The sequence below is a fragment of the Niallia sp. NCCP-28 genome, from assembly GCF_023168165.1.
In the GTDB taxonomy this organism is placed as follows: Bacteria; Bacillota; Bacilli; order Bacillales; family Cytobacillaceae; genus Niallia.
In genome coordinates, this window is record NZ_BQYJ01000002.1 from 1 (window position 1) to 115,343 (window position 115,343).

101 protein-coding genes, 12 tRNA genes and 1 riboswitch are annotated in these 115,343 nt (G+C 34.2%); of the genes, 74 read left to right on the top strand and 39 right to left on the bottom strand.

Annotated features, from left to right (window positions below; translation table 11 throughout):
- Window positions 1-22: 22 nt before the first annotated feature.
- The 11 genes from NCCP28_RS04915 (at window position 23) to NCCP28_RS04965 (ending at window position 1,075) form a co-directional block, all read left to right on the top strand.
- Window positions 23-96, top strand: a tRNA-Met gene (locus NCCP28_RS04915).
- A 5-nt stretch (window positions 97-101) separates the two neighbouring features.
- Window positions 102-178: transfer RNA gene (locus NCCP28_RS04920), tRNA-Asp, on the top strand.
- Window positions 179-199: 21 nt separating this feature from the next.
- A tRNA-Phe gene (locus NCCP28_RS04925) sits at window positions 200-272 on the top strand.
- A gap of 16 nt (window positions 273-288) precedes the next feature.
- A tRNA-Tyr gene (locus NCCP28_RS04930) sits at window positions 289-372 on the top strand.
- An 8-nt stretch (window positions 373-380) separates the two neighbouring features.
- Window positions 381-454: transfer RNA gene (locus NCCP28_RS04935), tRNA-Trp, on the top strand.
- A gap of 13 nt (window positions 455-467) precedes the next feature.
- A tRNA-His gene (locus tag NCCP28_RS04940) sits at window positions 468-543 on the top strand.
- A gap of 48 nt (window positions 544-591) precedes the next feature.
- Window positions 592-666, top strand: a tRNA-Gln gene (locus NCCP28_RS04945).
- 4 nt (window positions 667-670) lie between these two features.
- Window positions 671-745, top strand: a tRNA-Gly gene (locus NCCP28_RS04950).
- Between the two features lie 13 nt (window positions 746-758).
- A tRNA-Cys gene (locus NCCP28_RS04955) sits at window positions 759-832 on the top strand.
- Between the two features lie 39 nt (window positions 833-871).
- Window positions 872-957, top strand: a tRNA-Leu gene (locus tag NCCP28_RS04960).
- Between the two features lie 37 nt (window positions 958-994).
- A tRNA-Leu gene (locus tag NCCP28_RS04965) sits at window positions 995-1,075 on the top strand.
- A gap of 280 nt (window positions 1,076-1,355) precedes the next feature.
- Here NCCP28_RS04965 and NCCP28_RS04970 read toward each other — a convergent pair.
- Window positions 1,356-2,858, bottom strand: a complete 1,503-nt coding sequence (locus NCCP28_RS04970) for a malate:quinone oxidoreductase (RefSeq protein WP_248560307.1) — start codon at window positions 2,856-2,858, stop codon at window positions 1,356-1,358.
- Window positions 2,859-3,230: 372 nt separating this feature from the next.
- Here NCCP28_RS04970 and NCCP28_RS04975 point away from each other — a divergent pair, with 372 nt between their 5' ends.
- From NCCP28_RS04975 to NCCP28_RS04985, 3 genes are all read left to right on the top strand, one after another.
- A complete protein-coding gene (locus NCCP28_RS04975) occupies window positions 3,231-3,530 on the top strand; it encodes a phasin family protein (protein WP_248560308.1) in 300 nt (99 codons plus the stop codon).
- 14 nt (window positions 3,531-3,544) lie between these two features.
- Window positions 3,545-5,203: an ABC1 kinase family protein gene (locus tag NCCP28_RS04980; RefSeq protein ID WP_248560309.1), complete on the top strand. Its 1,659-nt coding sequence runs from the start codon at window positions 3,545-3,547 to the stop codon at window positions 5,201-5,203.
- Between the two features lie 822 nt (window positions 5,204-6,025).
- The gene (locus NCCP28_RS04985; RefSeq protein WP_248560310.1) at window positions 6,026-6,931 is read left to right on the top strand and encodes an SH3 domain-containing protein; all 906 of its coding nucleotides are present in this window, start codon (window positions 6,026-6,028) and stop codon (window positions 6,929-6,931) included.
- 152 nt (window positions 6,932-7,083) lie between these two features.
- Here NCCP28_RS04985 and NCCP28_RS04990 read toward each other — a convergent pair whose 3' ends face one another.
- Together NCCP28_RS04990 and NCCP28_RS04995 are read right to left on the bottom strand one after the other, a co-directional pair.
- Entirely contained in the window at window positions 7,084-7,440 is a 357-nt protein-coding gene (locus tag NCCP28_RS04990) for an ArsR/SmtB family transcription factor (RefSeq protein WP_248560311.1), read from the bottom strand.
- Between the two features lie 24 nt (window positions 7,441-7,464).
- Entirely contained in the window at window positions 7,465-9,213 is a 1,749-nt protein-coding gene (locus NCCP28_RS04995) for a SulP family inorganic anion transporter (protein WP_248560312.1), read from the bottom strand.
- A gap of 196 nt (window positions 9,214-9,409) precedes the next feature.
- Between NCCP28_RS04995 and NCCP28_RS05000 the strand changes: the two genes are divergently transcribed.
- Window positions 9,410-9,556, top strand: a complete 147-nt coding sequence (locus NCCP28_RS05000) for a hypothetical protein (RefSeq protein ID WP_248560313.1) — start codon at window positions 9,410-9,412, stop codon at window positions 9,554-9,556.
- A 123-nt stretch (window positions 9,557-9,679) separates the two neighbouring features.
- Here NCCP28_RS05000 and NCCP28_RS05005 read toward each other — a convergent pair whose 3' ends face one another.
- Complete coding sequence (locus tag NCCP28_RS05005) at window positions 9,680-10,471, bottom strand: formate/nitrite transporter family protein (protein WP_248560314.1); 792 nt, start codon at window positions 10,469-10,471, stop codon at window positions 9,680-9,682.
- Between the two features lie 577 nt (window positions 10,472-11,048).
- On the opposite strand from NCCP28_RS05005, the gene NCCP28_RS05010 reads away from it, so the two are divergent.
- On the top strand, window positions 11,049-12,536 hold the full coding sequence (locus NCCP28_RS05010) for an MFS transporter (RefSeq protein ID WP_248560315.1): 1,488 nt from the start codon (window positions 11,049-11,051) through the stop codon (window positions 12,534-12,536).
- A 96-nt stretch (window positions 12,537-12,632) separates the two neighbouring features.
- Here NCCP28_RS05010 and NCCP28_RS05015 read toward each other — a convergent pair whose 3' ends face one another.
- From NCCP28_RS05015 to NCCP28_RS05025, 3 genes are read right to left on the bottom strand one after another with little or no spacing between them, the layout of a single operon-like run.
- Window positions 12,633-13,295 (bottom strand): methionine ABC transporter permease, encoded by a 663-nt coding sequence (locus tag NCCP28_RS05015; protein ID WP_248560316.1) that lies wholly within the window; start codon window positions 13,293-13,295, stop codon window positions 12,633-12,635.
- Window position 13,296: 1 nt separating this feature from the next.
- A complete protein-coding gene (locus NCCP28_RS05020) occupies window positions 13,297-14,310 on the bottom strand; it encodes a methionine ABC transporter ATP-binding protein (RefSeq protein WP_248560317.1) in 1,014 nt (337 codons plus the stop codon).
- 12 nt (window positions 14,311-14,322) lie between these two features.
- Entirely contained in the window at window positions 14,323-15,141 is an 819-nt protein-coding gene (locus NCCP28_RS05025) for a MetQ/NlpA family ABC transporter substrate-binding protein (RefSeq protein ID WP_248560318.1), read from the bottom strand.
- 94 nt (window positions 15,142-15,235) lie between these two features.
- Window positions 15,236-15,345, bottom strand: a riboswitch (SAM riboswitch).
- Between the two features lie 370 nt (window positions 15,346-15,715).
- Here NCCP28_RS05025 and NCCP28_RS05030 point away from each other — a divergent pair.
- Window positions 15,716-15,789: transfer RNA gene (locus NCCP28_RS05030), tRNA-Gly, on the top strand.
- A gap of 157 nt (window positions 15,790-15,946) precedes the next feature.
- On the opposite strand, the gene NCCP28_RS05035 is transcribed toward NCCP28_RS05030, so the two are convergent.
- Entirely contained in the window at window positions 15,947-16,630 is a 684-nt protein-coding gene (locus NCCP28_RS05035; RefSeq protein WP_248560319.1) for a B3/B4 domain-containing protein, read from the bottom strand.
- Window positions 16,631-16,693: 63 nt separating this feature from the next.
- Here NCCP28_RS05035 and queG point away from each other — a divergent pair, with 63 nt between their 5' ends.
- The 15 genes from queG (at window position 16,694) to NCCP28_RS05105 (ending at window position 37,431) form a co-directional block, all read left to right on the top strand.
- Entirely contained in the window at window positions 16,694-17,833 is a 1,140-nt protein-coding gene (queG, locus tag NCCP28_RS05040) for a tRNA epoxyqueuosine(34) reductase QueG (protein ID WP_248560320.1), read from the top strand.
- Between the two features lie 127 nt (window positions 17,834-17,960).
- Window positions 17,961-18,857 (top strand): amidase domain-containing protein, encoded by an 897-nt coding sequence (locus NCCP28_RS05045; RefSeq protein WP_248560321.1) that lies wholly within the window; start codon window positions 17,961-17,963, stop codon window positions 18,855-18,857.
- A 96-nt stretch (window positions 18,858-18,953) separates the two neighbouring features.
- Window positions 18,954-19,430, top strand: a complete 477-nt coding sequence (gene trmL, locus NCCP28_RS05050; RefSeq protein ID WP_248560322.1) for a tRNA (uridine(34)/cytosine(34)/5-carboxymethylaminomethyluridine(34)-2'-O)-methyltransferase TrmL — start codon at window positions 18,954-18,956, stop codon at window positions 19,428-19,430.
- Between the two features lie 294 nt (window positions 19,431-19,724).
- Window positions 19,725-20,474: an oxygen-insensitive NADPH nitroreductase gene (gene nfsA, locus NCCP28_RS05055; protein ID WP_248560323.1), complete on the top strand. Its 750-nt coding sequence runs from the start codon at window positions 19,725-19,727 to the stop codon at window positions 20,472-20,474.
- A 468-nt stretch (window positions 20,475-20,942) separates the two neighbouring features.
- Window positions 20,943-22,838, top strand: coding sequence for a PrkA family serine protein kinase (locus NCCP28_RS05060; protein WP_248560324.1), 1,896 nt, complete (start codon window positions 20,943-20,945; stop codon window positions 22,836-22,838).
- Window positions 22,839-23,065: 227 nt separating this feature from the next.
- A complete protein-coding gene (yhbH, locus tag NCCP28_RS05065; RefSeq protein ID WP_248560325.1) occupies window positions 23,066-24,238 on the top strand; it encodes a sporulation protein YhbH in 1,173 nt (390 codons plus the stop codon).
- A 271-nt stretch (window positions 24,239-24,509) separates the two neighbouring features.
- On the top strand, window positions 24,510-24,707 hold the full coding sequence (locus NCCP28_RS05070) for a hypothetical protein (RefSeq protein ID WP_248560326.1): 198 nt from the start codon (window positions 24,510-24,512) through the stop codon (window positions 24,705-24,707).
- Window positions 24,708-24,812: 105 nt separating this feature from the next.
- Window positions 24,813-24,947: a hypothetical protein gene (locus NCCP28_RS23575; RefSeq protein WP_282579524.1), complete on the top strand. Its 135-nt coding sequence runs from the start codon at window positions 24,813-24,815 to the stop codon at window positions 24,945-24,947.
- Between the two features lie 771 nt (window positions 24,948-25,718).
- On the top strand, window positions 25,719-26,534 hold the full coding sequence (proC, locus tag NCCP28_RS05075) for a pyrroline-5-carboxylate reductase (protein ID WP_309296615.1): 816 nt from the start codon (window positions 25,719-25,721) through the stop codon (window positions 26,532-26,534).
- Between the two features lie 331 nt (window positions 26,535-26,865).
- Window positions 26,866-28,485, top strand: coding sequence for a GGDEF domain-containing response regulator (locus tag NCCP28_RS05080; protein ID WP_248560328.1), 1,620 nt, complete (start codon window positions 26,866-26,868; stop codon window positions 28,483-28,485).
- Window positions 28,486-29,523, top strand: a complete 1,038-nt coding sequence (locus NCCP28_RS05085; RefSeq protein ID WP_248560329.1) for a HEAT repeat domain-containing protein — start codon at window positions 28,486-28,488, stop codon at window positions 29,521-29,523.
- Complete coding sequence (locus tag NCCP28_RS05090) at window positions 29,524-30,936, top strand: glycosyltransferase family 2 protein (protein WP_248560330.1); 1,413 nt, start codon at window positions 29,524-29,526, stop codon at window positions 30,934-30,936.
- Entirely contained in the window at window positions 30,933-34,172 is a 3,240-nt protein-coding gene (locus tag NCCP28_RS05095; RefSeq protein WP_248560331.1) for a hypothetical protein, read from the top strand. The genes NCCP28_RS05090 and NCCP28_RS05095 overlap by 4 nt, the downstream gene beginning before the upstream one ends.
- 9 nt (window positions 34,173-34,181) lie before the next feature.
- A complete protein-coding gene (locus NCCP28_RS05100) occupies window positions 34,182-34,550 on the top strand; it encodes a response regulator transcription factor (RefSeq protein ID WP_248560332.1) in 369 nt (122 codons plus the stop codon).
- Between the two features lie 85 nt (window positions 34,551-34,635).
- Window positions 34,636-37,431: an ATP-binding protein gene (locus NCCP28_RS05105; RefSeq protein ID WP_248560333.1), complete on the top strand. Its 2,796-nt coding sequence runs from the start codon at window positions 34,636-34,638 to the stop codon at window positions 37,429-37,431.
- A 29-nt stretch (window positions 37,432-37,460) separates the two neighbouring features.
- Here NCCP28_RS05105 and NCCP28_RS05110 read toward each other — a convergent pair whose 3' ends face one another.
- From NCCP28_RS05110 to NCCP28_RS05120, 3 genes are all read right to left on the bottom strand, one after another.
- On the bottom strand, window positions 37,461-38,036 hold the full coding sequence (locus tag NCCP28_RS05110; RefSeq protein ID WP_248560334.1) for a YitT family protein: 576 nt from the start codon (window positions 38,034-38,036) through the stop codon (window positions 37,461-37,463).
- A 184-nt stretch (window positions 38,037-38,220) separates the two neighbouring features.
- Window positions 38,221-39,219 (bottom strand): inorganic phosphate transporter, encoded by a 999-nt coding sequence (locus NCCP28_RS05115; RefSeq protein ID WP_248560335.1) that lies wholly within the window; start codon window positions 39,217-39,219, stop codon window positions 38,221-38,223.
- Between the two features lie 12 nt (window positions 39,220-39,231).
- Window positions 39,232-39,849 carry a DUF47 domain-containing protein gene (locus tag NCCP28_RS05120; protein ID WP_248560336.1) on the bottom strand — a complete coding sequence of 206 codons (618 nt, stop codon included), beginning with the start codon at window positions 39,847-39,849 and terminating at the stop codon, window positions 39,232-39,234.
- Between the two features lie 274 nt (window positions 39,850-40,123).
- On the opposite strand from NCCP28_RS05120, the gene NCCP28_RS05125 reads away from it, so the two are divergent.
- From NCCP28_RS05125 to NCCP28_RS05145, 5 genes are all read left to right on the top strand, one after another.
- Window positions 40,124-40,633 carry a GNAT family N-acetyltransferase gene (locus tag NCCP28_RS05125; protein WP_248560337.1) on the top strand — a complete coding sequence of 170 codons (510 nt, stop codon included), beginning with the start codon at window positions 40,124-40,126 and terminating at the stop codon, window positions 40,631-40,633.
- A gap of 8 nt (window positions 40,634-40,641) precedes the next feature.
- Entirely contained in the window at window positions 40,642-41,484 is an 843-nt protein-coding gene (locus tag NCCP28_RS05130; protein ID WP_248560338.1) for an oxidoreductase, read from the top strand.
- Window positions 41,485-41,590: 106 nt separating this feature from the next.
- Window positions 41,591-42,421 (top strand): aldo/keto reductase, encoded by an 831-nt coding sequence (locus tag NCCP28_RS05135; RefSeq protein WP_248560339.1) that lies wholly within the window; start codon window positions 41,591-41,593, stop codon window positions 42,419-42,421.
- A 211-nt stretch (window positions 42,422-42,632) separates the two neighbouring features.
- Window positions 42,633-43,040, top strand: a complete 408-nt coding sequence (locus NCCP28_RS05140) for a DoxX family protein (RefSeq protein WP_375709370.1) — start codon at window positions 42,633-42,635, stop codon at window positions 43,038-43,040.
- A gap of 268 nt (window positions 43,041-43,308) precedes the next feature.
- Window positions 43,309-43,563 (top strand): GlsB/YeaQ/YmgE family stress response membrane protein, encoded by a 255-nt coding sequence (locus NCCP28_RS05145; RefSeq protein ID WP_248560340.1) that lies wholly within the window; start codon window positions 43,309-43,311, stop codon window positions 43,561-43,563.
- A gap of 59 nt (window positions 43,564-43,622) precedes the next feature.
- On the opposite strand, the gene NCCP28_RS05150 is transcribed toward NCCP28_RS05145, so the two are convergent.
- The gene (locus NCCP28_RS05150) at window positions 43,623-44,543 is read right to left on the bottom strand and encodes an RluA family pseudouridine synthase (RefSeq protein ID WP_248560341.1); all 921 of its coding nucleotides are present in this window, start codon (window positions 44,541-44,543) and stop codon (window positions 43,623-43,625) included.
- A gap of 320 nt (window positions 44,544-44,863) precedes the next feature.
- On the opposite strand from NCCP28_RS05150, the gene NCCP28_RS05155 reads away from it, so the two are divergent.
- A complete protein-coding gene (locus tag NCCP28_RS05155) occupies window positions 44,864-45,268 on the top strand; it encodes a DUF5365 family protein (protein WP_248560342.1) in 405 nt (134 codons plus the stop codon).
- A 97-nt stretch (window positions 45,269-45,365) separates the two neighbouring features.
- On the opposite strand, the gene NCCP28_RS05160 is transcribed toward NCCP28_RS05155, so the two are convergent.
- Window positions 45,366-45,824: a disulfide oxidoreductase gene (locus NCCP28_RS05160; protein ID WP_282579525.1), complete on the bottom strand. Its 459-nt coding sequence runs from the start codon at window positions 45,822-45,824 to the stop codon at window positions 45,366-45,368.
- A gap of 425 nt (window positions 45,825-46,249) precedes the next feature.
- Here NCCP28_RS05160 and NCCP28_RS05165 point away from each other — a divergent pair, with 425 nt between their 5' ends.
- Complete coding sequence (locus NCCP28_RS05165; RefSeq protein ID WP_248560343.1) at window positions 46,250-47,788, top strand: bifunctional GNAT family N-acetyltransferase/carbon-nitrogen hydrolase family protein; 1,539 nt, start codon at window positions 46,250-46,252, stop codon at window positions 47,786-47,788.
- 64 nt (window positions 47,789-47,852) lie between these two features.
- Here the strand turns inward: NCCP28_RS05165 and NCCP28_RS05170 are convergent, their stop codons facing one another.
- Complete coding sequence (locus NCCP28_RS05170; protein ID WP_248560344.1) at window positions 47,853-48,098, bottom strand: YhdB family protein; 246 nt, start codon at window positions 48,096-48,098, stop codon at window positions 47,853-47,855.
- Between the two features lie 174 nt (window positions 48,099-48,272).
- On the opposite strand from NCCP28_RS05170, the gene NCCP28_RS05175 reads away from it, so the two are divergent.
- On the top strand, window positions 48,273-49,247 hold the full coding sequence (locus NCCP28_RS05175; RefSeq protein WP_248560345.1) for a M14 family zinc carboxypeptidase: 975 nt from the start codon (window positions 48,273-48,275) through the stop codon (window positions 49,245-49,247).
- A gap of 42 nt (window positions 49,248-49,289) precedes the next feature.
- Window positions 49,290-49,616: a DUF3889 domain-containing protein gene (locus NCCP28_RS05180; protein ID WP_248560346.1), complete on the top strand. Its 327-nt coding sequence runs from the start codon at window positions 49,290-49,292 to the stop codon at window positions 49,614-49,616.
- Between the two features lie 45 nt (window positions 49,617-49,661).
- Here the strand turns inward: NCCP28_RS05180 and NCCP28_RS05185 are convergent, their stop codons facing one another.
- From NCCP28_RS05185 to corA, 5 genes are all read right to left on the bottom strand, one after another.
- On the bottom strand, window positions 49,662-50,642 hold the full coding sequence (locus NCCP28_RS05185) for an ABC transporter permease (protein ID WP_248560347.1): 981 nt from the start codon (window positions 50,640-50,642) through the stop codon (window positions 49,662-49,664).
- Window positions 50,635-51,546 carry an ABC transporter ATP-binding protein gene (locus NCCP28_RS05190; protein ID WP_248560348.1) on the bottom strand — a complete coding sequence of 304 codons (912 nt, stop codon included), beginning with the start codon at window positions 51,544-51,546 and terminating at the stop codon, window positions 50,635-50,637. Before NCCP28_RS05190 ends, NCCP28_RS05185 begins: the two co-directional genes overlap by 8 nt.
- On the bottom strand, window positions 51,543-52,340 hold the full coding sequence (locus NCCP28_RS05195) for a GDSL-type esterase/lipase family protein (RefSeq protein ID WP_248560349.1): 798 nt from the start codon (window positions 52,338-52,340) through the stop codon (window positions 51,543-51,545). The genes NCCP28_RS05190 and NCCP28_RS05195 overlap by 4 nt, the downstream gene beginning before the upstream one ends.
- Before the next feature lie 400 nt (window positions 52,341-52,740).
- Window positions 52,741-53,643: a YitT family protein gene (locus tag NCCP28_RS05200; protein WP_248560350.1), complete on the bottom strand. Its 903-nt coding sequence runs from the start codon at window positions 53,641-53,643 to the stop codon at window positions 52,741-52,743.
- A 422-nt stretch (window positions 53,644-54,065) separates the two neighbouring features.
- The gene (gene corA, locus NCCP28_RS05205; RefSeq protein ID WP_248560351.1) at window positions 54,066-55,022 is read right to left on the bottom strand and encodes a magnesium/cobalt transporter CorA; all 957 of its coding nucleotides are present in this window, start codon (window positions 55,020-55,022) and stop codon (window positions 54,066-54,068) included.
- Window positions 55,023-55,194: 172 nt separating this feature from the next.
- On the opposite strand from corA, the gene NCCP28_RS05210 reads away from it, so the two are divergent.
- Together NCCP28_RS05210 and NCCP28_RS05215 are read left to right on the top strand one after the other, a co-directional pair.
- A complete protein-coding gene (locus NCCP28_RS05210) occupies window positions 55,195-55,821 on the top strand; it encodes a nitroreductase family protein (protein WP_248560352.1) in 627 nt (208 codons plus the stop codon).
- 341 nt (window positions 55,822-56,162) lie between these two features.
- Window positions 56,163-56,864, top strand: a complete 702-nt coding sequence (locus tag NCCP28_RS05215; protein WP_248560353.1) for a response regulator transcription factor — start codon at window positions 56,163-56,165, stop codon at window positions 56,862-56,864.
- 62 nt (window positions 56,865-56,926) lie between these two features.
- Here NCCP28_RS05215 and NCCP28_RS05220 read toward each other — a convergent pair whose 3' ends face one another.
- The 3 genes from NCCP28_RS05220 to NCCP28_RS05230 all read right to left on the bottom strand — a co-directional run bounded on the left by NCCP28_RS05220 (window position 56,927) and on the right by NCCP28_RS05230 (window position 61,159).
- Window positions 56,927-58,309: a hemolysin family protein gene (locus tag NCCP28_RS05220; protein ID WP_248560354.1), complete on the bottom strand. Its 1,383-nt coding sequence runs from the start codon at window positions 58,307-58,309 to the stop codon at window positions 56,927-56,929.
- 595 nt (window positions 58,310-58,904) lie between these two features.
- Complete coding sequence (locus tag NCCP28_RS05225; protein WP_248560355.1) at window positions 58,905-60,212, bottom strand: hemolysin family protein; 1,308 nt, start codon at window positions 60,210-60,212, stop codon at window positions 58,905-58,907.
- Between the two features lie 368 nt (window positions 60,213-60,580).
- Window positions 60,581-61,159 (bottom strand): GNAT family N-acetyltransferase, encoded by a 579-nt coding sequence (locus tag NCCP28_RS05230; RefSeq protein ID WP_248560356.1) that lies wholly within the window; start codon window positions 61,157-61,159, stop codon window positions 60,581-60,583.
- 342 nt (window positions 61,160-61,501) lie between these two features.
- Here NCCP28_RS05230 and NCCP28_RS05235 point away from each other — a divergent pair, with 342 nt between their 5' ends.
- The 12 genes from NCCP28_RS05235 (at window position 61,502) to NCCP28_RS05290 (ending at window position 76,309) form a co-directional block, all read left to right on the top strand.
- Window positions 61,502-62,785, top strand: a complete 1,284-nt coding sequence (locus tag NCCP28_RS05235) for a methyl-accepting chemotaxis protein (RefSeq protein ID WP_248560357.1) — start codon at window positions 61,502-61,504, stop codon at window positions 62,783-62,785.
- Between the two features lie 201 nt (window positions 62,786-62,986).
- Window positions 62,987-63,211 carry a FeoA family protein gene (locus tag NCCP28_RS05240; protein WP_248560358.1) on the top strand — a complete coding sequence of 75 codons (225 nt, stop codon included), beginning with the start codon at window positions 62,987-62,989 and terminating at the stop codon, window positions 63,209-63,211.
- Entirely contained in the window at window positions 63,212-65,212 is a 2,001-nt protein-coding gene (gene feoB, locus NCCP28_RS05245) for a ferrous iron transport protein B (RefSeq protein WP_248560359.1), read from the top strand.
- A gap of 15 nt (window positions 65,213-65,227) precedes the next feature.
- Entirely contained in the window at window positions 65,228-65,413 is a 186-nt protein-coding gene (locus NCCP28_RS05250; protein WP_248560360.1) for a FeoB-associated Cys-rich membrane protein, read from the top strand.
- A 664-nt stretch (window positions 65,414-66,077) separates the two neighbouring features.
- Window positions 66,078-66,539 carry a helix-turn-helix transcriptional regulator gene (locus NCCP28_RS05255; RefSeq protein ID WP_248560361.1) on the top strand — a complete coding sequence of 154 codons (462 nt, stop codon included), beginning with the start codon at window positions 66,078-66,080 and terminating at the stop codon, window positions 66,537-66,539.
- A gap of 526 nt (window positions 66,540-67,065) precedes the next feature.
- Complete coding sequence (locus NCCP28_RS05260; protein WP_248560362.1) at window positions 67,066-68,823, top strand: ABC transporter ATP-binding protein; 1,758 nt, start codon at window positions 67,066-67,068, stop codon at window positions 68,821-68,823.
- Window positions 68,820-70,835, top strand: a complete 2,016-nt coding sequence (locus tag NCCP28_RS05265; RefSeq protein ID WP_248560363.1) for an ABC transporter ATP-binding protein — start codon at window positions 68,820-68,822, stop codon at window positions 70,833-70,835. Before NCCP28_RS05260 ends, NCCP28_RS05265 begins: the two co-directional genes overlap by 4 nt.
- 294 nt (window positions 70,836-71,129) lie before the next feature.
- The gene (locus NCCP28_RS05270; protein ID WP_248560364.1) at window positions 71,130-72,746 is read left to right on the top strand and encodes a helix-turn-helix domain-containing protein; all 1,617 of its coding nucleotides are present in this window, start codon (window positions 71,130-71,132) and stop codon (window positions 72,744-72,746) included.
- A gap of 104 nt (window positions 72,747-72,850) precedes the next feature.
- Window positions 72,851-73,804: an ABC transporter substrate-binding protein gene (locus NCCP28_RS05275; protein ID WP_248560365.1), complete on the top strand. Its 954-nt coding sequence runs from the start codon at window positions 72,851-72,853 to the stop codon at window positions 73,802-73,804.
- A gap of 330 nt (window positions 73,805-74,134) precedes the next feature.
- Complete coding sequence (locus NCCP28_RS05280) at window positions 74,135-75,157, top strand: FecCD family ABC transporter permease (RefSeq protein ID WP_248560366.1); 1,023 nt, start codon at window positions 74,135-74,137, stop codon at window positions 75,155-75,157.
- A complete protein-coding gene (locus NCCP28_RS05285) occupies window positions 75,135-76,157 on the top strand; it encodes a FecCD family ABC transporter permease (RefSeq protein WP_282579540.1) in 1,023 nt (340 codons plus the stop codon). The genes NCCP28_RS05280 and NCCP28_RS05285 overlap by 23 nt, the downstream gene beginning before the upstream one ends.
- A complete protein-coding gene (locus NCCP28_RS05290) occupies window positions 76,157-76,309 on the top strand; it encodes a hypothetical protein (RefSeq protein ID WP_248560368.1) in 153 nt (50 codons plus the stop codon). Before NCCP28_RS05285 ends, NCCP28_RS05290 begins: the two co-directional genes overlap by 1 nt.
- A gap of 271 nt (window positions 76,310-76,580) precedes the next feature.
- On the opposite strand, the gene NCCP28_RS05295 is transcribed toward NCCP28_RS05290, so the two are convergent.
- Window positions 76,581-76,796, bottom strand: a complete 216-nt coding sequence (locus NCCP28_RS05295) for an alpha/beta-type small acid-soluble spore protein (protein WP_248560369.1) — start codon at window positions 76,794-76,796, stop codon at window positions 76,581-76,583.
- 337 nt (window positions 76,797-77,133) lie between these two features.
- Between NCCP28_RS05295 and NCCP28_RS05300 the strand changes: the two genes are divergently transcribed.
- Window positions 77,134-77,376, top strand: coding sequence for a hypothetical protein (locus NCCP28_RS05300; RefSeq protein ID WP_248560370.1), 243 nt, complete (start codon window positions 77,134-77,136; stop codon window positions 77,374-77,376).
- 98 nt (window positions 77,377-77,474) lie between these two features.
- Here the strand turns inward: NCCP28_RS05300 and NCCP28_RS05305 are convergent, their stop codons facing one another.
- From NCCP28_RS05305 to NCCP28_RS05340, 8 genes are all read right to left on the bottom strand, one after another.
- Entirely contained in the window at window positions 77,475-78,572 is a 1,098-nt protein-coding gene (locus NCCP28_RS05305) for an ABC transporter ATP-binding protein (RefSeq protein ID WP_248560371.1), read from the bottom strand.
- A 242-nt stretch (window positions 78,573-78,814) separates the two neighbouring features.
- Complete coding sequence (locus NCCP28_RS05310; RefSeq protein ID WP_248560372.1) at window positions 78,815-79,441, bottom strand: metal-dependent hydrolase; 627 nt, start codon at window positions 79,439-79,441, stop codon at window positions 78,815-78,817.
- 216 nt (window positions 79,442-79,657) lie between these two features.
- The gene (locus NCCP28_RS05315) at window positions 79,658-80,560 is read right to left on the bottom strand and encodes a PucR family transcriptional regulator (RefSeq protein WP_248560373.1); all 903 of its coding nucleotides are present in this window, start codon (window positions 80,558-80,560) and stop codon (window positions 79,658-79,660) included.
- 264 nt (window positions 80,561-80,824) lie between these two features.
- Window positions 80,825-80,998: a hypothetical protein gene (locus NCCP28_RS05320; protein ID WP_248560374.1), complete on the bottom strand. Its 174-nt coding sequence runs from the start codon at window positions 80,996-80,998 to the stop codon at window positions 80,825-80,827.
- A 45-nt stretch (window positions 80,999-81,043) separates the two neighbouring features.
- Window positions 81,044-82,231 carry a YheC/YheD family endospore coat-associated protein gene (locus NCCP28_RS05325; protein ID WP_248560375.1) on the bottom strand — a complete coding sequence of 396 codons (1,188 nt, stop codon included), beginning with the start codon at window positions 82,229-82,231 and terminating at the stop codon, window positions 81,044-81,046.
- Window positions 82,215-83,594: a YheC/YheD family endospore coat-associated protein gene (locus NCCP28_RS05330; RefSeq protein ID WP_248560376.1), complete on the bottom strand. Its 1,380-nt coding sequence runs from the start codon at window positions 83,592-83,594 to the stop codon at window positions 82,215-82,217. The genes NCCP28_RS05325 and NCCP28_RS05330 overlap by 17 nt, the downstream gene beginning before the upstream one ends.
- Before the next feature lie 2 nt (window positions 83,595-83,596).
- Window positions 83,597-84,673: a YheC/YheD family endospore coat-associated protein gene (locus tag NCCP28_RS05335; RefSeq protein ID WP_248560377.1), complete on the bottom strand. Its 1,077-nt coding sequence runs from the start codon at window positions 84,671-84,673 to the stop codon at window positions 83,597-83,599.
- Window positions 84,674-84,690: 17 nt separating this feature from the next.
- Window positions 84,691-86,064, bottom strand: a complete 1,374-nt coding sequence (locus NCCP28_RS05340; protein ID WP_248560378.1) for a YheC/YheD family endospore coat-associated protein — start codon at window positions 86,062-86,064, stop codon at window positions 84,691-84,693.
- A gap of 687 nt (window positions 86,065-86,751) precedes the next feature.
- Here NCCP28_RS05340 and NCCP28_RS05345 point away from each other — a divergent pair.
- Window positions 86,752-87,105 carry a YlbF/YmcA family competence regulator gene (locus NCCP28_RS05345; protein ID WP_248560379.1) on the top strand — a complete coding sequence of 118 codons (354 nt, stop codon included), beginning with the start codon at window positions 86,752-86,754 and terminating at the stop codon, window positions 87,103-87,105.
- Window positions 87,106-87,344: 239 nt separating this feature from the next.
- Here NCCP28_RS05345 and NCCP28_RS05350 read toward each other — a convergent pair whose 3' ends face one another.
- The gene (locus tag NCCP28_RS05350; RefSeq protein WP_101175156.1) at window positions 87,345-87,548 is read right to left on the bottom strand and encodes an alpha/beta-type small acid-soluble spore protein; all 204 of its coding nucleotides are present in this window, start codon (window positions 87,546-87,548) and stop codon (window positions 87,345-87,347) included.
- A 221-nt stretch (window positions 87,549-87,769) separates the two neighbouring features.
- Here NCCP28_RS05350 and NCCP28_RS05355 point away from each other — a divergent pair, with 221 nt between their 5' ends.
- From NCCP28_RS05355 to NCCP28_RS05415, 13 genes are all read left to right on the top strand, one after another.
- Complete coding sequence (locus NCCP28_RS05355; RefSeq protein ID WP_248560380.1) at window positions 87,770-88,636, top strand: Cof-type HAD-IIB family hydrolase; 867 nt, start codon at window positions 87,770-87,772, stop codon at window positions 88,634-88,636.
- Between the two features lie 334 nt (window positions 88,637-88,970).
- The gene (locus tag NCCP28_RS05360; protein WP_248560381.1) at window positions 88,971-90,470 is read left to right on the top strand and encodes a coproporphyrinogen III oxidase; all 1,500 of its coding nucleotides are present in this window, start codon (window positions 88,971-88,973) and stop codon (window positions 90,468-90,470) included.
- 222 nt (window positions 90,471-90,692) lie between these two features.
- A complete protein-coding gene (locus tag NCCP28_RS05365; RefSeq protein WP_248560382.1) occupies window positions 90,693-91,994 on the top strand; it encodes an NCS2 family permease in 1,302 nt (433 codons plus the stop codon).
- A 155-nt stretch (window positions 91,995-92,149) separates the two neighbouring features.
- Window positions 92,150-93,049, top strand: coding sequence for an ABC transporter ATP-binding protein (locus NCCP28_RS05370; RefSeq protein ID WP_248560383.1), 900 nt, complete (start codon window positions 92,150-92,152; stop codon window positions 93,047-93,049).
- The gene (locus NCCP28_RS05375; protein WP_248560384.1) at window positions 93,042-94,286 is read left to right on the top strand and encodes an ABC transporter permease; all 1,245 of its coding nucleotides are present in this window, start codon (window positions 93,042-93,044) and stop codon (window positions 94,284-94,286) included. The genes NCCP28_RS05370 and NCCP28_RS05375 overlap by 8 nt, the downstream gene beginning before the upstream one ends.
- 181 nt (window positions 94,287-94,467) lie before the next feature.
- Window positions 94,468-95,223 (top strand): transposase, encoded by a 756-nt coding sequence (locus NCCP28_RS05380; RefSeq protein ID WP_248560385.1) that lies wholly within the window; start codon window positions 94,468-94,470, stop codon window positions 95,221-95,223.
- A 276-nt stretch (window positions 95,224-95,499) separates the two neighbouring features.
- Complete coding sequence (gene treP, locus NCCP28_RS05385; protein ID WP_248560386.1) at window positions 95,500-96,900, top strand: PTS system trehalose-specific EIIBC component; 1,401 nt, start codon at window positions 95,500-95,502, stop codon at window positions 96,898-96,900.
- A gap of 184 nt (window positions 96,901-97,084) precedes the next feature.
- Entirely contained in the window at window positions 97,085-98,773 is a 1,689-nt protein-coding gene (gene treC, locus NCCP28_RS05390; RefSeq protein ID WP_248560387.1) for an alpha,alpha-phosphotrehalase, read from the top strand.
- A 249-nt stretch (window positions 98,774-99,022) separates the two neighbouring features.
- Entirely contained in the window at window positions 99,023-99,739 is a 717-nt protein-coding gene (gene treR / locus NCCP28_RS05395) for a trehalose operon repressor (RefSeq protein WP_248560388.1), read from the top strand.
- Window positions 99,740-100,081: 342 nt separating this feature from the next.
- Window positions 100,082-101,281, top strand: a complete 1,200-nt coding sequence (locus tag NCCP28_RS05400; RefSeq protein ID WP_248560389.1) for a metallophosphoesterase family protein — start codon at window positions 100,082-100,084, stop codon at window positions 101,279-101,281.
- A gap of 10 nt (window positions 101,282-101,291) precedes the next feature.
- Window positions 101,292-104,294, top strand: coding sequence for an ATP-binding protein (locus NCCP28_RS05405; protein WP_282579526.1), 3,003 nt, complete (start codon window positions 101,292-101,294; stop codon window positions 104,292-104,294).
- 89 nt (window positions 104,295-104,383) lie between these two features.
- Window positions 104,384-105,331 carry a 3'-5' exoribonuclease YhaM gene (yhaM, locus tag NCCP28_RS05410; protein ID WP_248560391.1) on the top strand — a complete coding sequence of 316 codons (948 nt, stop codon included), beginning with the start codon at window positions 104,384-104,386 and terminating at the stop codon, window positions 105,329-105,331.
- A gap of 563 nt (window positions 105,332-105,894) precedes the next feature.
- Window positions 105,895-106,089, top strand: coding sequence for a sporulation YhaL family protein (locus NCCP28_RS05415; protein WP_248560392.1), 195 nt, complete (start codon window positions 105,895-105,897; stop codon window positions 106,087-106,089).
- A gap of 43 nt (window positions 106,090-106,132) precedes the next feature.
- Here the strand turns inward: NCCP28_RS05415 and NCCP28_RS05420 are convergent, their stop codons facing one another.
- Entirely contained in the window at window positions 106,133-106,984 is an 852-nt protein-coding gene (locus NCCP28_RS05420) for a peptidylprolyl isomerase (RefSeq protein WP_248560393.1), read from the bottom strand.
- A 402-nt stretch (window positions 106,985-107,386) separates the two neighbouring features.
- Between NCCP28_RS05420 and NCCP28_RS05425 the strand changes: the two genes are divergently transcribed.
- Both NCCP28_RS05425 and NCCP28_RS05430 read left to right on the top strand, forming a co-directional pair.
- Window positions 107,387-107,470, top strand: coding sequence for a YjcZ family sporulation protein (locus tag NCCP28_RS05425; RefSeq protein ID WP_101175170.1), 84 nt, complete (start codon window positions 107,387-107,389; stop codon window positions 107,468-107,470).
- Between the two features lie 120 nt (window positions 107,471-107,590).
- Window positions 107,591-107,680: a YjcZ family sporulation protein gene (locus NCCP28_RS05430; protein ID WP_248560394.1), complete on the top strand. Its 90-nt coding sequence runs from the start codon at window positions 107,591-107,593 to the stop codon at window positions 107,678-107,680.
- 77 nt (window positions 107,681-107,757) lie between these two features.
- On the opposite strand, the gene NCCP28_RS05435 is transcribed toward NCCP28_RS05430, so the two are convergent.
- From NCCP28_RS05435 to NCCP28_RS05460, 6 genes are all read right to left on the bottom strand, one after another.
- Window positions 107,758-107,937: a hypothetical protein gene (locus NCCP28_RS05435; RefSeq protein WP_248561095.1), complete on the bottom strand. Its 180-nt coding sequence runs from the start codon at window positions 107,935-107,937 to the stop codon at window positions 107,758-107,760.
- A gap of 162 nt (window positions 107,938-108,099) precedes the next feature.
- Window positions 108,100-108,645 carry a DUF3267 domain-containing protein gene (locus NCCP28_RS05440; protein ID WP_248560395.1) on the bottom strand — a complete coding sequence of 182 codons (546 nt, stop codon included), beginning with the start codon at window positions 108,643-108,645 and terminating at the stop codon, window positions 108,100-108,102.
- A 308-nt stretch (window positions 108,646-108,953) separates the two neighbouring features.
- Complete coding sequence (locus tag NCCP28_RS05445; RefSeq protein WP_248560396.1) at window positions 108,954-109,523, bottom strand: HTH-type transcriptional regulator Hpr; 570 nt, start codon at window positions 109,521-109,523, stop codon at window positions 108,954-108,956.
- A gap of 565 nt (window positions 109,524-110,088) precedes the next feature.
- Window positions 110,089-110,439, bottom strand: a complete 351-nt coding sequence (locus NCCP28_RS05450) for a YtxH domain-containing protein (RefSeq protein ID WP_248560397.1) — start codon at window positions 110,437-110,439, stop codon at window positions 110,089-110,091.
- Window positions 110,440-110,702: 263 nt separating this feature from the next.
- Window positions 110,703-111,785, bottom strand: coding sequence for a 3-phosphoserine/phosphohydroxythreonine transaminase (serC, locus tag NCCP28_RS05455; protein ID WP_248560398.1), 1,083 nt, complete (start codon window positions 111,783-111,785; stop codon window positions 110,703-110,705).
- 283 nt (window positions 111,786-112,068) lie between these two features.
- Window positions 112,069-112,491 (bottom strand): HIT family protein, encoded by a 423-nt coding sequence (locus tag NCCP28_RS05460; protein ID WP_248560399.1) that lies wholly within the window; start codon window positions 112,489-112,491, stop codon window positions 112,069-112,071.
- 653 nt (window positions 112,492-113,144) lie between these two features.
- Between NCCP28_RS05460 and NCCP28_RS05465 the strand changes: the two genes are divergently transcribed.
- Window positions 113,145-113,885 carry an ABC transporter ATP-binding protein gene (locus tag NCCP28_RS05465; protein ID WP_248560400.1) on the top strand — a complete coding sequence of 247 codons (741 nt, stop codon included), beginning with the start codon at window positions 113,145-113,147 and terminating at the stop codon, window positions 113,883-113,885.
- Entirely contained in the window at window positions 113,878-115,095 is a 1,218-nt protein-coding gene (locus NCCP28_RS05470) for an ABC transporter permease (RefSeq protein WP_248560401.1), read from the top strand. Before NCCP28_RS05465 ends, NCCP28_RS05470 begins: the two co-directional genes overlap by 8 nt.
- Window positions 115,096-115,343 lie beyond the last annotated feature (248 nt).

Sequence of the window (115,343 nt, forward strand, 5' to 3'; positions counted from 1 at the left end):
TAATTATTTAAAGTATTATCGTCGCGGGGTGGAGCAGTCTGGTAGCTCGTCGGGCTCATAACCCGAAGGTCGCAGGTTCAAATCCTGTCCCCGCAATATATGGTCCGGTAGTTCAGTTGGTTAGAATGCCTGCCTGTCACGCAGGAGGTCGCGGGTTCGAGTCCCGTCCGGACCGCCATTATTTTTGAAAATATAATATGGCTCAGTAGCTCAGTCGGTAGAGCAAAGGACTGAAAATCCTTGTGTCGGCGGTTCGATTCCGTCCTGAGCCACCTTCTAAGGAATTATGGAGGGGTAGCGAAGTGGCTAAACGCGGCGGACTGTAAATCCGCTCCTTTGGGTTCGGCGGTTCGAATCCGTCCCCCTCCACCATTTGTTTTAGGGGTATAGTTTAAAGGTAGAACAGAGGTCTCCAAAACCTCCGGTGTGGGTTCGATTCCTACTACCCCTGCCAAATAATTTTTATGGCGGATATGGCGAAGTGGTTAACGCATCGGATTGTGGCTCCGACACTCGTGGGTTCGATTCCCATTATTCGCCCCATTTTAATTAGCACGATTTACCAATTTAAGAATATAATAATATTATTATTGGGCTATAGCCAAGCGGTAAGGCAACGGACTTTGACTCCGTCACTCGTTGGTTCGAATCCAGCTAGCCCAGCCATTTCGCGGAAGTAGTTCAGTGGTAGAATACCACCTTGCCAAGGTGGGGGTCGCGGGTTCGAATCCCGTCTTCCGCTCCAAATATTATTTTATGGCGGCATAGCCAAGTGGTAAGGCAGAGGTCTGCAAAACCTTTACCACCGGTTCGAATCCGGTTGCCGCCTCCATAATTTGCTTATAAAGTTATTTAACTATCAATAAATTACGCCGGGGTGGCGGAACTGGCAGACGCACAGGACTTAAAATCCTGCGGTAGGTGACTACCGTACCGGTTCGATTCCGGTCCTCGGCACTTTAAAAAACTTATAAGCTATTATGTATGTCATCATGCCGGTGTGGCGGAATTGGCAGACGCGCACGACTCAAAATCGTGTTCCTCTGGAGTGCCGGTTCGACCCCGGCCACCGGTATCAAAGAACATACAAAAACGACGATTTTATCAAAATGATAAGTCGTCGTTTTTGTGTATAATGCACCAGCAAATGGCCGTATGATTGCCTCTTTTTCTTAAGTGAACTAGCCGTCTGCTATTATTTATGATGCGAATCAGCGCAGAAATAAAAACAACGAACCTTTGACTCATAGGTTCGTTGTTTTATTTCCAATGATATTCTATGAATTTCTTAATTGGATTTACATTTTATTTCTATTTTCATTATGGTTTTTTTGAACCCTTCATTATTGAAAAAATTAACTAAAAACGGGCTTTTTTTCGCTGAGTTGTAGAGTTTGTGCGGTTGATGCATGAATTTTGCGCAAAAGTTCTGGGTTGTCCATTAGTTTCTTGCCATAAGAAGGAATCATTTTTTTAATTTTTGGTTCCCATTCTTTTATATGTTCAGGAAAGCACTTTGTTAGCACTTCAAGCATGACGAAAACGGCAGTGGAAGCTCCTGGAGAAGCGCCGAGCAATGCTGCTATGGAACCATCAGCGGCGCTGACAACTTCTGTGCCAAATTGAAGAGTTCCTTTGCCACCTGCTTCTGTATCTTTTATTACTTGCACACGCTGGCCTGCTACTACTAAATCCCAATCCTCACTTTTGGCGTTTGGAATAAACTCACGCAACTCTTCCATGCGCTGTTCTTTCGATAACATAACTTGCTGGATCAGATATTTTGTCAATGGTATGTTTTTTGCTCCCGCCGACAACATGGTTAAGAGATTATCTGGTTTTACGGAAGCTACCAGGTCAAACATTGATCCTGTTTTTAGAAATTTTGGTGAGAAGCCGGCAAACGGTCCAAACAGCAATGATTTTTTATTGTCAATAAAACGTGTGTCAAGATGTGGAACGGACATTGGCGGAGCGCCAACTTTAGCTTTTCCATATACTTTGGCGTGATGATTGGCCACAATATCTGGATTATTGCAAACCATAAATATTCCGCTTACGGGGAATCCTCCAATATTTCTTCCTTCAGGAATACCGGATTTTTGCAATAAATGTATGCTTCCGCCTCCGCCTCCGATAAAGACGAATTTTGCAGTATGAGATTCAATCCCACCACTATCGAGATTCTTAACTTTCAATTTCCACAAGCCATCGCTAGTACGTTTAATATCATTAACATTATGATTGTAGTTTATATCGACATTCTTACTTTTGAGAAGGTCAAATAACATGCGAGTTAAAGCGCCAAAATTGACATCAGTTCCAGAGTCGATTTTTGTTGCGGCTATAGGTTCATTTGATGGACGGCCTTGCATAATAAGCGGAATCCATTCCATCAGTTTTTTTGAATCATTGGAAAATTCCATCCCTTGGAATAGGGGATTTTTTGAGAGCGCTTCAAAACGTTTCCTTAAAAATGATACATTTTGTTCTCCTTGAACTAAACTCATATGAGGCAATTGTCTGATAAAATATTTAGGACGATTTAGCAGCTTTCTGTTTACAAGATAAGACCAAAACTGCATAGAAACTTGGAACTGTTCATTAACATTTATAGCTTTACTAATATCTATAGATCCATCGGGTTTTTCGACTGTGTAGTTAAGCTCACACAGTGCCGCATGACCTGTTCCTGCATTATTCCATTCATTGGAGCTTTCTTCTCCTGCGTTTGAAAGCTTCTCAAATACTGTAATTTTCCAGTCAGGCACTAGTTCTTTCAGAAGTGTTCCCAAAGTCGCACTCATGATTCCAGCACCGATTAAGATAACGTCTGTTTTAGTTTCTCTGTTGTTCATTTTTACCTCCCCTATATCCCTGAAATTCGCAGAAAGGATGTAGGTGCGACTTAGTCACACACCATTTCTGTTTTTATTATAACTATATTATAGAGCATTACGATTAGTTATAGATTAAAAATATCTGCTATATTGCTAAAAAAGGTATTGTTGATGATAAAACTAACTATTTTTATGGAATATATCAATGATCATAAAAATTCAACGTAAAATATTTGACTTTTTTTAAGATTTAAATTAATTTTAGTGAAAATAGTAGAATAAAAAATTAGCATAATATGAAATAAGTTAGCCATAAGATAAGTACGAAAGAAGCAGATGGGATTATATCTGCATCCATTTTGAGAAGAAATGAAAGGTGGGAGTATAACAATGAAGAATACGATTGGCAAAGCTCTTTCTTTAGGACTTGGATTGGCCATTGCAGGAAAAGAACAAGTAGAGAAAACAGTGGAGGAGTTAGTGAAGAAAGGGGAGGTAACAAAGGGAGAATCAAAAGAGCTTATTGAGCATTTATTGCGTAAAGGAGAAGAAATGAAAGGACAAATGGAGGCTATAGCTCGCGAGAAAGTTTCTGCTGTATTTACGGAGAAGGGAATTGCCACAGTAGAGGATATGAAAAGGCTTGAGGAGCGGATTGAAGCTTTGGAAAGAAAAAATGCTGATAATTAAAGTGGGTAGTTATAATGGGAGCAAGTAAGCGTATTAGACAAATGCATCGTTATCGGAAAATAACATCTATTCTTGCTCGAAATGGAATTGGTTTTGTTTCTCACAAAATGGGTTGGGAAGAGAAGTTTTTATTTCATAAGAATGCAGATCCTAAAAGCACTGGCAGGCGCATTCGGTTGCTTTTGGAAGAATTGGGAACGACCTTTATTAAGCTAGGGCAAATTGCTAGTACAAGACCGGACCTTTTTTCCGCTGATATTCTGAATGAGTTAAAAGAATTGCAGGATATGGTGCCTCCGTTTACATATGAAGAAGCGGTTCAAATTCTGGAAGAGGAGCTAGGAAGTTCTGTAACAGAAGTATTTCAGGATTTTTCAGAAAAGCCACTTGCTGCTGCATCTATTGGCCAAGTTCATCGGGCAAGGTTAAAGGATGGTTCAGATGTTGTAGTGAAAATCCAGAGACCTAATATTTTAGCTTTAGTAGAAACAGATTTAGAGATTATTGCAGACTTGGCAAGATTGGCAGAGAAGCGTATGGAATGGGCAAAACGATATCATCTTCTTGATATTATAGAAGAACTTTCCAAGGGGCTGCTTTTGGAATTAGATTATCGCATTGAAGCGCGGAATATGGAAAAGTTTAAACAGTTTAATAAACCGTTGGGATATGTCAGCATTCCAACGGTTTATTGGGACTATTCCACTAAAAAAGTATTAACGATGGATTATATTGAAGGAATAAAGTTAACAGATCAAAAAAGATTAGAAGATGCAGGATTAGATTGTTCAGTCTTGGCTGAAAGATTGGCCTATATTATTTTTCATCAAATATTAAATATTGGCCATTATCATGCAGATCCCCATCCTGGAAATCTGCTAGCGCTTCCAGATGGAAAGATTGTATTGCTTGACTTTGGTATGGTCGGCCAAATATCTCCTTATACAAAAAAATACTTAGCTTCTTTTATCATTGCCCTTCGCAATAAAAGCACAAAAGGAATTATAAGGGCTATATCGGATTTAGGCATGATTTCAGAAGATGTTGATATAAAAAAGTTAACAGCAGATGTAGAGGCAATGAGGGAAAAATATTATGATATTCCACTTCAAGAAGTCAGCATGGGACAAGCCATTAATGACTTATTCCATATGGCTCACCGGCATCATATCGGCATACCGACAGAATTAACGCTTGTTGGGAAGTCTCTTATGACGATGGAAGGAGTTGTAGCAGACTTAGATCCAGATTTTAGTGTGTTTGATGTAGCAGAGCCCTTTGGGAAAAAGCTCATATTAGATCGTTTCAATCCATGGAAAATGGTGAAGAATTGGATGGAAGATGTGCCAGATTACATCGATTTATTAAAGGAAGCTCCATTAAGCATCAAACAGTTCTCCAGTTTAATGAGAAAAGGGAAGGTAGAAGTAGAGGTCACTTCTCCACAATTAGAAACATTAGTAAAAAAAATGGATCGAATGAGCAATCAAATGTCTTTTAGCATTGTACTTTTAGCATTAAGCATTGTAATGGTCGGTCTAATTATTGGTGTGGCGCTTAGTGGAGTTCATACCGTGCTTTGGAAGTTGCCGATTATTGAAATCGGTTTTGTGATTGCTATGCTGATGTTTTTTTGGCTAATTTATTCTATTTTTCGATCCGGAAGGTTTTAGAAGGTGATAATCAAAAATTCCAGTCTATCCCCCATTAATGGGCTTTTTGTCCTTAGCTTAAGAGGATGAGAGAAGTAGTTGGTAGATCAAAGTGGTGGATGGGTTCTGTATAGACTTAAGGCAAAGGAGTTTTTTTGCCTTAAGTCTTTTTCTATGCATTAAAGAGATGCGCATTATGGGAATAGACTCCATTTAGAAATATAATTTTAATACTCGTCATATAACTGTTTCCTTGCTTTAATTGTAATTTCCAGCAAAACAAAATAAAATTAAAAGGGGAGTTAATTGATGCATAGCCGGATAAAAAGTCTTTTTGACATGCTGCAATCTGATGATAAGAATGAATAACATGCTCTTTTAATCAGCTGATGGAACGGACAAGACAGAAGGTGGATTGGGCATATGATGTGTGGGAACAATTAAAAGAAGGGCTTGCAAATTTTAATAATTATACTAAGAGATTAGCCCAGTTTTTTTATCAACTAGCGATAAGCAATCCTGAAGGACTTTCCTGCCGCATGGGAAGCGACAAAGGATAAAAAATTCGCAACAGCAATACATAACATGAAAATAGGAGCAGTTGGAAAAAAACAAAAGAAAATGGTGCTAGAAGCAATAAAAAGGCGTTTTTTACAATATATGAAGGAAAAAATTATACATTGATTTGTTTTGATATTATTCAAGGGATAAGAAATTTATATGATTAATTGCAAGAAGAAGACTTAAAAGAACTGGAACATGTATTCAAAAAGAAGAAAATGAAAAGTATAAAAAGAAATATGCTTCTTTTTGGAAAAAAAGCATAGAAAGATGGGGAAACCAATGAAGAAAAGATTTTCATTTATTATGATAATGGCAGCAGTTTTGCTTTTTGCGATATTGATGCCAGATAATAGAGCAGCTGTGGCAAAAGCAAAGGCTCTTTATACGGGAGAAACAACAGCGAGCGCTTTAAATGTAAGAAAATCGCCTGGCACACAGTATAAAGTAATTGGCACCTTAAAAAAGGGATCCAAAGTAGAGGTGGTCAAAAAAGAGGGGAACTGGCTCAAAATCAACTATAAAAAGAGCTATGGTTATGTTTCTAGTACCTATGTAAAAAAAATCAGCAAGCTTACATCAAAAGCAGAGAGCGAAAAAATCGTCAATAAAATGAAAACAATCACTAAAAACAAGCAGCTGATTTTGGTGACAACAACAGGGAAAAAAGAGACAAGTGCTCTTATTCAAACATTCTCTAAAGACAAAAATGGAAAATGGAAGCGTGTAAAGTCCGTAAAGGGCATTGTTGGAAAAAATGGCATACAAAATCAAATATCTGAAGGCTCTAAAAGTACGCCAGCAGGGAAGTATACGATAACTTCTGCTTTTGGAAGAAAGGCAAATCCAGGCACAAAACTCTCTTATCATCGAATTACAAGTGATGATGTATGGGTGGATAATGTGAAATCAAAATATTACAATACCTTGCAGTCCAAGAAAAAAACAGGGGAAAAAACAGAAAGCATGAATATTCCTCAATATGATTATGGGTTTGTTATTGACTATAATACGAAACGAGTTAAAGGCAAAGGCAGCGCTATATTTTTTCATATCGCCAAAGGAGATTATACATTAGGCTGCACAGCTGTATCAAAAGATAATATTGCATCCATATTAAAGTGGCTTGATCCAAATAAAAAGCCAGTTATTATTCAATCACTGGAAAGTGATTTATCCAAATACTAATAATAGGTAAAAAGAAAAAGTGTTTTTATAGAGTAGGCATCAAAAAGCTCTATTGAAAGAGAAAAGAAGCTAATAATCTATTTATGTAGATCCTTAGCTTCTTTTTTATGGATATATTGCTTAAAAAACTTGAATACTTTTTAGCATCTTCATTATTCTTGGAGTTTTTTTTGCAGTCCTTTATCTGTTTCTGCCACTTTATCAAGCATAGAAATAGCATCAATTAAATGGTTGTTAAATATTTTTTTTGCTACAGATAAAAGCTCGATAATAGCTGGATCGCGCAATGAGTAGATAACCCGGTTGCCATCTTTTGTTCCTGTTACAATATTTTTGGCGCGGAGTACGATTAGCTGCTGAGAGACCGTTGATCCTTCCATGTTTAATAATGCCAATATTTCATTCACACTTTTATCTTCTTCTGCTAATATTTCTAAAATTTGAATCCTTAGCGGATGGGCTAAAGCTTTAAAAAAATCAGCTTTAAATTGTTGTATTTCTAAATTCAAATAGCATCCTCCCTCGTTATACCACTAGTTTAGTGTAGTGATAGAATACTGTTCTTGTTTAGCATCGACAATATTTAAATCGGTGCATTCTTTGAATACAAATTTGCTGCAGTGAGAGCATGTTTGATGATTCAATTGTTTTAATGCGTATTCTATGCCATCACCAGTGCCGCTAAAAAAACGATCTTCTCCTATTAAATCATATAATCCTGTTTTTCTTAACATGTCTTTAGGCTGTGAATTCATTTCACAAATAAGGACAATTCCATGTTTAGAAAAACTTTTAACAATATTAGAAAAGTAGGCCTCTCCTGTAATATCCATAAAAGGAACTTTTCCCATTCTTAACAGGAGAACTTTGGGTGTATAGTGAATGGTTTGTCTGATTGTTTGCTCAAATGTTTGCGCAGCGCCAAAAAATAGCGGGCCTTCCACATTAAAGATGCTTATTTGGGGACAGCCATGTGTAATAGGCTCATCTATGGATTCTAATTTATTGTTCAAGTTAGGCAGGGCATTAGATGTTTTCATTATATCACTCATTCTTTTTGTAAAGATAATTGTTGCTAAAATAAGGCCGAAAGCAACGGCTGTAGTTAAGTCAAAAAATACAGTCAATAAAAATGTTACAACAAGAACAAGAGAATCTCCTGATTTTGTTTTTAGAATGGAGCGGAAAACATGCTGTTCACTCATATTCCAGCTGACAACCATTAATATTGGACTCATGCTTGCCAGGGGGATTTTTCCAGCGAGAGGTGCAAAAATAACCAGTACCAATAATACGGTGACCCCATGAATAATGCCAGAAACGGGAGATGCTGCCCCGTTTTTGATATTCGTGGCAGTTCTTGCTATTGCACCAGTTGCTGGAATTCCTCCAAATAGTGGTGTGATCATATTGGCGATGCCTTGCCCAATCAATTCTTTATTGCTATTATGTTTGCTGTTTGTCATCCCATCAGCAACAACAGCAGATAATAATGATTCTATAGCTCCAAGGATAGCAATAATAAAAGCTGGTTTAATCAGCATAAGAATCCTATCGAAAGAAAAATCAGGGAAAGAAAATTGTGGAAGTGAACTTGGAATTCCTCCATAAGTTGATTTAATGGTTGCTAATTTATCTGGAAAAAAAAGTGCTGCAATAATTGTTGAAATAACGATTCCAATAAGTGGACCTGGAATGCTAGGAAATATTTTAGGTGAGATGATAATAATAAAAAAACAAATAAGTGCAATGAATGCACTATAAAAATTTATGCTGTCTACATGCAAAAAGATTTCATGCATATTGGCGATGAATGCTTCATGTCTTTTTATATTTTCCAATCCGAGAAAAGCGCTGATTTGCCCAGTGAAAATGATTATAGCAATTCCGGATGTAAAGCCAATAGTTACAGGCTTAGGAATATATTTAATTAAAGTTCCTAATTTTAGAGCTCCCATCAAAATTAAGATAATCCCTGCCATAAATCCAGCAATCAGCAAGTTTTGAAATCCGTATGTAAGAACAATGCCTAATACGATAGGAATAAAAGCTCCTGTTGGTCCACCAATTTGATATTTAGAGCCGCCCAATAGAGAAATAAGAATTCCAGCGACAATGGTCGTATAAATGCCGAACTCCGGCTGAGTGCCTGAAGCAATTGAAAAAGCCATTCCAAGAGGCAACGCTATAATGCCGACAATAATGCCTGAATTTAAATCTTTTTGAAAGGAAGCTAGTTTATAGTTTGCAAATCGACTATCCTTTATTGCTAATCTTTTCATTTTAACCCTTCTTTATTTTATATTAGTATATTTGATTATTTGAATATACTAATATAAATTTACACCTGCATCTTCAAGTAGTCAAAAAGTTTTTTTGTGACAAGGAGGAGAAGAAAGGATATGGGAAGTTTTGCAGAAAACAAGAAGGGGATTTTTGAAATCACATTAAGGTAATTTGCAGTGCAAGAGACTATCAATGTTTAAGGAAGCTGCACTGTCGAATGAATATGGTACCGATGGAGATTATCATACTAATAGCTTTAGCTTATTGCTTAGGATGGAGGAGATTGTGTCTCCATTTTATTTCTGTCTAAATGGAGTACAGAAGAGAACGGAAGCTTGAGAGGGAGTATATATTTTTTTTAGGGAAAACTTCTTTTTATTAGTAGTTGTGCGCAAAAAAATATACAAACCATGATGAGTCATAGCTTGCATATTTTTTCGTTTAAAGAAGCTGCTATAATAATCAAGCTTCTTCATTTTCTTTAATAAATGGTTTGTTGATAAAATAATACATAAAACCCATAAAAAATACGCCGCCGATTAAATTTCCTATTGTAACAGGGATAATATTGCGAATGACACTGACAAAATTGATAGCAGGATCTTGATTTAATACTAATGCAATAGCAAATGTACACATATTTGCGATACTATGCTCATATCCAGAAATGAAAAAGCAGAAAACAAAGAGTACCATTGCAAATAGTTTAGGTCCATCTCCTTTTAATGTCATAGGAATAAAAAATGCTAAACAAACAAGCCAATTACAAAGAATAGCTCGGAAAAACAATTCGGAAATCGGGGCATGCACTTTATGCTCTGCCACATTTAGCAAAAATCCATTTACCTCTGCTGAGTTAAACAAGCCTGTTAAATAAATTAATAAAGCAAAGGTAGCGGCTCCGAAAATATTCCCTACATAGCTTGTCCCCCATACTTTAAATACATCGGACCAAGGGATTTTTTTCCGCAATGCAGCATAAGTAAAGTAAAAAGTATTGCCGGTGAATAAATCGCCCCCTCCATATGCAATTAAGATAATGGCAGCGCCAAATACGAGAGCAGCCATTGGGTAAGCCATCGGTGAATCCACCATAAAAAAGAAGTTTCCGGTTTTAAAGGCTACAATTACTCCAAAGCCAATAAACATGCTTGCTACCATAGAGCGCAAAATAGATCGTAAGCGACTTTGTTTGAATATCTTTAATTTTTTTAACGCTAAAGCTTCTACTTCCGCTAAATATTTAACTTCCAAATCAGTAACCTCCTAAGACTAGTTAAAATAAATATAATTTTTTCATAAAGAAAACTGATTGTATAATGATAACTAGTTTTATATATAGTAAAAATATTCTTATTTAGTGTACAAAACTTGTCGATATTTGGCTATCTAATAGAGGAAAAACATTTTAGATTTTGTCAAAATTATGTCTAAGCATAAAACGGATAATAAAAATAAGCCTTTTATTAAGTACTATTCCTTTAAATAAAGAAAATTAACCAATTTATTTCTAAATTAATAAAGATAGTAGGCAGGTTAATTAGTGCTTATTTATAAAAAATAGTAAAACAAAGAAGAATAAATAGAATGAAAAAAAAGAATTATCTGTAAATATACATAATTTATACATTAATTTTCAGAAAAATTAGTCAGGGATTTTAACGGATGAAAAGAATAAAATGAATAGATATACTATTTTAAAGGTTTTTATATTGGAAATAAAAAATATAATTTTTAATGTAATATTTTCTTACAAATGTATGGACTTTATAATTATTCAATTTTACAATGTATGTAAGTAGATTTCCTGAAGATAAAGGAGGGACCGTTTATGATGCCAGTCTATCGCATCTCCATGCTAGTTAAAGATCAACCGGGAGTATTGGCTCGTGTCTCCAATTTATTTGGTGCATATGGCGTCAATATTGAACGGATAACAACAAAAAATTATAAAAAAGAAGAAACGACGCGCATTCGCATAGCGAGTTGTGCAGAACATATTCAGGTGCAAAATTTAGTAATCGGTCTGCAAGGGCTAGTGGATGTAATGGAAGTTGAGACTGCAACCCTCCAACAATCTCCATTACAGCAAAAGCTCCATGAAAAAGCAAATGCTATCCAAGAATTAAAAGCCCAAAAAACATTAAGCAAAAAGGTATCTTTTTGGCTGGTGGCATGCAGCTTATTTCTCACACTTTTTGGAACAAATATCCCTGCCTCTCTTTATACATTATATCGGCAAGAGTGGGGGCTTTCATCTGGAATGATTACCCTGGTGTTTGCCTTTTATGCATTTACAGTTATTCCTGCTATTATAGTGGCGGGACAGCTTTCTGATCAGATTGGCCGCAAAAAAGTACTTATTCCAGGAATATTTTTTGCGATAATTGGAACTTTTTGTTTTACCGTTGCTAATGGAGTGGGAATGCTTCTTGTTGGAAGACTATTTCAAGGGCTGTCTGTTGGAATATTAAATGGAGTGGCAGTATCCGCACTTACGGAGTTAGATGAAAAGAGAAATACGAAAAGAACAGCATTGATCTGTGCACTTGCTGTTACACTTGGCAATGCGATTGGTCCAATCCTTTCTGGTTTATTGGGAGACTTTGCCCCATTCCCATTAAGATTATCTTTTTATATTCATCTGCTATTTATTGTTCCTAGTTTTATTGGATTATTTTTCTTAAATGAGAATGTTCGTCCAGGTTTACAGCCTGTTCAGCTAAAGAAACCATTTGTTCCAAAAGAAATTATAAAGCCGTTTATATTTGCTTCTTGCACGTCTTTTGTAGCTTGGTCCATTATCAGTATGTTTATGTCTATTATACCGGCAAACCTATCCAGTTTTACAAAGGTAAACAGCTTAACTATCTCAGGTATTGTAGTTGCTTTAGGACTAGTTGCAGCAGCGGTTAATCAAATTTTGCTGAAACAATTATCTTTAAAGAAAATGATTGGCATTGGCTATAGTTTTTTAGCTTTAGGGCTTATATTATTAGTGATTACATTAAGCACTAAATCTTTAGCGTTATTATTGATTTCTGCCATTTTAATAGGCGGGGGAAATGGGCCAGCATATGCAGCAAGTTTGGCGTTAGTGAATGAAGCAGCACCAAACAGAATCAAAGGAAATATTGTATCGACTTTTTTTGTCATCACTTATTTAGGGGTGAGCATTCCAGTCATCTGCCTAGGTTTTCTTTCACAAGCAATAGGAGTGGCAGAGGCTGTAAATGGTTATGTCTTAATAATGGGAATAATTATGATGATAATGAGTATATATGGAATTAAACAGCAAAAAAGCATTTTTCAGAAATAAGCTGCAATAAATAGCAGTCATTAGTAGTTTTTATGCTACTATTATAAAAATAACCAAGGATGCAGTTTGCTGAACTGCATCCTTGGTTATTTTTTATTAATCCTTGCTTAATTTACGTGCAACAACATTACCAAAAGATTGAATACATTGTACGATAATAACAAGAATAAAAATGGTCGTATACATAACAGTAGGCTCAAAACGCAAATGCCCATATTGGTAGGCAACATCGCCTAATCCACCTGCCCCTACTAGTCCAGCCATAGCTGTAGCGCCAATTAAACCAATAGTGGCAATAGTAAGGCCAAGGATAATAGAAGAACGGGCCTCTCTAATTAATACACTCCAAATAATTTTAAATGTGCTTATTCCCATTGATTGATATGCTTCAATGACACCACGGTCCACACTTAAGATAGAGGATTCCATTAATCTTGCGATATAAGGAGCCGTGTATACAACAAGGGGAACGATAACACCTTGTACGCCTATTGTTGTTCCAGCAATAAGCTTTGTAAAAGGAAGGATAAAAAATAACAGAATAATAAATGGAATAGAACGAATTACATTTATTATTGTATTCATGATTGTATAAAAAACAATATTTTCTGCTTGTCCACCTTTACGAGTTAAAACAAGCAAAACACCTAAAGGCAAGCCAATAATAATCGAGATTATAAGAGAGATGCTTGTCATCTGCGCCGTTTGGAAAAATGCCTCCTGAATGACTTCTCCCCAATCTTCCCAAAATGTACCCATATTATTGATTCACCTCTTCTACTAAAATATTTTTCTCTTTAAGAAATTGAATGGATTTTTCCACTTCTGCTGCTTCACCATCAATATGAACAAGCAATTTTCCAACAGATTGGTCTTTAAGCTGGTCGATTCCACCTGCAATAATGCTTGGAAGCACATTAAATTCTTTAGCAAGTATCGCTAAAAAAGGATCTTTAGCAGAATCCCCAATAAAAGTTAGTGATACGACCTTTCCTCTTTTTGGTAATTTATCAGCGAAGTGCTCAGGTACTTTTATTCCGGATTCCCCATACACAAATTGTTTTGTGCGTAAATGTTTTGGATTAGAGAAGATATCAAGAACTTTTCCTTCTTCTACGATTTCCCCATTTTGCATGACAGCTACACGATCACATATGCGTTGAATAACATCTAATTCATGAGTGATTAAAAAGATGGTGATGCCAAGCTCCTTGTTTACTTGCAACAATAAATCAAGAATAGATTCTGTTGTATTAGGATCAAGGGCACTTGTTGCTTCATCGCTTAATAAAATTTCCGGTTCATGCGCTAAAGCTCGAGCGATAGCAACCCTTTGCTTTTGCCCACCGGATAATTGATTTGGGTACATATGGTGTTTATCACTTAAACCAACAATGTTTAAATACTTATCCGCCCGCTTTTTTATATCTTGTTTTGGGACACCTTCTAATTTTAGTGGAATGGTTATATTTTCATAAACAGTAGCAGTTTTTAAAAGGTTATAACCTTGGAAAATCATTCCGATTTTCTGTCTAACCTTTTGAAGTTCCTTTTTGTTTAGGGATGTAATATCTACATCATTAATTAGAACTTTTCCTGTTGTAGGCTTTTCTAATAAATTGACGCATCGAATCAGTGTACTTTTTCCTGCGCCGCTATAACCTATTACTCCAACTATTTCACCCTTTTGGATAGTAAGGGAAACGTTTTTCAACGCCTCCACTGTTTTTTTTCCAACATTAAATGTTTTTGACACATGTTGCAGACTTATCATGCTAGAACCTCCTTACCAGCTTGGAACCACAGAACCACTGAATGTTTCTTCAATAAATTGTTTAACTTCATCATTTTGATAATATTTTTTTAGTTTTTCAACTGCTTCATCATTTTTATTTGCATCACGTGCAACAACATAGTTTGTATATGGATTATTTTTTTCTTCTTCATGGAAGATAGAATCATCTTTTAGTGTTAGACCTGCACCCATTGCAAAGTTTGTATTAATAGCTGCAGCTGCAACTTCGCCTAGTTGGGATGGCAATTGAGCAGAATCTAATTCTAGGATTTCTAAGTTTAATTTATTTTCATCAATGTCTTTTTTTGTTGCTTTTTCTCCAGTGCCTTCTTTTAGAGTTATCAGGCCAGCTGCTTCGAATAATTTAAGAGCACGGTATTCATTGCTTGGATCGTTAGGTACTGCGATTTTATCGCCCTTTTTAATATCATCAATGCTTTTTACAGAGCTAGAATAGATACCCATAGGAAATGTTAATGTTTTAAAAACCTCACTAATTTTATAGCCTTTATCAGCCTTTTGTGCATCTAAAAATTGTTTTGTTTGATAGCTGCTTAAGTCTAAATCGCCATCATTTAAAGCTGTATTTGGAGTATTATAATCATTAAAAACTTTTAATTCGATTTCTAAGCCGTCTTTTGCAGCAATTTCTTTAACTTTTTCCATTACTTGTTCATGCGGGCCGCCAGTAACTCCAACAAGTAATTTTTCTGTACTAAGTGCTTTTGTTTTTTCTTCATCTTTTCCACACGCTGAAAGAATGATTAATAAAGATAAAAGTGCAGATAATAATGCAAATGTTTTTTTCATTTTTGTTTCCCCCTAGTATATTTGTGCTTTAGAACTTAAATAATACAAAAAACCACTTCTCAGATGAGAGAAGTGGTACCAGTTATAGTAGCTTCTCTCATCTTTACAAAACGAATCTGTTTTGTAGGAATTAGCACCTGAATTAATGAATAATTTGGTTGCTGGGCTTCATAGGGCCTGTCCCTCCGCCGCTCTAGATAAGATTTTTATATATTATTATAAGTTCGATTGATTAGTTAAAATATATAATTCATAAACTAAAAAGTCAACAATTTTTTTATGTTTGAAATTTTATGAGAAAAATGAATTTTCTTATATTTTCGATATAAAATGGTATAAATTAGCTTATTTTATTATATAATGGATAATAAATTGAAAGGAAACAAGTTTGCTGCAATATAAGCGAATGGAGGTGAAGGAAATCTAATTTATGTGGAAGAAAAAAGTGTCTTAGAAACTAAATTTCGTTAACATAATTAAAAAATAAAAAAAATGTCGAAATTGGTTGCTTTTTATTTTTAACAGTTATATAATAAAAAACGTGCTAAAGAGGCATGAAAATAAAAATAAATTTGCGGGTGTAGTTTAATGGTAAAACCTCAGCCTTCCAAGCTGATGTCGTGGGTTCGATTCCCATCACCCGCTCCATACATAACTACTCACAACGCAGTGTTTCGTTTCAACTACAAGAACGAAGCATTGCGTTTTTTAATGTTTTTGTGAAAAAGCTAATTATGTATTGGAATTCTTCTGCTTATTAGCCGTTTGCTTCGTTATACACAGCCAGCAGAAGAATTAAAATAAATTAATCAACAATGGCAAATTTTCCTTCTCCACCATGTATCTGAATAAACATATTCATTAAGGATTCAGTCATTTTTGTGGCTGTTTCAACTGAAGTAGAAGCTTGTAAATAGACAATTTGAACAGCATTTTTTGTTGTAAATGTTACGGGAGCTCTGTTAGAATCAACAAATGGACTTCCAAAGGGTCCTAATTTATCCGCACTAATAATTAAATGTTCGAGAGAATTGCTTCTTCCATTTAAACCGGCGTACTGCTCGTTTTCCTTTCCGATTCGAATAGTTATATCGCCGGAAAGGTTCGCAGTATCATAAATCCCGATCGGCACACCGAACTGAAGGGAAAAGAAATTATTCAAATCAATGCTGCTGTTGATTGGCAGCAAGTAGTTTTGCTTTTTTACTCTTCTATATAAGGCTTCAGCAGAATGACGATAGCGATTCGGATCTTTTCCAGTTGCTTTAAAGATTTCTTTCCATTCTTTAATCGATGGGATATCGTTTATATTGGTATCTTCTAATTCAAAGTAGATCGATTCCTGAAAAAGTTGAAGTCTTCCTTTAATCATTTGAGGAGATGGAATTACTTCAATATTGCTGTAATTAATCACTCCGATTTTAAAATGTGGGACAACCTGTTTTATGTCTTTTGAAATAGAAATAGTATGCAATCTATTAACCTCCATTGAGTATATATAGTATATTTTATCCTAACTATTTTTGAAATCCAAAGAATAAGGAGGGATGTTGTGAATTATGCACAATTAAAGCAAGAGATTATTGAATACAGCAAAACAATTGGAATTGATAAAATTGGTTTTACGAGTGCAAGCACATTTGAAGAAATGAAAATTCGTTTAGCAGAGCAGCAGGCACTAGATTATCAATCAGGTTTTGAGGAAAAAGATATAGAAAAACGCGTTAATCCTTCTTTGTTGATGGATAAGCCACAGTCCATTATTTCCATCGCTCTTGCCTATCCTTCGAAAATGAAGGAGCGGGTTGTCAGCAAAAAGGGAGCGAGGAGAGGAATTTTCTGCCGGGCATCATGGGGAACGGATTATCATGTTGTTTTAAAAGATAGATTGCAGAAATTAGAAAAATTTATTATCGAAAAAGTTCCAGGTGCATTATGCAAATCAATGGTAGATACAGGAGAACTTGTTGATAGGGCGGTTGCCCAACGAGCGGGAATAGGCTGGTCAGGCAAAAACTGCGCAATTATTACTCCGGAATTTGGATCTTATGTATATTTAGGAGAAATGATTACAAATTTGCCTTTTATTCCAGATACTCCAATGGAAGATCAATGTGGTTCCTGCAATAAATGTGTAGAAATATGTCCAACAGGTGCTTTAATACAGGGGGGACAGCTAAATGCGAAAAGGTGCATTGCATTTCAAACCCAAACCAAAGGGTTTCTCGCAGAAGAGTTTCGGGAAAAGTTAGGGAATCGAATATATGGATGTGATACTTGTCAAACAGTCTGTCCTAAAAATAAGGGAATCGATTTTCATAACCATCCGGAAATGGAGCCAGATCCGGAAATTGCTAAGCCTCTTCTTCAGCCGTTGTTGCATATCAGCAATAAAGAATTTAAAGAAAAGTATGGGCATATATCCGGTTCTTGGAGAGGAAAAAAACCGATACAGCGAAATGCGCTTATTGCACTTGCTCATTATAAAGAAGAATCAGCAGTAGAGGACATTATTTTTGTTATGAATAAAGATCCTCGTCCTGTATTGAGAGGGACAGCTGCATGGGCATTAGGGAAAATTGGTGGCCAATCAGCAAAAGAAGCATTGGCAAATGGATTAGCAATAGAAAAAGATGAAGAAGTATTAGCAGAAATAGAAGCTGCTTTTGCTAGAATTTCATCAGAAGGATAGGAAACTATCCTTCTTTTTTTATGTGTAAGATTGGTGGAAATGAGAAAGGAATTAGCAATTTTAATATCATCTATGCAAAAAATAGCCAGAACGGACATATCTTTAGTGGGAAGGGAGTGAATGGATTGTGAAGCAACAGCTGCTTGAATTATTAGAAAAAAGAATGCAACAATGTGTATCCCATGATAGAAGCTATGCTATGGATAAAAAACTTGAGAGGAAAAAAAATTTTTTTGCTAAAAGAAATGCAGAGATTATAAAGGTGAAAGGAAAAGGAAATATTGATTATATTGAGCCGCTTCAAGAGGCGGATGAAGTTTATTATACAGTTCATCTTCAATATTTTATCAAGCAATTAGATTTTTTTTATATTGAAGAAGAGATGGAAAAAAGAAAAGGAACATTTTATAAAGGTGTACTTATTGAGGATAATGAAATTCCTGTTTATTTTCCAATCGAAGAAAGTAGTTTTTGTGAGGAGGAAGAAAGTTTATTAGAAGAAGTCGTATCTGATGAGGAGAAGCAACAGACAAGAAGTTATACGTATGATCGCTTAAAAGCAGTTCAATATGCAGAAAAGTGGTGGAATAGCTATAACCCAGCTTATAAAAAATTTGAAGTGGATTGCACAAATTATATTTCTCAATGTGTGCGTGCAGGGGGAGGAGAGATGCATGGATATCCAAATAGGAATAAAGGATGGTGGATGCAGAATAATAATTGGAGTTATAGCTGGTCTGTTGCAAACGCCTTTCCAAGGTATTTGGCAGCTTCTACAAAAGGCTTACGAGCAAAAGAGGTAAAAACAGCAACTGATTTATTATTAGGAGATGTAATTTGCTATGATTTTCAAGGAGATGGAAAATATGACCATACTACAATTGTTACAGGAAAAGATGGAAATGGGGAACCTTTAGTAAATGCCCATACGTATAATAGCAGAATGAGATATTGGAAGTATGAGGATTCATCTGCATATACTCCGAATATTAAATATAGATTTTTCACTATTTTAAATAATTAAATCATTTAAATAAGAAGCGAGAGGATTATTGTTTTTAAGGAAAGTTGTGTATAATAGTCACTAAAACAGCAACTATTTATAGAGGTGACAATCGTTTTGGCAATACATATTGTACTATATCAACCACAAATTCCTTCTAATACTGGAAATATTGCACGTACATGTGCTGCAACAGATACGGTTCTTCATTTAATACGTCCGCTTGGCTTTTCTACAGACGATAAAATGTTAAAACGAGCAGGACTTGATTACTGGGAATTCGTAGATATTCATTATCATGATTCGATAGAAGAATTCTTTACAGAAAATGAGGGGGGAGAATTTTTCTTTTTAACGAAATTTGGCACAAAAACTTATTCGGATTTTGATTATACTCAAAAGGAAAAAGATTATTATTTCATTTTCGGCAGAGAAACAACAGGACTGCCAGAAGAAATCAGAGAAAATAATAAGGATCGTGCATTACGCATTCCAATGAATAATAATGTCCGTTCTTTAAATCTTTCTAATACAGCAGCAATTCTTGTATATGAAGCGCTGCGCCAACAAAACTATCGGGATTTAGTGAAGTAACTGTCTAAAGAAAAAAGCTGCAAAGTGATTTTGCGGCTTTTTTCTTTGCCTTGCTTAAAGGAATAAAAAGAACATTTTTGCAAAAAGCGACTACTTAAAAAATTCTGCCAAACAAAAAAGGTGAAGCATAAAAAAGTTCTTAAGCAAATTAGTAAAAGAAAGTTTAGTATTTCATTATAATATGGGTACGTTACTTACTAAAAGCATTTGTTTTTAATACTATAAGAAATGGGATGAAGCATCATTTATCCATCGTGTTTCGCCATGCAGCTTAATAAAAGGGGAGTGTATAACATGAATTCAGTTATTGAAACAATTACAGGACATCGATCTGTTCGCAAATTTAAGGATATGGACTTGTCAAATGAACAGGTGGAGAAAATTGTCCAAGCAGCCCAAAGTGCTTCAACCTCAAGCTTTATGCAGGCATACAGCATTATTGGTGTTACAGATAAAGAAAAGAAGAAAAAACTTTCTTTATTGGCAGGTAATCAATCATATGTAGAAAATAATGGGCATTTATTTATATTTTGTGCGGATCTGCATCGCCATTTTACAGCGGCAGAAATGGAAGGGAAAGATATATCTGCGTCATTGGAAACAACTGAAAAATTTATGGTAAGTGTAATTGATGCTTCCTTGGCTGCTCAAAATGCTAGCATTGCAGCAGAATCACTGGAACTGGGGATTTGTTATATTGGCGGTTTGCGCAATAATCTGCCAGAAGTTTGCTCACTGTTAAATATACCTGAAAGGGTTATTCCATTATTTGGACTTGTTGTTGGATATCCAGATCAGCATACCGAAAAAAAACCAAGAATCCCATTCCGCCATATTTATCATGAAAATGAGTATGAGCAAGATATGGATACATATAAAGAAGAGCTTGAAGAGTATAATAAGATAATCTCTGCTTATTATAAAGAGCGGACAGGAAATGCAAGAAGCGATAAATGGACTGAGCAGATGACGGGAATGCTAGAAGGAAAATCTCGTTTATATATGAATGAATTTATAAAAAAGCAAAAAATGAATTTGCGATAAAGTCAAATATCAATTCAAATGCTGCAGAGAAGTGCAAAAAAATTTTAATCCATAAAAAATAAGCAAAAATAGGTTAGTTTATTTTATGATGCACATTCGTCTGAGCATTGATAAGAGAAAAAATAATAGACAAAAAAAAGCAGGTGATTAACTCATCTGTTTTTTTATTGTAAGCAAGTATGGATAGATATGATATAGCAGAAAGTATCCTTGGGAAAGAATTCAGAAAAAAATAAAAATTATTTTAATAATATAGAATGTCTCAGCATAGATTAAAACAAATGCTTATCCAATATCTTCTTCCAAACTATTAAAAGTTTTGAGAGGATAATTGCTTTTACAGAAAGAGTTTTTTTCTCCATATAAAATAGTACTTGAAAAAAACTATTCTTTCTTTTAAGCATGTTCGTACACTGTAGTGCATACATTATATTATTCGTCTCTGAAAATGTGACAGGGGAGGTCCATATGAATATCTTAAAAAAAATTGAGATGTACAGACAAGAGGAAGAATTGTTGAAATGGGAAGGGACATTTGGTGAATATTTGGAAATATTGAGAGAAAAGCCTTGGGTAGCCCAATCTGCGCATTCAAGAGTATACAATATGATTAAAGATGCGGGTATTGATGAAGTAAATGGGAAAAAGAAATACAAATTTTTCTCTGATCAATTATTTGGTTTAGAAGAGCCATTAGAAAAATTAGTAGAAGAGTATTTTCATCCTGCTGCAAAGCGTCTAGATGTAAGAAAACGTATATTGCTTTTAATGGGGCCTGTAAGTGGAGGGAAATCAACTCTCGTAACAATGTTAAAAAGAGGGTTGGAACAATATACTTATACAGATAAAGGCGCAGTTTATGCAATTAAAGGCTGCCCAATGCATGAGGACCCGCTTCATATGATTCCACATAACCTTCGCAAAGACTTTTATGATGAGTATGGCATTCGAATTGAGGGCAACTTGTCTCCGCTTAACTTGATGAGATTACAAGAGGAATATAATGGAAGAATTGAAGATGTAATGGTAGAAAGAATATTCTTCTCCGAGGATAAGCGGACAGGTATTGGAACATTTAGCCCATCTGATCCGAAATCTCAAGATATTGCTGATTTAACTGGTAGCATTGATTTCTCTACTATTGCCGAGTATGGATCAGAGTCAGATCCGCGTGCATATCGTTTTGATGGTGAGTTAAACAAAGCAAATAGAGGAATGATGGAGTTCCAAGAGATGCTAAAGTGTGATGAAAAATTCTTATGGCATTTGCTTTCCTTGACACAGGAAGGGAATTTTAAAGCAGGAAGATTTGCGCTGATTTCTGCTGATGAACTGATTGTAGCTCATACAAATGAAACAGAGTATCGTTCCTTTATTTCGAATAAAAAGAATGAAGCATTGCATTCTCGCATAATTGTAATGCCGGTTCCATACAACTTAAAGGTAACCGAAGAAGAACGAATTTATGAAAAAATGATTATGGAAAGTGATGTGTATGATGTGCACATTGCACCACACACATTAAAGATTGCTGCAATCTTTACCATTCTTACAAGATTAAAAGAACCGAAAAAAGGCGATATTGATTTAGTGAAAAAAATGCGTTTATATGATGGTCAAAATGTCGAAGGGTTCAGTTCTGCTGATGTGAAAGAACTGCAGCATGAGTATGCGGATGAAGGAATGAGTGGCATTGATCCACGTTATGTAATCAATCGCATTTCCTCTACCATTATTCGTAAAGAAGTTACAAGCATTAATGCACTAGATGTTCTTCGTTCATTAAAAGATGGGTTGGATCAGCATTCATCCATTACTAATGAATTAAAAGAAAAGTATTTGAACTGCATTTCACTTGCACGAAAAGAGTATGATGAAATTGCCAAAAAAGAAGTGCAAAAAGCATTTGTATACTCTTATGAAGAAAGTGCAAAAACATTAATGGATAATTATTTGGATAATGTGGAAGCTTACTGCAATAAAAATAAGCTAAGAGATCCGCTGACAGGAGAAGAAATTAATCCAGATGAAAAGCTAATGCGTTCAATTGAAGAACAGATCGGCATTTCCGAAAATGCAAAAAAATCATTCCGTGAAGAGATATTAATCCGTATTTCAGCATATGCAAGAAAAGGGAAAAGATTTGACTACAATTCTCATGATCGACTTCGTGAAGCGATTCAGAAGAAGTTGTTTGCTGATTTAAAAGATGTGGTGAAAATTACAACATCCACCAAAACGCCTGATGAACAGCAATTGAAGAAAGTAAATGAAGTGGTAGCAAGACTGATTGACGAGCACGGCTATAACTCCACTTCTGCAAATGAATTATTAAGATACGTTGGAAGCCTATTAAATCGATAAGAATGACAAGAAAGGAACAGGCAATAGCATGTCTGTTCCTTCTTTACTTCACAAACAGCCGCTTAGATAAAACATTTACTAATTATTAGAATAATTAGTAAATTATTTTCTTATCTGGCATATGATAGAGTAATCACTATTTTTAGAAAAAATGTTGCCCGAATTAGTGTATGCATAAAACACCGATTAGGTGAGCATTATTTAATAATTTTTTAGGAGGGGTAGTATTGACAAAAAAAGAAAATAATCATCAGTTTGTTATTTCCCAAGAAGATTGGTCCCTCCATCGCAAAGGGCACGATGACCAACAACGCCATCAGGAAAAAGTACAGGAAGCAATCCGCAATAACTTGCCTGATTTAATAACAGAAGAAAATATTGTAATGTCAAATGGAAGAGAAGTTGTAAAAATTCCAATTCGTTCATTAGATGAGTATAAAATCCGCTATAATTATGATAAAAACAAACATGTAGGGCAAGGAAATGGTGAAAGCAAAGTTGGAGATGTAGTGGCTCGTGATGGATCTGGGGGACAAAAAGGACCTGGAAAAGGGCAAGGAGCAGGCGATCAGCCTGGAGAGGATTATTTTGAAGCAGAAGTATCGATGATGGAATTAGAAGAAGCATTATTTAAACAATTAGAATTGCCAAATTTAAAAAGAAAAGAGCAGGATCAAATCGTTGTAGAAAATATTGAATTTAATGATATCCGCAAAACTGGGCTAATGGGGAATATTGATAAAAAAAGAACGATGATGTCTGCCTTTAAACGGAATGCGATGAAAGGAAAAACTGGATTTTATCCAATTTATCCAGAAGATTTGAAATTTAAAACATGGAATGAAGTAGTAAAACCTGATTCAAAAGCGGTTGTGCTTGCGATGATGGATACAAGTGGCAGTATGGGCTTATGGGAAAAGTATATGGCGAGAAGCTTCTTTTTCTGGATGACCAGATTTTTGCGGACAAAATATGAAACGGTAGAAATTGAGTTCATTGCTCATCATACGGAAGCAAAGGTAGTATCAGAAGAAGATTTCTTCTCAAAAGGAGAAAGCGGTGGAACCATCTGTTCATCAGTGTACCGTAAAGCGCTGGAGCTGATTGATAATAAGTATGATCCAGGCCGATTTAACATTTATCCATTCCATTTCTCTGATGGAGATAATTTAACTTCCGATAATGCGAGATGTGTCAAATTGGTGGAAGAACTGATGAAAGTTTCCAACATGTTTGGTTATGGGGAAGTCAATCAGTACAATCGTCATAGTACATTAATGTCTGCTTATAAAAATATTCAAGATGAAAAATTCCGCTACTATTTATTAAGACAGAAGTCAGATGTTTTTAATGCGATGACAAGTTTCTTTAGAAAAGAAGAAAATCAGGCTTATGCATAAAGATAAAACTCCCCTAAAAAATAGGATTTTTAGGGGAGTTGCTTTTTGTTCTAAAAATGTCACTTTCAAATTATCTTTTAATGAGCATAAATACATATACATTAACAAAATTGTACATCGGTCAATCTTTAGGAGTGTATTTGGTATGCATCATGTATAAAGAAGAGTGATGGAAGAAAGGACATCGATCTCAAATCCATTTATTTATAATGGAGTACAAAGAAAGCGTAAATAGTATAACAAATTATTTATAGGGAAAAGAAATACAAAAATGAATAATACTCATTTAACAGGAGAAAATCAAGATGGTATGGGTTTATTCGAATTTGAAGAGCCAAAAATAGCAGAGGCCTCTAAGGTTATTCAACGACAAGTTCTTTATACTTGTTTTATTTCAGAAGATTTGAAGAAAATGGCTGAAGAGATTAAACGAAAAGGGGATAAGAAGCTGAAGATGAAATATTATTAAGAGAAAACTATAGTTTTAATCTATTGTAAAGAAACGTTTGAAATATACTAGAGTTATATTCTAGAAGTGCCGAATAAATAGATGGGATAAGCAGAAAGTGTTTTTTTGACAGCAATGTTAGAAGAGAAGAAATTAACATTTATGTCCCATGATGTCAGCTGTTTTTCCGATGATTGGAAAAACTTGATTAATGATATGCTTACGACAGCAGAATTGAAGGTGACAGCTGTTAATCATTAGATATTCTCAGTTTTCAAAACCAGAAATTGCAGAGACACTGAATAAGTTAGAAGTATGGATTTATTGGAGAAAAATATGGGGATACAGGCGTAACAATCCCAATATTTGCTCTAGAAAATGCTTTATTAAATGGAAAAATTAAATCGGGAGATAAAGTAAAGTAATATTTTGCTTTGTTGCAATAGGTTATAGTATGGCAGCACTTTTATATCACTTTTAGAAGAGAGAAAAAGATGAGTACTTTCGAGAAAAATGAAGGAAAAAAGAATTGCTGATAACAGTAAGCGGCTTTATCAAGGAAGAGGAACAAGAATTTTTAAAAGATTATAATAAAATAATTAAAGGAATTAGGCTTTCTGCTTATATATGAATTGTCGATTCATTAGCAGAGGCCCAAGTGTAGCATCATCTATTAAAATGTTGTAGGCTGTTCACAAAAGACAATCAATAGAGATATATCATTTAGAAATGAAAAAAGCTGCAAACAATAAGTACATTGTTTGCAGCTTTTTTAGTCACAGACACCTATAAATCGCAAGGAAAAAGGTTTATAGAAAAATAATTATTTTTTTTAATGCATCAGGAAATTGGAAAAACGTATCAAAGATCAACGATTAAACAATCTTTTTTTAGATAAAGGGATTTATTTCTAGTTTTGTTTTATTCATATAGACATTTGCTTATAGCAGTAATCGCCATATGGTCGACACGCTATAAATTTGAACTTTATAATCATTCGTGTAACATAAAAGGAGAAAAATCAAAAGGGAGTTGTTTACCATCACTACAATTGGATTTATCGGATGCGGAAAGATGGCGCAAGCAATGATTGCGGGAATGATTCAATCATCCTTTGTGCCACATGACAGTATATTAGTTAGTGCAAAAACAGAGTCGACATGTAAATTAGTTCATGATGCATATAAAGTCCCATATACACTTGAAAATAGAAAAGTAGCAAAGTTTGCTGATATTTTGATTTTGGCAGTTAAGCCACATTTATATGGGACCGTACTAGATGAAATAAAGCTGGAGAGAAAAAAGAATGCTGTTGTTGTCACAATTGCAGCAGGAATTGACCTTGAATTTATGTATACTTATTTAGGTAAAGACGCAAAAATTATTCGCTCTATGCCAAACACTCCTTCTTTAGTAGGGGCAGGAGTGACTGTCTTTTGTTATAGCAAACAAGTGACAGGAGAGGAAATAGAGTTTATAAAAACTTTATTTTCCTCTTTTGGATCGGTAGAAGTAATGGAAGAAAAGCTAATGGACTATATCCCTGCAATTAGCGGTTCTTCTCCTGCTTATGTGTACATGCTAATTGAAGCAATGGGAGATGGCGGTGTAAGAAGTGGAATTCCTAGAGATACAGCATATAGGCTTGCGGCACAGGCCGTATTAGGCGCCGCCAAAATGGTGCTTGAAACGGGGAAGCATCCAGGATGGCTAAAAGATGAGGTCTGCACTCCAGGGGGGGCTACCATTGAGGCAGTTGCCGCATTAGAAGAACATAAATTTAGAGGAGCAATACTTTCTGCAATGGAAGCTTGTGATCAGAAAAATAGGGCAATGAAAGCAAAATAAAAAGATAAAATAGATTGATTTTTCTTCAGGAAAAAAGTAAGGTGGAGAATAGACGGAAAGAAAAAAAGTGATGTATGATCGTGCATAATTGGTGCGAAAACCAGCCGCCTGGATTTTTAGGCTGGTTTTTTTGTATTGTTATAGGCAATGCAGCTGTTGCTATTTTGAAGTATCTATTTTTACATAATATGGTACCAGCAGGGGAGATTAAAGGTCTAATAGGTCAAACAAAAGTGGATAGAAGAATACATTGGGAACTGTTATACATAGAAACTTTTAGATCAGAAAAGGTTATTAGCATAAACAAGCTTTAAAAAAGAGGTGAGAGAGAATGCCATTAGATAAATATAAAAATTTATTAATAAAAAAAATGAAACAGCAACTGGTGAACTGGTTTGAAAATGAAGAAATGCAAGTAGTCGATAATATAGATGTTTATCGTTTTTTGCATTCTATTAAAGGAACATCGGGAACATTGGATATGGATAATTTATATCAATTATCTAATAAGCTGTTAAATATAGCAGCACAAAGAACAGAATCGTGGAAGAAAGCTGAACTAAGAGAATTTCTTTATGAATTAGCAGAAATCAGTTGGGATTATGAGCAAATAAATGAAAAATTATCAAGTGTATCTAAAGAAAGAATGGCAAACATACCTTTAATTCAAATAATTGATGATGATATTTCGATGCTGATTTTTTTAAAGGATAATTTGGAAAAAAAGGGCTGGATGGTAATTGCAAATACAGAAGTAGATAAAGCGATAGCACAGTATTATGATATGCATCCTGATTGCATTATTATTGATGTCAATTTGCCCGAAAAATCAGGTTTTGAAGTGCTATCGAATTTAGAGCAGCACACTAATCGGTATTTTGTTCCTAAAATTATGTTCAGCATAAACAATGATCGGGAAACACGAATAAAGGCATTTAAAATGGGAGCAGATGATTTTATTGAAAAGCCGATTGATATAGAGGAATTTTTAATTCGGATTGAACGCCATCTTGAAAGAAAGGAAGTTTTTGATCAATCCGTTTTAATTGATGAACTTACACAAGTATATAATCGGAAATTTCTTGGAGATTCTTATAACCGATTTATTAGTGATATTATCAGAACAAATACTGCAGGTACAATAGCGATTTTAGATATTGATTATTTTAAAAAAGTAAATGATAGTCATGGACATGTAATGGGAGATAGAGTTCTTGCAGATTTTGCTCAATTTATAAAAAAAAATATTCGCAATACAGATACGTTATTCCGCTATGGCGGTGAAGAATTTATTGTGTTTTTCCAGCGTGCTTTTGAAAGTGACGTAAAAGAAATTTTAACAAGAATGCTTGAGCGTTTTTCTGCCATTAAATTTGGGGAAGGAAAAGACAAATTCAGCTTATCTTTTTCCGCAGGGATATACACAATTGCAAATAAAGAAATTGATTTGCAAACAGCGATAAAAACGGCTGATGAAGCCTTGTATTTAGCGAAAAAGAATGGCAGAGCAAGGATAGAAAGTGCAAATCAGATACAAAATGAACTTGCAAAAAGGGTGATGCATGTTTCTATTGTAGATGATGACGCGCTGATTCGATCTATTTTAATAAATATTTTTAACAGCATTTCCCTCGATTATATTACCTTGGATATAGTGGCATATGAAGATGGCATGCAATTTTTTCATTCAAATAGGCTAAAAGAAACCGGATTGCATTTTCTAGTATTAGATGGAATTATGCCTGTGATGGATGGACTTGAAATATTGCAAAAAGTAAGAAAGACAACAAGTAAACAATCCGTGCATGTCTTAATGCTGACAGGCAGGAAAAGTGAACATGATATTGCAGAAGCATTAAGGCTCGGCGCCGATGACTATGTAACGAAGCCTTTTAGTTTAACTGAGCTGCAGGCAAGAATAACGCGATTAATCAAAAGGATGGTTCAGTAAATGGGGCAAGAACTAAAAATATTGGCAGCTGTAGCTTTGGCTATAACTGGCGTATTGTTTATGCTGTTAATTTATTTAGTAATAAGAAAATATCGCGAAAATAATAGAGAGAAAAAAATCCAAAAGCATATGGAACAGCTAGAACCGAAAGTTTTCTTCTATATTCAAAATCCAGACAGTTCTTTTCTTATTCGGGTAAATACCCCATTAAAAAAGGCAGCATTAGAAATGCTTTTAAGCAGGTATGCGGGCATGCTGGAAGGAGAAAAGGAAAGACAAGCATTAAAAAATCTCGCGCTGGCTTATTTAAAAGATTTTTATCAAGAGCGTCTTTATTCGCGCAATTGGAGCATTCGCATGAATACTCTTTACTTCATTGAGGATTTTTATCTGATTGAACTGCAAGAGGATGTGATTGCATTAATACAAAGCAATTATAAAAAATCGAAAGAAGAAAAAGGACAAATACTAAGAATTCTAGCTTCTTTCCAATATAAAAGTATAAAAAAATGGATGTATGCAAGCGGGTCATTTTCAGAAATAGATTATCGCAATATTATTATTAGATTAGAGGAGGATATCTTTTATTCTTTTGTTGAATCATTTCAAGAATTGGGAGAAAATTTGAAATTGGCGCTTCTAGATGTTATCAGCATAAAAAAGGATTTAGAATATTTGCCTTTTTTAGAAGAAATCTTTTGGAAATCTTCAGGTGAGCTTAGGCTTCGCGCATTAAAAGCAATTGCTTCAATAGGAATCGTTCAAAATATCGATAGCTATCTGCAGCTGGCTGAATCAGAACAATGGCAAGAAAGAATGATGCTTGCGAAGCTTTTGGGCAGCAAGCGAAATAATTCTTATTTGCCTTTATTAAAAAGGCTGATGAATGATTCTACTTGGTGGGTAAGGTCACAGTCGGCAGAATCAATCAGCAGATATAAAAATGGACAATCCGTTTTAAATGAGGTGCTAGAATACTCGAATGATCCTTATGCTAAAGATATGGCATGGGAATGGATAAATAAAGGAGCAAGATAGATGATATTGCAATGGTGGATGAATGCAGCTCTGTTTTTTGGCATCTTTATAGCTGTTTATATGGTGATCATCATTATATTTTATACAGCAATTTTAATTACTTCCCTTTTGCAGCTGCGCAGAGAATACCAATTAAATAGAGATCAGACTTTTGAAGATTATGCAAATGAGTTATATACAAAACCAGTTTCCATCATTGTGCCGGCATATAATGAAGAAGCTGGGATTATTCAAAGCATCAGGTCATTATTAAGCATTAATTATCCGATTTATGAAATCATCGTTGTAAATGATGGTTCAAAAGATAGTACATTAAATAAAGTTATTGAATGTTATGATATGAAAAAAATTGATAAAGTCATCCGCAAACAAGTGGAAACAAAAACAGTGAAAGGAATTTATCAATCTACATTGCTGCCAAAATTATATATGATTGATAAGGTGAATGGAGGAAAAGCGGATGCCTTAAATGTAGGGCTTAACTTTTCTAACTTTCCTTATATTTGTTCATTAGATGGAGATTCTGTCCTAGAAACAGATGCTTTCTTAAAAGTAATGAAACCAATTATGGATAGCAATGAGGAAGTAGTTGCATCAGGGGGCAGTATTCGGATTGCTAATGGTTGCAAGATTCAAAATGGCCATATTTTAAAAATTGGATTATCGAAACATCCGTTAGTAATTATGCAGATTATTGAATATTTGCGGGCTTTTTTAATGGGGAGAATCGGTTTAAGCAAACATAATTTATTATTAATTATTTCTGGAGCTTTTGGTGTTTTCTCAAAACAATGGGTAATAAAAGCTGGGGGATATCGAACAAATACAGTTGGGGAAGATATGGAGTTAGTGGTGAGAATTCATCGGCTGCTAAAAGAAGCAAAGTTAAATAAAAAGATTATCTATGTGCCAGATCCGGTTTGCTGGACGGAAGTTCCTGAAGATATCACTTATTTGCGCAGACAAAGAAGACGATGGCATCGAGGACTCTTTGAAAGTTTATGGAATCATCGGAAACTAACATTTAATCCAAAGTACGGAAGTATCGGGATGATTTCTTTTCCTTATTTTTGGATTATTGAATTTTTGGGGCCTATCGTTGAATTGCTGGGATATGTGTATACGATAATAGCTGTTTTTTTAGGAGGCATTTATTTAGAATTTGCACTATTAATTTTTATGCTTTCTTGCATCTATGGATCGATTTTCTCTATGGCAGCTGTATTGCTGGAAGAATGGAGTTTAAGGAAATACCCAAAGATTTCTCATATTTTAGCATTGTTTTTTTACTCCATTACAGAATCTTTTTGGTATCGGCCATTAACGGTTTTCTGGAGATGTGAAGGAATATGGCAATTAATCCGAAAAGAAAAAGGTTGGGGAGAAATGAAGCGTAAAGGAGTTTCTGAATGAATAAACGAGCAGCGGTGAGCATTATTGTATTTATTCTTATGATTATTATTGCCACAAGCCCTTTTTGGCTGTGGCAAATAAAAGGATCAAAAGCGTTGCCTGTTTTAATTATGGATAAAACCGTTTCTGACCAAACATTCCGTGAGCATAAAGGCTTGGTATGGATATTAAATAATCAGAAATATGTTAAGCAGAATAAAGAAAAGTATCGAGCGGAAAGCGATTATAAAGGCTTTAAACCAACGGGGAAAGCAGATTATAAAATAAGTGCTATTCCAGACGATTTAAGCAAGTATCAATTAATTTACTTAACAGATCAATATGGTGTATATGAAGAAGAGTTTTATGGAAGTAACAAGCTTGGCGAAAGAAGCGATAAATTGTACGGCGGGCTTGATATAAAGGATATCAATAAAATAGAAGATTCTTTATATCAATCCAATAATAAAACTCTTATTGCGGAATTTAACACTTTTGCAAGTCCGACTAGTGATGAAGCAAGGGGGAAAATAACCAATTTATTGGATATAAAATGGAGCGGATGGGTTGGAAGAAGCTTTCTAGACCTTAATGGGGAAGAAGTTCCTATTTGGGTCAAAGAAAATTATCAAAAGATTTATCAGAAAAAATGGAAGTTTACTGGTGCGGGAATTGTGCTTGTTAATAAAGATGATTATATTGCTGTTTTAAGCGGACAAGAGCTGACTAATTCAAAAGTGAAATTTAAAACAACGAAAAAGGGCGAATTAGAAATAGGAAAAACTCTTTCTTCTGAATACGGCTATTGGTTTGATATTGTCGAGTCCAATAAGAAAGAGAATATTTTAGCGAATTATACGATTGCTGCTACTAACAAAGGAAAAGAAAAATTGACAGGGTATGGATTGCCGACATCTTTTCCTGCAGTTATTCAAAATGCTAATAATCAATATACTTCTTATTATTTTGCAGGAGATTATGCAGATGAACAAGAAGTGCCGAGCATTTATCAAACAGTTGGCTTAGATTTATGGAAAGAGAAAGTTACTTATCGCAATTCTTTCTATTGGAATACGTATGTTCCATTAATGAAGAGTATATTAAAAAATGGTTTGCATGACAAAACGCAGAAGGATACAGTAGAAACGACTACAGTTAATAATATTAAAATAAACAGCAAAACAAATAGCGAATACTTGGAAGTGAAAAAAAATGGCCGGTGGGAAAAAATCCTTATCAAAGGGGTCAATATGGGGATTTCCAAGCCAGGAGCTTTTCCTGGTGAGACGGCGATAACAAAAGATGATTATTTAAGCTGGTTTAAGCAGATAGGAGCAATGCATGCAAATGCTATTCGGATTTACACATTGCATCCTCCAGCGTTTTATGAAGCTTTCTACGAATATAATCAAATGGCAAAAGAACCATTATATCTACTTCATGGAGCGTGGGTCAATGAAGAAATATTTGTAGGGAAACAGGATGCATATCATAAAGAAGTAGTAGACGACTTTCAAAAAGAGTTGAAAAACATGATAGATATTGTTCATGGAAATGCAGAACTGCCTAAACAAGCAGGACATGCATCTGGGGAATATCAGTATGATATTTCTAAATATGTACTAGGATACATTATCGGGATTGAGTGGGATCCTAATGTTGTATCAAATACAGATAGTGCTCATAAAGGAAAGGCGCAATATTCAGGCACTTATTTTCAAACAAAAAACGGATCTCCGTTTGAAATTTGGCTTGCCAATATGATGGACTATACTGCTAAATATGAAGGGGAAAAGTATAATTGGCAGCATACCATGAGCTTTACTAACTGGGTAACAACTGATTTATTGGAGCACCCGTCAGAGCCAAGTGAACAAGAGGATAAGGTTGCTGTGAATCCAAATCATATTAGCAAAAAGGATAATTTTGAGGCGGGCTTATTTGCATCTTATCATATTTATCCATATTATCCCGATTTTTTAAACTATGAAAAGGATTATCAAAATTATGTCAATAAACAAGGGGAGAAAAGCAGCTACGGGGCTTATTTGCATGATTTAATTTCTGTACACAGTATGCCGGTGCTAGTAGCTGAATTTGGTGTCCCATCTTCTCGGGGAAAAACACATGAAAATATTAATGGCATGAATCAAGGGTTTTTATCAGAAGAAGAGCAAGGGGTGATGGATGCCAAACTAATCCAAATGATTATGGACGAAAGATATGCAGGCGGATTAGTTTTTACATGGCAAGATGAGTGGTTTAAACGAACATGGAACACAATGGATTATGATAATCCAAATAGGCGTCCTTACTGGTCCAATATGCAAACAAATGAACAGCATTTTGGTTTATTAAGCTTTGATCCCGGAAAGTATGAACCTACCATTTATATTGATGGAGAAAGTGCTGATTGGAAAAAATTAAATATTAAGCCATTTTATAAAAATACATCAAAAGATGAAAACTTAGATGAAGTCATGGTAACATCGGATGAACAACAGTTAAGTATTAAAATGGCATATAAACAGCCAGTAGATATAACAAAAGACAGCACCTATATTCTTTTTAATACCATTGAAGGGCAAGGACAAAAAACGGTGGAATTGACAGATGGACTGAAAATCGATACAGACTTTGGAGTTGATTTTATGGCGAAGATTGCTGATAAAGAAAATTCAGAAATGCTGGTCGACAGTTATTATGATACATTCTACTATCAATATGGTTTTATGCTGAAAATGATCAACCAAGAAAAAAATGCAGATAAAGTCAATAACGGGATATTTAATCCAATTCGTCTTGCTCTTAATAAGGAGTTGACAATCCCAGATAAAAAAATTCCTTTTTCTTCATATGAAACGGGAAAACTAATGTATGGAAATGGAAATCCCAGCAGTAAAAACTTTAACAGTTTAACCGATATAAGCATTAGCAAGGATAAAAAAACAATTGAAATGCGAATCCCTTGGGCACTATTGAATATAAAAGATCCAAGCCAAAAAGAAATTACAGCAGACCTTTGGAAAAAGGGCTTAGAGGGCAGTGAACATATTAATGGAATCCGATTGGCTTTTATTTCGGTAAAAGGAAATAAAATAGTATCTTCATTGCCAAGTTTTTATGAATCTAATATCGTAAAAGAAACGGATACTAAAATATATAAATGGGATAATTGGGAAGATCCTTTATATCATGAGCGCTTAAAACAGTCGTACTATATTTTGCAAAAGACTTTTTCTAAAATAGAGGATTAGGGAGAAAGAATGAAAAGAATACTGATTGCTGAAGATGAAGAAATTTTAAGAATGTTAATTATGGATACACTAGAAGATGAAGATTATGCCGTGGATGAGGCTCAAGATGGAGAAGAAGCATTGGAACTTCTGAAAAAAAATGAATATGATTTGCTTATATTAGATTATATGATGCCAATTGTAACAGGGATAGAAGTGATTCAACAGGTTCGTCAAGAAATGAGAAACCACAAGCAGAAGATTCTAATGCTATCTGCAAAAAGCCAAGCTTTTGAACAAGAAAAAGTATTAAACGCCGGTGCAGATTATTTTATGGCCAAACCATTTAGCCCTTTAGCGCTTTTAGCAAAAGTGGAGGAGATATTTAATGAAGTTTAGTTCCTATATAAAAAAAAGCATATCAAGGCAATTTATTGCCTTAATATGCTTTTTCATTCTTTTATTCCTTTTAGGAGCAGGAGTTTTGACAGGGGTTCAAGAAAAAACAAATGATCGCTTTATCACAGATCGCCAAAAAGTTATCAATAAAAGAATCTTAACTGAAGAGATAGAATTGCACCTTAATGATGCTCTTTTTAATATAAGAGGATATTTAGCATTTGATAATGAGGACTTACGAGAACAAGTGTATGAAGAAGAAAAAGAAATTGCTGTTTCATTGAAAAAATTAGAGAATATTGCGAAAACAGAAGAAGATCAAGAAATGTATAAAAAAATAGTCTTATTTGATAAGTATGTTTTTGAAGATGCATTTCCTAAGGCAGTTTCTTATTACGAAACTGGCAATACAGATAAAGTGAAAGCAATAGCGAATAACGGAGCAACGTCTCGGATTAATGATTTTAAAAAAGAATTAACTACTTATAAAAAATATATTGATGCAGAATTAACGGAAATCGTGACTAAATTAGAAAATGCCAATTCTCAATTGCAATTTTACTTTTTTTCATATATTTTACTTTTGTTGGTTATGGTCTATATTATTGGAAGAATGATGGTTTTTAAAATAGGAAGGCCATTAACTGATTTTGCAGTGGCTGCAAATGTCATAGCCAAAGGAGAAGATGCAGAAATACAGGTAGAGGCAAATAGACAAGATGAGCTAGGGATTTTATCTGTTGCTTTTTCGGAAATGTATAAAAAAGTTCAAGAAAAAGAACAAGATTTAATGGCTCAAAATGAGGAACTCATTGCCCAGCAGGATGAATTACATGCTCAACAGTCAGAGTTAGAAGAAGCCCTTGAAAAAGTTAGAGAGAATGAAGAAACATTATATAGGAGAAACCGTTTAATAAACGGCCTTTCTAACTCTTTTAATAAACAACAATTATTAAATAGTATTATAAAAAATATGTCTGAATTGATTGGCGCAGACAGAGGAATCATTATGACGACAGATGAAGAAGCTTTTGCTGCTTTTGGCATCTCCGTAAAAGGTGCAAAACAATTTAGAACCTTCTTATATGACGGGATGTATTCCCGTTTAGTAGAACAAAAGAGTCCGTTTATTATAAAAAGGGAGCTAGATATTTCTGAAAAAGGCTATCATGAAGAAAAAGGCTATGTATATGATTTATATATTCCCATCTTTTCTTCGGCAAATAGTATTGCTGCCATTATGATGTTCAGTCGTTTTAGCGATCGTTTTACTGAATTTCAAATGGATGAATTCAGCGCATTAGCCAAACAAATTGGTCTTTCACTAGACACCATTAAATTGTTTGAAGAAACGGAAAGAGCAAAAGAACTAAATCAAGATATCTTAAATAATGTTCAAGAAGGAATTCAACTTGTTGGAATAAATGGAGAAACGCTTCAAGTAAATACTAATTTTTGCGAAATGTTTGCACACAATAAAAACTGGCATGATTTTGTAGGAAAAGGCTGGGAGGTTTGGACAAAACAAATCGAAGGTGTCATGGGGGATGATTATAGTTTATTAGCCTATATAAAAGAATCGCTGCATCAGCAATCAAATCAGGAATTTACATATCAATTTCGAAAAAATGGAAAAGTAATTAAAGTATATGCAGAAGATCTATATCGTGATGAAACCGTTAAAGTCGGTACGGTATTTGTTTATCGGGACATGACTAAAGAATATGAAGTAGACAAAATGAAGTCAGAATTTGTTAGTACAGTCAGCCATGAACTGCGAACTCCCCTTGCGAGCATTCTAGGCTTTACAGAATTGTTAATAAATAGAGAGCTGAAAAAGGAGAGGCAGCAAAAATATTTATCCACTATCTATGCGGAAACAAATAGGCTGACATTATTGATTAATGATTTTCTTGATGTTCAAAGAATGGAAGCAGGCAAGCAGACATATGAAAAAAAATACCTTGAAGTTATTCCTATTTTAAAAAAAATTGTAGATAATCAAAAAGTAAATGCTCTAAAGCATAAAATTACGATTAAATCAGAACAGAATCAGGCAATAATTCTTGGCGATAAATTAAAAATAGAGCAGGCATTTACTAATATTATAGGAAATGCCATTAAGTATTCACCTGACGGAGGAACTATCCAAGTATCTATTTATGAAGAGGCAGATTCATTAAATGTTTCTGTAAAAGATGAAGGTTTGGGAATTCCTGAGGGAGAGATTGCAAAACTTTTTAATAAGTTTTATCGAATTGATAATTCAGATAGGCGCAAAATAGGCGGCACTGGTTTAGGTTTGGCAATTGTACAAGAAATAGTAAATGCACATGGCGGCAAAATAACCGTACAGTCAAAATTAGGGAAAGGAAGCAGTTTTATTTTATCTTTTCCTAAAGTAGCAATGGGAGTTCAATCATCCTATAACAAGGAACATACACAAGGAAAAATTTCCTATCGAATAGCAGTGATAGAAGATGATTATAGCTTAGCAGAATTAATTACACAGGAATTAAAAGATTTTGGTTTTGAAGTGCATTATTACAAAAGTGGGCAAGAGGCTCTAAAAGCGATAAATGAATATATACCAGATGCTATTGTTCTTGATATCATGCTAGAGGAGGATGATATCAACGGTTGGGATATAATGAAGCATTTAAAGCAAAGGAAAGGGATCAAAGATATTCCCATTGTTATTTCCACAGCATTGGATGAAAAGGAAAAAGGATATGCATTGGGAGCAATGGATTATTTAGTAAAACCATATCGCACAAGTGAATTATCCCGCACTATTATGCAAACTTTATTGAAAATGGGGAAAAAGGGCCAAGTGTTAATCCCGCATTCAGAGGATAATCCATTTACTGAGGCAGAATAAAAGAATAAGCAAATCAAAACAGCGGTTCGTTAATGAGCCGCTGTTTTCCTTCCTGTTATTAGTGTAGTAAAAATAGCTACAAAAATAATCGTAAAAAAAGATGGGGTTATTTTGTCTGTTCCCACAATATTTATCCCGCTGACTAAAATAATTCCATCCAGCAAAAAGATAATGATTCCTACGTGAATAGATGATATTCTCGCAATTATTTGGGCAAGCAAATCTGTACCGCCAGTACTTGTCTCGAATCGGAGCATAATGCCAATTCCGATGCCAATAATGGTTCCTCCAATAAAGGAACTAAAAACAATCGATACAAAAAAAGCATCCCGCAAAAAAGAAAAGATATCAATCATAAAGGAAGAAACAAGAAAACCAAAGATTCCATACAAAAAGTAGTTTTTATCATAAAACCAAACGAATAAATAGAGAGGAATACTGATGAGGATCATCGTCAGACCTGTTGGAATTTGATAATGATAATGTAAAATTAAACCGATTCCGATTAATCCCCCATCTAAAATATGATGGGGAACTAAAAATCCATTTACACCAATTCCTATAAGGATACTGCCGATAAAAATAACTGCAAATTTTTCTAGCATGCACTTTCTCACCCTAACTTGTCCAGCTTATTATCAATCTATGATAGAAAAACAGATTTAGAAGTAAAAGAGAGGATTAGCTCATAAAATAAGCTTTTTTTGGAATGGCCAGAAAAAAATCCATGTAGTGAATAAAGTGAAAAAGAGGCGCCATATAATGGGCCTCTTTTTCACTTTGTTAAATTTAAAGAAAAAGTTCTAAAATATAGTAGCAAATGGCAGCAACTGTTGCAGAAATCGGCAATGTAATTACCCATGTAATAAGCATTCGTTGTGCTGTTCCCCATTTTACGCCTTTAAGTCGGTGTGAGGCGCCTACTCCAAGGATAGAAGATGAAATAACATGGGTTGTACTTACTGGCAAATGAATATAGGTTGCACCGAAAATAATCATTGCCCCAGTTATATCAGCAGCTACTCCATTAACCGGACGGATTTTCATAATATTTCCGCCGACTGTTTTGATAATTTTCCAGCCCCCGACAGATGTGCCAAGACCCATTGCTGCCGCACAGGCAAATTGAACCCAAAAAGGAACATCATTTGTGCTAAGGTATCCATTGGCAATCAATGCCATTGTAATGATTCCCATTGCTTTTTGGGCATCATTTGTGCCGTGGGTATATGCTTGCAATGCTGCAGTGAATATTTGGAATATACGAAAACGGCGATTTGTTTTTGTTAAATTTAAATCCTTAAAAAATAATTTAAAGAGCGTATAAACAATATAACCAATGACAAAAGCAATAATCGGAGAGAAAATAAGCGCTTGAATAATTTTAATAAAACCATTGTAATTTAGTGAGCTAAAGCCGGATGAAGCAATAGCAGCTCCAGCGATAGAACCGATAATAGCATGGGAGGAACTACTTGGAATTCCAAAGTACCATGTTAAAAGATTCCAAAATATTGCTGCTATAAGTGCTGCCAAAAGAACAATGGAACCATTATTTAAAGTAAAGGGATCCACAATATCCTTTGTAATAGTTTTGGCAACACCAGTAAAGGTCATTGCACCGACAAAGTTCATAACTGCAGCTAAAATGATAGCGTGTCTAGGCTTTAATGCTTTAGTTGATACAGCCGTTGCAATTGCATTTGCTGTATCATGGAAACCATTGATGAAATCAAAAGCTAAAGCACAAAAGACGATTAATATCGTTATTAATAATAATGTATCCATGAATGGTACTCCTTAAGCGTTTTTCATAATAATGCTCTCAAGTGTGTTGGCAACACTTTGGCAGTAGTCAGCAATATCTTCTAAATTTTCATATACTTCTTTATATTGAATAATGCGGATTGGATCTTTTTCAACAGAGAATAGATGTTTAATGGATTGACGCAAGATTCCATCACATTTTGATTCTAAATCTTTAATGCGGATCGCATATTCTCTAATTTTAGGAAGCTTTTTAGTAGACAAAAGTTCCACTGATTTTTCAATTTCAGCTGCGCAGCTTTTAATTGCTTCAACAAAACGATTCATAAATTCATCAGCTTCAGTAATGTTATACATTTCTAATAGCGCAGAACAATGCTCTAAGCCATCTAAAACATCATCCATGCTCATTGTTAATGCAAGTATATCTTCCCGTTCTATTGGCGTAATAAACGCTTTATTTAATTCTGTAATTACGTCATGAACGTATGTATCCCCTTTGGTCTCAATCTCTTTCATTGTTTCAGAGAATGTTTTTAAGTCGCTGACATTTTTAATTTTAAAATCAGCAAAATAGTCTGCACCTTCCTTTAAGTTTGATGCAATATTATTTAAGAGTACTGCAAATTTATCTTGTTTTTTGAAAACCATTATTGTTACCCCCATTTAATTGACTAAGCCTTTCATATTTTAGCGAAAGATTGTCGAATTTCCTAGCTTTTTATCGAAATCTTTACAAAAAATTAATATTTCTTTTACAAAACATTTAAAGTTAGGCTCTATATTTTTTAATAAAATTTACATGTACTTAAAATTAGCTTTTCCTTTCATTGGATGGTATATGTGTATAAAATTATATCTTGTTGTGTCGAATTCTAAACAATAGAATAAATTAAAAGTAAAAGCTTATTTAGAGGTGAAAGAAGTGATTGAAAATAATGTGATCTTAATAAGAAAAACCGAAGAAAAAGACCTTCAGTATATCCTTACCACAGAATCACATCATGATAACATGCCGTATATAATTAATTGGACTTTGGAGGAGCATGCACAAGCAATTCGATCAGATACAAATTTGCTTCATTTGATTGTTATGGAAAAAAAAGAGAATAAACCAGTAGGCTATTTACTTATTAATGGATTAAATGATCCGAATCAAAGCATTGAATTAAAAAGAACAGCATTTTCTGCAAAAGGCAAAGGATATGGACGAAATATGCTTAAATTAATGAAGGAATGGGTTTTTACAGAAAAAGGGGCAAATCGATTTTGGCTGGATGTGGTGGATCATAATACAAGAGCTAAAACTTTATATGAATCAGAGGGGTTTGTTGTAGAAGGTTTGCAAAGAGAGGCTGTTATTATTAATGAGAGGTTTCAATCTATTTATTTAATGTCCATGTTAAAAAAAGATTACTTTACAAAATCAGAATAAGGTGAAAAATGAAAAAAATAGCGGTCATTACAGGAGCCAATAGCGGCTTTGGATTATTGGCAACATTAGAATTTGCCAAGGAAGGCTATGAAGTTGTTGCTGCAATGCGAGATATAAATAAATGTTCTTTATTAATGGAAAAGGCTAAGGAACAGGGAATTGCTGAATATATAACCATTTTTTCTCTGGAGATAACTTCTGCTAATGATATAAAAAAATTGCAGGAGCATATGCAAAAAAAAGGAAGGATAGATGTTCTGATTAACAATGCTGGTTTTGCAGGAGCTGGCTTTGCGGAGGAAATTTCTATAGAAGAATATAAAAATCAGTTTGAAACAAATTTGTTTGGAACCATTGCTGTTACACAAAATTTATTGCCAATTATGAGAAGACAGGGCTTTGGAAAAATTATTTTAATGAGCAGCATTAGTGGAAAAGTAGGCTTTCCTGGCCTTTCACCATATGTTTCTTCTAAATTTGCCTTAGAGGGATGGAGCGAATCTCTTCGTTTGGAATTGCTGCCATTTTCTATTTATGTGTCTTTAGTGGAACCAGGTTCTTATCAGACGAATATTTGGTCAACAGGGAAAAAAATTTCAGAGAGGTCCCAATTAGAAACCTCTCCTTATTACCAATATATGAATAGCATAGAGGGATACTTGGAAAAAAACAGAGAAAATTACGGCAATCCAATTGAAGTAGCAAAACGGATTGTTCAGATTGCGAAAGAGAAAAAACCTCGACTTCGCTATGTTATTGGAAAAGGGGTAAAACAAACGATTTTAATAAAACATCTTCTTCCATGGAAATGGTGGGAAAGACTTGTTTTTTGCCTATTAAGAAATAGATAAACATCTTTAACAAATTGTTTATATGAAAAACAACACTTTATATTGGAAAAATCTATAAGAAAAATGATAATATATAGATAATTCGAAATTTGGAGGTGTTTTTTCAATGATTAAAAGCATCGAAAATAAAGTGAAACTACATAACGGGGTGGAAATTCCCCAATTTGGATTAGGAGTTTATAAAGTGGAGGAAGGACAGACGGTTATAGAAACAGTAAAAGCCGCTCTTTCCTATGGCTATCGCTCCATTGATACAGCTGCTGTTTATGGGAATGAAGAAGGAGTAGGAAAAGCAATAAAAGAAAGCGCTATCTCGAGAGAAGAACTATTTATTACAACAAAACTTTGGAATGATGATCAAGGTTATGATCAGACTTTAAAGGCTTTTGAAACAAGCTTAAGAAAATTAGATTTAGATTATATTGATTTATATTTAATTCATTGGCCAGGAAAAGATAAATATGTAGAAACATGGAAAGCTTTTGAAAGATTATATGATGAAGGATTAGTAAGAGCAATTGGCGTAAGTAATTTTCATGAGCATCATTTAGAGCAGCTATTAAAGAATGCAAATGAACATCCTGCAGTAAATCAGATTGAACTTCATCCAAGATTATCACAAGAAGCATTACGGGATTATTGCAAATCTAAAGATATTAAAGTAGAAGCTTGGTCGCCACTTGCTAAAGGCAGATTGCTGAATGAGCCAACCATTAACTATATTGCAAATAAACATGGCAAAACACCTGCGCAAGTTATTTTGAGATGGCATCTTCAAAACGATATTATTGTCATTCCAAAATCCATTACTCCAGCAAGATTAAAAGAAAATGCTGATATTTTTGACTTTCAATTAAGTTTAGATGAAATGAATCAGCTCGATCAGTTAAATATGAATGAAAGAACAGGGAGTAATCCAGATAACTTGTTATTTTAGAATGTTATCCCGATTTCAAGACCTATTTCTTTCATTGCTGTAAAAAGGCATATCAAACAATCCAAAGCAATAAGGAAAAAAATCTAACATGGTAAGCATGTTAGATTTTTTTTTGCATATAGTTAAGGAGAAAGGGGAGAAACTACTTTTTATTAAATATCTTGAAATCATACTATCTTAATTTTAACTATCTGAAAAGGGGTTGTTAGAAATGGAAGTATTGGTAAGTGTCGGCATTTTGCTTATTCGTTTAGTGGTAGGTTTAGCATTTATAGGTCATGGTGCACAAAAATTATTTGGTTCATTTGGTGGACATGGATTAGAAGGAACTGGCGGTTTTTTTGAGTCAATTGGAATTAAACCAGGAAAAACAATGGCTATTTTTGCTGGTTTAAGTGAGTTTATTGGTGGTTTACTATTTGTTTTAGGACTGTTTACGCCAATTGCCTCTTTGCTGATTATTATTACAATGATTGTTGCAATTAGTAAGGTTCATGCTGCAAATGGGTTTTGGGCAGCTTCAAATGGTTATGAATTAAATTTACTATATATTATTACAGCACTTTCTGTTGCTTTTACAGGAGCGGGGGCGTATAGTCTTGATGCCTTGTTCTTTTAAATAAATGGTTATTAGTATACTTCTAGAAAATTTTTCTCTAGTCAAAGAAAAATTTTCTAGAAGTATTTTTTGCTTTTCTTTATTATAAGAAAATTGGATCATTATACATAATGGTTCTTTAGGGGTTTAAAAAAAAGTTAGTGTGGTAAATATAAAGTACAAGCAGATAGTAAAACTTAAGAAGTTTAAAGTAAAACATGCTGCAGCATACACTAAGTTGGACTATCATATTTAGATTGATTAAATGTTTAAAAAGGAGCTGTTATTTATGGGATTTTTATGGTCATTAATTATAGGTGGTATTATTGGTTGGGTTGCAGGTTTAATAGTAGGTAAAGATATACCTGGTGGAATTATCGGCAATATTATCGCAGGTTTTGTAGGTGCTTGGTTAGGATCACTGATTCTTGGTGATTGGGGTCCAGCTATCGCTGACTTTGCAATTATTCCAAGTATTATCGGTGCAGTCATTTTAGTTTTTGTTTTAAGCCTGATTATGAAAGGTATGCGCAAAACGGCGTAGTAGCAATAAATAATACTAAAAGAAAAACAGAGGCTCGAAAAATGAGAGCCTCTGTTTTTTTACAAGCTGAAAATGTCAAATTTAGGAAAAATAGCAGGGTTATCAATGAATGGTGCATAACATTCTATTTTTTCTTCGGTAATGGGATGGATCAGTTCTATTTTTGCTGCATGCAATGCCTGTCTATTAAAAATTGGTTTTCCTCCGTACAATGTATCTCCTGCAAGAGGATGGCCAATAGAACTCAGATGAACACGGATTTGATGAGTTCTTCCTGTATCTAGAGTACATGTAATTAAAGATAAGGATTCCTTTTTCTGTTCCGCTATTACTTTATAATAAGTAATGGCATTTTTTCCATTTTGTGAAATCCTTCTTCTTGTGGCATGATGACGATCTCTTCCAATAGGTTTATTAATGGTTCCTTTTTTAGTGGAAAAGGAACCATGAACAAGTGCGATATATGTCCTTTTAATTTTTCGTTCACTCAGCATATGATCAAGCATATTGCCGATTAGTTCATGTTTAGCAAATAAAATGCAGCCAGATGTGTCTCTATCCAGACGATGAATATGTTTTATTTGCCTTTCTTCTCCATTCATTAATACGTGAAAAGCTGTCCCGTTTATTAAAGTAGCTGTGTCTTCTGCAATATTTGGATGTGTATCAATAAATGGCTTTTTATTGACAATGATAAGGTGATCATCTTCATAAAGGATATCTATATCCATAAAGGTTGGAATAATGGTGGATGGAACAGGATAGAATAATTGGATTTTAATAATATCTCCTTTTTGTAGTGAAAGATTCCAATTTGCCTGTTTATTATTAATCAGCACTTTCTTTTCCATCTTATATAAGTGAATTTGCTTTTTTGAAGCAAATAAAACAGTTTTAAATAAATCTTCTAGTACAATTCCTCCCCATTTTTCTGGAATATAAAGAAGAAGCCAATCTCCTTTTCGTTCAGTTTTAATCATTCTAGGACTCCTTTTTCTGGAAATAATGGTGAATATGTTTTAAAAACGCAGTAAGCTGCATATCATGGTTTTAATTACCACGGAAAACAGCATTTTAGTATGTTATTCTATTGATATTACTTTATCACGCATTAACGGGCAGTAAAACCCCCACCTAAGGGATTGTAAGAGAAACCGAGAAATCTAGGGGGGATAACTGCCCATAAAAGCCTGATTGGTTCAGCTAACAATCAGTATGGGATGAAGAAAATTCCCACTGATTGAAGTTTCACTTTATGCAAAAAAACATTCAACCAAATAAAAGAGGGTGGTCCTTTTAAATGAAGGTAGTTTACGCATCAACACCTACGCAAGAAGAGAAAATCAACGAACTTATTCAACTATTTTATTCCACGATTTTTCCTTATTATTTTTCGGATGATGATATTAGACGTTTTTCAAAATTAGGGGTATTAAGTCCGACAGATGAGCAAATGGAGCAAATCCGTACATTAAAAAGCTCTTATCAAGTGATTACAAGTTTGCAGACTATTTTATCTATATTGGAAAATAAAGAAAATATGGATGACTATAAACAAATTTTTGAAAAAAATGTGGATATATTAAATGACTTTCAATTATTTTTCCCTTTTAGTTTTGAGAACTTCAAGAATCGAAAAGAAACAGAGATGCATGGCACGGCATTTAGCATGTATACAGAAGCTACAAATGCGTATCTAGTGTAAAGCTTTTGCTTAATATATTTAAAAAAGGAGCAGGGAAAATGAATTTATTCCTTGCTCTTTTTTATTGTTCTATAGGATCTCTATTTATTAGTATGAATTATCCTACGTTGGTTTCATTATTTTTTTTTGATTGTCTCCAAACAATAACGCTGCAGATAAAGATGATGATAAAACCAGTTAAAGCGAGCAATGGAATGGTAATGAATCCTAGCCAATTAATGTAATCTCCAGTGCAAGGAACTCTTCCGCAGGAAGGAGCTGTATTAGATAAAAAAGGGAATTTTTGAATGGAGTAGTGGTACATAGAGGTACATGCCCCAATTCCAGAGAGAACCATGGTGTAGAAGGTTATTTTATAGTCTTTTTTTATGACAGCCAATCCTAAAATAATAACAAGTGGATACATAAGAATTCGCTGGTACCAGCATAAGGTGCAAGGTTCAAATTCCCTGATTTCGGAGAAGTATAAACTGCCAAACATGCTTATCAAAGAAGCAATCCATGCAAGAAAAAGAATGTACTCCCGAGCATCGGTAGGATTATTTTTATTTTTCACCAGATATTTCTCCTTTGTCAGTGATTTCTTTTATAAGAGTCTCTGTTAAAGAAATTGGATGATTTTCTTAGAAGAAGAATGCCTTCTACAAGTATCAGAGACCCAGAAAATCATTTTTGTTTAATTCATTCACAAAGTCATATAAAAAGTATAAAGAAAATCAGCCATACTGTAAATAAAATGAAGTCAATCGTCTATTTCTTCTTATTGTTATATGAAAGCTTATTGGTGGTTTTGACATTGTATTTAATGGGGTGGAAATCAACAGGCAAGTTTAACAGAACGATATTTATAAAGGCATATATCATCTCTGTGATTTGCTGTTATTCGACTAAGAATATTAGAATAGAAATAACATATTTAGATTACAGAATAGAAAAAAAGGGAAATGTAAGTAAATATACAATGTAAGGGAGTTTAGTGATATGACGAAGCTAGATTTATCAAAGTTTGAGAAAAAACTAATAATTCGAAACATGGAATATCAAGATATTGAACGTATATTGCCATTGCAGTCTATTTGTTTTCCAGGAATGGAGCCATGGACAAAAGAACAGCTTAAAAGTCATTTAAGACTATTTCAAGAAGGGCAATTTGTTGCTGAGTATGATGGAGAAATTATTGGATCCTGCTCTAGTTTAATTATTAATTTTGATGAATATGATGACAGACATACTTGGGATGATGTGACAGATAGGGGATACATAACAAATCATAATCCAGATGGCTACAATTTATATGGCATTGAAGTAATGGTGCATCCTAAATATAGAAGGATGAAAATTGGGCACAGATTGTATGAAGCGAGAAAAGAATTAGTGAGAAGATTAAATCTGAAAAGCATTATAATAGGAGGGAGAATCCCTAATTATTATAAATATGAAGATAAAATGACGGCAAAGGAATATGTACAAGAGGTGTCTCATCATAAAATTTATGATCCAGTCCTTTCTTTTCAGCTGATTAATGGCTTTACCTTAATGCGCATAAATCCTGATTACTTGCCCGATGATACCCAGTCCAAGAAATATGCCACTTTAATGGAATGGAACAATGTGGAGTATTTGCCGCAAACAAAACGCTTTTTTAAAAGCAGCTATCCTGTGCGAATCTGTGTCGTACAATATATGATGAGGCAAATTGAAAGCTTTACGGATTTTGCTAATCAAGTGGAATATTATACAGATGTAGCTTCTGATGCAGAATCAGATTTTATTGTATTTCCTGAACTGATTACAACACAGCTGATGTCTTTTTTAGAAGAAAAAGTTCCTAGCATTGCTATTAGAAGAGTAACGGAATATACAGAACAATATATTGAGTTATTTACTAATTTAGCAATTAGATACAATATAAATATTATCGGCGGTTCTCATTTTGTAAAAGAAGATGATGATGAAATATACAATATCGCTTATCTTTTTAGAAGAGATGGCACGATTGAAAAACAGTATAAGCTACATATAACACCAAATGAACGAAAATGGTGGGGAATTAATCGAGGCGAACAAGTTAAAGTATTTGATACAGACTGCGGAAGAATTGCTATTCAAATTTGTTATGATATTGAATTCCCTGAACTTGCCCGCATCGCAACAGATATGGGTGCCAAAATTATTTTTACGCCGTTTTGTACAGAAGATCGCCAAGGGTATTTGCGAGTGCGTTATTGTGCACAGGCTCGTGCTGTTGAAAATCAAATTTATACTGTAATAGCAGGAACAGTAGGGAACCTTCCGCAAACGGAAAATATGGACATTCAGTATGCCCAATCTGCTATATTTGCTCCATCTGACTTTGAATTTGCCCGTGATGGGATTGTTGGAGAGACAAATCCCAATATAGAAATGGTCATGATTGGAGATGTAGATTTAGAGGTATTAAGGAGACAGCGCCAAGATGGAACAGTAAGACAGCTAAAAGATAGAAGACATGATATCTATAGAGTAGGATATAAAAAATAATGATTTACCATAAAAAGGTGTCCCTAAAATTTGGGACACCTTTTTGGTGGTGGAATTCTGTTTGTTAACTTAAATTTGTGTGAATATATTCATCCATTGCTAATTCGTTGGCGTGTTCGATATAGCGGAGTAATGAATAAAGATTTTCTTCAATTACAGAATAGTTATGTTCAAAATTGTATGCATGCAGGAAAGATTCAATTTTTTTTGATAAAAAATTATCTTTTGTACGGACCATTAATATTAAGAGATTATCCCATTCTGAACGATGGGTATAATAAAGAGCACGATCATAATCCATTTTATTCAATTCAAGAGCCTCCTTTATCTGAAGGAGATGATAATAGTATATGAATACGCAAAAAAAGATTGCATCCTAAAACTTGGTTATGTTGATATAAAAGCATTATCATCTTTTACCTGTATATTTTATGATGAATAAGATTTTTGTTTTTTCACATAATAAGGAAAAAAAGGTGTTAAGATGAAAAAAATAATGATAATTCTGCTTTTGGGGCAACTGTTATATATTCCAACTATTTCAAAAGCTGCCGTGATAGACAGCAGCAAACCGTATTCCTATAAAGAATATCAACAGGATGTTTGGCTGTTGAAAAGCAAGTATAAAGATCGTCTTCAACTAGAAACAATTGGAACGTCCGAATATGGCCGCAAATTATATGCTATTCATTTGGGAAGCGGCAAAAAAAATATATTGATGATAGGCTCTCATCATGGCAGAGAGTGGATTACTTCTTTATTGCTTATGAATATGGTGGAAAACTATGCAAGTTCATCCAATTTAAACAAAGAATTAGCAGATGTCTCTATTTGGTTTGTGCCAATGCTTAATCCGGATGGGGTTACAATCCAGCAAGGAGAGATAGATAAATTCCCCTTTTTTGCTAAAAGGAATATAAAAAAAATGAATGAAGGTTCAACTGATTTTTCCAAATGGAAAAGCAATGGACTAGGGATTGATTTAAATAGACAATATTCTGCCGGCTGGGATGAATTGTATTATGCCAGCAAAAGACCATCATATAAAAATTATAAAGGGCATCAACCATTTGAAGCGAAAGAAGTCAAAGCAATTGTTGAATTTACAGAAAAGATAAAGCCGAGTATTGCGATTAGTTACCATTCCTCTGGACAAGAGATATATTGGCAGTATAAAAATGGTGAGTATACAGAGAGAGATCGCAAAATAGCTGAAAAAATCAGTGCTGCTACTGGATACAAATTAGGAGTTCCAGATGAGGATGCGATAGGTGCAGGCTATACAGACTGGTTTATAGATAAATATAAGCTTCCTGCATTGACAATAGAAATATGTCCATTAATAGAGGAAACAAATCCGCCTCTTCATACATTTCCAGAGGAATGGAAACGAAATAAGGAAATCCCCAAAATATTAATTCAAGAAGTAAAAAAGTTGGAAGAAGCACATAAAAAATAAAGGGAAACAAATAATAGGAAAAATAAAACTTGGAGGTTTATTATGAAAAATCGTTCTTTTCCTATTTTAATTGCAGTGATTTTGTTAATGGCGATTATGTTTCCATCCCATAATATTGCTGTGCAAAAATTGGATTATGAGAAATACGGCAATATTGCAATAGCTGTAGTGAAAGCAGATTATCCAAATGAAAAGGTAACAGATTATGAATATAAAGGAAGAAAAAAGGTTTCTACAATGGAAGTGCAAGATGCCTTTCAATTTTTAGTAAAGGAAAATGGCAAAGAAAAGATTGTTTTGGTCACAATTAATCATAATATTAAAGACAATAAATTTCTCTCATTAGTAGTGCAAGAACAAAGCAAATAGGAAAACAAAACCACCAAGTATGAAATTTGGTGGTTTTGTTTTCTGTTAATAAATATCTTTTTTAGTAAAAAATAAAAAGGAGACAATAAATCCAACTGCTCCCCATATTGCTAGCACGGACAACGAAAAGGGCAGGGTCATTCCTTCAATTGGCGGTATATTTCCTTGCAGGTAGTCTGTTAAACGCAAATTAACCATAAATAAGTATTTAGCGGCCTCCCACGAGGAAGCAATGGAACTGATAATGGTTCCAGAGATTAAAAAGGCAAGCATAACGCCCATTCCTGCTGCAGTGCTTCTAATAAGAACAGATAGCATAAATGATAAGGTTCCAATTACCACTGAAACAAACCATGCAAGTCCACATGCCATTAGAATATATTGCCATTGTGGAATAAGATGAACACCAACAGTATTTAATTCTCCATTTTTCACTGTGAATCCAGTTAAAATGGGTGCACTCCATCCCCCATAGCCAAAGAATAATCCAGAAATAACATACGCACATAAACTAAAAATAAATAAAATAAAGGAAACGGACAAAATAAGTATTATATATTTGCTCATTAGGATTTTCCAACGTTTGACTGGCCTTGTCAGGAGCAGTTTAATCGTGCCGATGCTTTTTTCTGATGAAACTAAATCAGATGCGATAATCATGATCATCAAGGGAAGCAAAAGCTGTATCGAGTTATCTAAAAAAACCCGCAAAAAAGTAGGTGCGCCTGGATCTTGTGGGTTTATATCATGATCTAAATAATATTGAGACTGGTCAATTCTTACCTTTAGCTGATTTCTCCATTCTTCGGATATTCCGCTTGAGCCGATTCGATTTTGCATATCGATAATCGATTGCTGCAAAGTGGTTCGCCAATCTGTGTCACCAAGTCTTTTTTTTACATTTTCCATTTCACGGTACTGGGCATATGTAAACATGGAAATCATCACTGCAATAATTAATGTGACAACAATTATTCGTTTGCTTTTTACTAGTTTAAGCATTTCATTATAAACTAAATTATTCAACAGAGCTACCTCCAGTCAGTTCAAGGAAGAGGTCTTCTAATGAAGGGATTTTTCGATTCATTTCTTTAATATCAATTCCTGCCTCAAATAATAGTTTGCTCCAATTGGCTATAGCATTTTCTGAATAGGGAGTAATAATATATTCATTATCCAATTTTGCTGACGGTGCCGCTTTTTTTAGAATGGCAAACCCTTTATCAAGGGGAGAGACTCGCCAAATCAACTTTTCCTGTTCTGCCAATAGATTATGCACATATTCAGTATGGATAATTTTTCCGTTTAAAATAATGGCAACACGATCACATAGATTTTGAATTTCACTTAACAAGTGGCTAGAAACTAATACACTCAGTCCTTCTTTCTCTGCCAAGTACCGAATAAATTCTCTCATTTCCCTAATGCCGGCAGGATCTAAACCATTTGTTGGCTCATCGAGTATTAATACTTTTGGTTTGTTTAAAAGGGCTTGTCCTATCCCAAGCCTTTGTCTCATGCCTAAAGAGTAGGTTTTGACTTTATCATGAATGCGATTGTTCAGCCCAACTAGATTCACAACTTCTTGAATGCGCTGATCATCTACATTTTTGAGCATTCTCGCAAAAAACTTTAAATTTTCCCATCCTGTTAAATAGGGGTAAAGCTCTGGATTTTCTACAATGCAGCCGAGTCTTTCCATTGCTTTAGGGAAATTCTTTTCAATATTATATCCGCAAATATGAATCGTTCCTGAAGTAGGTTTAATCAGACCCACTAGCATGCGGATAGTAGTTGTTTTTCCAGCTCCATTGGGACCGAGAAAGCCAAATACTTCGCCAGTTTTTAATTCAAAACTAATATTTTTAATAATCCTTTTTTTGCCGATTTTTTTATGTAAATGTTTAACAGCTAACGTAATTTCGCTCATTTTGTTTCGACCTCCCAAGATATTAGGGCCGCAACCCTTTCAGCCATCAATCTATATCCCTTTGCATTTGGATGGAAATGATCAGAATAAAGGAAAGACTGAATATTTTGCTGGAAAATATCATATGTGGGAACATATATTACATTGGCAAAGGCAGCACAAATTTCAGCTGTTTCATTATTCCAATTTCGGACAATCTCTGATGTGATGCTGCTGTTTTCTAAATTATTAAAGGGATTATATAGTCCGATTAAATAAATAGGAGCGTCTTTATTCACAGAGCGAAGGGTGGTAAGAATTGACTTTAAGTTAGTCGTATAGGAACGGCTGATTGCAGAGATGGATTGTTTGTCATAGTGTTTCAGTGTTTCTCCACCTTTAAATAGATCGTTTCCACCGATAGTAATAAAGAGAATATCTGCATGGTTAGCTTTCCTTTTTATTTCAGTTTCCTTTATTTGTTTTGCTAGTTTGGCTGAGGTCATTCCTTTAATTCCATAATTAGAAAGGGTAATTTTCTGATTAGATTCTTTTTCGATGCTTTCTTTTAAGTAGCCAACATAGCCTTTGCCCGTATCATCCCCAGTTCCTCTCGTTAAGGAATCACCAAGTGCAAGCAGGTGCACTCCATCTTTTTTATTGACAGATGAATTATCGATAGCGGGCGATTCTGGTGGCTCCTGATTGCTGGTTGTTGAGGAATGGTCTACCAAAACCCACCCTAATCCTATCATCCAAGTAAAACAAAAAAGAATGGAAAATAGCAAAATAAAAATAGTTCCATATTGTTTCATTGTTGTCCTCCCTCATACAAAAATCATAGACGAATATAAAAAGAAGTAAACATCTATTCATGAATATAGTTCTTTTAAAAAACAATTAACAGCGAATGCTATCAATATACCCAAACAAAGGGGGAAACAGCCTATAAATAAATGTTTAGCAAGCAAAAAAGTGCAGAAGATTTTTCCACACTTATCCCTAATTAATGGGCTTTTGCACCTGACCTTGAGCGTGAAGAGGAAAAAAAATCTAAGTGGGAGAAGCTTGCTGAGCAAAAGCCTATAGGAAAGAACATAGACTATCTCCTATCTCTCTTCAAGGAGCAATCAGTGGAAGAAAGTGAAAAGATCTTCTGATTGAAGTTTCACTTTATCTTAATGAAGAAGAATGCATTTCTCACTATAAGCGGTATTAATGAATATCTTTTTTCTTAAATCTTCCTCCTCGAACTTCTGCTATATTGGCAACCGCTAAAAAAGCTGCCGGATCCAATTCTTCTACAATTGTTTTTAATTTGGCTTCCTCAAGCCTATTTATTACACAGAAGATCACTTTTTTATTATCTCCTGTATAGGCGCCTTCGCCCTTTAGATACGTAACACCTCGTCCTAATCTGGCAATAATGGTTTCCCCAATAATATCGGAATTATCGCTTATAATCCAAACAGATTTTGATTCATCAAGACCTGCGATAACAATATCAATTACTTTAAATGCAATAAAATAAGCAATAAGAGAATACATGGCGCGATTCCATGAAAAAACAAACCCTGCACAGATAAAAATAAACACATTAAAAAACATAATGATTTCACCAACAGAAAAAGGGAGCTTTTTACTGAAAAGCAGTGCGAGGATTTCTGTTCCGTCTAATGATCCTCCAAATCGAAGAACAATGCCTACGCCAAATCCAAGAATTATTCCGCCAAAGACGGTAGCGAGAAGTAAATCATTTGTAAAAACAGGAACGTCATGAAGCATAATGGTTGTAATAGAAAGAACGGTTATTCCTAAAAGAGTGGAAAACGCAAATGTTTTTCCTATTTGCTTGTAGCCAATATAAAAAAAAGGAATGTTCAATAAGAAGATAAAATAGCCTAGTTTGAAGTGCAGCAAGTGGGATAAGATAATAGAGATGCCTACAATGCCGCCATCCAATACTTGGTTTGGAACAAGAAATTCTTCAATGCCTATTCCCATCAAGATACTGCCGACAATAATAAAAAAAGCCCTTTGCGCTAATACCTTTTTTGGCAATACTTTGTGCTGAGGCTTGTTCGCTACAAGTTGATTATCTAAACTGGGTGTTTCCATTTTATTCCTCCAATTATTTATTTTAGTTTGCCAGATGCTATCTATACATAATGTTTTTTTAGCAAAGCACTGCTTTAAAAGTGTTGCTCGCTTCTGTCGAGCAAATTTTAAAAAAGAGTAGTTTGCTCTCATACAATAAGGCATCCTAGATATTTTAGTAGAAGGAGGCGCAATATTGCATGGAAGTTTTAGCAGGAAATACCTTAATTAAAAAAGAACGAAAACAGGAAGAAGGAAAAAAATTGCCGATTTTGAAGCATTAGTTGATTAGGAGATGTTAATTTAATTTTATCATACGATAAAAAGATTACCTATTTATTTGTTTGAAAATTCAATATATGTTAGTTTGGTACTGCGATTGCAAATGAAGAAGGATAGCTTTTTGAGTTAAAAGCTATCCTTCTTCATTTGCAGTTCCTATCTTATTTAAACCATCCTTTTTGCTTAAACCATAAAAACATGGCAAGAACAATGAAAAGCATAACACCAAGCAAAATAAAATATCCATATCGTAAATGAAGTTCTGGCATATAAAGAAAGTTCATTCCATATAAACCAGCAAGGAAACTAAGTGGCATAAAGATGGTAGTAATTATAGTCAAGATTTGCATAATGCGATTAGAGTGATGGGAATTATAAGATAAATAACTATCTCTAATATCAGTAGTTATTTCGCGGTTGGATTCAATCAATTCAGCAAGCTTTAATAAATGATCATATATGTCAGAATAATATTCCCGCTTATTCCAAACAGCTGCAAGCTTATTTGTGTTAATTAACTGATAGAGCAAATCTCTCATTGGAATAACAGTATGTCTAATTGATAATAAATGATGCCTTGTTGCGAATAAATCATCTAGAAGTACTTCCATCGTTTTATTTTGAGAATTTTCATCAATTTCTGCTAAAAAATCTTCAATTTTATAGACAATTGGAAAGTAATGATCTACAAGCTGATCTAATAATTGATAAAGGACAGTATATTGAGTCCAGTTTATTGCTTCTTTTTCTTTTTCCAGTTTTTCTTTGACAAGCTGCACCTCTGTAGAGAAATGATGATGAAAAGAGACAATAAAGTTGCTGCCGAGAAATAAATTCAACTCTTCTTTTTTAAACGTTTTAGAATCTAGACTATGCGTAACAAAAAAAGTATAGTCATCAAAATAATCTATTTTAGGTCTCTGCAGATTATGTAAACAGTCTTCAATGGAGAGCGGGTGGAAATTTAACGGTTTTGTCAAATAGAATATTTCTTTTTCCGTTGGTTGATCAAAATCAATCCAATACCATAAGTATTGGTTTTGATTTTGAAACAATTCTTCCAATGATATGTTTGTTACTACATTATTTTCATTGGTAACACCGATTATATGGATCATAGTAGTAACTCCTTTATAAAAAATAAATGTGCATTATAAATGTACAATAAAAGTTCCCTAAAAGGAAAAGGATTATACATGTTAAATGATGTAATGGTTGACTAATTTAAAAATTAGTTATACTATTCTATTTACAAGTTACAAAAAGTAAGCGGATATTAGGAGGAAAGTTATGACAGCAACCATTAATAGTACTGAGTTTTTTCAAGTTTTGAAAGATCGCAGAGCAGTTAAAGTATATGATGAAAACTATAAATTAACAAAAGCAGAGATAGAAGAGCTTTTGACCCTTGCAGGAAGAGCTCCTTCCGCTTGGAATTTGCAGCAATGGCATTTTGTTGTTTTTCATGGAGAAGAAGCACAGCAAAAACTATTGCCAATTGCCTTTAACCAAGCACAAATTGCGCAATCTTCTGCTGTTATTGCCATTTTAGGAGATTTGGAAGCAAATAAAAATGCACAACAAATTTTTGCTGAAGATATTGAAAAAGGCAGACTGACAGAAGAAATCGGAGAAATGATTAAAGGGCAAATTAATGGAGCCTACCAAAATCCAGATTATCCTAGAGATGCAGCAAACAGCAATGCTTCGCTGGCTGCCATGCAACTAATGATAGCGGCTAAAGGGGCTGGTTTAGACACTTGTGCAATTGGCGGATTTAATCGTGCTGCTTTTGTGAAAGAGTTTCAAATTTCTGAACGCTATTTACCAATCATGCTCATTACAATTGGAAAAGCTGCATCTCCTGGACGTGAAACGGATCGTCTTCCATTAGAAAAAATCAGTACATGGATTTAATAAAAAAGAAGCGGGAGAGGGATTGAGTAATTTTCCATCTATTTGATTCTCAAAAAAACAAATCAGAAGAAAATCTGATTTGTTTTTTTATTTAAGAAAAACTGTGTTAAATTGCATTGATCATTTAGGTATTATATGGATTAGAAAAGAAGGAGTGAAACCTCTAAAGGAAAAGAAGAAGACACCTCTATTCCATGATTACAAGCTCTATATCATATGGTTTTTATGGCAATGTCACATTTGCCTGAAGACAACATGATTGTCTAGCGGTAATTTTTGCTATAATATAAGTAACCAAAATAGGCAGTGGTGGAATGGATAAATTGGTGAGGATGGATAAAATGAAGATACTTGTTATAGAAGATAATGAAAGTGTATGTTCTATGCTTGAAATGTTTTTTTTAAAAGAACACTATGAGGGTAAATTTATTCATAATGGAAAAGAAGCATTAGACTTTTTTATGGAAAATCAAAATTGGGATATTATTATTGTAGATTGGATGCTTCCAGGAATGGAAGGTGTCACTATATGCAGAAAGATCAGGGAAGTTAGTACAGTCCCTATTATTATGCTGACAGCAAAAGACAGCGATTCGGATCAAGTGCTGGGATTAGAGATGGGAGCAGACGATTATGTTACAAAACCATTTAGCCCATTGACGTTAATGGCAAGAATTAAGGCGGTTACGCGGCGTTATCAAAAAGATGTTTCTGTTAAGCAAGAACAAAACTATTTAGAAAGCGAACATTTTAAAATCAGCAAAGAAACAAGGGAAGTAATGTATAACGGAAGAATTCTTTCCAATTTGACCCCAAAAGAATTTGACCTTCTTTATTATCTAATCAGCAATCCTAAGCAAGTATTTACAAGAGAACAACTTCTTGATAGGGTTTGGGGATATCAATTTTATGGAGATGAAAGAACCGTAGATGTTCATATTAAAAGGTTAAGAAATAAAATTGGAACAAAAGAGCAGCCATTTATTCATACTATATGGGGGGTAGGATATAAATTTGATGAAACAAATGATCATTTAGAGTGAAAAAGGAAGCAAAATGCTTGACATCAAGCATTTTGCTTCCTTTTTAATTAGGGCAGAATTCCCTAGGATACAATCTCAGCATTTGTTGGCGCTGAGATAGCAGTATTGTTAACTTCCAGCTCGCCAGCAGTCTCTTTATTCCTATTTATTTCGGGAATTCTTTGCACTTCAATATATTTAACATGATGTTCTTCCATTTCTAATATTTTAAAAGTAAAGGATTCAAACATAATAGTGTCGCCTTCAGCCGCTTCATATTTTGAGGTTAAAATCCATCCTCCTAGTGTATCGATGTCTTCATCATGTAAATCAATGCCTAACAATCCGCTTACTTCAGTAAGCAATACTTTTGCATCAATAATGTAATGATCTTCCTTCACCTTTTGCACACTTGGGATTTCATCTACATCAAATTCATCGCGGATATCGCCGACAATTTCTTCGATAATATCTTCAACGGTTACCAGCCCAGAAGTGCCACCATATTCATCCATTAAAATAGCCATATGAATTCGTTCTTTTTGCATTTTTACAAGTAAATCTTGAATAGGGAAAGTTTCAATAACCCTAATTACTGGCCTTATATAAGGCTCAAGTGTTTTCTCGTGCAAGTCATTTGTGCGAAGGAGTTCGGCCATGATTTCTTTTACATTGATCATACCAATGATATGGTCCTTATCTCCATCCGTTATAGGATATCTGGTGAATTGTTCTTTATAGATTAATTCCAATAAATTCTCCAAGGTACTTGTTTGTTCGAGAGAAATAATTTCAGTGCGCGGAACCATGATTTCTTTGGCAATTCGATTATCGAATTCAAAAATTTTGTTTACATACTTAAACTCAGATTGATTAATTTCTCCACTTTTGTAACTCTCAGAAAAAATAATTCTAAGCTCTTCTTCAGAATGAGCAAGTTCATGTTCTGAAACAGGCTTAAATCCAAAAAAACCTATAATTACTCTTGCGGAATTATTTAATAGCCAAATAAACGGATACAAAATTTTATAAAAAATAATTAAAGGGCGAGCGGTAATTAGCGTGATAAGCTCTGCCTTTTGTATAGCTATTGTTTTTGGCGCCAGTTCCCCAACTACCACTTGCAAAAAAGTGATAATAGCAAAAGCAAGTGAAAACGATAGGATTTTTATAGCTGTTTCTGGTACATAAATCAATTCTAGTAAAGGACCAATAAAGTGTTGAATTGTTTCTTCACCAAACCAGCCAATTCCAAGGGCTGTTATCGTGATACCCAATTGACATGCAGATAAGTATTCATCAAGATTCATAATTACTTTTTTTGCTGCAATTGCACTTTTGTTTCCTTGTTCGATTAGCTGATCAATTTTTGAACTGCGAACTCTAATAATAGCAAACTCTGAAGCTACAAAAAATGCAGTACAAGCAATCAAAATGGCTATAAAAACCAAGTTAAATATGTCCAATAAGTTTCCTTATCTCGTATGAAACGAGTAAGGGGTCACCTCCTGATTAATACATCAATTAATTTTTTTCTTACATAGTGAACAATCTGCATCTATTCTTATACAAAATTGTTCTTGCCAAAAATCGATAAGTATCAATAGAAATGATTAATAGTATGTTTTGATATTTTTGAGACAAGTATAATAATTAATCATTCTATTGAAAGAAATAAACAGCAATCTTTCAACATTTATATAGATAACCCCATTATACCACCTCAAACTTTCATAAATAATTACCAATAATTATACGTTAAGCCAAACTATGTCGTCAAACATTGGGGAATTATAATTTTCTTTTTATTCTGATAATTTAACTGTTCACAAAAAATTGTGTTATTTCACTATCTGAAACAGCAGCAAGAAGCTGATGGATATACAAAAAATTATAAAAATATAAGATTTAATATTGCCCAATAGAAGGAAAAAATAAAAGAAAAAAACCTTTTTGTACAATATATTCTATGTAGGAAGTATAAAATTATGTTCTTAATCAGCCAAAGAAAGTACGGAATAGAGAAGGGAGGAATTTTTTGTATAAGAGTGAAAAAGGCAATCACCCTAAACTTGGGGCAACTGCCTTTACTTCTATTTGAGAGACTTGCTGCTTATTCAGTTTGACTATACTAAATTCATAATTATCGTAAAATATAGATTCACTCTTTTTTAAATCAGGGTTTTGTGCAAGAATCCATCCTCCTATTGTATAAAGGTCATCGTGCTCTAAGTTAATGGCTAAAAGATTATTTACCTCTGTTAGATGCAGCCTTGAATCCAAGATATAATGGTTATCGTTGATTTTTTGAATAAGCGGAAATTCATCTTCATCAAATTCATCACGGATTTCTCCAACAATTTCTTCGAGAATATCTTCTACTGTCACAAGACCAGCAGTTCCACCAAATTCATCATTTAGTATGGCGATGTTAATTCGATCCTTTTGCATTCTCATTAGCAGTAATTGGATAGGAATAAACTCCATAACATGAATGATTGGCTGTGCATATTTTTTTAAGGGCTTTTCTTCAGGGCATATATTTTTTATGCAGTCTGTTAAAAGCTGTTTAATATGGACAAAACCAATGATGGTATCTTTGTCATCTCCTTTTGTTATAGGGTAGCGTGTAAATCTTTCAGAAGTAATGATTTTTATTATTTCCTTTAAGGGCAGATCTTCGCGTAATGTAATCATTTGTGTTCTTGGCACCATAATTTCATTTGCCAGCCGATTATCAAATTCAAAGATATTGTTGACATAATGATATTCAGAAGTAGTTATTTCCCCACTTTTATAACTTTCAGCAAGCACATAATGCAGCTCTTCTTCAGAAGGAGCAGTTTCGTTTATTGGCTGTTTAATGCCATATAGGCGCACTACGATTCTGGCTGCATTATTTAAAATCCAGATAAATGGATACATAATCCTATAAAATAATAGCAATGGTTTTGAAAGCAGCAAAGCAACCCTTTCTGTTTGCTGGATGGCAATTGATTTTGGAAAGAGTTCGCCTGCAACTACATTGATATATGTAACTAAACCAAAAGCGATAAGAAAAGACAGAATATGAGTAAATGAATCTGAGATAGGGAGTTTATCGAGAAGCGGATGAAATAACTTTGTAACAGTTGGTTCACCTAGCCATCCTAAACCTAAAGAAGTTATCGTTATTCCAAGCTGGCAGGCAGAAAGAAATCCATCCATATTTGTAATAATCTGTTTTACCGAGACGGCATTTGAATTGCCTTCTGCAATCAGTTGCTCTATACGTGTTGGACGGACTCTAACAATAGCAAATTCTGAAGCAACAAAAAATGCAGAGAATACAATAAGTAAACAAACTATAAGCAAATTTGTTAAAATCATACTAGTCATCACCATTCGTTAATATTGGATAAAATGAAAATTCAATCAGTAGGGTTGCCGCTCTCCCACTGATTGTTAGTGAAATCAATTGGGTTTTTAATCAGCAATTTTTATCCACCTAAATGTTTTGCTGCCCCTTTTATCTTAAGCGGGAGGCAAAAGTCCGTTAATGCGTGATAAATAGGATTTGCCATATACAATAAAAAAATGCGCTTAATGGCTAAATGAATCTTCTATTAGTTTTAGCTTAAATTGCTGCAATTATTTTTTATTGTTATTATTTTTTATCTATGGCTTAATAATTATCAAACGTAAAATTTAGAAGGTAACTTTTCTCTTCTCTAATTAATTCTCTTATTTTATCAAATTTAAACATAAGGAGCATTGTTCTTGCCTTTTCTGTGCAGATGATGCCACTCTTTTGCGAGCATACTAAATAAAACTAAATCATGATAATGGTCATAAAGGAACTCTCCATCTCGGATAATCCCCTCTTTAGTGAATAATAGTTTTTCTGGAATAGCCATACTTTTTTTGTTTTTTAAACCACATTTTATTTCTATACGATTTAATTTCAAATAATAAAAGGCATAATTCAAAACAGCAGAAACAGTGCGTGTCATTATGCCTTTTCCTTGTGCACTGCTTGCTAAAAAGTATCCAATGCTGGCTTGACGATTTTGCCAGTCTATTTGCTGCAAGGACATCATGCCGACCAATTTCTCTTTATAAAATATTCCGGCTTCAAAGCCCTGTTTTTCTGCGTATTGTTTATGCCAAAGTGGAATAATTGTACTGTATTGCTGGGGAAATAGCACAAGATCGACCCATGGAAGCCATTCGCGCAAATATAAGCGATCTTGGTCTATAAGCTGAAAAATGGCAGAAGCATCATGGAGTTCTAATAGGCGAAGTGTAATATCCTTATTTACTTGGAGCTGAAACATGATTTATACATCCTTTCTATCAGTAAAAGAAATCAGTTCTTAATGCAGTTTATGCAGCATGGAAAGAACTCGCTTACCCTAAAAAAGGATGGAGAAAATAGAGCAAACAGTGCAGTGATCATAAAAAATGGCTATTGTGATGGTAGAGCATGCAGTTCATTTATAAAAATAAGAACGCAATAAAAAGAAAAATCTTCTAAATAATTGAAAAAAAAAGCCGAAATTAATAAAGAACAGGCAAAATTTTTAATTTCCATGATTGCTTATGATAGCGTTTTATTAAATGGAAGAGCAAAGCAATTTAACATAACGTTTGCCTGGTTTAGAAGGGAGAAGCAACTCATGAAAAAGAGAGATGGTTTGTTTTTTAAATTAATGTTTATAGTCAGTGTTTTGATTATTTTTACATCATTAATTAGTGGAGTAATTACTTATTATTTCACTACAGCTGCAGAGGGAATAAATTCAGGTCAAATTCCATTAATACTTATTGCAACTTCCATTGTCATTACGTTGGTAAGCGGAATTATATTTTATTTTTTGATAAAAAAGAAATTCATTGTATTAAAAACATTAAATACACGTTTTATAGAAGTGGCAAATGGAGATTTAACACAGGAATTTATTTATGATAAAAAAGATGAAATTGGCGATTTAAGCAACTCTTTTCATAAAATGAAACAGCAATTGGGAGCTGTACTTTCCAATACAAAAGAAATTAGCCATAACATACTTGAATATTCGGCTGAATTATCTGCTGTTTCGGAAGAGACTTCGGCAAGTTCAGAGGAAATAGGCCGAGCGATGAGCGAGATCGCTAAAGGAGCAGCAGAACAAGCCGCGGAACTAGATGAAGTAAATCGGGAAATGGGGCGGCTGAATTATTCTATCCAAACAATGGATGAAAAAAATACAATCATTAAGCAAGCAACTCAACAATCGGAAAACGCGACCCAAAAAGGCAAAAGCATGATTTCCCAATTGAAAAAATCCAATGAGCAGACCAAACAGGCTACAGATCATGTCAGTATAGGAATTTCCAATTTATATACAAAGATTTTGGATATCTCAAAAATTACGGTAACAATTAACAGCATTTCCGAACAAACCAATTTGCTAGCATTAAATGCGAGTATCGAGGCTGCAAGAGCAGGGGAGCATGGCAAAGGATTTGCAGTAGTGGCAAGTGAAGTTAGAAAGCTTGCGGAGGGCACGGGAGAAGCAACTAAACAAATTCAAGAAATGATTTTCAGCATTGAAAAAGAAACAGAGAAAACAGTGCAAGCATTATTTGAAACAACCACACAAGCAGAAGAATTAAATAGTGCTGTAACAGGCACTGAAAATGAATTTAATTCTATTGCAACTGCTGTTCAGGCTATAATAGCGGCAGTGAATGAATTAAATAAAGAGCTGAAAGAAGTAGTAGAACAAAATAGTCATATGCTAGAGTCCATCTCTAGCATAACTACTGTTTCAGAATCAGCAGCTGCTGCAGTAGAAGAGGTGTCATCATCAAGTGATGAGCAAATATCCGCCATTATGAATGTAACAAAAGCAGCGGAAGCAATGACACAAAGCAGTGAACAATTAACTGATATGCTAAAAAATTATAAAATAAAGTAAAGAATTCATGTCTTTTTCTATAAAGTAGACTAAAAATCGTCTGCGATGGAGAAGGGCATGATTTTTTGTTTTAAAAAAGAAAATTCTTAAAATTGTCAATATTTATCCCTTTTACCTAATTGAGTCATATTCCCTTTCTTGCTATAACTATAAATAAGAATAAAGATAATCATTCTCAATTAATAGAAGGGAGACAAAGTGATGAAGGAAAAATTGCGAGTTGGTGAAAAAATAAAAATTAATAATTTGTCAAAAGTTAATGAACTTGTCAGAAGAAGATTGCTTGATTTTGGTATTACAGAAGGATCTGTTGTATTGGTAGAAAATAAGATGCCATTTAGTGGCCCCTATATTTTAGAATTCAAAGGAACAAAAGTTGGCGTGAGAAGAACAGAGGCGCTGCAAATGGAAGTGGAGATTCAATAGATGGAAGTAGCATTATTAGGAAATCCCAATACAGGAAAAACCTCTTTATTTAATCATTTAACAGGTTCCTATGAGTATGTTGGAAACTGGAGCGGTGTAACCATTGAGAAAAAAATTGGTGTATTTAAGAATAAAAAGGCCAATTTAGTAGATTTGCCTGGTGCCTATTCCTTAAATCCATTATCAGCGGATGAAGCAGTTGTTACAGAATATCTTTTGCAGGCTGAATTTGAAAAAATAGTCAATATTGTGGATGCATCACAATTGCGCAGAAATTTATTGTTGACTCTTCAGCTTATTGAATATGAAAAGCCTGTTGTGATTGGATTAAATATGATGGATGTGGCAAAAAGCTATGGGAAAAAAATCAAAATAGAAAAACTGTCCAGCATGCTGGGATGCCCTGTTGTTGCTATTAGCGCAAGAAGAGGGAAGGGCTGCACAGAACTTGCAGATGCTGCAACTGAAACAGCCCATACAAACACAAGCATATTAAAAGTAGATTACGGCAGGGTGATAGAGCAATATATTTTTGAAATGAGTTCATTGGTGAACTCAAAAACCAACCTATCTGCCCGTTGGCTAACCTTGCAGCTGATAGATGGTAATGCCAGTGTCATTAAGCATCTGCATTTATTGGCAGGAAAAAGGAAGGTGGATGATTTCCTTAACAGGATAGAAGCAGATGCCAACAAAATGGGCAAAGAAGCTGCACAGCTAGTATTTGAAGCAAGAAGAAATGTAGTAGAATTTATCCTGTCTAGTGCAGAAATTGTGGAAGAGCCGAACAAAGAAACGCTCACAAATAAAATAGATCGCATTGTCATAAATAAGTATTTAGGATTGCCGATATTTATGCTGCTTATGTACTTTATGTTTATGCTTACCTTTGATTGGTTTGGTTCAAGATTATCCGATTTAGTGGACGGATTTATTACAGGCTTTTTTACCGAGATAATCAACACAGCATTAGCAGCATTAAATGTTGCTCCTTTTATACAAACATTAGTCATTGACGGAATAATTGCTGGAGTCGGCGGCGTGCTCGTTTTTGTTCCGCAAATATTTATTTTGTTCTTCTTTTTATCTTTTTTGGAGGATTCTGGATATATGTCCAGAGTGGCATTAGTAGTAGATAAATTAATGGAGAAATCGGGGCTAAATGGCAAGGCTGTAATTCCCATGATTATCGGCTTTGGCTGCAATGTGCCAGGGGTGATGGCTGCAAGAACCATTGAAACAAAAAGAGAAAGATTATTAACGATTATTTTATTGCCATTTATGTCTTGTTCTGCACGTTTTCCTGTTTATGCTTTATTTATCGGAGCCTTTTTTGCCGAAAATGGAGCAATTATTGTATTTTCCATATATTTATTAAGTGTACTCCTTGTTTTAATTATGGCAAAGCTTCTTTCTGCCACCATTTTAAAAGGCGAGAAGTCATTATTTATTATTGAACTTCCTCCATATAGAATGCCAAGCATTAAAGTTTTATGGAAAAGCACATGGGATAAAGGGAAAGGTTTTTTGAAAAAGGCAGGAACCTTTATTTTTGCAGGGTCAGTTGTCATCTGGCTATTAACCTATTTGGGTCCTGCAGGTATGAATGTGGACATGAATGATAGTTATTTAGCTTCCATTGGCCAATTGATTTCTCCATTATTAAAACCGTTAGGGTTTGGTACATGGCAAGCTGGCGCATCCTTGCTTACTGGATTTCTCGCCAAAGAAGCAGTTGTTTCGGCAATGAATATTATTTATGCCGTTCCTAATGTCCATTCTTTGCAGCATTTAATGAGTGAAGTATATACTCCTTTAGCTTCTTATAGTTTTATGGTATTTATTCTATTATATATTCCCTGTCTTGCTACTTTAGCAACGATTTATAAGGAAACAGCTTCAAAAAAGTGGTCTGCTTTTTCTGTAGTCTATTCTTTGATGCTCGCATATGGAATTTCATTCATTATTTATCAAGTGGGGCGATTGTTTGGATTAACGTAAAAAGGAGGATAATTTATGATAACTAGCATAATACTTGGAGTCTTGATCTTTTTTTACGCAAGCTATTCATTATTTCGTTTTATTCAAAAATCCAAGCAAGGAAAGTGCGCCAGCTGTTCAATTAGTAAATCATGTGAAACAAAGGGCTGCAGCACCTCTTTAGCGGGAACAACAAAAAACTCTCATTTAATCCAAAGATAACAGCGGCTGTCTAATAAGTCCTAAAATAAAATCAGGCGACGAAAAACAAATTGTTTTTCGTCGCCTGATTTTGGTTTCTATTCATTTTTCCTTTTACAAGAAAAGGCGGTTTTTTGTATTTAATTTAAAAAAAGCTATATTTCTGCTGATATGAATTTTGGCACTTTGTTGATTGGAGCAGAAGGTGCGAGATTCCTGCGGGAAAAGCGTATCAAAGGAAGACCTTACAGCAGGTCCATTTAATAGCGTTACAAAAAGAAAAAGGGGACTGGACTTAAAAGGCATTTTTTATCACGCATTAACAGGCTTTTGCCCCTTGCCTAAGGGATAGTAAGAGAAAATGAAAAATCTAGGTGGCAGAAACTTGCCCATAAAAGCCTGATTGGTTCAACTAACAATCAGTGGGGGGGGAAGAAACCCTCACTGATTGAAGTACGGGGACAGCCACTTTTTTGTTTGCAGTTATTGAGGAAGGTAGGGATGGATTTTGTCGAAAAATAGCTATTTCAAAAAAATAAAACAAAGTATGGGAAAAAACCAGCAATCGAACTAAATTCCCTGCTTAAAAATGATAGGTATAAATAGATTTGAATTATATTTTGTTAAAGTTTATACTATTAGAAAAAGTGTAAAATTACACATGACTAATAAAGGAATGAAAAGGTTGACTAGAGAAGAAATCATTATCAAAATATCAGAAAAAATGAGGTTGATTCGCACAGAGGCGGGTTATACACAAGACAAAATGGCAGAAGTTATTGGTGTATCTAAAAAGACGCTTGTTCAAATAGAAAAAGGAAGAGTGTATGCAGGCTGGTCCACGGTAGTAGCAGTATGTGCCCTTTTTAGAGAAACAGAAACAGTGCGCCATTTTTTTGGAGATGAACCGTTAGAAGTACTTGAAACTGTTGCACATGACGGGATGGATTATCGCAAAGAAAAAACAATGGGCGGAAAAGTATGGTGGCGTGAGATAGAAGATAGAAATGGATACATATTGCAGCAAAACATCATCAGCCAGCATTTTCGAATTATTGATGAGGATCATTTTCGGATTTTCAGCAGTTTTAATGAACGAGAAGCTAAAGAAAGATTTTTAGAAATAACAAAAGATAGGAAAATCTAAGATGGCAGCTTTTCAGGAATGGCTGCGGTTTTATCGGAATTTTTGCAATTGACTTCATAATAGAAAAATGGTAATGTTTAACTATATTAGAAAATTATTATACTGAATGGAGGGGTTAGAATGTTTCGATTAATTAATAAGAAATTAAAACAATTGAATATCTTTGTAACCCCTCCATCTGTTTAGATAAGGGAGCTGTGCAAATAAGCCAGCTTTATTTTTCCTTTGAGGAAAACATACACTAGGCAAATGAAGGTTACATTTATTTGTAACAGATGCATTTGTTTCGAAAGATAGACCGCATTGTTGCGGTCTATCTTTTTGTTGTTTATCACGTATTAAGGGGCTTTTGGCCTTACCTAACTGATTGAAGTTTCATTTTATTAAAAAATGAGGATTTTTTTTCCTCTTTTTTATAGCTAATACTGAAGGGGGAGGAATATGTAAATGATTAGATGCAATAAACCAAAAAAAATAATGAAAAGGGATTCAAAAAGTGGATAGTAAGATGGATTAGGAGGCTAATATGTTTTCGATATTATTTAAATTAAAGTGGTTTTTTAAAGAACATAAAAAAAGATATTTGATTGCTGTTTTTTTATTGCTTTTTATAGGGATAGTGGAAATTATTCCGCCACAGCTGCTAGGAATGTTTATAGATGAAATAAATGTGGGGACACTTACAGCAGCAAAATCTGTTTATTATATCCTTGCTGTTATCGGCATTACTTTATTTACTTACTATGTTACTTATACCTGGATGTACCAATTATTTGGCGGAGCTTTTCTTTTAGAAAGAAAATTAAGAAGCAATTTTTTTGGTCATTTGCTGAAAATGACACCTACTTTCTATGAAAAGAATCGAACTGGAGATTTAATGGCAAGAGCAACCAATGATCTCCGTGCCATTTCTACTACAGCAGGATTTGGGATTTTAACATTAATTGACTCCACAGCCTTTATGCTTACCATTATTGCAACTATGTGCATATTAGTAAGTTGGAAACTGACATTGGCCGCTATTTTGCCCCTGCCAATTATGGCGTTGATTATGCAAGTGTATGGCAATAAAATTCATAAGCGATTTACTGAAGCACAAGATGCATTCGGCGAATTAAATGACAGTGTCTTGCAGTCTGTCGCTGGAGTTCGTGTAGTTCGCGCCTATGTATTAGAGAAAGAAGAAGAAAAGCAATTTCATCAATTAACAAATGATGTTTTTCATAAAAATATTGCTGTAGCAAAGATTGATTCTTTATTTGAGCCAACTGTTCGCATTTTGGTAGGGCTAAGCTATTTAATTGGATTAGGCTACGGTTCTTTTTTAGTTTTTAAGCAGGACATTTCCATAGGGCAGCTAGTTACCTTCAATGTCTATTTAGGGATGATTGTATGGCCAATGTTTGCTATTGGAGAGTTAATGAATATTATGCAAAGAGGAAACGCCTCATTAGACAGGGTTCAGGAAACATTAAATTATCAAGCTGATGTAGCCGATGCCCCTATAGTAAAAAGCATTAAAAAACCAGAGAATATTGAATTTAAAAATGTTGTATTCCGCTACCCATCTTCTTCTGCTGATAATTTGCAAAATGTAAATTTGAGGATAAAACAAGGGGAAACAATTGGTGTAGTAGGGAAAACAGGAAGCGGCAAAACTACCTTTGTTAAACAGCTGCTAAGAGAGTATCCGGCTGGCAAGGGAAATATACGCATTAATGGGGAAGAGATAGAAGAGCAGTCGTTAGAGCAAGTAAGGGAATGGATTGGCTATGTTCCTCAAGATCATGTATTATTTTCAAAATCGATCAAAGAAAATATACTATTCGGCAATCAATATGCAAATGAACAAGATTTAGAAAAGGCTATCGAATTAGCTTCATTTAAGCAGGATCTTAATATGCTGCCAAATAAACTGGCTACATTAGTTGGGGAAAAAGGAGTTGCCCTCTCTGGCGGACAAAAGCAGCGGATTTCCATAGCAAGAGCCCTTATTAGAAATCCAGAAATACTGATACTAGATGATTCCCTATCAGCAGTTGATGCCAAAACGGAAAAGAACATTATTGAAAATATAAAAAATGAAAGAAAAGGGAAAACAACCATTATCACAACACACCGAATGACTGCTGTGCAACATGCAGATCAAATTATTGTTTTAGATGATGGCCAGATTATAGAACATGGATCACATGCTGAACTGATGCAGAAAAATGGGTGGTATAAAAAGCAATTTACAACACAGCAAATGGAAGCATCTACAGAAATGGAGGTGCAGGCATGAGTACAGGAAAACGTTTATTTCATTATGGATTAAATTTAAGAAAAACGATTATTGCAGCCTTAATTATGTTGACTATTGCAGTCGCTGCTGATTTAATGGGGCCGTTCATTGCAAAAAAAGTCATTGATGATCATGTATCAGGCATTGAAACAACTTGGTATGAAACAAATTCTTCTTCTTCCAGTTCTGTTTTATATAAAGGAAAGGAATATATCAAAGAAAAGAAATTAGCAAAATCAGCAAAGAAAAATGCTTCTGCGAAAATTATGCAGGTGCAAAGACAATTCCTTTTTGTAAAAGAAGATATTGCTTTTGATGGAAAAAAATCTTATGCCAATGGACAGTTAACGATTACAGATGGAGAAAGAATCGCCAATTATCCTGTGGAGAAATTAACGAAAACAGAGGTATTTTCCTTCTATAAACCAGAAATTCAAGGGATTATAAAACTGTTGATAATATACTTTGCATTGGTTATTGTAGCAGCAGGTTTTCAATATGGCCAGCATTTTTATTTGCAGAAATCTGCAAATAAAGTGATTCAAAAGATGAGGGAAGAGGTATTTGCCCAAATTCAGCGCTTGCCCATTAAATATTTTGATAATCTGCCAGCAGGCAAGGTCGTAGCAAGAGTCACAAATGATACAGAAGCAATTAGAGAGCTGTATGTGACAGTACTTTCCAACTTTTTCTCCAGTACTATCTATATAGCTGGAATCTATGTAGCCCTATTTATCTTAAATGTGAAACTTGCATTTATTTGTTTATTTTTAATTCCAATTTTATTCCTGTGGATTAAATTGTATCGGAAATTTGCCAGCCGTTATAATCAAGTCATAAGAGCAAGGAATAGCGATATTAACGGAGTAATAAATGAATCCATACAAGGAATGAATATTATCCAAGCATTTGGAAAGGAGAAACAGACAAAACATGAATTTGAAGCATTAAATGAAGAGCATTTCCGCTTTCAGAACAAGATGCTGAATTTAAATAGTTTAACATCCCATAATCTGGTGAATGTTTTGCGTAATATTATATTTGTCGCATTTATCTGGTATGTGGCAGGGCAATCTTTAAATGCCTCAACAGCTGTTACATTAGGAGTTCTATATGCTTTTGTTGATTATATCAATCGACTTTTTCAGCCAATTGTCGGTATTGTCAATCAACTAGCAAACTTGGAGCAGGCGCTTGTTGCGGCAGAGCGTGTTTTTGAATTAATGGATAAAGAAGGAATAGATGTAGAAGAAAAGAAAATGGAACGCTATAAAGGCAATGTCAAATTCGAACATGTTTATTTTGCTTATAAAGAAAAGGAATATGTGCTGAAAGATATAACCTTTGAAGCAAAGCAGGGAGAAACAATAGCGTTAGTAGGACACACAGGATCAGGCAAAAGTTCAATCTTAAATCTATTGTTCCGGTACTATGATATAGAGTCAGGGAATATAACGATTGATGGAATTAATATAAAAGAGATGTCAAGACAGGATTTGCGCAATCATATGGGGATTGTTTTACAAGATCCATTTCTATTTAAAGGGACCATTGCTTCCAATGTAACATTAAATAATCCATCTATTACTCAAAAGCAAATGGAGAAAGCTTTAAAAGATGTAGGGGCAGATCGGGTATTAAAAAATTTAGAGCATGGCTATAATGAACCAGTAATTGAAAAAGGGAGCACGTTATCCAGTGGACAAAGGCAGCTTATATCTTTTGCAAGAGCGCTTGCCTTTGACCCAGCCATTTTAGTATTAGATGAAGCAACGAGCAGTATAGATACAGAAACAGAGCAAATTATTCAACATGCCATGGAAGTGTTAAAAAAAGGAAGAACCACTTTTATCATTGCACACCGCTTATCAACTATTCGGAATGCAAATCAAATTATTGTATTAGATCATGGAGCGATTGTAGAAAAAGGAACACATGATGAGCTGATGCAGCAAAAGGGAAAATATTATCAAATGTATGAGCTTCAACAAGGCAAACTTGGAGTGGGATAAGAGAATAATTTAGAAGGAGGGGCATCTAATCTGCTGATTTTTTAGGTTATTAGATGCCCTTTTCTCTTTTCTGTGGATGAATAGATAAGATACCTTTTTGTATTATTTATAAAAAGGGGAATTTCTATCGGATTAATCATATGAATGCCTCTAAACATTTTGGGCTGTTATTTATTTTTATAAAGTAAAAAATTGTTTATTAATCTTGAAAAGCAAGGCATTTTTAAGCTATATTATTGATAATGATTATCAATGGTATTTAATATTCTAATAAAAAACTGTGGAGATAACAAGATGAATAATCTGTTCGTGCAAAATAATTGGATCGATATATTGTTAGATATGGAGAAAATAAACAAAAGCAATCAAAGAAAAAATGATCATATTATTACAAATTATTTTGAGCTTGTTTTTATAAAAGAGGGAAAAGGAGATATTACAATCGATGGACAAACCTATATTTTCAATAAAAATAATATAGTATTTATCCCTCCTGAAAAGATTTACAGCCTGGCATTTACAGAAAATAGTTCCGCAGATTATTATCGACTTTCCTTTCATATTTATAAAAAAGAGCAAGCAAAAAATAAGGCTTCTTTAATAGATAACAAAACTTTTAGCTATTCGCCAATCAAGATGCTTTATGAAGAAAATGAAATACTGCCATTGGTAGAGGAACTGTATGCAGTATTTACAAAAAAGGATGAATTGAATCTTTTTTTGCACAGGGCATTGCTTGAGAGGATATTTTTTAATCTTCTAAAGTACAGCAAGCCTAAACCCCAAAAAGATACAAGGATGGCAATTGAAGAGACAAGAGAATACATAGATAAATATTTTAATACAAAAATTACAGTAGATTCATTGGCGCAAAAAGCAGATCTCAGTGCAAAATACTATTCAGAAATTTTTAAAAAGAAATATGGGATTGGTGTCATTGAATACCTTACTTCTGTTCGGTTAAATAAAGCAAAAGAGCTTTTAATCAAAACAGAAAAAAATATTTGCACAATAGCTAAGATAGTGGGATATTCTGATGAATTTTATCTGAGCAGAAAATTTAAACAAAGTGTCGGCATCTCTCCATCGTTATATAGAAAAAAAAGAAAATTTAAAATAGCGTCATATGATTTCAGCACAACAGGACATTTAATTGCATTAAATATCGTGCCATTTGCAGCCCCCTTGCACCCAAAATGGACTTCTTCCTATTATCAAAATTACAGCAGCGATATAATGGTGCATCTTAATGCATTTCGAAAACATACAAACTGGGGAGAAAATATCGCTAAACTAAAAGCGGCAAAGCCAGATATAATAATGGCTGCAGATGAAATCTGCGAGGAGGAAAAGTTTGCATTAAAAAAAATTGCTCCATTATTTTTGTATTCGCAAACGAAGAGAAATTGGCGCCAGCAGCTAGTGGAGATTGCAGCATTTTTGAAGATGGAGAAAGAGGCGGCTGATTGGCTAAAGAATTATGACACTTATGCTAAAGTTTCTGCCAAAGAGCTAAAAAGAAGGGTAGGAAATGATACTTTTTTAATTGTGAGTGTATATAAGCATTCTATCTTTTTGAATCGTTCGAAAACAATGCTGGAGGTTTTTTATGGAGATTTAAAGATCACTCCGCCTCAACCTGAAGAAGAAATAAAATATGATGAACAGATTGCCATGGATGACCTTATTGCACTAAATCCGAATCATTTATTAGTCAACATTAGACAGGATACGGAAACATTGGAGTATTGGAAGGAAATTATAAACATGCCTTTATGGAATACATTAGAAGCAGTGCAGAGAAATAAAGTATATCTGATTTCTTCTGATCCATGGAAGGAATACTCTGCAAGCGCTCATCTAAGAGTGATTTCTTATACAAAAACCTTATTAGCAGGAAAAAGTACATAAATATTAATGGATAACGTCCATGGATAAGCAAATTCTCATCTTGTATAATTCTAATTGATAAAGGTTATCAGTATCGATTAGAAAATCAACAGAGGAGAAAAAAGATGAAGAAATTATTGGGAATTATAATTACAGCAATGCTAGTAGTGTTAGCAGCTTGCGGCAATAAGGAGTCAAGCACTACAGAAGATAATGGAGCAAAAAAAGAAACAAAACCTGAGATGCAAACAATTGCTTATTTGGATAAAGAGTATAAATTGCCAGCAAATATTAAGACAATTGTCACCGCTAGTCAGGAGGCAATGGAAGATGCGGCTGTACTTGGCGTAAAACCTGCCGGAGCACTTGCAACAGCGGGAGAATTTCCTGCTTATTTAGGGGATTCTATGTCTGAGGCACAGGATATTGGCGATAAGTTTCAGCCAAATACAGAAAAACTTCTGCAAATAAAACCTGATATTATCCTTGGTACAAGTAAATTTAAGCCAGAAGTTGTAAAAAATTTAAACAAAGTAGCAACAATGATTCCAGTTTCCCATATATCGGTCAACTGGAAAGAAAATCTGCTGTTAATGGGAAATATTACAGATAAACAAGCACAAGCAGAGGAAATAATAGCAACGTATGAAAAGGAAGCAAAGGAACTTAAAGAAAAATTGTCTACAAAGCTTTCGAATCAAAAAGTGATGATGATCCGCATTCGGGCTGGAAATATATATATTTATCCTGAATCTATTTATTTTAATCCAGTTTTTTATCAAGATCTAGGATTAACGGTTCCAAATGAAATAAAAGCAGCAAAAGCGCAAGAAATGATTTCATTGGAAAAACTGGCAGAGATAAATCCAGATTATATATTTGTCCAGTTTGAGAAAGCAGAAAATCCAGAGAACGAGAATGCTTTAAAGGAATATGAGAACAATGCAGTATGGAATAGCATGAAAGCTGTGAAAAATAAAAAAGTGTACACAAATGCAATTGACCCAATGGCAGCTGGTGGAACGGCATGGAGCAAAACAAATTTCTTAGATGTTTTACAAGAAAAGCTGGGAGAATAATATATCAACAGTGGAGCTTGATACAAATCAGCTCCACTGTTGTATTGATTCATATTATTAATCAAAACCGTACATTACTTAAAATAAAAGACTGTTTTCTAAAAGATGATTGTTTTTCGAATAGTTTCCATGAGTAGTAAATCCATTATTAACACAGCTTGCTTGGAGTGAAAGATGGGAAACTCTTGTGGGGTTAGCGGGACAGGAGAGACCGCCCCACGGAAAACGAACATCCTGGAACGAACATCAATCTACTTTTTAAAGCAACAAAGTTTACGAAAACAGCCAAATAAAAAGATGAACGGGATGAAAATAAAGGTGACATGATTAATGGACAGAAAAAGTTTAGCGCGATATATCATTATTTTTTCTTCACCAGCAGTTATTTTACTTGCGATAGTTGTCTCTATTTGCTTAGGATCAACAGATATACAAATTAAGGAAGTATATCGTGCTATTTTTGCATTTGATCCAGAAAATGTACAACAAACAATTGTTAGAACCTCTCGTTTGCCAAGGGCAGCCGGTTCCTTATTAATCGGAATGTTATTAGCGATATCAGGGGCCATAATGCAAGGGATGACGAGAAATTATCTTGCTTCTCCTTCCATTATGGGAGTATCAGATGGTGCAGCATTTGTTATTACAATAGCTTTGATAAGTTTGCCGCATTTATCATCATTGGAAATGCTTCTGCTTTCATTTATTGGATCAATTATTGGCATTGCATTGGTGTTTGGATTGGCAGCATGTATAAGAAATGGTTTTTCTCCTGTAAGGCTTGCAATAATAGGGACTGTGATAGGCACCTTTTTAAGCAGTCTTTCACAAGCATTAGCATCTTATTACCAAGTATCTCAAACAATGAGTTTCTGGTATAATGCAAGGCTTCATCAGATTAACAGTGAATTATTGCTGTATTCTTTTCCCGTTGCTTGTGTTGGAATGATAATGGCTCTATTATTGGCGAAATCAATTACGATTCTTTCATTAGGAAAGGAGACAGCAACAGGTCTAGGTCAAAAAACATGGCAAATCCAAATTTTAACGATTATTTCTGTAGGGTTAATGACTGGTGTTGGAGTAGCTTTGGCTGGGAAGATTGCTTTTGTTGGGTTGATTATTCCACATATTGTGAGGTTTTTAGTAGGCGTCGATTATAAATGGATTATTCCATGTTCTGGAATAGTTGGAGGGGTTTTTTTAGTTGTCTGTGATGTCATCAGCAGATTTGTCCATTATCCGTTTGAAACGCCAATAGGAGTAGTAACGACATTGGTTGGCATACCATTCTTTCTTTATTTAATAAAAAAGAAAGGAGGGGGGCAGCATCAAACAGAACGGGCTTATTAAATATATTTTTCTATTGCTTATTATCACTCTAATTGTTCTATTCCTTGCTTATTTCAGTATGACGAACGGAGTATATCCTATAACTTTTCAGGAATTTTATCATAGTATTTTTCGCATAAGTCATCATGAGGATATTGATTTGCTTCTATTTGATTTTCGTTTACCAAGAGTTATACTTGCCATGCTTATTGGTTTTGGTTTGGGCATTTCTGGATCTGTATTGCAGGGAATTACAAAAAATGGACTAGCTGATCCTGGAATCTTAGGTATTAATAGCGGAGCAGGAGCGGCAATTGTTATCTATATGTTCTTTTTTCAAGAGAGTATAAGCGATGACAGCATAACTGCAATTATGATGATGCCACTGGCTGGACTTGCTGGAGGAATGTTGGCTGCTTTTATTATCTTTTTCATTGCAGCAGAATCTAATCGTTTAGATGCGCAAAGGTTATTGTTAACTGGCATTGCAATCAGTTCGGGTTTCGGCGCCTTTTCTCTTTATCTTTCTTTAAAGATGAAGTCACAGGATTTTGAGATGGCCACAATTTGGCTAAATGGCAGCATTTATAGTGCAAATTGGCTGTTTATTTTATCCATTCTTCCTTGGTTTATTGTTATTATCCCATTGATTATAAAAAAGGCGTATATTCTTGACCTGTTTACACTGCAAGAAGAAGTAATGAAGGGATTGGGAGTCAAGGTTGAAAAGGAAAAATGGATACTATTGCTTTCTAGTGTATCCATAGTAAGTGCCTGTGTTTCTGTTGCTGGGAATATTGGCTTTATTGGTTTAATTGGTCCTCATATAGCAAAGCTGCTTATAGGAAAAAGACATCGCTACTCTTTAATTATTTGTGGAATGATTGGGATGTTATTGATGGTGGCAGCAGATTATATCAGCCGTACGATTATAGCGCCGGCTGAACTATCCATTGGGATTATTCTAAGTATAATAGGTGTTCCTTATTTTGTTTATTTGCTGGTAAAAGCGAAAGTATAATGCATCTAAAAAGGGAGGAACAAGAAATAGAAGGCGAGTTGAAAACTTATCATATTGCTGATAAAGAAGTTATTATCTATTTGCCTCCTACATACAAAAAGAAATTTAAGAACTATCCAGCGGTGTATATATTCATGATGGCGACTATTTGATGCAATTTAAAAAAAATGATACCAATTTCTCCAACATATAAATAAAAAAGTTTATTTATATGTTGGAGAAAAAGAGGGAAAAAAAAACAAATATTCAGCAATATATGGTTGAGTATAATAAACATCAAATGAATTATCAAAAAATGCGACACATAATAAAGAAACTTTGAAAAAACAATTTTTGCATGCATTAGAATGGCTATTCAAAAATGAATAAAATAAGCAGCCCCCAAAATAATTTGGGGGCTTTAGCCAATTATATAAATTTAAATTAGATTTGAGTTCCGCCAAGTTGTTTTTCAGCTAATTGCACAAGGCGTTTTGTAATTTCTCCACCAACAGATCCGTTAGCGCGGGCAGTTGTTTCTGCACCTAAATTTACACCAAACTCACTAGCAATTTCATATTTCATTTGATCTAGTGCTTGAGCTACACCTGGTACTAATAGTTGATTTGAGGAATTGCCTCTACTTGATGAATTAGTCATTATGTTCCATCTCCTCATAAAATTTTTTTGGTTGGGTTAGTTGGAATTGCACCAACAGATAAGTAAATATTATTGCCACTTGGCTTAACCCATTGAATTTTTTTAGTGGTGTTTGCTGCTTGTACTAATAGTATGGATGGTTACTATTTTGTTATTCCTTTTAAATAGAAGGTAATTTATTCCTTTTATTTTTTATCATTTTTATATAAATAGAATAGATTTTTATTTGGAACAAAAAATAAAAAATAAAATGATAGCAATCTTCACTTCTTTTTAGCTTGTCTATAAGTTTCAAACAATCTTGTTAAAGTAAAAAAATAATCATTAGAGGTGGATAATGACTACTATTTGCCCAGTTTGCAATGGATGGCAGGAACTTTCCTCTGTTTGTTCCCAATGTAAAAAAACAGTCGAAGATAAAGGAAGAATAATGGATTATTATGATGATTACAGTGCATATATGCCAATTGATCAAATGAAGATGGAAGATGGCTATCAAGATTTTCAGCAGCATTTATGCCCACATTTAGTAGTATGTGAAAATTGTGGAAGTGAAGAGATAGTATTGGTGCAAGAATAAAGAACATGTAAAAAAGTTCAAGTCTGCCCCAATCTTTTTATAGATAATGGGGAGGCTTGAACTTTTTGTTTTTGCAGTCAGAAGTGGCGCATAGAATATTAGCGAATTCTGCTTTCTGTATCTTTATCAAAGAAATGCGCTTTATTCATATCAAAAGCAAGCTGTACAGAAGATCCTGCTGAAAGGTTTGCTCTTGAATCAAGTCTAGCAACAAATTCTTTGTTTGCTAAAGTAGAGTAGATTAAGCTTTCTGCACCAGTCAATTCAAATACATCTACTTTTGCATTAAATGCTGTGTCCTCAGAGGATTCAATAAATACTAGCTCATCATGGATATCTTCCGGTCTAATGCCGAAAATCACTTCTTTGCCGATATATCCCTGTTCTTTTAATGTTTTTAATTTTCCTTCAGGAATAGTGAAAGAGGCATTTCCAATATTAAGTGTATTGCCAACAATTTTTCCATCGAAGAAGTTCATTGCAGGTGATCCAATGAAACCGCCGACAAAAACATTTTCTGGCTTTTCATATACTTCTTTAGGAGCACCAACTTGCTGAATGATGCCGTCTTTCATGACAACTAAACGAGTTGCCATTGTCATTGCTTCTGTTTGGTCATGTGTAACATAGATAGTAGTAGTTTGCAGTCTTTGATGCAGCTTAGAAATTTCTGCACGCATTTGTACACGCAATTTAGCGTCCAAGTTGGATAATGGCTCATCCATTAAGAATACTTTTGCGTCACGAACAATTGCACGACCTAGTGCAACCCTTTGGCGCTGACCGCCTGATAATGCTTTGGGTTTTCTTTTTAAATATTCTTCTAGACCAAGAATTTTTGCTGCATTTTGTACACGTTCATCTATTTCTGTTTTTGGAAACTTACGAAGTTTTAAGCCAAAAGCCATATTATCATATACAGTCATATGCGGATATAATGCATAGTTTTGGAATACCATTGCAATATCGCGATCTTTAGGCGCTACATCATTAACACGAACATTATCAATTAAGAAATCGCCTTTTGAAATATCTTCTAATCCAGCAATCATTCGAAGTGTAGTTGATTTTCCACAGCCAGAAGGTCCAACGAATACGATAAATTCTTTATCTTCAATATGGAGATTAAAATCTTTTACTGCCGTTACTTTCTCATCATAGATTTTATAAATATTATTTAAAACTAATTCTGCCATTTTTTGTTCCTCCTCTGTTTTGTATATGTATAATGTACCATTGTTGATAACGTTTTCATATTGACGAAATGCATAAAAAAAATAACCTATATTTGAGCATTTTGCATAAGCGCTTTCATTTATAAAGAAAAGATAATCTATTGCTGCGTTTTTTTAATAGTTTAATTCAGTTTTCGGAGAGATAGCTATTTTTCTTTTTATGAAAAAAGCTGCCGACAATGAAAACACATTGTCAGCAGCTTTTACAGTTCTTTGGAAGAAAAAGGCAAAAATAGTTTAACTCCACGTTTATTAACAGGAAGAAAACGAGAATCGCAAATAATATGGCTAATATATGCCAATAAACAAGTATAGTATGCCCCTTCAATTTGGGTTGACTGTTCAAATTGAAGAGAGATAATGCTGTAAAATAGAATGCCGATAATAGAGTGTGTGTAGCTTCTATGAGAGATAAGAGAAGAAATAATAATAAAAATCCCTAAAAGCAGAAGCCAATTTTCTTGCAGTGAAATGCCCCCTACTAATACAGCAGCCCCAGTAATTGTCAGCATATGCCTTTTTTTGATGAAAAGGGAAAGCAGCAAGATAGAGGCCCCAATTGCAGCACCATATATCTGTTCTTTGGAAGTGCCATTTAAAAAGCTGTACAATATCATTAAGATCCCAATAATTTGTGTAACGGTTCGGAAGACTTTGTAAGATATAGTAATTCTATTGCGAAGCGTGCCGTCTATATCCATATCAGGCATTAATCCAGAAATGCCTCCTAAACCCACTAGTAAAACGGTTGTTGCAGGAGTCGCTTGGTAATAGTTTGCTACCATAAAACCAGTTGCTGCTCCGACTATTGCATGTGATGTGCCTTTCAAATTAAATCCCCTATTCTGTATTGTTTGCCAAAATGCAGTTTGTTCCTCCACTAATGAATAGATGGCGAACTTATGTTTCCTTTTTATTATAATCGAATTTTTGTGATTGGAAAAGCTTTTTCATAGGTAGAGGAGAGAAAGGAAGGGAAGGGGCAAAACGCTTTCCTTTTCTCCTCTATACATAAGAGGCTAGTGAAAAAAGAAAGCGCAATATATTCAATTTTTGCCATTGCTGTATAGCAAACATGCTAGATAGACAGTTAATAAACTATTTTGTTCCCGCAAGTGAAATCCTGTTTTTTCTGAAAATTTATCTAAACGATACTGCAAAGTGTTGCGGTGGATAAATAGTTGCTTAGCCGTGTTTGTGCTATGTCCATTATTCTCTATAAACGTTTGAATGGTTAACAGGAGTTCTTTATCTTCTGAAAAGATGGAAAACCAATGCTTAAAGAGGGCTAATTCATCATCAGATAATCGTTGAATAAATAAATAGGGTAACACTTTTTCGAAGGTTAATACCCGCTGAGATGGAATAGCATGTAGGCCATTGGAAAAAATAATTCGTTCCTTTGCAAATAAGGAAGGTGTTTCTTCATTTAATTCTAATTCTTTTCCAATGAAAAAAGTGGCAGTAAAATAAAGATCCGTCTGTACTGCACTTGCAAAGGAATCATACTCCTCTTCTGGGAGAAACTGCTGATTTCTTTCGACTATCAGTCCTTCATGTTCATTTTTCCATATCAGTAGACTTCCTGGAGGGATAAATCCTCTGAAGGCAGCTTCTATTTGTCTTTTCTCTAGTGCTTGTCCACTTATGCGAAATTGGATAATTCGAATAATGCTGGTTTCTGTGTTTGTTTTTGGAACTTTATCATGAAAATACAAAAACTGGCTCCAACGCAATTCTTTTTGTTCATTATTTTCCTCAGGCAAAAATAGGTCGAACAAGTTTTTGAGCAAATCAAGTTGTTCCTCTTGAATTTCATCTTTCGGGATTCCAAACCAGCCTTCCTGTTCACCTAGCTTAAACCAATAAAAAAGATCGAGCTGTGAAGTGGTAGGAGGAGATGTCTGCTCAATGGAATGATGAAAGTATGAAAGTAATTTATTCTTCATAGTACCTCCCTCAATTAAATAAAAAAAACGATTACAGGCAATTCCCATTTCAAAAAACTGCAATCTATTGTGGAGATGAGAAGATTAGCAGAAGTCTTTTATTGCTCATTAACAGGCTTTTGCTTCCCACTGATTGAAGTTTCGCTTTATCAGAATTTTTTTAACTTATATCCTCATTTTATAATACATAGAAACAGGGAGCAATAAAAGAGAATCAGGGGGCAGACACTAATCAATCTTCCTCTGATTCTTCTCATGTATATCCTATATATGGTATGGGGGATCTTCTTTTTTTAGATCCCTTGCTTCTTCTATATTTGTTGCTTTTTCTCTGTTAATAACATGACCGCCGCCCATTCCTTCATTAATCATGCGGTCTATATCTAAATAGGCATGTTCTCTTCCTTCATAGTTTAATTCTTTTTTCTGTTTGCTCAAAAGCTATCCCTCCTTTTTTCTTAGGATGGGATATAGAAGGTGTTTTCATTCGGGGATGGCGAAATTCCCTAGTTGATAACAAAGTTTGGCAAGCTGCTTGCATCTTGCTTGTTCAATATCCTGTTCATCAAATAACATTGGTTTGCTGTTGATCTCAAATAAATAATAGTTGCCATAAATGTCGACACATGCATCAATAGAAAATTCTCCAAAAAAGCCAAGCTGATCGGATAAATAATCACCGCAATATTTTACTAATGTATCTATAAAATGATCATGCTTTTGTGTTCGTAAAGCATGGTAGGGAAGGAGCTGTCCGCCATTTGGAATATGTGTCGTTATTTCTTGAGAAACAGACTGTCTAATTCCAACTCCCTTTAATACATATTCATTTTTATCATATAAAATCAATAGTCGAAAATCATAACGATGTCCATTATATTTGGCAGCTTCTATTGTCTTTTGAGCAATATAAGAAGAGGGATCATCAGCTGACTTAAAGTAATTCCAAAAATATATGAAGGAAGAAAATTCCTTTATTTCCTTAGATGTTTTAGCGGTAAGGGAATAATCTTGATTTATTTTTAAATTTATAATTTTATTGCCTTTTTTTCCCTCCGCTGGTTTGATGTAAATATTTTTATGTTTCCTTAAAAAATTATAAAGAGCATTTTTATCGGCAATAAGGATGGTTGGGGGAAGAAATGATTTTAACACAGGATGCTCTTTGAAAAAGGCATAAACTTCATATTTATTTAAAAATGAAGGATTAAAAAAAGGAATATTTTTGTTGGCAAAGAACTGAACGGCATATTGATAAGACTTTTGCTTTTCTGTTTTCCGAAAAGGAATGCGATTATAGACAACATGTGGAAGAGGGGATTTTACATGTATCCAGCGTTTTTCTTTTGGATCTAACACAAATCCAGCTATCTCTGTTTCTGAAATATCTTCAGGGGCAAAGATGAGGACTAATCCCCCTTGTTTATTTAATTCTTTCTGGAGATTCATAAATAGTCGATAATTTCCAGAAAGTTTCTTTTTTTTATTATAAGAAACAAGGACCCCAATAATCGGTCCTATATTATTTTTTGTTTGGCGAACATGAAAAGCAATACAATCTGAGGTAATAGAGGAAATAGCGGAAAGTTTTTCTTTATTGCTGCCAAATGTTAGATCAGTTTGATAAAGTGTGCTCCAACGTTTAATTTTTTGGTTATAATAGATGTCCACGGGTGCTGCCCTCAAGTTTTTTTATATTTTGTTCCATTAAATATACACTGTGCTCTAAAGAAAGTTTTCTTGTTAAAACATCGTATTTTTTTAAAGAGGGATATTTAAAAATGCTTCTTCCAGGTTTGGAATTTGCTTCAAATAGCCAAACTCTGCCTTTCCGGTCAATGCCAATGTCAAACCCTATTTCACCAATAATTCCGTTTATTTGTTTTTCTAGTGCTTTACTGATTTTTAAGGAGGCATTTTTTAATTTTTGGAGCATCCCTTCTGTATCGGTGGAAATAGCAGTTAATTCTTCTACTGCTTTGATGGTGCCTCCTTTATTAAGATGAGTGGTTACACTCCCATTTCCAGCAATTTTGGCGGCAATAGCTGTAACCTCCCACACCCCATCTTTATTTTTATTTGTATGGACACGAAAGTCGATTGGCTTTTGCTCAAATCGAATTAAATGAATTCCTTGTTGAATAATAAAATTGTCCATATTCATTTTACTAAATGTGTGATTCATTAACGTTTCAAGTGTTTCAAACTTTTGCAGGCGCTTTTCTCCTTTTTCATCATTAAAACGGATATAATACATTTCTTCTTTTCTATCATATAATAATTGATAAATTCCCTTTCCCAAACTTCCATTTTTGGGCTTTATATAGACATGCCCAAAATTGCTTAGCATTCTTTCAACCATTGAAAAAGAGGTGAATGCATGAGTTTCTGGCAGATAATCAGAAATGCTGTTTTCCTGAAGCAAACGTTCATATATATCTAATTTATTAAAAAATCCAGGATTATACCAAGGAATGAGAAACTCCTGCTGCAGCCGTTTTTTTGTTCGTTGTATACGGGGAAGATTTTCGCTTTTTCGGTTAGGGATACGGTCATAAATCACATTTGGAAAGGGGATTTCTGCCACTTCCCATTGCCCTTTTTCATAAAAAAGCCCATTTATTGTTTGTGTTTCCCAATTAATATGCTGCTCGCCAAATAAAAAGGCAATGACTCCAGCTGTTTTTTGGACAGAAAGCAACTTGGAAAAAATAAGAGATCTTTCACCAATTGGCTTTGCTCTTCCTGTATGGAAACCACATGTAAAGATTCCAACTAATGGACCTATATAGAGGGTATCAGAATCAAAAAAAAGATGGATATTGGATGAATAGTCTGGCAGTTGAAGAGTGCTTTTTAAATCGTTGCTAATACTGATGATATTTTTGGCATTTTTTTGTTTTTGGATAATAACTGCTGTTTTTTTTGTGCCGAATGAAACATAATGCAAAGGCAAAGCCACTTCGCAAGCTTCTGGGATGAAGATGGTATTTTCGACAGATGATATATATTCAATTGGATAAAGTTTTTTCATTGCTATCCCTCCTTGGTTTCTAAAATATCTGTTATACCGGCAGCATACAGTGTTGGAGCTTTATACAGCTGTTCAGCTAAATGAGGATAGGCATTTAATATTACCTTTCGTCCTGGTTTAGAATTGATATCTAATATCCATAAAGATCCATTTTCTGTTACGCCAATATCAATTCCTAGTTCAAAAAGGGAGGGAAATGATGCTTCCAATATGGCTGGAATAGACGACAGAATATCGTTCACTTCTTGTGTTAGGAATTTTTGGGAAGAACTAGAGAAGTCCTTTACCCAGTCATGAAAAGGAATTACTATAGCTCCAGCACTTAGATTAGAAATAATTCGATTTTTATTGCCTAATCGTATTCCTTTTTCGATTATTTTCCATTTTCCATCAGGTTTTTTTTGCAAAAAACATCGTATATCAAAAGGCTGCTTATTGCGAGTGCATAAAGGCAAATAAGGTTGGCTTAAATATTCATTTTTCGCTAATATTTTATTTAGCCATTCACCGAATTTCTGTTCATCGGCAAAGATATGCTCTACTTGTTTTTCTTTTTTATCTGTTTTAACGATAATGTCTTTTTTTCTTTTATGAATAAAATATATACCATTGCCTTGAGATCCATGAATTGGTTTAATGATGACAGGATTAATGGAGGGAAAACTTGCAATTAGTTGTTTAGCGTTTGTCAGTTTTTTTGTTTTAGGCAAATATGCTTTTAAACTGGAGGAAGCAAGCACTTCATATAGTTTTAGCTTATTTGGCAAACCATTCCCAATGAATTGAATATCTTTTCGCTGCTTTAGCCAATTGACAATATTTTTGCATTGGTTAGAGTGAGGGCTATCGTGATAAAAACAGCGGTCGTAAATAAAGGAAGGAAGAGGAAACTCCCCTGCTATCCACTTTCCTTTCTTATGGTGAAAAATTTTCCCTTTTACCTTTTCAGTATAGGGATTAAAGGTAGATGGCACAAAATGATAAATAAGAAATTCGGCTGGATCTGCATGTTTTGCAATTTCCTCTACATAACTTATTTCATTATTTAAAGAAAGTGTCATAATTCCAAAGTGCTTCATCTAAACTAGTCTCCTCTCTATTCGGGTGGAAAAGATAAACGAATAAAATATTCTAATAAGGCTTTAGTAGAAGGGCGTGTTTGGCTAGAATTATGCTCCATATTTTTTGATGGTTTTGAATTGGCCTCGATTATCCATAAATTTAAATCAGCATCCACGCCAACATCAATTCCCATCTCTCCAAAATGACCAGTTGAATGGGCATTAATAGCTGCTGCTGTCTCAATAGCTAATTCTTTTAGTTGAGCAATGATTTGCTGTGCATTTTCTTTTCCGAAAAGTTCCTTTAATACTGATTTTGCTTGAAAGATTTCTGCCCCCTGCGCAAGATTTGCAACAAATGCATCGTGACTCGCAACTCTTGCAACAATGGAAGTTGCCCGCCATTCTCCGTAATAGTTTTTATGGCACAGAACACGAAAATCTAATGGGCATTGGTTCATCTTTACAAAATCTATTCCTTGCTGGCAAAGATAGGCTCTTTTTTTGGAAAATGGTTCCATCCACTTCCAAAGTTGATCTATATTTGAGAAGAAGCGTTTTTTATCTTTTTGTTTGCCTGTAGATATAGATGCAGCATATTTTCCGTCAAATAGTGTCAGTTGAATAATATTGCGGCCTTGGCTTCCATGAATCGGTTTTATATAAAGAGAAGGATATTTCTCTAACATGTTTTCTAAAACTTTTTTTGTTAAAGGATACGTTTCTGGCAAATGTTTTTGGATATGCGGTTCTTTTTTTAATAAAAGATGGATATCGTATTTGGAGAAAAATTGAGCGTTGAAAATTGGAATATTACTCTCTTCCAATTTAGTGCGAACCTCTTGGAAAAACAGGCTGGAATCTAACTTGCGTGAATGCAGGCGGTTGTATACAACTGTTGGGAATGGCAGCTCCATTTGCATCCATTTATTATCAATAATGATATATCCAGATACAAAATTAGTCGAAAATCCTTGTAAGCCGCATACATATACGATACCGCCCATTGCGGCAATTTCATGAGATAATTCTTTATAAAGTGCAGAGAGCGAACGAAATGGCGCTTTTCCTTCTTTCACTTCTTGAATCTCTGTTAAAATAGCGATAATTGGCCCTAAACAAATCGTTTGGGTTTTGGAAATAAACTGTGCTAAAAAGCGCGAGCATAGAGTAGAGAGTTTTATGATATTTATTAAATTAGAAGAAACTAACAGATGTTTATTCTCTATAGAGGTAGTTTGAACAGTCACAGGTATAACCGTTTGACCTATGGATAGAAATACTGGTTTCGCTAGGTCTATTTCCCAATGATGGAGTAAAGAAGGACTTATGTTTATTATATATTCTTTCAAATGATTGGAGAGAGAGGCTTCCTCCTGTAAGGTTAGCTGTAAAAAAGTATTGTTCATTATATTTCCTCATTTACGAATAAAGTATCAAACCAAGCTATAAAAAGGGAAACTTCAGATAAAAGGACGGAAAATCTCTGCTTAGCAACTTCTAAGAGCGGAAAATCTCCTTTAAAATAGGCGAGTTTTGATATGGTATCGTATGAAATAGAGGAAGAATTTGTGCTAATAACTAGATGTAGAGTATCGGCATGAATCTGAAGGAGATAAATGGTTATTATTGCTGAATATAAATGATGAAATATCTAGGCAGAAAGGCTTTTATGCATTATTGGAATAGGCAGAACTGTTTTTGGCGGAATAATGGATAAATATTATTTTATAATGGCTGTAAAGTTAACACTAACAACGAAAATCAGCTATTTTTAGGCTCTATGAAAGAACTGTATAATCTAATTAAAAGGCTGTTTTCTAAAAGGCTGTTGTTTTTCCGATAGTTTCAATGAATAAATCCAGGGTTAAAGCAGGCTGATTGGAGTGAAAGGGGCGAGAAGCTGAGGAGTCTCACCGCCCGCCCCACGGAAAGTGCGCATCCTTGAATGGAAATCACCTTACTTTTTTAAAAGCAACAAAGTTTACGAAAACGGCTAATTAAAAAGACAAGTTCTTAGATAATAAATGGTCTTTCTAGCTTTCTAGGGCATAGTTTGTTATAGTGGAGACAATTGTAAAAAAGGAGTTGTTATTATGACAGTAAATTTACATGATTCTGCATATGAATTAGAAAAAGCAATTCGTCACAGTGATGAATATAGCCAATTGAAGAAAATGTATGAAGAAGTTAATGGGGATGCTTCTGCAAAAGCAATGTTTGAAAACTTTCGCAATATACAAATGCAGCTGCAGCAGAAACAAATGACTGGTCAAGAAATTTCGCAAGAAGAATTGGAACAAGCACAAAAAACAGTTGCTCTAGTGCAGCAACATGAAAAAATTGCAAAGCTGATGGAAGCAGAGCAACGCATGAGCATGGCGATCGGCGAATTAAATCAAATTATTATGAAGCCATTAGAAGAACTGTACGGCGCACCACAACAATAATTATAAATGGAGCAAGCGGAACCCGATTGAGTAGCAGGAGAAGGAGACGCTGCTCTTTTTTATGTCATTTTTGAGGAAGCATCAATTAATTCTATTTTATTTATAGATGAATTTTCCTAAAGGAGGCTGTTGCTGTCTGGTTTCTTTGGATGATTCCCACTATTAATGAATAGATCTTAGACAAGCAGAAACCCGTTCCTTTAGAAAGGAACGGGATTTTTTTATTTAGTCATGATTTATTAAAATTTACTTCCGCCAAGTTGTTGCTCAGCCATTTGCACTAATCTTTTTGTGATCTCTCCACCAACTGAACCGTTTGCACGAGCAGTTGTTTCTGCACCTAAGGTTACTCCAAACTCAGTTGCAATTTCATATTTCATTTGATCCAATGCTTGAGATACTCCTGGTACTAAAAGTTGATTTGAACTATTGTTATTTGCCATGATGAATGTTTCCTCCTTTAAGTGTGTTTGATTGGCCTTACATCCTATAGTTTAAAAAATTTGGGCGATTTTATGCAAAAAAAAAATAGTAATTATTTCCAAGATGAAAAATTGGAGTAATGATGAAATTATGGCTCTTCTAATAAAGCTTAGTTCTATTCTATTTATTTGCAACATACATGATATATAAAGACAATACATCCTAGAAATGGGGGAAAAAAATGATTTATCGCTTATTAGCTTTAAATATTGATGGTACTCTCCTGCAATCAAATGGTCGTATAACGAAGTCAACAAAAGAAGCAATTGAATATGTGCAGCAAAAGGGAATATATGTGACACTTGTTACATCGAGAAGTTTCCCATCTGCAAAAAAAGTAGCAAAAGCTTTAAAGCTTGGCAGTCATATTGTTACACATCAGGGTGCACTTATTGCCAATGATATAGAAAAACCAATCTATGTGAACAGAATACCGGAAGAGCTTACGTATGATATTGTCCGCTTTTTAGAAGGCTTCATTTGTCAGGTTCGCTTAGTGCATGAAAAGTTTTCTCTTGCAAATAAATCAAAACTTAATCATAATATGTTGGCAAAAACAGTTTTTTCATCTGGTGATCCTGTTTTTTATTCGCATCAATTCGTAGATGTGCTTAGTGAGGTTTTATTAGAAGAACCAGTAAGCCCACCAAAAATGGAAGTATATTTTGAAGAAAAACGAGATTTGCTGGATGCAAAAGAAGTGTTGGAAAAGATGTTCGATTCAATTAATATTATTCAAATAAATGAATATCGTTTGGAAATTTTGCCGACAGGTGTATCGAAGATGAATGGCTTATTATATTTAGCTGAAAAACTAGGCATAAAACAAAAAGAAATGGTTGTTATCGGAAACAATATGGATGACTTAGAAATTATAGAAGCAGCAGGACTAGGCGTGGCCATGGGAAATGCACCAAATGAATTGAAGATTGCTGCAGATTGGGTAACAAGATCTAATAATCAAGATGGCGTTGCTTATATGGTAAAAGAGCATTTCCGCAAGCAGCAGCCAATCGAGTTTCTCCGCAAGATGAATATTATAAAATAAGGCTTGAACCAATAAGTTCCACCTAGATGTTTTTCCATTTGGAGGTGGGATTTTAGCTGTCTAATAGAGTAGTTTGCTATTATATTTACTTATATTTTGGAAATAGGGTCTATAAATAAAAAAGACCCTATTTTGTTATGTATAAAGGTTTTTTGATAGTCACTCAAAAGCATAAATAGCAAAAAAATTAATGCATGACGCATACTAGAATACTCCTAATCATTTTTTATACAAAAGCGGTGAAAAGAAAATTTTGACCTAGCCTAGTTAGTTTTTGTAGACTAAAGTATAATAAATATTTAACACTTAATAATGAAATAAAGGTGAATAAAAAATGAAGCTAATTTCCATAAGTGGTTTGACAGATGAACGGTTTATACGACCGCTAGAACATATCGGCAATTTATTTTTTGAAGATACAAAAGTAGTATTTGAACGTAGAGAAGAAGAAGAACTGCATATAGATTTTAAAGTAGAATCTGATGAAAAAAAATTTACTGTTAGCGGACAAGCAGAAGGAGAGAGTTCATTTAGCTGTACAAAAAATATTGCTGAGCTTAACGAAAAAGAGTATTTTAAGCAAATAAAAAATGCTATATCACAAAGTTATCTGATGGTTCTTGAAGATTATACCGGAATAATTCAAAAATGGGGCATATTAACGGGAATTCGCCCAACTAAATTATTGCATCGCCATATCCAAAATAACGTTTCGGCAGAATTCGCTCATCAGGCTTTAAAAGATGAATATTTAATATCAGATGAAAAAATCGCTTTAATGCAAAAAATAATTGATCGTCAATTAACAGTCATTCCTGATTTATATGATTTAAAAAAAGAAGTAAGCATTTATATTGGCATTCCATTTTGTCCTACTAAGTGCGCATATTGTACATTTCCTGCTTATGCGATTAATGGAAGACAAGGTTCTGTCTCCTCTTTTTTAGGTGGACTTCATTATGAAATAAACAAAATTGGCGAATGGCTAAAAGAGAATAATATTCGCATTACAACGGTTTATTATGGGGGAGGAACTCCAACAAGCATAACCGCCGAAGAAATGGATATGCTGTATGAACAAATGCATGCAAGTTTCCCGGATGTAGATAAAATTCGGGAGTTAACAGTAGAAGCAGGACGCCCTGATACTATTACACCAGAGAAATTGGCTGTATTAAACAAGTGGAAGATTGATCGTATCAGCATAAATCCACAATCTTATACACAAGAAACATTAAAAGCAATCGGAAGGCATCATACGGTTGAAGAAACAATTGATAAATATCATTTGGCAAGAAAGCACGGAATGAATAATATTAATATGGACTTAATTATTGGCCTTCCTGGAGAGGGCATTCAAGAATTTCAGCATACACTAGATCAAACACAAGCTTTAATGCCAGAATCCTTAACTGTCCACACACTTTCTTTTAAACGTGCTTCTGAAATGACGAGAAATCGAGCCAAATATAAAGTCGCCGAAAGAAGCGAAGTAGAAAGCATGATGCATATGGCAGAAAAGTGGACCAAAGATTTTGGTTATGTTCCATACTACTTGTATCGCCAAAAAAATATTCTTGGGAATTTAGAAAATGTCGGCTATTCTAAGCCAAATAAAGAAAGCATTTATAATATTATGATGATGGAAGAATTGCAAACGGTTATTGGCATTGGCTGTGGTGCTTCAAGTAAGTTTATTCATCCTGTAACAGGAAAGATTACTCAATTTTCTAATCCTAAGGATCCTAAAACATATAATGACAGCTTTGAAGATTATACAAACCGAAAGATTGCATTATTAAACGAGCACTTTCTGTCAGAAGAAGTAAATTAAAGTAAAGTCATTCGGTCTGAAAAAAAACTAGTTCAAAAAAGCTTTTTAAGTTGATGGCATACTTAAAAGGCTTTTTGCCATGTATGCAACAGAAGTTTATGCACAAAATAGTCATAATTAGATTATCAGAATTAATTATTGTACAAAAATAGTTGCAATTTCATTTTAAAACGAATAATATAGAGAATGTTGTTTTTAAATGTTCGTTTTTGGAGGTTTAATATGTTTCACTTAAAGCAGAATAATACAAATGTAAAAACAGAAGTAATTGCTGGTTTTACCACATTTTTAACCATGGCATATATTGTTGTCGTTAATCCGGTGATTTTATCTAGCGCTGGTGTACCATTTGAACAAGTCTTTTTGGCTACGATTATATCAGCTGTTGTCGGAACATTATGGATGGCGCTGTTAGCCAATTATCCAATTGCCATCGCACCTGGAATGGGATTGAATGCATATTTCGCTTATTCAGTTGTAGGTACACATGGAGGAATAGATTATACTGCTGCGCTTTCTGCTGTATTTGTGGCAGGCATTATTTTCATTATCTTATCTTTAACTCCTTTCAGGGAGAAATTAATTAAAGCTATTCCAGCAAATTTAAAACATGGGATTACAGCAGGAATTGGGTTATTTATTGCTTTTATTGGTTTGCGCCAAACGGGAATTATCGTCGATCACCCGGAAAATTTAGTTGGCCTTGGGAATTTACAGTCTCCAAGTGTTGTACTTGCTCTTGTTGGCCTTGCTATTACCATTGTTTTATATACGATGAATGTTAGAGGTGCCTTATTTATAGGCATGATTGCAACGGGAATCATTGCTATTTTCACTGGACAGCTTGAATTTGCAAAAGGTTTTGTTTCTGTGCCCCATTTGCCTGAGGGGCTGATTATCAGCAATCCATTTGATGCATTAGGGGATATCTTTCAGCATAGTTTATATGCAGTGGTGTTTTCATTTCTGCTAGTTACCATTTTTGATACCACTGGAACAATGGTTGGGGTTGCAGAACAAGCTGGTTTAATGAAAAATAATCATTTGCCAAGAGCTAGACAAGCTTTGCTTGCAGATTCACTTGGCACAACAGTTGGGGCAGTTTTCGGGACAAGCCCAACAACGGCTTATATTGAATCAACTGCTGGAGTTGCAGCAGGGGGACGTACTGGATTAACAGGTGTAGTTGTTTCCGTCCTTTTTGTAGCGGCTGCTTTTTTTGCTCCATTAGTGAGTGCTGTTTCTGGACTTTCTGCTATTACTGCTCCTGCATTAATCATTGTGGGAAGTTTGATGATGGGGGCTATTTCTCATGTGAAGTGGTCAGAATTTGATGAAGCATTCCCTGCTTTTCTTGTTATTTTAAGCATGCCTCTTACTTCTAGTATTGCAACAGGAATTGCTTTAGGGTTCATATCTTATCCTTTATTGAAGCTAGTGAAAGGGAAAGGAAAGTTAGTCCATCCATTAGTGTATATCTTTGCCTTGCTATTTTTATATCAATTAGTATTTTTGCCACATTAAATAATTTATTTTTGAAAGCATTGGAGTATAAGAACCCAATGCTTTTTTGCATGAGTAATTCCTGATTGACCAAAAAATAAGCATAATAGCAGAATAAATAACTTGAAACCTTTTCCAGTTTTTTTCGTATAGAATAGAGAAGGAGGGTTTAAAACATGACTTTAAAGTTAAAAAATGTTTCAAAAAAATTCGGATCGTTTTTAGCAGTTGATAATTTATCCCTTTCTATACCAGAGAAGGAGATGTTTGGTTTTTTAGGAGGGAATGGAGCGGGGAAAACGACTACTTTCCGAATGATATTAGGAATTTTGGATAATACGGAAGGGGAAATCAGCTGGAATAATAAAAGAATCGATTATTCAACAAGTCCATTTATTGGCTATCTTCCGGAAGAAAGAGGATTGTATCCGAAATTAAAGGTAAAAGATCAACTTGTCTATTTAGCAAGACTAAGAGGCATGGATAAAAAGAAGGCATTAAGAGAATTGGAATATTGGCTCGATCGTTTTCATGTTCCCGAGTATTTGGATAAAAAAGTGGAAGAATTGTCAAAGGGAAATCAGCAAAAAATTCAATTTATCAGCGCTGTTTTACATAAGCCAAAATTATTGATATTAGATGAGCCATTCAGCGGGCTCGATCCTGTTAATGTAGAGCTGCTAAAAGCGGCGGTAATTGATTTGAAAAATGCAGGAACTACGATTGTATTTTCTAGTCATAGAATGGAACATGTAGAAGAGATGTGTGAGCATTTATGTATTATGCATAAAGGTAGCCCAGTTGTTCATGGTTCTTTAAAAGAGATTAAAAAAAGTTTTGGGAAAAAAAATGTAACAATCCATGCCGATTTTGATCTTAGCTACTTAATTAGACATCCAGGCGTTGTAAAATTAAAGCAGACTACAGAAGGAGTTTCTTTGCAAATAGAAGGAGAAGAAATTGCCGAACAAATTCTTAAGGATATAGTTGGAAAAGGATTCATTCGAAAGTTTGCATTAGAGGAGCCTTCTCTCCATGATATTTTTATAGAAAAGGTGGGTGGTTCTTTTGAGTAATTTTTGGATTATACTTTTCCATACGTATATAAGCAAATTGAAAACGAAATCATTTATTATTACAACTGCTGTAACAATTGCTTTAATTGTAGCATTAGCTAATTTAACCTCTATCATTGATGTATTTGACAAAGATGAAAACACAAAAGTGGCTGTCTTGGATCAATCAGATGAATTATTTGCGCCACTTGAAAAAATCACGTCATCATCCAATAAAGAACTGGAGTTAAAGTTGTATAAGGGCAGCGAAGAAGAAGGACAGAAACTGGTGAAAGCTGGAGAATACGAAGGACTATTAGTATTAACCTATAATACAGAAAAACTGCCAGATGCCCATTATTATTCTATGAACATTGCAGATTCTTCTGTTTCTGCAGATCTTCTTGCAAATATTCAAATAATCAAGAGCAACTTAGCTGCTGCTCAATTAAATTTAACGAGTGAACAGTTGGTAAAATTAAATGAACCTGTTTCCTTTCAATCGACAGCTCTGGAGGAAAATGCAAAAACAGCTGAAGAATTAGATCAAGCAAGAGGACTTGTATATGCGTTATTATTCCTTATTTATTTTGCTGTTATTATGTATGCCAATATGATTGCGATGGAAGTGGCAACGGAAAAGTCCTCTAGAGTAATGGAAATTCTTATATCAAGCGTTTCTCCTATTAAGCATATGTTTGCAAAAATTCTTGGAGTTGGACTATTGAGTTTAACTCAGCTGGCTTTGCTGCTTGGGATAGGCTATTATTTTATGACAAATAATAAAGATTTAAGTTCGATGGAAGGGTTTTTAGGATTCGGCGATGTTCCGCTTTCTACTATTCTTTATGCAGCAGTCTTTTTTATTTTAGGCTATTTCCTTTATGCGACTCTTGCTGCCTTCCTTGGTTCACTAGTAAGCAGAATAGAAGATGTGCAGCAGATGATTACACCAATGACGCTCCTTGTTGTTGCTGGCTTTATGATTGCAATGTTTGGACTAGGTGCACCAGATAACAAGTTTGTAGCTGTTACATCCTATATTCCGTTCTTTACACCAATGCTTATGTTTATGCGGGTAGGCATGCTTAATTTGCCTTTATGGGAGCCTGTTATTGGTATAATGATACTAGTTGCATCTATTATTATCCTTGCTGTATTTGGTGCAAGAGTATATAAAGGCGGCGTATTGATGTATGGAAAATCCAATTCATATAAAGATATAAAAAAGGCGCTGCAGCTTACAAAAAAAGATTAAGTTGCACCACCTTTCTTTTTAGCTCTGTTAAACTAGCCTGTGGATTTCCACTCCAGGCGTTCGCTTTCCGCGGGCGGTCCGGGAGCCTCCTCGGCGCGCGCGCCTGTGGGGTCTTCCTTTGACTCGCTTTTCCCGCAGGAGTCTCACGCCTTCCGTTCCAATCAACAAAGTGCCAAAATTAATGGAAAATCAATTTGTTCTTTTTTATACGATCCATCAACGTCCAACAGATACCCGGTGTTTCAAACCGCATTTAGAAGCATGGAGAAACACATCCCTGCCATTTCCTAAGAAGGTAATCGCACATGCAGGATATGGGAGTGAAGAAAACTACCTTTATTCATTAGAAGAAGAGTTCGAAGCATTTATTCCATATACTACGTTTTTAAAGGAACAAAAAAGAACATATAAAAAGGATATCCGCCATGCGAGTAATTGGGCATACGCTGAACAAAAGGATGAGTATACTTGCCCCAATAACCGTAAAGTGTTATTCAAATGTTATTCGAAGCGTACCGATAAAAGTGGATTTACTCGCGACATAAAAATCTATAAATGTGAAGACTGTTTTGAATGTCCACTGAAAATACAATGTACAAAGGGGACTGGAAATCGCCAAGTTCATTACAACCCGGTTTATGAAGAATTAAAAGAAAAAGCAAAAAGGAGCCTTTGGTCTGAATCAAATGCACAAATCTACGCTCATCGAAAAATCGAGGTAGAGAGTGTTTTTGGTCATATCAAGGGCAATCGGTTGTTCCGTGGATTTTCGCTTCGAGGCCTAGCGAAAATCCAAACGGAATTCGGCATCGTGGCCATGGCTCATAATTTCCTGAAAGTAGCTGGCCTCCGCCAGCTACTTTCAGGAAAGAGGACTAGAAACCAAAAATCAGGCGACGAAAAACAATTTGTTTTTCGTCGCCTGATTTTATTTTAGGACTTATTAGACAGCCCATTTCTGCTAATGCAAAAAGATTGTTTGAAGTGTATTCGGTGAACAGGCCAGAAAGCAACAGATTAAAACAGGCTGATTATAAGTGAAATGAAAACGCATTATTTTTTTGTTGACAACATGTATATACAAGTTTATTATAATAATATAACTTGTATATACATGTTTCGAGGAAACGTTTTAATGAAAACGCTTATCCGACAATATAGATTTATCATTAATTTAATGAATCGTTGATAAGAGCAACAGGAGGGAAAACAAATGGCTGTTGATAAAAAACAAGTCAGTGAGATTATTGAAGCAATCGGTGGAAAAGAAAACATCGCTGCTGCAACACATTGTGTTACACGACTAAGATTCGCATTAGTGGATGAAGGAAAAGTAGACAAACAAAAATTAGAATCTATTGATCTAGTAAAAGGTTCTTTTTCAACAAGTGGACAGTTTCAAGTAGTTATTGGCCAAGGAACAGTAGATAAAGCATATCAAGAATTAGTGAAGCAAACGGGCATTGGCGAAGCATCGAAAGAGGATGTAAAAAAGGCTTCCGAACAGCACTTAAATCCATTGCAGCGAGCTGTAAAAACATTGGCAGATATTTTTATTCCTATTTTGCCGGCAATTGTTACGGCCGGGTTATTAATGGGAATCAATAACCTTTTGACAGGACCAGGCATTTTCTTTGAAAAGTCAGTAGTAGAGGTTTATCCGCAGTGGGCTGATATCGCAAGCATTATTAACTTAATTGCTAATACAGCATTTACCTTTTTGCCTGGATTAATTGGCTGGTCTGCAATGACACGCTTTGGCGGCAGTCCACTGCTCGGTATTGTATTGGGCTTAATGCTAGTGCACCCTGATTTATTGAATGCATGGGGATATGGATCTGCTGAAAAGGTTCCTACTTGGAATATATTCGGTTTAGAAGTGGAGAAAGTCGGCTACCAAGGACAAGTTTTGCCAGTATTAATCGCTTCTTATGTATTGGCTAAAGTAGAAATTTTCTTAAGAAAACGCATTTCCGATTCCTTTCAAATGCTTCTTGTAGCACCAATCGCTTTATTGGTGACAGGTTTTATCTCATTTGTTGCAATTGGGCCTATAACGTTTTCTATTGGAAACGTTATTACAGATGCTGTCATTGCAGTATTTAATTTTGCACCATTCCTTGGCGGTTTGCTGTATGGAGGGTTATATGCACCACTTGTTATTACAGGAATGCATCATACATTTTTAGCAGTAGATTTACAGTTGATTGGAAACACGGGAGGAACCTTCCTATGGCCGATGGTTGCATTATCTAACATTGCCCAAGGTTCAGCAGCATTAGCTATGCTATTTGTTTTGAAAGATGAAAAGTTAAAAAGCTTATCAGTTACTTCCGCTATTTCTGCTTATTTAGGGGTTACAGAGCCAGCATTATTTGGAGTGAACTTGCGTTACCGTTATGCTTTTATATCAGCTATTACAGGATCTGCGCTTGCAGGTGCATTTATTTCTATACAAGGTGTTAAAGCGCCATCTATTGGTGTAGGAGGACTTCCTGGTTTCTTATCCATTTTCCCTGCAAATTGGGGGGCATTCTTTATTGGAATGGCAATTGTGATAATCCTTCCTTTTCTATTAACAATTGTATTTGGAAAGATGAAGAATCGAAGATAAAAAAAATAATAGAGAGTGATGCTTTCAAAGTAGGGAATCTATCTGCTTTTTAAGTATCCTTTCTTGTTTTGCAATAAAAGAACAAACGTATTCACTAAGAGAAGAATAGCTAGCTTTTTAGAATAGGAAAAATTGAAAAACTTGATGGAAAGAAAATGAAATAAATATTGGTGGTGCAAAAAGAATGGAACAATCATGGTGGCAAAAAGCAGTTGTATATCAAATTTATCCAAAAAGCTTTTATGATACAACAGGTAATGGAGTAGGCGATATTCAAGGAATTATTCAAAAGTTGGATTACTTAAAGGAATTGGGCGTTGATGTTATTTGGCTAACTCCCATATATGCATCTCCTCAAAAAGATAATGGCTATGATATTAGTGACTATTATTCCATTCACCATGAATATGGGACGATGGAAGACTTTGATGAACTGCTTGCGCAAGCACATCAAAAAAATATAAAAGTAATTATGGATATTGTAGTAAATCACACGTCAACAGATCATCAATGGTTTAAGGAAGCAGCTTCGTCAAAGGATAATCCTTATCGTGATTTCTATATTTGGCGTGATGGAAAAGAAGATGGCAGTGAACCAACTAATTGGCAGTCCAAATTTGGCGGGAATGCATGGCAATATGATGAAAAAACAAAACAATATTATTTGCATTTATTTGATGTGACACAGGCAGATCTAAACTGGGAAAATGAAGAACTTCGTCAAAAAGTATACGATATGATGAGGTTTTGGTTTGAAAAAGGGGTGGATGGCTTCCGCTTAGATGTTATTAACTTAATTTCAAAAAATCAGCAATTTTCTGATGATGATGGATCAATTGCTCCTGGGGACGGAAGAAAATTCTATACGGACGGTCCCCGTGTTCATGAATTTATTCATGAAATGAATAAAGAAGTATTTTCAAAATACGACAGCATCACTGTTGGGGAAATGTCATCTACTACGCTTGATCATTGCATTCAATATTCTAATCCGGTAAATGAAGAATTAAGCATGACTTTTAATTTCCATCATTTAAAGGTTGACTATCCAAATGGGGAAAAATGGGCGCTGGGTGAAATGGATTTTCTAAAGTTAAAGAGTATTTTATCTACATGGCAAGAGGGAATGAATAAAGGCGGAGGCTGGAATGCACTGTTTTGGTGCAATCATGATCAGCCAAGAATTGTATCCCGGTATGGGAATGATGGGGAATATCATCAGGAATCAGCTAAAATGCTTGCAACAGCCATTCATATGATGCAAGGAACACCCTATATTTATCAAGGGGAAGAATTTGGCATGACCAATCCAAATTTCACTTCTATTGGTCAATACCGTGATGTAGAGTCATTAAATATGTATCAAATTTTAAAAGCCAATGGAAAGCAGACAGAAGAAGTTCTTAAAATACTGCAGGAAAAGTCTCGAGATAATTCAAGAACGCCTGTGCAATGGAATGATTCAGAACATGCAGGCTTTACAGAAGGAATTCCTTGGATTGAAGTTGCAAGCAATTATAAAACAATCAATGCAAAAGCGGCGCTTAAAGAATCTGATTCTGTTTTTTATCATTACCAAAAACTGATTTCTTTGCGCAAAGAATATAACATTATTACAGAGGGAGATTATAAGTTATTGCTAGCTGATGATCCTCAAATATTTGCATATATTCGTTCTACAGAAACAGAAAAGTTATTAGTCATTAATAATTTTTATGAAAAAAACGCATCTTTTCAATTGCCGGACACTGTAAATTTTGATGGATTTACACAATCAATCATTCTCTCCAACTATTCTGATTCACAAGCAAATCTAAGGAATGTAGAATTGCGTCCATATGAATCGATTGTGTATCATTTAAAAAAGGCATAGAATCATTTTATAAATGCAGGGAACGTTATTTGGGAAATAATCAAAGAGCTATGGAAACAATTGTTTTCTATAGCTCTTTTCTATTTATTCTATATGGCTGTGGACACATCTTTTTTACTTATAATTGGGAGAAGTGAAATAAAGGGTAAGTTTATCGAAAAACGGAAATTAAAAACATTCCTGTTTAGACAAGAAGGAATAAACAAGGTAGAATAAAAAATAAAAATTGTCATTAATGTTGGTGAAAAGATGAAAAAAAAGTATTTAGCTATTTTTGAAGAATTAGAAGCAGCTATCTGCAGCGGGAAATATCCTGCTAATACTACCCTTCCTTCCGAAAACGAGCTGTCAGAACAATTTGAGACATCAAGAGAGACTATACGCAAGTCTCTTAATATTTTAGCTCAGAAAGGCTACATTCAAAAAATGAAAGGAAAAGGATCATTAGTGTTAGATTTGCAAAAATTGCAATTTCCGATTTCAGGCTTAGTAAGTTTTAAAGAGCTGGCAGAAAAAATGGGGCATACTTCAACTACTTTTGTAGAAAGTTTTTCAAAGCAAAAAGCAAGTCCTAGGCTGGCAAGGGAAATGCAGCTGAATCCCAATGATCTAGTTTGGAAAGTATTGCGGGTGCGAGAAATCAATAAAGAAAAAATTATTTTGGATAAAGACTATATTGTTGAAAAATGTGTTCCTGATTTAACAGTAGATATATGTAAAAATTCTATTTTTGATTATATTGAACATCATTTAAATTTAAAAATTAGTTTTGCTCGTAAAGAGTTTACAGTAGAGCAGCCCACAGAAGAAGATTATCGGCTATTGGATATGGAAGGATTTCAAGCTATTGTAGTTGTGAAAAACTACATATATTTTGACAATGCAACGCTATTTCAATACACAGAGTCAAGACACAGACCTGATAAATTTAGATTTGTAGATTTTGCAAGAAGAAGTGAATTGTGAATGAATAGGTACCAGCAATAAAATGCTATTATTTCTTATTTGCAAGTTTTTCTCCAGTATGTGAGGGAAGGGGATTTGCAGACAGAAATAAGAATGCAAAAGGATAGACAGAGCATAGTTTCTTTTGCTCATCTATCCTTTTTGTATTTTTTATTATATGTGTGGTTGGATAAATACAGCCTGATGGAGTAGGTTCTGATTGATTATTTGATTTTTAATAAACGTCAAACCTTAAACCGGCAAAAGTTCGCAAAATAACCAGTAATGTAGGAACGTGCATTCGCTTTTTTGTCATGGTAGAATAGAAACAAAAAAGTGGGCGCTCGAAAGGATGGCTATTAAATGAAAAAAGTTTCTTTTATACACTGTGCAGATTTGCATTTAGACAGTCCGGTAACAGGCTTAAGAAATGTGCCGAATTTTATCGCAAAAAGACTGCAAGAAAGTACTTTTGCTTCATTTTCAGCAATTATCGATAAAGCGATAGCTTATAAAGTGGATTTTATTATTATTGCAGGGGATATTTTTGATGGGGAAGATAGAAGCATAAAAGCGCAAATACGATTTCGCAAGGAAATGGAACGACTGCATGATCATCATATAGCAGCGTACATTATTCATGGCAATCATGATCATTTAAAGGGAAGTTGGACAAAAATAAATTTTCCGGATAATGTATATGCGTTTCCGGCTGAAGTAACTGCAAAAACTTATGAAAATGAAAATACAACTGTTCATTTATATGGTTTCAGCTATGAATCCAGGCATATAATGGAACGCAAAATAGCTGATTATAAAAGGAAAGAGGATGGCGATTATCATATTGGCATCTTGCATGGGAATCTGGAAGGGGCAAGTGGCCATAGCCCATATGCTCCATTTTCCATACAAGAATTAACAGCTAAACAAATGGACTATTGGGCGCTTGGCCATATACATAAACGAGCAATATTAACTGATGAACCTTTGATTATTTATCCTGGAAATATCCAAGGAAGACATAAAAAAGAAACAGGAGAAAAAGGCGCATATCTTATCCACTTAAGTGAAATGGGAACAATGGCGGAATTTTTTCCCACTGCGCCTATTGTTTGGAGAACGGTTATCATTCATGCAAAGGATATTCATACATTTGATGAACTTTTGCTTTTGGTTAATCAAAGGATTGAGGAAGAAAAAAAAGCAGGAATATCATTGATTCTTTTTCTAGAAATACATCAATTAATGATAGCTGAGGATATCGAGGCAATGGAATTATTGGAGATCCTGCAACAAGAAGCAGCAGAGGAAGATGAATTTATATGGGTGGCTGCAGTAAAATATCAGGAAAATAAAGAATGGATAAAAGATAATTTGGTAAATGAATCGGAGTTTTATAAAGAGCTATTTGCTGCTGCAAATGATTTGCAAAATGTAGAAAAAGCATTAGAAGCACTTTATAATCATCCTGCTGCTCACCGCTATCTGCCAAAATTAACAGATGAAGAAAAAAAAGAACTGGCAATCGAGTCAGAAGATCTGCTTATTAAACTGCTTTATTAAATGTTAAGAGGTGAAGAAACTGTATATTCAATCGATTACAATATATGGATATGGAAAGTTGGAAAATGCATCGTGGTCGCTTAAACATTCCACCCAAGTATTTTATGGTGAAAATGAAGCAGGAAAATCTACAATTATGAGCTTTATCCATAGCATCCTTTTTGGTTTTCCAACTAAACAGCAAACAGAACTAAGATATGAGCCGAAAACTCAACATAAATATGGCGGGCAGCTAATTGTGTTCTTTCCAAAACATGGAACAGCAACAATTGAGCGTGTAAAAGGAAAAGCCAGCGGTGATGTTACGGTAGTGATGGAGAATGGCAGAAGGGGACAAGAAGAGCTATTGGCAGAACTGCTGCAAGGAATAGATAAACAAGCATATCAATCTATTTTTTCATTTAACTTGTTTGGATTGCAGAATGCTCATCAACTAAAAAGTGCAGAATTGGGACGTTTTTTATTTTCTACTGGGGCGGTTGGATCAGACCGCTTATTGGAGGCGGAAAATGAACTGCAGAAAGAACTAGACAGTCGTTTTCGTCCAGGGGGGAAAAAGCCGCTGCTGAATAATAAAATAAAACAATTAAAAGAGAAATACCAACAGTTAAAAATTGCAGAGAAAAAAAATAGCACATATGAACAGCTTGTGCATGAACGAAAACAAATGCAAGAGAGGCTAAAGGAATCAGGGGAAAGCCAAAAAAGCTTAGAAAAGGAAATGCAAAATTTGCAAGAATGGATAAAATTGCAGCCATTAGTAAAAGAAAAAGAAATGGTGGAGGAGAGTTTATCTGCTTATAAAGATATATCATTTCCGATAGATGGGCTAATAAGGTGGGAAAGAGTGAAAGAAAAGCTGCTCTCTATTGAAAGTGCGAGGCAGAATGTTGAAATAAAGGCAGCAAAAATAAAAGAAGCCCAAGATCGCTTGGCGCCCAATCATTTATTGCTCAATAAAGAAACGGAAATAATGCAAGTGTTAGAGAAACTTCCTTTATTAGACCAATGGAAAAGCAGGCAGATGCTGATAGCCAGTCAATTAGATGCCATAAATCAAGAAATCATGGAGCTGGAAGAAAAACTTTATGTGTCGGAAGAAAAAGAGTTGATTGAAAGCAATACAAGTATATTTTTGAAAGAACAATGTAAAAATGCAAGTTCCAAACAAAGAAGATTACTGGAAAAAAAAGCAGAACTCGATAATCAATATAATGAAGAACAAACATTGTTAAATAATCTAGAACAGCAAATAGATGTATTAAAGAATAAATTGTTATCATCGGAAAAAAGAACAAAATTAGAAAAAAAAGTTAATTCTGTTCAATTCCATTCTCTTTATCAGCAACAGGTAGATTCCCTTAAAAAAGCAGAACTAGAGATTGGACAACTAATAGATAAAAATAATAAAAAAAAGCGACAAGATGTGATTCAATGGGGACTATTTACAATATTTTTGGTTTTGGCAGCATTATGGGGATTTTTTAAGGAAGAATTATTTTTTGCTGTGATAGGTGGAATGGCAACAATTATGGGAGTATTGTTCCTGTTTCGTTCCATGCAGCAAACTAAATCGGAAAATGCAAGATTGCAGGTTAAGGTAGAAGAAATTGCAAAAAATAAGAATGGAATTAAGAAGGCAAAAGAGGAAGGAGATACATCTGATCTTTCCTATGCAGTGGAAAAGCTGAAAGAAGACGATGAATATAAGGAAAAATATAAGATGTATAAAATGCAGCTAGAACAGCAAAATGAGCGATATGAAAAAGTGCTGCGCGATTTTGAAAAATGGGAATATGAATATCACCAGAATATAACAGAGCTAATGAAATTAACAAATGAACTGCATATTTCCAAGGAATTTGCTAGTCCCTTTATATATGATGCTTTTTTATTAATTGAAGAGTGGAAAAAGAAAAAAAGAGAAAAAAATGCGTTATTGGAAGAGTGGAATCTATTAGAAGCAGATGGAAAGAAATTAGCAGAGAAAATAGGTTTGTTTTATAAAAAGTTTTTAAAAGAACCTGCAAAAGATATTCAAGCTATGTGTTTTCATTTAAAGGGGTTTATTAAAGAAGAAAATGAAAAAAGAGTTCGTTATAGTGAAAATATTAGGAAGTTGGATGAATATAAAAAAGATATAGAAGGATATAATGGAGAATTACAAGTTTATATAGTTGAAAAAGAGCAATTATTTAAGCAGGCAGAGGCAAAATGTGAAGAAGACTTTCGACAAATGGGGCATAAGGAGGAAGAGAAGAAACAATATAAGGCAAGCCTTGCATCTATTAAAGTACAGATAGATAGGACTCGGATGCAGCCTGATAAAATAAAAAAATTTATGCAGATAGAGGATATAACGGCGGAATTACAGGCGGCAAAAAAGCAGGTAGAGGAATTATCTCAACAGCAGAAGCGATGGATGGAACATATAGCAGCATTGAATTTTGATATTGAGAAGCTTGAGGCAGGGGGAACCTATACCGACATTTTGCATTCTTATAAGCAATTAAAAACAGAGTTTGAGGAAGATGCAAAAGAATGGGGGAAATATGCTGTTGCCAAACAGCTTTTATCCAATACAGTCAAACAGTATAAGAGTAAGCATCTGCCTAAAATGCTGCAAAAAGCGGAAGAGCATTTTACTTTTTTAACAGAGGGAAAGTATATTCGGATTATTCCCCATGATGATGGAGCTGGGTTTTTAGTAGAAAGCAAAGAGCACCTATTTTTTGAGGCAAACGAGTTAAGTCAAGGAACGGCAGAACAACTATATGTTTCTATTCGCTTGGCACTTGTAAATACATTTTATGCAAAATATGAAATGCCTCTTATTATCGATGACGGTTTTGTTAATTTTGATGAAAAACGAACAAGCAGAATGATACAGCTGTTAAAAAAACTTCAGCAAAATCAACTGTTGATTTTTACCTGTCATCCACATATTGCTGCCTATTTTTCAGCGGAAGAAGTTTTTTCATTCACTTCAAAGCCGATTATTTCAGAGCAGTAGTGAGTAGGTTTTCATGTTATACTTACTAATATTGTAGATAAAAGTAAATAGTTGGTTTAATATACCAAAAAGAAAAGGAGAGAAAGCTTTTGAATAAAAAGGGAATTCTTCATTACGAAGTTGGGGAACAAATACAAGTGTATTTGCTAATTAAAAGTGCAACAAAAGCAGTTGCCAGCAATGGCAAACCATTCTTAACCCTTATCTTTCAAGATAAGAGTGGGGAAATTGAAGCAAAGCTTTGGGATGCTACTGATTCGGATGAGCAAAATTATCGTCCACAGACGATTGTAAAAATAATTGGCGATATTCAAAATTATAGAGGGAGACTGCAATTAAGGATACGACAAATTAAGCCGACAACAAGTGAAGACAATGTTCGATTGGCAGAATTTTTGGAAACTGCTCCCTTAACACAAGAAGCAATGCTTGAGAAAATTACTCAATACATATTTGAAATGAATAATTCAAATATACAGCGCATAACAAGACATTTAGTAAAAAAATATCAACAAGCTTTTCTTGAATATCCTGCCGCAACCAAAAATCATCATGAGTTTGTATCTGGTTTGGCTTATCATGTTGTCAGCATGTTAGATTTGGCAAAATCCATTGCTAATTTGTATCCGAGCTTAGATACAGATCTTTTGTATGGAGGAATTATTTTACATGATTTAGGAAAAGTAATGGAGCTTTCTGGGCCAATTTCCACAGTGTATACGGTAGAAGGCAATTTATTAGGCCATATTACTATTATGGTAAATGAAATCGGTAAAGCGGCCGATGAATTGCAAATTCAAGGAGAAGAAGTGATGCTCCTTCAGCATATCGTTTTGTCTCATCATGGAAAAGCAGAATGGGGAAGTCCAAAAGCACCGCTAATTAAAGAAGCAGAAATTATTCATTATATTGATAATTTAGATGCGAAAATGAATATGCTGGATCGGGCAATGGAAAGAGTGAAGCCAGGAGAGTTTTCAGAGCGCATTTTCCCATTAGAGAATCGTTCCTTTTATAAACCGACTTTTCATAAATAGTACCTAATAATAAATATACAAGAATATCAAAAGGAGCCATCCAATACATCGATTTTTGGTCTATTGGATGACTCCTTTTTGGTTTCGGTAATACTGATATATCAATATTTGCACTTTTAAATTTTTTATCACGCATTAACGGACTTTTAGTCTCCACCTATGGGATGATAAAAGCGAAACTTCAATCTAGGTGGGCAGAAACTTGCTCTTCCTCACTGATTGAAGTTTTGCTTATTGAGTAAGCTTTTCATTTTTCAATATAAAATAGTCCAAGCATTTGTTATAGAAAGGGAATTTAATCATCTGGCAAAGGTCATAGCACTTTTATATATTCTAAAAAGAGCAATGATAACAGAAATATCTCTTTCAGTGCAAAAAGTTTTTTAAGCCGATTTCCAGCTGCGGATGCCTTAAAGTGTTTGAATATATATTCTTGATTTCTAATGGAAGTGCCCTTTTGGAGAGAGCCTCTCGACTTTTTTCTAATGGCATAATCTATTTTTTCTAGCATATGATGTAGTAGATAAATGATATGGAAAGAAGAAGAGAAGGGAGCAGTTTATATGGATATTCCAATGTGGATTTTATTTGTGTTTGGCGGGATTGTTATAAGTGCATTTATGGCAGTAAAAACAGGGCGGGAAGATAGAAAGATGGAAAATGAAATAATAGAAAGAGAAGGCGAAGTATATATGCATCGCTTAGAAAAGGAAAAAGAACAAAGGAAAGACAAGCCGCAGGGGAGAAGTATTGGATAATAATAAAGCAGCCTAGGAGTTTTATTCTAGGCTGCTTTATTCATTAATTTGAAGTATCCAGCAATGCTTTTAAATCTTTATCTTTAATAGAAACATCCGCTTCTTTTAGTTCTTTTGCCATTGCTTTATTAATATCTTCAGTTGTCAGTTTGGATACTTTTAATTTATATTCCATTTCATCTTTTACATCTTCATATTTTTCTTTTTCTTTTTTATCTGTTACTTGAATAATTTCGTAGCCGTTAGTTGTTTTAACTGGATCGCTGATAGCATCTACTTTCAATTTGAATGCTGCCTTTTCAAAGTCTTCATCTTTTGTGCCTGGACTAATCCAGCCTAAGTCTCCGTCTTTTGATGCAGTTGCAGTATCGGTGGAATATTTTTTCGCTACAGTTGCAAATTTTTCTCCATTATCCAGCTTTTTCTTTACTTCTTTTGCTGTTTTTTCATCTGCCACTAAAATATGGCGGACCTTAATATCTGGCTGATAGTCTTCGTAGTATGCTTTTATTTCTTTGTCTGTCACTTTAATATTTTTTACAGCAGCCTTTTGCTGAAGCAGGCCTGTTTTAAACATGGTTCGCAAATCTTCTTCACTATTATAGCCATATTGTTGAATGGCTGTTAAGAAGTTATCGCCATATTGACTTTTAATTTTATTTACTTCTTCATCAATTTCTTTATCTGAAACTTTATATTTCTCTGCGAGCACTTTCTCATAAATCATTGGTTGAAGGGTCGATGCACCGTATTTTTCTTTCATTGCATCATAAAGCTGCTCTTTTGTTATTTCACCAGCATCTGACTTTACGATAGCTTCAGAGTCGTCATTGCTGCATGCACTTAGAGAAATTACTCCAGCAGCTAAAGTGAGGGATAGTATCCATTTTTTCAAGTTAAACACTCCTATGTTAGTTTTTCCTTCTCGACAATGCTAACTATAACATAATTGGTAAAAAGAACAAAAAATAAATGGCAAGAGGAAGTGGGAAAAATGTGCTGTCCGAAATGACAAATGAAAAAATAGGTATATGTCCTGTTCCGTTTTTGGGTCGAATACATATGATACATTGAGCTTGAAAAAAGGAAGTGCCTTTCTAAAAGCTTGATTGTGGCATTGTTGCAAAATAAGGAAAGATGACAAGAAAAAGCACTTTGCTGCTTTTTCTTTAGTGGTCTTATTATTCAGTTTGAATAGTTAAAATAAATCTTTATTGTGCAACATTGTTTACGTATTATAGCGATCCCATATTTTATTGAATCTGAAATGGTAGCTCCCTTAAAAGGAGGTGTTACTATGGGTCACGCATACGGCGGTGGATTTGCATTAATCGTAGTATTGTTCATCTTATTAGTTATCGTAGGTGCTGCATGGCTTTAATTTCTGCTAACTATTACAAATAAATAGTTTTAAGCAATGAGACAGTTTGTCTGTAATGGGAGAAGTCTAATGGAGCAGCATGCAAAATAAGCATTCAATCAATAGAAAGGAGGAGATTTCATGTCAGGAGCAGGCGTATACGGTGGCGGATTTGCTTTATTAGTAGTTCTTTTCATCTTATTAATCATCATTGGGGCATCTTGGTTATAAGATGAACTGCTTAAAAAAAAGATAAAAGAGGCAAAGTGGCCTCTTTTATCTTTTTTAGTTTTATATATCCTCGGCAATTAATTAAAAAGGATATCAACATAGGAAGAAATCAAAAGAATGGTAATTAGAACATTGATGGTTCGAAACACCTTTGGCTGTTTTTCTTCGGGAATCTCTTTTTGTAAACATAAAGCAGTGGTCATTCTATTAATATTATATAATATTAATATAGCTAGGATAATAAAAATGGAGATCATCATTGATTCCCTCCTTATAAACAGTAGTATTATATGTTATTTACATTATCAAATTACTGGATAAAAAGATAGTATAAACTCTTATTAATTGTACAGTTGTCTCTACTTTTGACTTTAAATAGTATATGATGCTGCATCATGCATTAGAATGATGAATAGCAATTAGGATGCTTTATTAATAAGAATTTCAAAGCCATCTTCATTTTCTTCGACAAAACATTGATTCGGTGCTTTCCAAAGATTTTTCATACGGATGAAATCTGGAACACACATTCCAAAATGATAGGCGAATAAAATCAAAAAATAATGAACATAATGTGTAAAAAGAAAACAACAACCAATAAATACTGCATTTAATACAATAACGGGTGTAATAGACGCTATTACGAAGTTCCACTTTTTTATAGGCTCTTGTGCGCGAAAATAAATAACAGGAAAAAAATGGTAGTTGATATAAACTATTTTTTTTACTTTTTTTCCTAATGGAATCATTGGCAAGTAATGAAGTAATTTATGGGCTGGATAAGTTATTGCTATACATAATAAAAAAAGTGAAAAATAATTATCATTTAGTCTGTTTTGACTGAAGTAAGCAGTAAATGGTACATATAGAAAAAGAAATGTAATCAGCATTGTAAGGGAAGAAATAATAAAAAGGCGTTGCATGCCATATTGTTTTTGTAGATTAATTGTCTTCCAACAGTTCATTTAATAACCTCCAAAAGGAGAAATTTAGAAATTTTTCTCAACTCACTTTGATACTTTACGATGAAAAGAGCAAAAAATCAATAGGGGAAATGAAGTTTTTTTATTAAATGCTGAGGGCAAAGGAGTTTAAGCGAATGCTAAATAGCCAAAAACAGAGCTGCATAAAAAACAAAGGCGTTTATAGCAGTTAAACACAAGCAAGGAGGACTTGCATTCAGCAAATATAAAAAGGCAAAAGAAATTTTTCTTTTGCCTTTTTATAGTCCTTTGTCTCTCTATCTTTTTATATTTTTTGTTTTTTAGCTGACTCAATCTACAGGAACAGGATCTTTTGGTCTAAGTTGTCCATTTACTTCTGAAAAGGATTCTTCAATATTAGCAAAAGAATTTTCGAAAATCTCCATAAAATTATCTCCATAAATATGTTTTACAATTGTCATCATTTCCATCATTTCTGGGAATTTTCCATATAAATCCTTAATTGGAAGTGCAGCGGAAAAGGCAGCACTATTATTAGGATTATACTCGGACATGATGCTTAAAAACATTGATTCGCCTTTTTCTGTTAAATAAATATACGTGTTTCTTTTATCATTTTCTTTTTTTGAAAATTCCAAAAGACCTCTTTCTTCTAACTTTTTGGAAAAGTTAAATGCCGTAGAAACATGCATTACTCCAAAATTGGCTACATCAGAAATAGAAGCGCCATTTAATTGGTATGCAATCGATAATATGTGATGCTCATTGATGTTTAAATCATAAGGCTTAATCCAAGATTGCCAATCTTTTTCAACAGATTTCCAAAGGGCTTTACTAAGTTGTCCGATTCGTTGAGTAAATAATAATGCTTCCTTCACTGAGTATTGTTTATCATTCATCTCCAATTCCACCTACTTTTCTATTGTCTATAATCATTATGCCAATAAAACAAAAATTAATAAAGATAAAAATAAACAAAATTTTTAGAAATAAGAATATTTTTTTAGGAAAGCGTTTACTTTGAATATTTATGTTTATTTTTCTATAAAAATTCAAAAATGAATTTTAAAAAATAGGAATAAATGGGTAATCTATATTGGGAGGAAAAGATATTTTATCGAATTTGTTATAAGAAAATGAAAAAATGCTTTTTTAATCAGAGGACACTTTAATAAAGTAAAGTTAATTATTTGTAATATCTAAATATTTTTAAAAGAATGAAATTTATATTTTATAAGAGTGCTTAGATAATTTATATTTTTTTTATATGTTAATTTTATTGAAAAAAAATAACAGTAATTGGAATAATATTATATGTAAATAGGATTTTTTAAAAATATTGTCTAATTTGTGTCATTTTTTTTGACATATTTTCATCTGTATCCAATAAAAAATAAAAAGAGAGAAAAATCATGTTAGATTTTCTCTCTTTATCGGTTAGGTGCATGATATGTATCCACTTTTTTATTTTAAGCTGGATTCTAATTCATTGACTGTAGATTCTAATTCTTTTAGTTCTATTTGAAGTTGTTCCTGATGTGGTTTAATTTCTAGTTTCCAATCATTTAAAGTTAATTTGAGATCGTCGATAAAGGAGCTAATAATCGCTTTACCTTCTACAGTAGCAGTTGTAATGGAATCTTTTATATCGGTAATGTTTACTTGTAATTCTCGGATATCTGTTAAAATCGCTTGGCTGTTGTCGCGAATTGTTTTTCTTGCATCTTTACCAGACATAGGTGTCGAAAGTAGCGTAGTAACTCCTGCGGCTATTCCTCCAATGATAACTCCTGTAAAAAATGATTTGGCACTCATATTTTCACCCCATTTTTTTTTTGCTATGTTAAAAAATGCTGTTGAATGACCCATTATTAATGGAAATCAAGATCCTTATTGCTTTAAAGATTTGTGTTATCAACAATAATCATTAACAGAGCTTTGTTTTATTATAACTTATTTCTTTCAAGGATTTCTATTTTGGGGCATTAAGCCAGAATGAAAAAGGAAAAAGCAGCATAAATAGGTAATTTCAATTAAAAGAGGGCTATTCCTTAATAGAAAGCCCCCTTGTGTTCTCATTATTTATAATTTTTTTGAAAGTTTTCCATAAAGGCAGCAAGTGCTTGAACATGATCTAAAGGAACTGCATTATAGATGGACGCACGGCAGCCGCCGACAGAACGATGTCCATTAAGCCCAATAAAACCAGCTTCTTTTGCTTGTTGAAGGAATTCTTTTGTAATTTCTTCTGTTTGTAATGTAAAAGTTACATTCATTTTAGAGCGGCTATTTTTTTCTGCGTGTCCCTTATAGAAACCATTGCTTTCATCAATGACATTGTATAAAGTTTGCGCTTTTTCGTTATTTATCGCAGCGATTCCTTCTACTCCACCATTTTGCTTTACCCATTTTAATACGAGAGATAATAGGTAAATTGCCAAAGTTGGAGGGGTGTTAAATAAAGAATTATTGCTTGCGTGTGTTTCATAGCTTAGCATAGTCGGCAAGGAAGAATTTTTTTTGATTAGCTCTTTTTTGATAATAACAACTGTTACACCAGAAGGGCCAAGATTTTTTTGTGCACCTGCATAGATAACATCGAATTGGGCGATATCAAGTGGCGTACTTAAAATATCACTGGACATATCGGCAATTAAAGGAACTTTTAAATCTGTTGGAAAAGAGTGCCACTGTGTTCCGAATATCGTATTATTGCTTGTAATATGAAGATATGCTGCATTATCAGGCACGTTAATCTCTTCGAAAGCAGGGATGTACGTATAGTTTGATTCTTTGCTTGAGGCGCAAACAGCAGCTTCTCCTATTTTGGAGGCTTCTTTTAATGCTTTTTCAGCCCAAGCGCCTGTTAAAGTATAATAGCCAACTTTATCTGTTTCCAGCAAATTCATTGGAAGCATGGTGAATTGAAGGCTGGCTCCGCCTTGAAGAAACAAAATTTCATAATCTTCTGGTATAGAAAGCAAGGCTGATAGAAGTTCTTTGGCCTCGTTATGGACATCTTCGTAATCTTTGCTGCGATGACTTAATTCCATTATAGACATTCCTGTATTGTTAAAATTCATCCAGCTATTTTTTGCTTCTTGCAGTACCCATTCTGGAAGTGCAGCAGGCCCAGCATTGAAATTATAAGCGCGTTTCATATTATCGTTTCCTCCCAATACATTCCGCAAAATCTTGCGGTAAAGACTAAAAAGTTTAATCTAATACTAACAAATTGTGAAAATTTGTACAGATAAAAATAAAACCTTTTTAAATTTTTTTTATATTTAAAAAGGTTTTATGAATTTATTGTTTTATTAATAAAACAATAAATTTATTATTATTTAGTTTAAAACCGCATAAAGTGTAAAAATGAACTATCCCTCTATATAAAAAAATTTTTATTCAATAATATTAGAGAGATTTAATTTTTTCGAAAAAAAATCATTGTATTTTTTCTTTAATTGTGTTTGCGACTTGGACAAGCTCTTCGTCTGAATAGGCATCAAAATTTGTTTTCCAAACGGCGCCAAATCCATCGCCTTTTCCATAGCGAGGAATAATATGCATATGATAATGGAAAACAGACTGGCCAGCTTTTTCACCGTTGTTATTTAATAAGTTTAACCCGATAGGCTGGTATGCATCTTTTACTGCTGTCGCCACTTTAGGCACGACTTCAAATATATTCTTAGAGATTTCTGGAGTTAATTCAAAAATATCTTTTACGTGGGTTTTTGGGACAACTAATGTATGGCCTTTTGTTACTTGGCTAATATCTAAAAAGGCAATAACATGATCATTTTCAAATACTTTTTTAGCAGGGATTTCACCGTTGATTATTTTACAAAAAATGCATTCACTCAAAAATATTACTTCCTTTCTTATCTTGTTTTTTTTATTTTATCATAGCTTTAAGAATCGTGGCAAAAGGGGTAGAGGGAATTGGAGAAAGTGCAAACCAACTTAAAAAGGCAGGACCCATACGGAATCCTGCCTAATTGAAGGGAAACTTATCGTCTACGTTTTCGGGTTATTCTCTTTGACAAACACCTCATTTATTAATGAATTGTTTACGATGAGAAATCATGATCATTGTTCAACCGAACCATCCCCTTATAACTTTATATGTTGATTAACGTATAAAGATTGGATGACAGTCTGCGACAAACACCTCATTTCAAAGTTGGAAATGATATATATTGCTTTTACGTAGGTAAAGCAACATATGGCGCTTTTGATCTTTAAGTTACACTCGACACACTGTGCAAGGCAACCATCCCCTTATTATCGAAACGAATATAAGTTTACATATAAGAATTATTTAGAATAATCTTTTGCAAACACCTCATTATTGAAGTTTTTTGTTTCAATATTTTGTGGTGCTCCCCTTCAATAAATAGAATAACCACTTTCTGAAGTTTATATACAAAAGAAAATAAAAAAATTGCTGAGCAATTATTTTTAATTATAAACAATTGTTGATACACTATTATTACTACAGCTTGGAGGTTATGTGAATGGCCCTATTAGAGATAAAAAATGTTACAGGGGGATATACACGAAATCCCGTATTAAAAGATATTAGCTTTTCCATCGATGCAAATGAAATAGTTGGACTAATTGGTTTAAATGGAGCGGGGAAAAGTACGACAATACGCCATATTATTGGCTTGATGGAACCACATAAAGGCGAGATTACAATTGATGGTTTAGTTTTTGAAAAAGAAAAAGAAAAGTATCGCAGAAAATTTACTTTTGTTCCAGAAACACCCATTCTTTATGAAGAACTAACACTAGAAGAGCATTTGAAATTGACTGCAATGGCATATGGTTTAAGCGAACAGCAATATAAAGAGCGGATGGAAGCATTGCTGACAGAATTTCGAATGCAAAAAAGGCTGAAATGGTTTCCTTCCCACTTTTCTAAAGGAATGAAGCAAAAGGTAATGATTATGTGCGCTTTTTTAGTGCAGCCTTCTCTTTATATTGTGGATGAACCATTTGTTGGATTAGATCCATTAGGGATTCAGTCTCTTTTGGATTTAATGAAAAAGATGAGGGAAGAAGGTGCAGGAATTCTTATGTCTACACATATTCTTGCAACAGCAGAAAGATATTGTGACCGTATTATCATTATTCACGAAGGAAAAATAAAATGTACAGGGACAATGGATGAATTGCGCAAAGAGTTTAATATGCCAAACGCGACACTAGACGATATTTATATTCGTTTAACAAAGGAAGAAGATTATGTTTGAGTTCAATGAAAAACAATTATGGAAGGAAAGAATTGGAAATTCAATAAAAGAATATGCACAGTATCTAAAGTATATTTTTAATGGTCATTTAGTCCTTGTATTTGTTTTTTTATTAGGAACAGCAGCCTATTATTATCAAGAATGGTTAAGCCGCATACCGCAAAATTTTCCGGTAAGTTTGATAATGTGCATTATTTTAGCATGGTTTGTCACGGCATCGCCTACCTATACCTTTTTAAAGGATGCAGATAGAATTTTTCTCATTCCTGTAGAAGTGAAAATGGCCACTTATTTTATTAAATGTATGCTTGTCAGTTTTATTTTGCAAATATATATTTTATTTATTGCTTTAGGTGTGTTTATGCCAATGTATGCTGTGCTAAACAATAATAGTTTTCAATCTTTTTGGTACTTTTTTACCATCCTGTTTGCAGCGAAGGGGCTAAATATGCTGATTCGCTGGCATGTGCAATACTTTGTTAATGTTAATTCTCATTACATAGACAATATTATTCGGTATCTTATTAATGCCGTTTTATTATATTTTGTTTTTTCAAGGGCAAGCATTCTTTTTATTATTATTCTTTTTTGTATTCTTGCTGGCTTATATCTTTATTATCAGCAGGCAACTCGGCATAAGGGGATAAAATGGGAATTTTTGATTGCCCAAGATGAAAAGCGATTAGCATCGTTTTATTTATTTGCCAATATGTTTACAGATGTGCCACAGCTGAAAAATCGTATTAAAAGAAGAAGAGTATTAGATGTTTTTGTTCGTTCCATTTCTTTTGACTCCAATAAGACTTTCACTCATTTATTTTGGAGAACTTTTTTTCGCTCTGGAGACTATTTAGGGCTTGTTCTCCGCTTAACTATTATTGGAGGAATCACTTTATTTTTCCTGTCATTTGGATCTGGACAAGTGCTATTGGCTATATTATTTTTATTTTTAACAGGGCTGCAGTTAATTCCCTTATGGAATGCTTATCAAGATAAGCTTTGGGTGGAGCTGTATCCCTTGCCTATAGCTTTGCGGATAAAGGCGTTTAAACAATTGCTTTCAATAATTTTATCGATAGAAGGAGTTCTTTTATCATTCATTATTCTTATTAAAGGAGATGTGTTGATTAGTTTCTTTTCTATTGCAGCGAGTCTTTTATTTACCTTTTTGTTCGTTACATTGTATGTTAATAAAAAGCGTCTTTCTTGAGAAAAGATTTAAAAATACATCCATTTTTAAGAATATAGACAAAGTCAAAAACGCACGCTTCGAAAGGAAGATTGAAAACGTGTGCCTCTCAAAGTGTGGAGCTTTGAGAGGAGCGACATTAATAGGTTTAAGTAATGGGCATCTGAAAAAGGCGAACAACAAAGAAATCCGGCTTTTGTCAACAGTCTGAGACATCTATTCTTGAGAAAGAAGGATGTTTTTTTTATGAAGAGAAACAGAATGGGAAC

What these genes read in the sequence shown, in the direction of transcription:
- NCCP28_RS05365 (WP_248560382.1), top strand. Translation starts at nt 90,693, where the DNA reads ATGTTTCACTTAAAGCAGAATAATACAAATGTAAAAACAGAAGTAATT.
- NCCP28_RS05300 (WP_248560370.1), top strand. Translation starts at nt 77,134, where the DNA reads ATGACTACTATTTGCCCAGTTTGCAATGGATGGCAGGAACTTTCCTCT.
- NCCP28_RS05210 (WP_248560352.1), top strand. Translation starts at nt 55,195, where the DNA reads ATGACAGCAACCATTAATAGTACTGAGTTTTTTCAAGTTTTGAAAGAT.
- NCCP28_RS05150 (WP_248560341.1), bottom strand. Translation starts at nt 44,543, where the DNA reads ATGATTAAAACTGAACGAAAAGGAGATTGGCTTCTTCTTTATATTCCA.
- NCCP28_RS04995 (WP_248560312.1), bottom strand. Translation starts at nt 9,213, where the DNA reads ATGAAAAGATTAGCAATAAAGGATAGTCGATTTGCAAACTATAAACTA.
- NCCP28_RS05430 (WP_248560394.1), top strand. Translation starts at nt 107,591, where the DNA reads ATGTCAGGAGCAGGCGTATACGGTGGCGGATTTGCTTTATTAGTAGTT.
- NCCP28_RS05275 (WP_248560365.1), top strand. Translation starts at nt 72,851, where the DNA reads ATGAAGAAATTATTGGGAATTATAATTACAGCAATGCTAGTAGTGTTA.
- NCCP28_RS05465 (WP_248560400.1), top strand. Translation starts at nt 113,145, where the DNA reads ATGGCCCTATTAGAGATAAAAAATGTTACAGGGGGATATACACGAAAT.
- NCCP28_RS05225 (WP_248560355.1), bottom strand. Translation starts at nt 60,212, where the DNA reads ATGATTTTAACAAATTTGCTTATAGTTTGTTTACTTATTGTATTCTCT.
- NCCP28_RS05265 (WP_248560363.1), top strand. Translation starts at nt 68,820, where the DNA reads ATGAGTACAGGAAAACGTTTATTTCATTATGGATTAAATTTAAGAAAA.
- treP (WP_248560386.1), top strand. Translation starts at nt 95,500, where the DNA reads ATGGCTGTTGATAAAAAACAAGTCAGTGAGATTATTGAAGCAATCGGT.
- NCCP28_RS05425 (WP_101175170.1), top strand. Translation starts at nt 107,387, where the DNA reads ATGGGTCACGCATACGGCGGTGGATTTGCATTAATCGTAGTATTGTTC.
- NCCP28_RS05100 (WP_248560332.1), top strand. Translation starts at nt 34,182, where the DNA reads ATGAAAAGAATACTGATTGCTGAAGATGAAGAAATTTTAAGAATGTTA.
- NCCP28_RS04985 (WP_248560310.1), top strand. Translation starts at nt 6,026, where the DNA reads ATGAAGAAAAGATTTTCATTTATTATGATAATGGCAGCAGTTTTGCTT.
- NCCP28_RS05230 (WP_248560356.1), bottom strand. Translation starts at nt 61,159, where the DNA reads ATGTTTCAGCTCCAAGTAAATAAGGATATTACACTTCGCCTATTAGAA.
- NCCP28_RS05115 (WP_248560335.1), bottom strand. Translation starts at nt 39,219, where the DNA reads ATGGATACATTATTATTAATAACGATATTAATCGTCTTTTGTGCTTTA.
- NCCP28_RS05175 (WP_248560345.1), top strand. Translation starts at nt 48,273, where the DNA reads ATGAAAAAAATAATGATAATTCTGCTTTTGGGGCAACTGTTATATATT.
- NCCP28_RS05250 (WP_248560360.1), top strand. Translation starts at nt 65,228, where the DNA reads ATGATAACTAGCATAATACTTGGAGTCTTGATCTTTTTTTACGCAAGC.
- NCCP28_RS04975 (WP_248560308.1), top strand. Translation starts at nt 3,231, where the DNA reads ATGAAGAATACGATTGGCAAAGCTCTTTCTTTAGGACTTGGATTGGCC.
- NCCP28_RS05180 (WP_248560346.1), top strand. Translation starts at nt 49,290, where the DNA reads ATGAAAAATCGTTCTTTTCCTATTTTAATTGCAGTGATTTTGTTAATG.
- NCCP28_RS05130 (WP_248560338.1), top strand. Translation starts at nt 40,642, where the DNA reads ATGAAAAAAATAGCGGTCATTACAGGAGCCAATAGCGGCTTTGGATTA.
- NCCP28_RS05240 (WP_248560358.1), top strand. Translation starts at nt 62,987, where the DNA reads ATGAAGGAAAAATTGCGAGTTGGTGAAAAAATAAAAATTAATAATTTG.
- NCCP28_RS05195 (WP_248560349.1), bottom strand. Translation starts at nt 52,340, where the DNA reads ATGAAACAATATGGAACTATTTTTATTTTGCTATTTTCCATTCTTTTT.
- NCCP28_RS05090 (WP_248560330.1), top strand. Translation starts at nt 29,524, where the DNA reads ATGATATTGCAATGGTGGATGAATGCAGCTCTGTTTTTTGGCATCTTT.
- NCCP28_RS05200 (WP_248560350.1), bottom strand. Translation starts at nt 53,643, where the DNA reads ATGGAAACACCCAGTTTAGATAATCAACTTGTAGCGAACAAGCCTCAG.
- NCCP28_RS05415 (WP_248560392.1), top strand. Translation starts at nt 105,895, where the DNA reads ATGGATATTCCAATGTGGATTTTATTTGTGTTTGGCGGGATTGTTATA.
- NCCP28_RS05360 (WP_248560381.1), top strand. Translation starts at nt 88,971, where the DNA reads ATGAAGCTAATTTCCATAAGTGGTTTGACAGATGAACGGTTTATACGA.
- NCCP28_RS05135 (WP_248560339.1), top strand. Translation starts at nt 41,591, where the DNA reads ATGATTAAAAGCATCGAAAATAAAGTGAAACTACATAACGGGGTGGAA.
- NCCP28_RS05335 (WP_248560377.1), bottom strand. Translation starts at nt 84,673, where the DNA reads ATGAAGCACTTTGGAATTATGACACTTTCTTTAAATAATGAAATAAGT.
- nfsA (WP_248560323.1), top strand. Translation starts at nt 19,725, where the DNA reads ATGAATTCAGTTATTGAAACAATTACAGGACATCGATCTGTTCGCAAA.
- corA (WP_248560351.1), bottom strand. Translation starts at nt 55,022, where the DNA reads ATGATCCATATAATCGGTGTTACCAATGAAAATAATGTAGTAACAAAC.
- treC (WP_248560387.1), top strand. Translation starts at nt 97,085, where the DNA reads ATGGAACAATCATGGTGGCAAAAAGCAGTTGTATATCAAATTTATCCA.
- NCCP28_RS05215 (WP_248560353.1), top strand. Translation starts at nt 56,163, where the DNA reads ATGAAGATACTTGTTATAGAAGATAATGAAAGTGTATGTTCTATGCTT.
- NCCP28_RS05095 (WP_248560331.1), top strand. Translation starts at nt 30,933, where the DNA reads ATGAATAAACGAGCAGCGGTGAGCATTATTGTATTTATTCTTATGATT.
- NCCP28_RS05295 (WP_248560369.1), bottom strand. Translation starts at nt 76,796, where the DNA reads ATGACTAATTCATCAAGTAGAGGCAATTCCTCAAATCAACTATTAGTA.
- NCCP28_RS05315 (WP_248560373.1), bottom strand. Translation starts at nt 80,560, where the DNA reads ATGAAGAATAAATTACTTTCATACTTTCATCATTCCATTGAGCAGACA.
- NCCP28_RS05470 (WP_248560401.1), top strand. Translation starts at nt 113,878, where the DNA reads ATGTTTGAGTTCAATGAAAAACAATTATGGAAGGAAAGAATTGGAAAT.
- NCCP28_RS05035 (WP_248560319.1), bottom strand. Translation starts at nt 16,630, where the DNA reads ATGGAGGTTAATAGATTGCATACTATTTCTATTTCAAAAGACATAAAA.
- NCCP28_RS05235 (WP_248560357.1), top strand. Translation starts at nt 61,502, where the DNA reads ATGAAAAAGAGAGATGGTTTGTTTTTTAAATTAATGTTTATAGTCAGT.
- NCCP28_RS05340 (WP_248560378.1), bottom strand. Translation starts at nt 86,064, where the DNA reads ATGAACAATACTTTTTTACAGCTAACCTTACAGGAGGAAGCCTCTCTC.
- NCCP28_RS05155 (WP_248560342.1), top strand. Translation starts at nt 44,864, where the DNA reads ATGAAGGTAGTTTACGCATCAACACCTACGCAAGAAGAGAAAATCAAC.
- NCCP28_RS05440 (WP_248560395.1), bottom strand. Translation starts at nt 108,645, where the DNA reads ATGAACTGTTGGAAGACAATTAATCTACAAAAACAATATGGCATGCAA.
- NCCP28_RS05290 (WP_248560368.1), top strand. Translation starts at nt 76,157, where the DNA reads ATGCATCTAAAAAGGGAGGAACAAGAAATAGAAGGCGAGTTGAAAACT.
- NCCP28_RS05280 (WP_248560366.1), top strand. Translation starts at nt 74,135, where the DNA reads ATGGACAGAAAAAGTTTAGCGCGATATATCATTATTTTTTCTTCACCA.
- NCCP28_RS05025 (WP_248560318.1), bottom strand. Translation starts at nt 15,141, where the DNA reads ATGAAAAAAACATTTGCATTATTATCTGCACTTTTATCTTTATTAATC.
- NCCP28_RS05450 (WP_248560397.1), bottom strand. Translation starts at nt 110,439, where the DNA reads ATGAGTGCCAAATCATTTTTTACAGGAGTTATCATTGGAGGAATAGCC.
- NCCP28_RS05435 (WP_248561095.1), bottom strand. Translation starts at nt 107,937, where the DNA reads ATGATCTCCATTTTTATTATCCTAGCTATATTAATATTATATAATATT.
- NCCP28_RS05140 (WP_375709370.1), top strand. Translation starts at nt 42,633, where the DNA reads ATGGAAGTATTGGTAAGTGTCGGCATTTTGCTTATTCGTTTAGTGGTA.
- NCCP28_RS04970 (WP_248560307.1), bottom strand. Translation starts at nt 2,858, where the DNA reads ATGAACAACAGAGAAACTAAAACAGACGTTATCTTAATCGGTGCTGGA.
- serC (WP_248560398.1), bottom strand. Translation starts at nt 111,785, where the DNA reads ATGAAACGCGCTTATAATTTCAATGCTGGGCCTGCTGCACTTCCAGAA.
- NCCP28_RS05015 (WP_248560316.1), bottom strand. Translation starts at nt 13,295, where the DNA reads ATGGGTACATTTTGGGAAGATTGGGGAGAAGTCATTCAGGAGGCATTT.
- NCCP28_RS05000 (WP_248560313.1), top strand. Translation starts at nt 9,410, where the DNA reads ATGTTTAAGGAAGCTGCACTGTCGAATGAATATGGTACCGATGGAGAT.
- NCCP28_RS05445 (WP_248560396.1), bottom strand. Translation starts at nt 109,523, where the DNA reads ATGAATGATAAACAATACTCAGTGAAGGAAGCATTATTATTTACTCAA.
- NCCP28_RS05020 (WP_248560317.1), bottom strand. Translation starts at nt 14,310, where the DNA reads ATGATAAGTCTGCAACATGTGTCAAAAACATTTAATGTTGGAAAAAAA.
- NCCP28_RS05145 (WP_248560340.1), top strand. Translation starts at nt 43,309, where the DNA reads ATGGGATTTTTATGGTCATTAATTATAGGTGGTATTATTGGTTGGGTT.
- NCCP28_RS05120 (WP_248560336.1), bottom strand. Translation starts at nt 39,849, where the DNA reads ATGGTTTTCAAAAAACAAGATAAATTTGCAGTACTCTTAAATAATATT.
- NCCP28_RS05330 (WP_248560376.1), bottom strand. Translation starts at nt 83,594, where the DNA reads ATGAAAAAACTTTATCCAATTGAATATATATCATCTGTCGAAAATACC.
- NCCP28_RS05270 (WP_248560364.1), top strand. Translation starts at nt 71,130, where the DNA reads ATGAATAATCTGTTCGTGCAAAATAATTGGATCGATATATTGTTAGAT.
- NCCP28_RS04980 (WP_248560309.1), top strand. Translation starts at nt 3,545, where the DNA reads ATGGGAGCAAGTAAGCGTATTAGACAAATGCATCGTTATCGGAAAATA.
- NCCP28_RS05380 (WP_248560385.1), top strand. Translation starts at nt 94,468, where the DNA reads ATGGAAAATCAATTTGTTCTTTTTTATACGATCCATCAACGTCCAACA.
- NCCP28_RS05060 (WP_248560324.1), top strand. Translation starts at nt 20,943, where the DNA reads ATGAATATCTTAAAAAAAATTGAGATGTACAGACAAGAGGAAGAATTG.
- NCCP28_RS05165 (WP_248560343.1), top strand. Translation starts at nt 46,250, where the DNA reads ATGACGAAGCTAGATTTATCAAAGTTTGAGAAAAAACTAATAATTCGA.
- feoB (WP_248560359.1), top strand. Translation starts at nt 63,212, where the DNA reads ATGGAAGTAGCATTATTAGGAAATCCCAATACAGGAAAAACCTCTTTA.
- NCCP28_RS05010 (WP_248560315.1), top strand. Translation starts at nt 11,049, where the DNA reads ATGATGCCAGTCTATCGCATCTCCATGCTAGTTAAAGATCAACCGGGA.
- NCCP28_RS05080 (WP_248560328.1), top strand. Translation starts at nt 26,866, where the DNA reads ATGCCATTAGATAAATATAAAAATTTATTAATAAAAAAAATGAAACAG.
- NCCP28_RS05070 (WP_248560326.1), top strand. Translation starts at nt 24,510, where the DNA reads ATGAATAATACTCATTTAACAGGAGAAAATCAAGATGGTATGGGTTTA.
- NCCP28_RS05345 (WP_248560379.1), top strand. Translation starts at nt 86,752, where the DNA reads ATGACAGTAAATTTACATGATTCTGCATATGAATTAGAAAAAGCAATT.
- NCCP28_RS05260 (WP_248560362.1), top strand. Translation starts at nt 67,066, where the DNA reads ATGTTTTCGATATTATTTAAATTAAAGTGGTTTTTTAAAGAACATAAA.
- NCCP28_RS05110 (WP_248560334.1), bottom strand. Translation starts at nt 38,036, where the DNA reads ATGCTAGAAAAATTTGCAGTTATTTTTATCGGCAGTATCCTTATAGGA.
- treR (WP_248560388.1), top strand. Translation starts at nt 99,023, where the DNA reads ATGAAAAAAAAGTATTTAGCTATTTTTGAAGAATTAGAAGCAGCTATC.
- NCCP28_RS05190 (WP_248560348.1), bottom strand. Translation starts at nt 51,546, where the DNA reads ATGAGCGAAATTACGTTAGCTGTTAAACATTTACATAAAAAAATCGGC.
- NCCP28_RS05085 (WP_248560329.1), top strand. Translation starts at nt 28,486, where the DNA reads ATGGGGCAAGAACTAAAAATATTGGCAGCTGTAGCTTTGGCTATAACT.
- NCCP28_RS05305 (WP_248560371.1), bottom strand. Translation starts at nt 78,572, where the DNA reads ATGGCAGAATTAGTTTTAAATAATATTTATAAAATCTATGATGAGAAA.
- NCCP28_RS05370 (WP_248560383.1), top strand. Translation starts at nt 92,150, where the DNA reads ATGACTTTAAAGTTAAAAAATGTTTCAAAAAAATTCGGATCGTTTTTA.
- NCCP28_RS05350 (WP_101175156.1), bottom strand. Translation starts at nt 87,548, where the DNA reads ATGGCAAATAACAATAGTTCAAATCAACTTTTAGTACCAGGAGTATCT.
- NCCP28_RS05355 (WP_248560380.1), top strand. Translation starts at nt 87,770, where the DNA reads ATGATTTATCGCTTATTAGCTTTAAATATTGATGGTACTCTCCTGCAA.
- NCCP28_RS05400 (WP_248560389.1), top strand. Translation starts at nt 100,082, where the DNA reads ATGAAAAAAGTTTCTTTTATACACTGTGCAGATTTGCATTTAGACAGT.